Below are 115,343 nucleotides of genomic sequence, written 5' to 3'. Positions count from 1 at the left end.
ACGCTTTCAATGCGACCAGCTGGAACCACAAGGACCCGTACAAGGTCGACTACGATTTCGCCCCGACCCGCCTGCTGGGTGCGGTGGGGCGTGAGTTCGCGCTGGAGTATGTGTTCACGTTCTGAGGGACGGTGGCGCCGGGCATGACCCGGCGCCAGCCACGGGTTGACGGGCAGCCACGCATGGCGTGGCTCTACTGGGCGCACGCGGGATGGATGGGCAATCGGCGGGAGAGGGTGGATTTGACCTTCCCACGATGGCAAGGTCTAGGCTGGTCACCTCTCCAGATGGAACCAGGGAAACCAGGCCATGAGCACCTCCAGCGTTACCGCCGTCCCCGGGACGGCTTCCACCCTCAGCCTGCCAATCGAAGGCATGACCTGCGCCAGCTGTGTCGGCCGGGTCGAAGCGGCCCTGGCCAAGGTCGAGGGGGTCGCCAGCGTGTCGGTCAACCTGGCCACCGAGCGTGCGGACATCCGCTCCTCTGGCCCGATCGACCGCGACGCGCTGATCCAGGCGGTGGAAAGAGTGGGTTATGAGGTACCGGCGGCGACCACCGAACTGGCCGTGGAAGGCATGACCTGCGCGTCCTGCGTCGGCCGCGTGGAGCGCGCGCTGTTGGCGGTGCCGGGCGTCAGCCAGGCCAGCGTCAACCTGGCCACCGAACGAGCGACCGTGCGCGGCGTCGCCGGCATCGACGCACTGGTAGCGGCCATCGACAAGGTCGGGTACGCAGCGCACGCGATTGATGGCGGCGCCCAGGTCGATGAGGAAGCGGCGGAAAAGAAGGATGCCGAGCGGGTGGCGTTGAAACGCGACCTGATCCTGGCCAGCGTGCTGGCAGCCCCGGTGTTCGTGCTGGAAATGGGCTCGCACCTGATTCCCGGCATGCATCACTGGGTGATGTCCACGATCGGCCTCCAGGCAAGCTGGTACCTGCAGTTCGTGCTGACCACGCTGGTCCTGGCCATTCCTGGCCGGCGCTTCTACCAGAAGGGCTTCCCGGCGCTGCTGCGCCTGGCGCCGGACATGAACTCGCTGGTGGCGGTGGGTACCGCCGCGGCATTCGGCTATTCGGTCGTGGCCACCTTCCTCCCGCGCCTGCTGCCGGCGGGCACGGTGAATGTCTACTACGAAGCGGCGGCGGTGATCGTCGCGCTCATCCTGCTCGGCCGCTTCCTGGAAGTGCGCGCGAAAGGCCGCACGTCAGAGGCGATCAAGCGCCTGGTCAACCTTCAGGCCAAGGTGGCGCACGTCAGTCGCGAAGGACGCATCGTCGATATTCCGATCAACGAGGTGCTGCTGGGCGACCTGCTGGAAGTGCGTCCCGGCGAGCGCGTGCCGGTGGATGGTGAGGTGACTGAAGGTCGCAGCTTCGTCGACGAGTCGATGATCACCGGCGAGCCGATCCCGGTGGAGAAGTCGGCCGGCAGCGGCGTGGTTGGCGGCACCGTCAACCAGAAGGGCGCACTGACCCTGCGTGCGACGGCGGTGGGTGGGCAGACCATGCTGGCGCAGATCATCCGTCTGGTTGAACAGGCGCAGGGCTCCAAGCTGCCGATCCAGGCCGTGGTCGACAAGGTGACGCTGTGGTTCGTGCCGGCGGTGATGCTGGCGGCCCTCGCTACCTTCCTGGTCTGGCTGATCTTCGGGCCGTCGCCGGCGCTGACCTTCGCGCTGGTCAACGCCGTGGCGGTGCTGATCATTGCCTGCCCGTGCGCGATGGGGCTGGCGACGCCGACCTCGATCATGGTTGGCACCGGTCGCGGCGCCGAGATGGGCGTGCTGTTCCGCAAGGGCGAGGCGCTGCAGCTGTTGAAGGACGCCAAGGTGGTGGCGGTGGACAAGACCGGCACTTTGACCGAAGGTCGCCCGCTGCTGACCGACCTGGAGATCGCCGACGGCTTCGATCGCGCGCAGGTGCTGGCAAGGGTGGCGGCAGTGGAATCGCGCTCGGAACATCCGATCGCCCGCGCCATCGTCGAGGCGGCCACGGAGGAGGGCATCGCGCTGCCGGCGATGGTTGATTTCGAGTCGGTGACCGGCATGGGCGTGCGTGCAACCGTCGATGGTGCACGCGTGGAAGTAGGTGCTGATCGTTTCATGCGTTCGCTCGGCGTGGACATCGGTGCGTTCGCTGCATTGGCCGATCGCCTGGGCAACGAAGGAAAGTCGCCACTGTATGCCGCCATCGATGGCCGCCTGGCGGCGATCATCGCAGTCTCTGATCCGATCAAGCCGAGTACGCCGGCCGCCATTGCCGCCCTGCACCAGCTTGGCCTGAAGGTGGCCATGATCACCGGTGACAACGCCGCTACCGCGCAGGCCATCGCCCGCCAGCTCGACATCGATGAAGTGGTGGCCGAAGTGCTGCCGGAAGGCAAGGTGGAAGCGGTGCGCCGGTTGAAGGCGGCTTACGGTCAGATCGCGTTCGTCGGTGATGGCATCAACGATGCGCCGGCGCTGGCCGAGGCTGATGTCGGCCTGGCCATCGGCACCGGCACCGACGTCGCGGTGGAGTCGGCCGACGTGGTGCTGATGTCCGGCAACCTGCAGGGCGTGCCCAACGCCATCGCACTGTCGAAGGCGACCATCGGCAACATCCGCCAGAACCTGTTCTGGGCCTTTGCCTACAACACCGCATTGATCCCGGTCGCTGCCGGTGCGCTGTATCCGGTATGGGGCGTGTTGTTGTCGCCGGTGTTCGCCGCCGGTGCCATGGCCCTGTCCAGTGTGTTCGTGCTCGGCAATGCGCTGCGCCTGCGGCGCTTCCAGGCGCCGATGACGGACGCGTCCCATGCGGCCCACTGAAGGAGCGATTGCATGAACATCGGTGAAGCATCGAAGGCCTCCAGCGTGTCGGCCAAGATGATCCGCTATTACGAACAGATCGGCCTGATTCCGCAGGCTGACCGCACCGGCGCGGGCTATCGCGCCTATTCGCAGGCCGACGTGCATCGGCTGCGGTTCATCCGTCGCGCGCGTGATCTCGGCTTTTCGGTAGCCGAGATCACCGACCTGCTGGGCCTGTGGAACGACACCTCGCGCCACAGCGCCGACGTCAAGCGCCTGGCCGAGCAGCACATCGATGACCTCGAACAGCGCATCGAGAACATGCGGCAGATGGCCGATACATTGAAATCGCTGATCAGCTGCTGTGCCGGCGATGACCGGCCCGAATGCCCGATCCTGCAGCGGCTGGGCGAAGGCGAAGAGGGCGTTGCACCGGTTGCAGCGCCCGCAGGGGCAGTGCGCAGGCGCGCGCGCAGGACCTGACCAAGACAGATGGAAAGGAAAATGCCCGCCCCGGCAATTGCACGGGGCGGGCATCGTTCATGCAATCGGCAGCGTGATCAGGCCGTACGCGGCGGGAAACCCGCTTCGGTCAGCGCCGCGACAATCTGTGCTTCGCTGGCCGAGGTCTGCACCTGCACGCGGCGGCTGGCCGGGTCGGCCGACACACTTGCCGTCGGGTCGACCAGCTCGATCGCCTTGGTCACGCTGCGTGCGCAGCCACCGCAGGTCATGCCTTCCACATGGAATTCCATCTGTAGCTCCTTTGATGCTCTGGGGGTGGAGCCAGTGTGCACGTTCCAACGATGGCAGGGTCAAGCGATACGCTGAACAAAAAACGGCAGCCACCTGTACCAGCGCGGCTGCCGTGGAGGATCGTCCCCGCCCGAGGGCGGGGGTGACGCGTCAGAACTTCCAGTTCACGCCGAAGTACAGCTGGCGGCCGGCATACAGGTTGGACAGCAGTCGGGCCTGGCTGTCGTTGCCGATGTAGCTGCGCAGCTCGGACTTGGTGGCGTTCAACACTGCTGCGGTCACGGTCCAGTCCGCAGTGATGTTGTAGGCCACGTTCAGATCCAGCTGGCTGTACGGCTTGGTGTAGGTGGTCAGGCCGTTGTTGAGGCCGCCGACCACTTCGCCACGGCGGTTGTACGAGGCACGGGCCAGGAACTTCTCGTTCTCGTAGAACACGGTGACGTTGGCCTGGTTCTTGGCGCTGCCGACCAGCGGCGACGAGCCGATCTCATCGCCATCCAGCACGATCGAGGCCAGGTTGGTGTCGTTGTAGGTGTAGTTGGCCTGGACACCAAAGCCCATGTCGAAGGTGTACTGGCCATACAGTTCCACGCCCTGCGACACGCCGTCGCGGCCGTTGGCTTCGGTGCTGTACTTCTGCACCACCACCGTTTCACCACCGACGGTCATCTGCTGGTCGCGCACGACCGGCACGGTGAAGTTGTCCACGTTCTTGCGGAACAACGCCACACCTGCAACCGAACCCGGCTTGAAGTACCACTCCAGGCCAAGGTCGAACTGCACCGCCTTGAACGGTTCCAGTGCCTTGTTGCTGCCCGAGCCATACCAGCCGGGGGTGTCGGTGCCGCCAGCGACGCGGCGATCGTTGCTGTATTCCGGGCTGATGTACTGCAGGCCGCCCGGATAGGCGATGCTGGTGTAGCCCGGGCGCGCGATCACCTTCGACGCGGCACCGCGCAGCACCAGGTTGTCGGTGATGTCCCAGGCGATGTTGAAGCTCGGGAGGAAGTCCGTATAGGTCTTCTCCAGCGAGCTGAGGGTATAGACCTTGTCGCGCACCTGGTTGTCCGGCAGACGTACGAAGCCACCCTGGCAACGCAGGTTCGGATCGGCAGCCGGGTCATCGCAGCTCATTGGCGCACCAGCGGCGTTGTCCACGAAGTAGTCGTTGAAACGTTCGACCGAATCGCTGGACTGGGCGAACTGCTTGGTACGCACCACACGCACGCCGACGTTGCCACGCACGCGATCAGTGCGGAAGTTGGCCTGGAAGTAACCCGAGTAGATCTTCTCGTTGACGTCGTAGACGAAGTCTTCCTCGGTTCGGTTGTGCGAGCCACCGTAGGTCTGGTTGAGGTAGTCGATGTAGGCCGGGTAGTTGATGCCGGGGAACACGTTGGCATTGAAGCCACCGGCGATGTTGCTGATCGGGTTGGACAGGAAGAAGCCCGGCTGCGCATTGCCTGCGGTCGGATCGCAACCGGCCTGGTAGCGATTGTTGTCATAGTCGGCCGGGTCCAGGCCCTGGCAGACCCAGTAGGTGTTGCCGGTGTTGCGGTGCACCTGGCCGTCGCGGTACTTGGCGCCGAACTGGATCGAGTCCAGCCAGCCAGCTTCGAACATCTTGGTGACGTCGGCCTGGAAGTAGTTCTGCTTGACCTCGGTCTGCATCCACGACGAATCGGTGGAGCCGGTATCGACCTCGGCGACGCCAGCCATCAGCTGCTGCTGGATGTCCGGCGAGACGGTCAGCGACGGCGTGCCGGTCAGGTCCCACGCGGTGTACTGGTTGCCCGCCTGCCACTGGTCACCGACCTTGCGGCGGGGCTTGGCCGACATGCGGAAATTCATCGACGGGCCACCCTTGGACCAGGTGCGGCCGCCGGTGAAGCTGGCCTTCCACAGCGGACTGATGTCCCAGTCGACTGTCAGGTCGGCCGTCTGCGAAAGCGCTTTTTCCTTGCTGTAGCCACCGGTCAGCTGCGGAGTGGGGATGGTGCAGTCATCCGGACCCCAGCCCCCCGGCGGCAGGCCAGCTGCGGCAGCCTGGTCTTCGCTGCAGTAGTAGGTCTTGCCGGCAAGTTTTTCGTACTGCGCGCCGGTGACGATGCTGCCACTGGGATCGAAGCTCAACCCGTTGAGCAGGCGCCCACCGGCCCAGTTGCCATCGCCGTTGTAGCGGGCCAGGTTCCACTCCGGCACCTTCAGCATGTTCTGGGTGTAATCACCCTGCAGTTCGAAACGGAAGTAGTTCGCGGTCAGGGTCAGGTTGTCGATCGGCTTGAACTGGAAGGTCAGCTGGCCGCCCTTGCGCTCGCGCTTTTCTTCCTTCACCGCGAAGTTCACCGAGGTCGGCATGAAGAACTCGCTGTAGTTCGTGCCAGCCTGGTTGTTGAAACCGGATTGGCCCCACCAGTAGTGGATGCCATCCTGTTCCAGCAGGTTGCCGTTGGCATCGCGCGCGGTGGTGTTGTTGCCGTACCACTGGTAGTCCTCGGTGCTGGTCTCCATGGTGCGGCTGGTGCGCTTCTGCTGGGTCACGCCGACCAGCACGCCGAAGCGCTCGTCCTTGCTGTGCCAGGAATACAGCGCCGACACCTGCGGATCGACGTCGTGGCTGGTATCGGACGAAGTGCCTTCCAGGTTCACGTAGCCGGAATTGGCTTCCATCTCCAGCGGTCGGCGCGTGTGCAGGATGACCGTGCCACCGATGCCGCCTTCGTCGATGCGCGCTTCCGGCGACTTGAACAGCTCGGCGCTGGACAGCATGTTCGACGGCAGCAGGGTGTAGTTGAAGGAACGGGTGGCTTCGTTGTTGGTTTCCGACGACGCGACGTAGTTGCCGTTCAACTGGGTCAGGGTCAGGTCGGGCGCGAGGCCGCGCACGCTGACCGACTTGCCTTCGCCGCCACTACGGGTGATGACCACGCCGGGCACGCGCTGCAGCGCATCGGCCACGTTCTTGTCGGGGAACTTGCCAACGTCCTCGGCGGTGATCACTTCGACCACGGCGTTGGCGTCGCGCTTCTGCTGCAGGCTCTTTTCGATCGCGTAGCGATAGCCGGTGACCTGGACGCTGTCCAGGGTGGTTGCGTCCTGCGCGCCGGTCGTTGCCGCCTGCTGCGCGGATGCGCCAAGCGGGGCGACGGCGGCGGCCAAGGCCAGCGCGATGGCCAGCGACAACGCGTCGTGGCCCTGCGTACGTGTTGAATGCTTCATTGCCATCTCTCCCTCTCTCCTGGATTGATCCGGTGACTGACTGACGCGGAAACTTGAATCGATCTAATTCGTGATGCCGATCTTGCCTTCACCCTGCAGATGCAACGAGCGCCTGGCAGATGGCGCGGCACGTCCTGTCTTGCTCCCCAACTCCCGGGCCATCGCGCTGTCGTCTTGGATCGATCTAAGCGATGGGCGGGGCGATTTTTAGCACGGCAACGGCGCCGGTGCATGTTGCTCCGCAATATGGCAGCGACGTGTCGTGCATATGACCCTTCGCGGAAAATTGCTGTAAGCGGTTACATGCGCAAAAGGGGGGGGCCGGCCGGGCTGCGCCCGGCACCCGCAGAGGCCGAAGCCAGGGCAGCAGCAGCAGCAACAGCAACAGCAACAGCAACAGCACAGCGGCTTTCCGTGGGATGTCGGGGTGGGTCCGGTTGCGGGGGACGCTGCAAGTACGTCCCTGTAAGCTCGGTCGCGCCATCCATGGCGCTCACGCCCCCGCAACCGGACCCACCCCGCCTTCGACAGATTCCCGATGCCGTTGGCAGATGTCGACCTTGGTCGACACCTGGATCCGCGCCATGCGTGGATGAAATCCGATTCCATTCGATGATTTCGAAATCGGTAGGAACATCCATCCACGCATGGCGTGGATCTGCCAGACATCAGGAAACTGTCAGGGGCAGGGCGGTGTGGGTATGCAGGACCGTTGGCGCCATGGATGGCGCCATCGAGCCCCATGGGTGAGGGCGCTTTGCTTGCGAAGTACTGCTTCGCAAGCGCACGAACGCACAGCCGCCAGCGGCTGGGCCGGACCGCGGAGCGGGGTTTACGGCGTGTCCTGCATGCCCGCACCGCCCCGCCCAGATCGGGAGACTGCTGTTGCCGTTGCTTCGGCCGTTGCCTCTGCGGGTGCCGGGCGCAGCCCGGCCGAAGTCCTCCCTCATGCTGCGCCGCAGAATGCATTGGGCGAAATTCCCATGCTCTACTTGAATCGATCTAAATCCGCCGGGGTGCGGATTTGTACCGATGGAAACGAGGGCTCGGCCTGTGCGGCCGGTCCTTCGCTGCCGCCCTGCCGCCAAGGAGTCCTGCCCGTGACCAGGTTGTCCCGCCGTCGTCCCGCCCGCCGCCTGTCGGCACTGTCCCATCGGCCCTTCGCCCGCATCGCCTGCCTGTTGGCGCTCGCGGTGACGCCCTGGCTGCAGGCCGCGCCGGCCGCGCTGGAGCGCGAGGTCAACACCTTCATCGGCAGCAAGGATGACGGCAACACCTTCCCCGGTGCCTCGGCGCCGTTCGGCCTGATCCAGGTCAGCCCGATCGGCAGCCACTATTCGGGCTGGCGCTACGACGATGACAAGATCCGCGGCTTCGGCCACTCCTTCCTGTCCGGCGCCGGTTGCTGGGAGCAGGGTGGCCAGGTCTCGGTGCTGCCGGTGACCGGCAGCATCGGCCCCGGTGGCGACTTCGATACCGCCAACCCCAAGCAGTTCGACCACAAGGCGTATGCCTCGGCCTATACCCATGACGGTGAAATCGGTCAGGCCGGCTACTACAAGGTGCGTCTGACCAGCTACGGCGGCATTGATGCGGAAGCGACGGCGCGCACGCGCGCGGCTGCCGAGCGTTACACCTTCAGCCAGGGCAAGGGCGATGGCCACGTGCTGGTCAATGTCGGCCAGGCCAACGAGCGCCACTCGGTGATCGGCAGCGTGGTCGACGTGGTGGGTGACCGCGTGGTCGAAGGCAAGCTGGTCACCAAGAGCTTCTGTGGTGGCCATCAGTACACCACCTGGTTCCGTATCGAATTCGACCGTCCGTTCAAGGCGCATGGCACCTGGGGCGAGGGCGGTGGCCTGCCGGGCGCGCGCCACAGCATGGAAGGCGAGCAGAAGCCGAATGGCGCGTGGCTCAGCTTCGATCTGGCCAAGGGCCAGTCGGTCACGGCCGTCAGCGCGATTTCGCATGTGGACGCCGAAGGCGCGCGCAACAACCTGCGCGCCGAGGGCATGCAGGGCGGGGCGCTGCTCGGCTTCGAACGCATGCGTGCGCTGTCGCAGCAGTCCTGGCGGGAGCAGCTGGGCCGGGTGCGTGTGCAGGGCGGCACTGCCGACGATCGCACCGTGTTCTACAGCGCGGTCTATCACGCACTGCTGCAGCCGATGACCGGCAACGATGCCGATGGCCGCTACCGTGGCTATGACGATGGCATCCATCGCGCCGATGGCTGGACCTACTACGAGTACTTCTCGCTGTGGGATACCTACCGTGCGCAGAACCAGTGGCTGGCACTGACCCGTCCGGACGTGGCGCGCGACATCGGCCGTACTCTGCTGGCGATCGAAGAGCAGGGTGGCTGGTTGCCGCGCTGGGGCTATGCCAACTTCGAGACCAACATCATGACCGGTGATCCGGTCACCCCGTTCATGGTCGACCTGTGGCGCTTCGGTGCGCTCAAAGGCCGTGAATCGCAGGCATGGGACGCGCTGCGCCGCAATGCCTTCGGCACGCCGCCGCTGAACTCGCGCATGGCCGGCCGTTCCGGCAATCCAACCTATCTGGACAAGGGCTACGTGGTCTACGACCGCGCGTTCCCGTCCAAGGGCATGGACGTTGATCCGCACCACGGTGGTTCGGCTACCTTGGAATACGCGCTGGCCGACTGTGCGCTTTCGCAGATGGCCGATGGCCTCGGCCATGCGCAGGACGCGGCGACGCTGCGTGAGCGCGGTCGCAACTGGCGCAAGGTGTGGGACCCGCAGGTGCGTGATGCCGAGACCGGCTTCACCGGTTTCCCGCGTCCGCGTACCGAGGATGGCCAGTGGTACACCCCGGCCGATGGCCACTACAGCCCGCGCTCGCACCATGGTTTCCATGAAGGCACGGCTTGGCAGTACCAGTGGCTGGCGCAGCAGGACGTGCCGGGCCTGGTCGAAGCGATGGATGGCCGCGAACAGGCCGGCCGCCGCCTCGATGCCTTCTTCGCGATGGATGCGCTGCAGGCCGACCCGCTCAATGCCGCCCGCAAGGAATGGGTGGTCGGGCCGTACAGCTACTACAACCAGTTCCGCTACAACCCCAACAACGAACCCGACCTGCATTCGCCGTGGCTGTACACGCTGATCGGCCAGCCGTGGAAGACCGCCGCGGTGGTGCGTGCAGCGCAGCAGCTGTTCACCAATGCGCCCAACGGCGTGACCGGCAATGATGACCTCGGGACGATGTCGGCCTGGTACCTGTTCAGTGCGATCGGCGTGTACCCGGCAGTGCCGGGCAGCGGCGAGTTCCTGCTGCATACGCCGCGCTTTGCCAAGGTCGAGGTCGAGCTGGGCAATGGCCGCACCCTGCGCATCGAGGCGCCTGGCGCCGATGGCCGCCGCCTGCAGTACGTGCAGGGCGTGCAGGTCGATGGCCAGGCACATGCCCCGGTGTGGCTGGGCTGGAACCAGCTGCAGCAGGGCCCGAAGCTGCGTTTCGCCCTCGATGGCACGGCGCCGACGCAGGGCTGGGGCACGGCGGTGAAGGATCTGCCGGTGTCCTGGTGTGCGGCACCGGGCAGCCAGCTGCACTGAGCCGGGCTGTGCCGTTCGAGGCAACCCAGCGAACGGCACGGCACGACAGGGCCGCGATCCATTAGGCTTGAGCATCCATCGGAGTGCGGGAAGACGATGAACGACAACGGCGACAGTTCCAGCAAGCGTTCCGGCAAGGCGGTGACGGTGACCGACATCGCCCGTGCCATCGGCGTTTCGCGCGCGACCGTGTCGCTGGTGCTGCGCGGCAGCCCGCTGGTCAACGTCGATACCCGCGCCCGGGTGGAGGCCGAGCTGCGGCGCCAGCGCTATGTCTACAACCGCGCGGCGGCGAACCTGCGGCGACGCACATCGTCCAGCATCGCGCTGGTGATCAACGATCTGTCCAACCCGTTCTTCGCCGAATTCGCCTCCGGTGTGGACGAAGCACTGGGTGGGCGCGGCTACGTGACCCTGCTCGGCAGTACCGGCGAGTCACCCGAGCGCCAGCAGGCGGTGCTGTCCACGTTGATGGAGCACACGCCTGCAGGCCTGATCCTGTCACCGGCCGAAGGCAGCGATGCCACGCTGCTGCGGCAGGCACTGGGTGCCAATGCCAACGTACTGCTGTTCAACCGCGAACTGGAAGGCGCCGAGTGGGACTTCCTGACCCTGGACAACCAGCATGGCGCCTACCTGGCCACCCGCCACCTGATCGAGCGCGGTCATCGCCAGATCGCGTTCTTCGGTGGCCACGCCGCATCGAGTTCCTGCCACCAGCGTCGCGCGGGTTTCCAGCAGGCACTGGCCGAAGCCGGGCTGGCGCTGCCGCCGGGCTGGATGATCGAATCGGCACCCAACCGCCTTGAAGCGGCCGCGCGCACCGACGAACTGTTCGTCGACGGCCATCGGCCGAGCGCGGCGGTCTGCTACAACGACACCGTCGCGCTGGGCCTGATGCTGGGCCTGAACTCGCGCGGCATCCGTCCTGGCGGGGACTTCGCGGTGACCGGCTTCGACGACATTTCAGAAGCGTCGGTTGCCGTGCCGCCGCTGACAACCTTGACCGCCGACCCGCGCGAGCGCGGCCGGCAGGCGGCATCCCTGCTGCTGCAACGACTGGAGGAACCGGATGCGCCACCACGACGCACGGTCGCCCCGGTACAGTTGCGCATCCGCGAAAGCAGTGCCGCACGTCCGAACTGATGCTCTGCTGCTGAACTGATTGCACCCTTCCACGCACCAACGACCTTTCGCGCATCGAGGCGCGTACCGCATGCCGATCTCCGCAACGCCCCGCCCATCCGGTTCCCCGGGCAACCAGCCTGCCGTCACCAACGGCAAGGCGCTGGCCGTGGTCACCACCATCTTCTTCATGTGGGGCTTCCTGACCTGCCTCAACGACATCCTGATTCCGCACCTGAAGGCGGTGTTCGAGCTGAACTACGCCAAGGCGATGCTGGTGCAGTTCACCTTCTTCGGCACCTACTTCCTGATGTCGTTGCCGGCGGGGCGGCTGGTGGCGGCGCTCGGGTACAAGAAGGGCATCGTGGCTGGCCTGGTGATCGCTGGCGTCGGCGCGCTGGGCTTCTGGCCGGCGGCCGAGCTGCGTGTCTATGGCGCTTTCCTTGGTGCGTTGTTCGTACTGGCCACCGGCATCACCGTGCTGCAGGTAGCGGCCAATCCGTATGTCGCCTTGCTTGGCCCGGAGCAGACCAGCTCCAGCCGTCTCACCCTGGCACAGGCGTTGAACTCGCTGGGTACGGCCATCGCGCCGATCTTCGGCGGCATGCTGATCCTGTCCAACACGGCCATGAGCGGTGAGCAGATCGCCGCGCTGCCGGCCGCCGAACAGCTGGCCTACCGTGCCGCCGAGGCGCACGCGGTGCAGGGCCCCTACGTCGGCCTGGCCATTGCGCTGGTGCTGCTGGCCCTGTTCGTGTTCCTGTTCCGCCTGCCGGCGCTGAACGACACCACCGAGCAGGCTGACGAGGGTCATCAGCACAGCTACCTGGATGCGCTGCGCAAGCGTCACCTGCTGCTGGGCGTGCTCGGCATCTTCTTCTACGTCGGTGCTGAAGTATCGATCGGCAGCTTCCTGGTCAACTACCTGTCCATGCCCACCATCGGCGGGTTCAGCGAGCAGGAAGCCACCCACTATGTGTCGGCCTACTGGACGATGGCGATGATCGGTCGCTTCGCCGGTTCGGCGCTGCTGGCGCGCTTCTCGCCGAGCCGACTGCTGGCGATCTTCGCGCTGGTCAATGTCGGCCTGCTGACACTGACCATGATGACCTCCGGCAATGTCGCGCTGTACTCGGTGGTGGCGATCGGCCTGTTCAACTCGATCATGTTCCCGACCATCTTCGCGCTCAGCATCGAGCGTCTGGGCCCGCTGACCAGCAAGGGTTCGAGCCTGCTGATCATGGCGATCGTCGGTGGCGCCGTGGTGCCTTACCTGCAGGGCGTCCTGGCCGACCACGTCGGCGTGCAGGCCAGCTTCATCCTGCCGCTGCTGTGCTACGGCTACATCATTTTCTACGGACTGGTCGGCGCCCGTGCGCCGGCTGCCGGCACGCACGGAGGCTGAGTCGAAAATGGGTTCCATCGTCTGCTTCGGCGAAATTTTGATCGATCTACTAGCGCAGCCGCCGGCCTCGGCCGATACCCCGCGCGCGTTCCTGCAGTACGCCGGTGGTGCACCGGCCAACGTCGCGGTGGCCGCCGCACGGCTGGGCGCGAAGACCCAGTTCGTCGGCATGCTCGGCCGCGACATGTTCGGCGACTTCCTGGCCGAGAGCCTGAGCGAGCACGGCGTCGGCACCGACTACATCGTGCGCACCGACGCGGCCAAGACCGCGCTGGCCTTCGTGGCACTTGACGCCGGTGGCGAACGCAGCTTCAGCTTCTACCGCCCGCCGGCGGCCGACCTGCTGTTCCGTGACAGCGACTTCCAGGCAGGCTGCTTCGATGGCGCGCAGTGCTTCCATGTCTGTTCCAACAGCCTGACCGAAGCAGACATCGCCGAAGCGACGTTCGCCGGCATGGACCGTGCGCGCACGGCCGGTGCGGTAGTCAGCCTGGACCTCAACCTGCGTCCGGCGCTGTGGCCGGCCACTGTCGACCCGACAGCGCGGCTGTGGCAGGCGCTGGAACGCGCCGACCTGGTCAAGCTGTCGCGCGAGGAACTGGAGTACCTGGCGGGCCCGCTCGGCGATGACGGCGAGGCACTGGTGCTGCGTCGCCTGCTGGCCGCGCAGGCACGCTGGGTGATCATCACCGACGGCGCCGCCACGTTGCATTGGTATACCCGCGAAACGCAGGGCAAGGTCACCAGCTTCCGCGTGCCCACCGTGGACACGACCGCCGCCGGTGATGCCTTTGTTGGTGGCGTGCTGGTCGGGCTGCTGGAGCGGGGTGGGGCGGGTGCGGGCTTTGCTGCGTTCTGCCAGGACCCGCAGGCGATCGCCGCCACGCTGCGCTTCGGCGCCGCCGTTGGCGCACTGGCGGTGACACGCAAGGGCGCGTTCGCTGCGATGCCCTCGTTCGATGAAGTGCAGCAGCTGCTGCAGGCACAGGACCTTCCCGCATGAGCACCTCGCCCGATTTCCGTTCTCCCGCCTTCCTGCGCGCGCACATCGCCGACACGATGGCGTTCTACCACCCGCGCTGCATCGACCCGACGGGCGGCTTCTTCCACTACTTCCGTGACGACGGCAGCATCTACGATGCCAGCCATCGCCACCTGGTGAGCAGCACCCGTTTCGTCTTCAACTACGCCATGGCCTACCGCGAATTCGGCAATGCCGAGTATCGCGATGCGGTCGAGCACGGCGTGCGCTACCTGCGCGAGGTGCATCGCAACCCGGCTACGGGCGGCTACGCCTGGACGCTGCGCGATGGCGTGGTCGAGGACGACATGAACCACTGCTACGGCGTGGCCTTCGTGCTGCTGGCCTACAGCTGTGCATTGAAAGCGGGCATCGAAGAAGCCCGCACGTGGATGGACGAGACCTGGCAGCTGTTGGAAGCACGCTTCTGGGAAGCCGAGCACGGCCTGTACCGGGACGAGGCCGACGGCCAGTGGAACTTCACCGGTTACCGTGGCCAGAACGCCAACATGCACATGTGCGAGGCGATGCTGGCTGCCTTCGAGGCCAGTGGTGAGCAGCGCTATGTCGAGCGCGCGTTGCAGCTGGCCGACAACATGACCCGCCGGCAGGCGGCCAAGGCCGGCGGTCTGGTCTGGGAGCACTACGACGTCAACTGGAACATCGACTGGGATTACAACCTGGACGATCCCAAGCATCTGTTCCGGCCATGGGGCTTCCAGCCGGGTCACCAGACCGAGTGGGCCAAGCTGCTGCTGATCCTGGACCGTCATGTGCAGGCCGACTGGCTGGTGCCGACCGCGCAGCACCTGTTCGATGTGGCCGTGGAGCGCAGCTGGGACGAGGCGCGCGGTGGCCTCTACTACGGCTTCGCACCGGAGTCGCGCCGGCAGCCGGGCATGGACGGCGCGCCGATCGGCGGCGACAGCTTCGTCTGCGACGACGACAAGTATTTCTGGGTGCAGGCCGAGACGCTGGCTACCGCCGCACTGATGGCCAAGCGCACCGGCGATGACCGCTATTGGCAGTGGTACGACCGTATCTGGGCGTACTCGTGGGAGCACTTCGTCGACCACCGGTACGGCGCATGGTTCCGCATCCTCGACGCTGACAACCGCAAGTACAGCGACGAGAAGAGCCCCGCAGGCAAGGTCGATTACCACACCATGGGTGCCTGCTACGAAGTGCTGAACGTCGTGCGTTGAACATCGTCCGAATGCAGTAGTGCCAGGCCATGCCTGGCAAAAACAACAGGAGTCCGCACGTGCATCGCCTTCCCCTCGTTGTCCGTCTGCTCCTGCTGCTGATCGCAGCTGTCGCGTTCCCCGTCGCCGCCGCACCGCTGCAGGCGCAGTGGGAGTTCCGCCTGCTGCCCGGCGACGCGCAGGGCGCGGCGCATCCGGGCCTGCAGCAGTGGCGCGCGGCCACGGTGCCGGGCAGCGTGCATACCGATCTGCTGGCGCACGAGCTGATCCGCGATCCCTACGTCGGCGCGCCCGAAGCCGAGCTGCAGTGGATCGGCCTGGCCGACTGGGAATATCGCGCCCGTTTCGACGTGGATGCCGTCACCTTGGCCAAGCCCAATGCCGAGCTGCGCTTCGATGGCCTGGATACCTATGCCGAGGTGAAGCTCAACGGCAAGCCGCTGCTGCGTGCCGACAATGCCCACCGCACATGGCGCGCCCGCGTCGAAGGTCGCCTGCGGGCGAGGGGCAACGAGCTGCAGATCGTGTTCCGTTCGCCGATCCGCACACTATTGCCGGGCGTGCAGGCGATGCCGCACAAGATCGCCGGCAATTATCCTTCGCCGTACGGCGATGAACCCAAGGATGCGATGGTCGGCAACTTCGCGCGCAAGCCGGCCTACCACTTCGGCTGGGACTGGGGCCCGCGCTATGTTACGGCTGGTGTCTGGCGCGGCGTCGACCTGCAGGCATGGGGCGCGCATCGGTTGACCGACCTCGCCGTACGCACTGATGCGCTTGATGCGGAAAAGGCAACGCTGGCGGTAGTGCTGCAGGTGGAGCAGGACGCGGTAGGCGGTCCCGTTGCGGTGGACGTTGAGGTGCGTGGTCCTGACGGCCGCAGCGTCGCACGGGTGCAGCGCACGGTTGAGCTGAAGCCCGGCCAGAACAGCGTGGAGGTGCCGGTTGAACTGGCCAAACCGCGGCGCTGGTGGCCGGTCGGCCATGGTGCGCAGGACCGCTACACCGTACTGGCCTCGCTCGACGGAAGTGCCGATGCGGTGCTGGCACGCGAACAGCGCATTGGCCTGCGCACGGTCGAGCTGCGCCGTGAGCAGGATGACAAGGGAGGGCAGGGTTTCGCCTTCGTCATCAACGGTGTGCCGATCTTCGCCAAGGGCGCGAACGTGATCCCGTTCGATGCCTTCCCCGCGCGCGTTGATGCCGCGCGCCTGCGCCAGGTGCTGGTTGCCGCGCGCGATGCCAACATGAACATGCTGCGCAACTGGGGCGGCGGCTACTACGAAGACGATGCGTTCTTCGATATCGCCGACGAACTGGGCCTGCTGGTCTGGCAGGACTTCATGTTCGGTGGCGGCATGCAGCCAGGTTACGATCCCGCATTCCGCGCCAGCGTCGTGGCCGAGGCGCGCGACAACGTGCGCCGCCTGCGCCACCATCCCAGCATCGTGCTGTGGTGTGGCAACAACGAAGAAGAAACGGCGTGGAAGGATTGGGGCCATGGCCGCGACCTGAAGGCCGCCGATCCGGCGTACGCAGCTAAGGTCTGGCAGGGTTACGTTGACCTGTTCGGCAACGACCTGCGCCAGGTGGTGAGCGAAGACGGGCTGGGCGTGCCGTACTGGTCCAGCTCGCCCAGCAACGATCTGGACGAGAAGGCCAACGACTCCACCCGCGGTGACAAGCACTACTGGCAGGTCTGGGGCAATCCAGCGTTGCCGGTGCAGGCCTATCTGCGCGAGACGCCGCGTTTCATGTCCGAGTACGGCCTGCAGGCCTGGCCTGCAGTGGCGACGGTGGACCAGATCGCTACCCGTGCGGAGCAGCGCATCGACAGTCCGGTGATCCGCGCGCACCAGAAATTCATGGCCGGCGAGGGCAATACGCGCCTGCTGCACTACATCGAGCTGGGCTACGGCACGCCGAAGGACTTCGAGGACTTCGTCTATCTGAGTCAGGTAATGCAGGCCGATGGCATCGCCATGGCGGCGCTGCATCATCGTGCTTCGCGGCCCTATACGATGGGCTCGCTTTACTGGCAGCTCAACGACGTCTGGCCAGGTGCCTCGTGGTCGAGCGTTGACTACTTCGGCCGCTGGAAGGCGCTGCACTTTGCCGCACGGCGCTTCTTCGCGCCGGTCACCGTGGCGGCGCTGCGCGATGAGGGCAGGACACGCGTGCGCGTGATCAATGACCAGGCCACGCCGTTGGATGCACGGTGGCGCCTGCGGGTGATGGACGTGGAAGGCAAGGTGCTGCGCCGCCGTGAGCAGGCGGTGACGCTGGTCGCTGCCGGGGTGACCGATATCGGCAACTACGCCGATGCCGACCTGCTGGCCGGCGCCGACCCGGCGCGGACAGTGGCGGTGTTCGAGCTGCTGCAGGACGGAAAGGTGACGGCGCAACAGGTCGTCGGATTCGTTGAAGCCAAGGACCAGGTGCTGCCACGCCAGCAGCTGAAGTCAACGTTGGCGATCGACGGTGACCACTACCGCCTGCGGCTGCAGAGCGCAGCGCTGGTGCGCGCGGCATGGATCGATTTCGGCGCGCTCGACGTGCAGGTGGAAGACAATCTGCTGGACCTGCTGCCGGGCGAAACCCGCGACATCGCCGTGCGCGGCCCAGTGGATCTGACTGCGCTGCGAGAAGCGTTGAAGGTAAAAACCCTCAACGATCGTTGAGGGGCACGCTTTGGTAGGTGCCAACCAAGGTTGGCATCTACCAGTTTTCGCTTACCACTGGATCTGCTGGAAGTTCTCGACGCGATCATGGCCGTTGGCGGCTGCACCGATGCGCGGCATCGGGTAGTCGTCCAGGCGATCGATCAGGCGCGTCTGCAGGCCGGCTTCGCGGGCGGCGTCCAGTTCCTCGACCACGTCGGACAGGAACAGGATCTCGCCAGCGGGAACGCCGATGGCCTGTGCGATATGGCGATAGCTGTCGGCCTCGCGCTTGCCACCGACTTCGGTATCGAACCAGCCCGACACCAGCGGACTGAGGTCACCGGCATCGCTGAAGCCGAAGAACAGCTTCTGCGCCGGCACCGAGCCGGAGGAGTACACGTAGAGCGGCAGGCCCGAGGCGTGCCAGCCCTTCAACACCGGCGCCACCTCCGGGTAGAAGTGCGCGGTGTAGTCGCCACGACGGTAGCCCGCGTCCCAGATCAGCCCCTGCAGCGCCTTCAATGCGGTGTGCTTGCGGTCCTGGTCGATCCAGCCCTGCAGTGTCTCGGCCACCAGGCTGTCCTGGCAGGCGCCGCCGATCTCGCTGGCGACGGCGTCCAGCCAGCGACGCACCTCCGGCTGCTGGCCATGTTCGGCGACGAAGCCGGGCAGCGCCTGGCGTGCGTACGGGAACAGCACGTTCTTGACGAACGAGATGCTGCTGGTGGTGCCTTCGATGTCGGTCAGGATGACGCGGGGCTGCATTGATCAGGACGCCTGGGTCGGAATGTAACGGGGGAATTTCTGCGCGATGTCGGTGCCGGTGAAGTGACCGACCCAGCCATCCGGCTCGGTGAAGAAACGGATCGCCACGAAGCTGGGCTCATCGCCCATGTCGAACCAGTGGGTGGTGCCGTCGGGCACGGCGATCAGGTCATCCTTCACGCACTCGATCTCATAGACCTTGTCGCCCACGTGCAGGGTGAACAGGCCCGAGCCGGCAACGAAGAAGCGCACTTCGTCTTCCTTGTGGAAGTGTTCGTCGAGGAACTTCTTCCTCAGCTCGGCGCGGTTCGGGTTGTCGGGGGCGATCGAGGCCACGTCCACGCTCTTGAAGCCGCGTTCGGCGACCAGACGGTCGATGTCGGCGCGGTAGGCGGCAAACACCTCTTCCTGGCTTGCGCCCGGGGCGACCGGCGCGGTGGCCTGCCAGCGTTCAAAGGTGACGCCGATCTTCTGCAGTTCGGCAGCGATGACCGCGCCGTCCTGGGTGTCCAGCAGCGGCGATTCGGGGCGGGTGTCGTCGTAGATGCGCAGTCGGCTCATGGCGGCAGCTTGAACGTCTCGGGGGGAGGACAGGGTAGCAGGGTGGCGTCGATGGCCAGATTCCAGAATGGCATCTGGCCCTGCCGCAGACTTCAGCGGCGCAGCTTGCGCAGCTCCAGCTCGCAGTGCAGCAGGAACTCGAATGCTTCCATGTGCCGGCGCGCTTCGGCCATGTCGCGACCCCAGGCGTACAGGCCGTGGCCGTCGATCAGGTAGCCCCAGAGTGTCTGCGTGTCGAGCAGGGCGTCGACCTGGGCCGACAGCACGTCCATGTCCTGGGTGTTGGCAAACACCGGGATGTCGATGGCCATCTCGTGGGTGCTGTTGCCGGCGAAGGCCTTCAACAGTTCGTAGCCTTCCACCCGGATATGGCCCTGCGGCGCATACAGCCGCGAGGCGATGGTCTGCACCGGCGAATGGGTATGCAGCACGCAGCCGATCTCCGGGAAACGGCGATACAGCTGGGTATGCAGCAGGGTTTCGGCGGACGGGCGTAGCGGGCGGCCGACGGCCTTGCCATCGAAGTCCACCACCATGATGTCGTCTTCGATCAGGCGGCCCTTGTCCTTGCCGGACACGGTGATCGCGGCGTGGCGGTCATCCAGGCGGTGGGAGAAGTTGCTGCTGGTGGCCGGGGTCCAGCCGGCCTGGGCCAGTTCGCGGACGTTGTCGATCAGCAGCTGGGCCAGTTCGCTCAGGCGCGCGGTGTCGTAGGGGAAGGTGGGGGTGTCCATGAGGGCGATTTTACTGGATTCAGCCAGCGGCTGAAGTCCTTGTGATGGGGTAGGAAAACAGGATCCGGGATTGGGTCAGTCGGGCTGCACAGGACGCGCGGTGAACTCCCCACCGCAGGCCGGTCCCAACGGTCACTGCGCCTGCTCGCTAGGCTTTGCGGGCGTTTGGATCGAGACATGCCTGCCGTCAGATGAACAGGCGCCCAGCCATCGCAGGTGGAAGCGGTTCCGGTCGTGGACAAGCCCGATGCATCGTAGCCACGATCGAATCGGCACTGATGAAAAGGGGCGACATGGAAAGGAAGACGATCTGGTGCAGGCGATTTGCATGTGCGGGGCTGATCCTGGCGGTGGTATCCACCAGTGGCTGCGTGACCGAGTGGGTGCCGCGTACAAACGCAGCGGAATACAGCTACTCGACCGATTACTGTTCTACGGAGTCGAGGGGCCAATGGCCGGTGAAGAACGAAGTGGCCGTGCGAACCGTCTACGTGGAGCAGCTGGAGAAGTGCAGGGAAGACGACAAGAGCAAGTGCGACGTGGATGGAAAGTACAATCGCGTGCAGCAGCCGCAGATCGAGAGCTACGTCATGGATGTAAACCAAGACAGCCGCCGCAGCGCGTACAAGAGCTGCATGTGGTACTGGGGCTGGTCAGAGCAGGAGCGCTGGCTCTGGCAGCGCAAATCAGAAACGGCGCGTTGATGTCGAAGCGTCGCAGGGAAAGGAGCACGCGGATGCCGATGGTGATGCGCATATGGATGGTTGTGTTGCTGGCTTTGTTGACCAGTAGCTGCGCAACCGAATGGGCACGCTTCAGCGATCATGCCGATCCGCTGGATGAGTCGCGTTGGCGCTGCAGGGCCGAAGCGAACGAGAAGTGGCCGGAGAAGATGGAGGTTGTCGAGCGCACCGAGGAGATCGAGGTGCTGACCGTCTGCAAGGAAGGCGAGACATGCGACGTGGATGGCAAATACAAGAAGATGTTGATGCCAAAGACCGAGCGCTACACGGTAGACATCAACGCCACCGGGAACCACGAGCACTTCATGGGCTGCATGGGCGGGGCCGGTTGGATACAGAAGACCATCTGGTTTGGCCGCAGATGATCGTCATCCGATAGCCGACACATTTACAGCGCCGCTGATATCCACGCATGGCATGGATCTACCGGACGGCGTAGGAGACTGTCGGTCGGAGGTGGGGCGGGTTGGGTTCGCGGGGGTGTCCGCGGCATGGATGCCGCGGCCAAGCCTCCAGGGACGGATTCACGGCGTCCCCCGCGAATCCAACCCGTCCCGCCAAACCCTCAGCGCAGCTGTTGCCGTTGCTCTGGCTTCAAAGGCAGGTGCAGGGCCGCAGGCCCTGCAATGCAGAAAACCTCACTTGCCCCGCAGGCGACTGTGCTTGAAGCCGTAGAAGAAGTAGATCACGAAGCCGACAAACGTCCACACGCCCATCAGCATCCAGTTGTGCAGCGTCATCGCCGACAGCAGCGCCAGGCAGCTCAGTACGCCCAGGCTGCAGATCAACCACGCGCCGGGAATGCGGAACGGCCGCGGCAGGTCCGGCTGGGTGCGGCGCAGGATCAGCACGCCCGCACATACGGCCGCGAAGGCGATCAACGTGCCCATCGAGGTCAGTTCACCGAGGATGTCCAGCGGGAACAGCGCCGCCAGCAGGGCGATGCCGATGCCGGTGATCACCGTGTTGATATGCGGCGTGCGGTACTTCGGATGGATCTTGGTGAACACCGGCGGCAGCAGGCCGTCACGCCCCATGATCATGAAGATGCGCGGCTGGCCGATGATCATCACCAGCACCACCGACGAAAGGCCGATCAACGCACCGATCTCCACCACCACCCGCAACCAGCCCAGCTGCGGGTGCGCGGCCACGGCGGTGACCACTGGCTCGTCGGTGCCCAGCAGCTGGTAGGGCACCAGGCCGGTCATGACCGCAGCCATCGCGATGTACAGCACCGTGCAGATCACCAGCGACAGCATCATGCCGATCGGCATGTCGCGCTGCGGCTTGTGTGATTCCTGCGCGGCCACCGATACGGCTTCGAAGCCGATATAGGCGAAGAACACCATCGCCGCGCCGCGCAGCACGCCTTCCATGCCGTACTTGCCGGGGCCTTCGTTGGCCGGGATGAACGGGGTCCAGTTGCTGGTGTCCACGTACTTCCAGCCGACCACGATCACCAGCACGATCAGCCCGGTCTTGAGGATGACCATGGCCATGTTCATCGCCGACGACTTGCTGATGCCGACGTAGCACAGCCAGGTCAGCAGCAGCACCAGGATTGCGGCGGGGATGTTGGCGATGGCGCCGGTGGGGCGCAGCTGCGCGTCCAACGGGGCGCTGACCAGCGCAGCCGGTAGATGGATGTCGAAATGGCTGAGCAGGCTGAGGAAATAGCCGGTCCAGCTGACCGCGACGGCCGAGGCGGAGACGCCGTACTCGAGCACCAGCATCCAGCCGATGAACCAGGCCGAGAGCTCGCCGAAGGTGGCGTAGGTATAGGTGTACGCGCTGCCGGAGACCGGCACCATCGCCGCGAACTCGGCATAGGCCAAGGCGCAGAAGGCGCAGCAGATCGCGGCCAGCACGAACGACAGCATGATGGCCGGGCCGGCGTGGTTGGCGGCGGCCTGGCCGGTGATGACGAAGATGCCGCCGCCGATCACCGCGCCGATGCCCAGTGCGGTCAGGCCCCAGGGGCCGAGGTGGCGGCGCAGGCTCAGGCCGTTGGCGTCTTCGTGGGCGGCGTGCGGGTGCTTGGTGGCCCACAGTTGCTTGAACATGTGTGGTGGTCTTGTGCGGTGCGCCCCGTGAACGGGCGCGGGCGGAAATGCTTGCGGATATCGACGGACCGGCACCGGAGCCGGCCCGTCGGGAGGATCAGGGCGACTTGGCCAGCTTGCTGTGGCGCATGCCGTAGCCGAAGTAGATCAGCAGGCCAAGCACGGTCCAGCCCACGAACAGGTGCCAGTGCACCACGAACGCCTGCCAGAACAGGAACAGGCACGACAGCGCGCCCAGCGGGCAGATCACCCACACCAGCGGCACGCGGAACGGGCGGTGCAGCTCCGGGCGGGTGTAGCGCAGGATCAGCACGCCCACGCAGACCGTGGCGAAGGCCAGCAGGGTACCCATCGACACCAGCTCGCCGAGCACGTTCAGCGGCACCAGGCCGGCCAGCGAAGCGGCGATCACGCCGACCACGATCGTGGCCCAGTACGGGGTGCGGAAGCGCTTGTGGACCTTGCCGAACACCTTCGGCAGCAGGCCGTCGCGCGAGATGGTGTAGGCGATGCGGGTCTGGCCCATCATCATCACCAGCACCACCGAGGACAGGCCCGCGATCGCGCCGATTTCCACGGCGGTCTTCAGCCAGGACAGGCTCGGGTAGGCTTCCAGCGCGGTGGCCACCGGCTTGTCGGTGCCCAGCAGGTGGTACGGCAGCATGCCGGTCAGCACGGCGCAGACGATGATGTAGACGATGGTGCAGACCGCCAGCGAGCCGAGCAGGCCGATCGGCATGTTGCGCTGCGGGTCCTTGGTTTCACCGGCAGCGGTGGAGACCGCATCGAAGCCGATGTAGGCGAAGAACACGATGGTGGCCGCGCGGAACACGCCACTCCAGCCGAACTCGCCGGACACACCGGTGTTCTCCGGGATGAACGGGTGCCAGTTGGCCGGGTCCACGTGGGCCGCGCCGATGCCCACGAACAGGCAGATCACGAACACCTTGATGGCCACAATGATCGCGTTGACGAACGCGGACTGGGTCACGCCCACGTACAGCAGGCCGGTCACCGCCGCCACGATCAGTACCGCAGGCAGGTTGAACAGCTTGCCGGAGGCAGCGAACTCGTGCCCGTTCCAAGCGATCGGCGCCGCACTCAATGCGTCCGGGAACGGCATGTGCAGCGTGGTGGTGATGAAGCTGATCAGGTAGGCCGACCAGCCCACCGCCACCGAGGCCGAGGCGAACAGGTACTCCAGCACCAGGCACCAGCCGATGAACCAGGCCATGCCCTCGCCGAGGGTGGCGTAGGAGTAGGAGTAGGCGCTGCCGGAGACCGGCATCATCGCTGCGAACTCGGCGTAGCACAGGCCCGCCAGCGCGCAGGCAATGCCGGCGAACACGAACGACAGCATCACCGCCGGACCGGCGTGGTTGGCCGCGGCCTGGCCGGTGAGCACGAAAATACCTGCGCCGATCACCGCACCAATGCCAAGCATGATGAGGTGTTTCGCCGTGAGGGTCCGTTTCAACGTGGCTTCGCCGTCCAGGCTGCCTTCGATGGGTTCGCCGGCATCGACGTGCCCGGCCGGTTCGACCGGCTTGACCCTCAACAGAGCTTTCAGCATGCAGTACTTCCTGATGATCGGATTGGGAGGGCCGCCGGTACATTGCCAGCGGCCTGAATGGTGAAGGCCGTGCGAACGGCCCGCTGTACCTTAGCCAATGCTGAAGGCACCGCACAAGCGCAAACGCAACAATGAACGGCGATAATGGCCGGTATTTTTCCGGGCACCCCGCATTCATGAGCGAAACCACCGAATCCCTTGCCGTGCTTGACGATCACCTGCGCCGCCTGTTGCATGACTATGCGCGCAAGGAACCCGCCCACGACGCCCTGGCTGCCGAATTCGGCACATTGATCGACGATGTGGAGGATGCGTTCCGCCGCGAGCGGCTGGCAGGCCATTTCACCGCCAGCTGCTGGCTGGTCAGCGCCGACGGCCAGCGCCTGCTGCTGACCCACCATCGCAAGCTGCAGCGCTGGCTGCAGCTGGGCGGCCACGCCGACGGCGACCGCGACCTGGCGCGGGTGGCGCTGAAGGAGGCCGAAGAGGAGTCCGGTCTGAGCGGGCTGGTGCTGGACGATCCGGCGATCTTCGACCTGGACAAGCATTGGATTCCGGAACGCAAAGACGTGCCGGGGCACTGGCACTACGACGTACGTTTCGTGATCCGTGCGCTGGGCGGAGAGGATTTCGTGCTCAGCGAAGAGTCGCTGGACCTGGCCTGGCGCCCGGTGGCCGAAGTCGCCAGCGATCCGCAGTCGGACGAATCGATGCAGCGCATGGCGCGCCGGTGGCTGGCACGCTAGCAACCTGTAGAGCCGAGCCCATGCTCGGCTGCCTTTCTGAGAGCGCCCATGCCGTGCATGAGCCGAGCGTAGGCTCGGCTCTACCAGAGGCAGCGATGCATAGTGCCCAGTAGATCCACGCCATGCGTGGATGGCGTGGTGCCGAAGCATTCCGCCGGGCGTGGCCCGGTGGCGCATCACTCAATACAGGATGCGCGTGCGCAACGTGCCCGGAATCGCCGCCAGTTCGTCACGCACCGCGCTGGCCTGCTCCTCGCTGGCGGTGATGTCGATCACCACGTAACCCACCTTCGGGTCGGTGCGCAGGAACTGGCCGTCGATGTTGACGTTGTGCCGCGAGAAGATCTCGTTGACCTTGGACAGCACGCCCGGCACGTTCTGGTGGATGTGCAGCAGACGCAGGCTGTCGGCGTGCTCGGGCAGGGTCACTTCGGGGAAGTTGACCGCCGACAGGGTGCTGCCGTTGTCGCTGTAGCGCACCAGCTTGGCGGCCACTTCGATGCCGATGTTGTCCTGCGCTTCCAGCGTGCTGCCGCCGACGTGCGGGGTCAGGATTACGTTGTCGTGGCGGGTCAACGGCGATTCGAAGATATCGCCGTTGCCCTTCGGCTCGACCGGGAAGACGTCCAGCGCCGCGCCGCCGATGTGGCCGCTGGCCAGCGCAGCATCCAGCGCATCGATGTCGACCACGGTGCCGCGCGCAGCGTTGATCAGGTGCGCGCCACGGCGCATCTTCGCCAGCTCGGTGCTGCCGATCATCCACTGCGTGGACGGCGTCTCTGGCACATGCAGAGTGACGATGTCGGCGCGCGCAAGCAGGTCATCCAGGCTGGCCGCGGCACGGGCATTGCCCAGCGACAGCTTGGTTTCCACGTCGTGGAAGATCACCTGCATGCCCAGCGATTCGGCCAGAACACCCACCTGGGTGCCGATGTGGCCGTAGCCGATGATGCCCAGGACCTTGCCGCGCACCTCATGGCTGCCGCTGGCCGATTTCGACCAGCCGCCGCGATGGCATTCGGCGTTCTTCTGCGGGATGCCACGGGTCAGCATGATCGCTTCGGCGATCACCAGCTCGGCGACGCTGCGGGTGTTGGAGTAGGGCGCGTTGAATACCGGAATGCCGGCCAGTTCGGCCGCATCCAGGTCGACCTGGTTGGTGCCGATGCAGAAGCAGCCGACCGCAATCAGGCGCTTGGCCTCGGCCAGTACTTCGGCGCTGAGCTGGGTGCGCGAACGGATGCCAACGATGTGCGCTTCGGCGATCCGCGCTTTCAGCTCGTCCTCGGGAAGCGCCTTGGTGTGCGCCTCGATCTGGCTGTAGCCGGCGGCGCTGAACACCTCCACGGCGGTCTGGCTGACCCCCTCCAACAACAGTACGCGGATATCCTGCTTCGGGAACGAGGTCTTCTTCGGCGACATGGGGCGGCACGGCCAGTGGGACAGGGGCTGACCACTATGCCAGATCACAACGCCCATGGTGCAGTGCGCAATTGGTTGCAACTGCAGCTATCGAAGGCGTTGCGGGGCTGGACGCTGGCCCCCGCCACTGGCACGCTTGCCCGTTCTTCACGCCCCGCGCTGGACCGTCATGACCGATTCCCGCATCGCCTCGTTGCAGCAGGCCTGTCCCGGCCTGAAGCTGAAGACCGACCCTGCCGACCTGGAGCATTACGGGCGCGACTGGACCCGGCGCTGGACGCCGGCGCCGCTGGCGATCGCGTTGCCGGCCACGGTGGAAGAAGTGCAGGCGGTAATGCGCTGGAGCGCGGCCGAAGGCGTGGCAGTGGTTCCGTCCGGTGGTCGCACCGGCCTGTCCGGCGGCGCGGTGGCGGCCCATGGCGAGCTGGTGCTCAGCCTGGAACGGATGAACAAGGCGCTGGACTACGATGCCGTCGACCGCACCCTGGTGGTGCAGGCCGGCATGCCGCTGGAGGCGCTGCACAACGCCGCGCTGGAGCACGGCCTGATCTACCCGGTGGACTTCGCTGCACGCGGCTCGTGTTCGATCGGCGGCAACATCGCCACCAATGCCGGTGGCATCCGGGTGATCCGCTACGGCAATACCCGCGAATGGATCGCGGGACTGAAGGTGGTCACCGCCACGGGTGAACTGCTCGAGCTCAACAAGGGCCTGATCAAGAACTCCAGCGGCTACGATTTCCGCCAGCTGCTGATCGGCTCGGAGGGCACGCTGGGCGTGATCGTCGAGGCCACGGTCAAACTCACCGACCCGCCGCCGGCCAGCAACGTGATGCTGCTGGCGCTGCCCAGCTTCGATGTGCTGATGAAGGTGTTCGCCGCCTTCCGCGCGCGACTGCAGCTGCAGGCCTTCGAATTCTTCACCGACCGTGCGCTGGAGCACGTGCTGTCCCACGGCGCGCAGGCACCGTTCGATGACGTACACCCCTATTACGTAGTGACCGAGTTCGCTGCCGGTGATGATGCGCAGGAAGCAGCAGCAATGGCCGCCTTCGAAGATTGCATGGGCAACGGCTGGGTCAGCGACGGCGTGATCAGTGCCAGCGATGCCCAGGCAGCGCAGCTGTGGCGCCTGCGTGAGGGCATCACCGAGGCGCTGGCGCGCTACAAGCCCTACAAGAACGATGTCTCGGTGCGGATCTCGTCGATGCCGGCGTTCCTGGCCGAGACCCAGGCGCTGATTGGCGACGCCTACCCGCATTTCGATGTGGTCTGGTTCGGCCATATCGGCGATGGCAACCTGCACATCAACGTGCTCAAGCCGGATGACACCAGCGATGCCGACTTCGTGACCCAGTGCGAGCACGTGACCAAGCTGCTGGCGCAGGTGCTGGTGCGCTTCAATGGCAGCATTTCGGCCGAGCACGGTATCGGCCTGGTGAAGAAGGGCTACCTGGACAGCACCCGTGGCCCGGCCGAGATCGGGCTGATGAAGGCGGTCAAGCGCGCGTTCGATCCCGAAGGGCGGCTGAATCCCGGCAAATTGTTCGACCTTTGACACGGGCAAAGACTTCACCCAGCCGTTACGCTCCACCCACCCAATCAACGAACTCCCTGACCATGATCCGTCCGCTCCTGCTGGTTGCCCTGTTGTCCCTGCCGCTGGCCGGCTTCGCTTCGAGCTTTGCCGGCACCTCGGCCGGGTCGGCGACGGGCGCCTCTTCGGGTTCCTCGGGCAGCAGCTCGGGCGATGACAAGGTGGTGCTGGCCGCGCGCGACGATGCGGCGGCTTTTGTCGCCAGCGATGGCCAGATCCGCGGCGCACGCCTGCAGGCGGCGCTGGTGTACCTGCGCGAGCAGGATGCAGGCGCACGGCAGCAGAGCGACCTGCAGTTGGCGCGCGCGCTTCTGGCGCGTTGATCCAGGCGGCATGACCTCCGCGTCATCGCTTTCCGTAGAGCCGAGCCATGCTCGGCTGAATCCCAACCGCAGACGGGCGATCACAGCAGCCGCGCATGGCGTGGCTCTACTGCTGGCCGCTCACGTCGCGCATGCGGCTGATCGCCTGCAGCTGGACCCGGCCGGGCTGAGCCCGGCACAGCAGCAGGTGGCGACGCAGACACTGAGTGATGTGCAGGCGTTGCTGCCCGACGGCCTGCTGCGTGCGTTGCCCGCGAAGGTGCAGGTCGGCTGGCGTGACGACCTGCCCGCCAACGTGCATGGCCGTGCCTTCGCCGGGCGCATCGCGCTGCGCCGCGACCTGCTGGATGAAGACGTGGCTGGCGCCCGTCGCGCCCGCCGCAGCGCGCTGGTGCACGAACTGACCCATGTTGCTGACCGCAACAGTGCGCACTGGTCGCGCAGCGCCCGCTGGCGTGACCTTGCCGGTTGGCAGCGCAAGCCGTGGCATATGGGCCGCGGTGACAATGCCTTCCGCGACCGCAGCCCCGATGCCTACGAACTGACCGACCCGGCCGAGTACCTGGCGGTGAACGCCGAACACTTCGTGCTGGATGCAGAGTTCGCGTGCCGCCGCCCGGCACTGGCGCAATGGTATCGCGCTCACTTCGGTACGCCACCATCGCTACCTGCGCCACACTGCGCGGGCACGGTTCCGCTATTGCAGGCCGACGCGGAAGAGGGCGCCGCTTCGCTGCTGGCGCTGGACCCGTCCCGGGTGTACGCCGTGGACTATCTGTTCGCCGAAGGCAGTGCGCAGCCGATGAGCCGCTGGGGCCACAGCATGCTGCGGCTGGTGATCTGCCGTCCCGGCCGCGCGCCGGGTCCGGACTGCAGGCTGGACCTGGAGCATCACCGGGTGCTGTCCTTCCGCGCCTTCGTCGGCGACGTGCAGATTTCCAACTGGCGCGGCCTGACCGGTGGCTATCCATCGCGCCTGTTCGTGCTGCCGTTGCAGCAGGTGGTGGACGAGTACACCAAGGTCGAGCTGCGCGGACTGGCCTCGCTGCCGCTGCAGCTGGACCGCAGCGAGATCGCCAGCCTGCTCGAGCGCACTGCACAGGTGCACTGGAGCTATGACGGCCGCTATTACTTCGTCAGCAACAACTGCGCGGTGGAGACGGCGAAGCTGCTGCAGGCAGGTGTTCCGCGCCTGGGCGAAGCCGGCCTGGCGCAGCTGAGCCCGCGCGGGTTGCGGCGACGGCTGGCGCGGCTGCATGCCCTGGACGAGCAGGTGCTGGCCGATCCCGTGCAGGCCCAAGCGCAGGGCTACTACTTTGCGTCTGCGCGCGACCACTACCAGCAGTTGTTTTCGGTTGCCGCAGCGCAGATGGCGTTGCCGGCGCGCGATGTGCGCGCATGGCTGGCGCTGCCGGCGCAACAGCGCGCACCGTGGTTGCTGCGCGGTGATGTGCGCGCCAGTGCCGGCCTGCTGCTGCTGGAACAGGCGGCGCAGCGGCGCGCGGAACTGCGCGCACGCGACGCATTGAAACGACGGCTGCTGGCCGATCCGGACAGCAGTGCGACCCGTTCGCTGCGCGCTTTGCTGGAGCAGAGCGGGCAGTGGTTGCGGCCCGGCCAGTTGCTGGCCGACGCCGGCTATGGCCTGCCGCAGGCGGAAGAACAGGCAGAGGTTGCACGCGCCGTGACCGTTGCCAGCGCACAGGCCATACCCGCCTGGCAGGCACTGCGCGTGCAGCTGCGCGCGCAGTTGCCGCCATCGCAGCGACGTGAGCTGGATGACATCGACAACAATCTCGCTGCGTTGGGCGCGCGCGTGCGTGAGCAGGCCGCCGAAGTTCCGCCTACTGGCGCGGCAGCTCGATGACGAAACGACTGCCGCCGGCCGTGCCGGGAGTGCAGTAGACCTGGCCGCCGTGCGCATCGGCGATGGCCTTGACCACGGCCAGGCCGAGGCCGCTGCCGCCGCCCAGGCGCGATCGTGAACCGTCGCCGCGCATGAACGGATTGAAGATGTCCGCGTGCAGGGCCGGGTCGATACCGGGGCCTTCGTCTTCGATCGCCACCTGTACGTGGGCCACGGTGTCATGCACGGCGATGCGTACCTTGCCCGGATTGGCATAGCGGCGCGCGTTCTCCAGCAGGGCCAGCAGCGCCTGCCGCAACCGCGTCGGGTCGCAATGGGCGGGGTGCTCCTCACGGCTGGTTTCCAGCTCCAGCACGAAGCCGGCGCTGCGGAAGGCCGGGTCGACCAGCGTCATCACCGAATGCACTTCGGCCACCACATCGGTGCGGGCGCGGCGCACATCAAGGCGGGCATTGTCGGCCAGGCTCAGCACGCGCAGGTCCTCGATCAGCCGTGACAGGCCCTCGACCTGCGCCAGCAGGCTGCGGAACTGCGACTCATCGGGCTGGAACACGCCTTCGGCCAGGCCCTGCAGGCGCCCGCGCAGGATCGTCACCGGCGTGCGCAGCTCATGGGCGATGGCGGCGTGCCACATCACCCGTTCGCTTTCCATGTGCTGCAGGCGGCGCGCCATCGCGTTGAAGTCATCCACCAGCGCTGCGACCTCGCCGGGGGAGTTGGCCTCGGCCGTGGCGCGCGCGCCGAGGTCGCCGCCCGCCAGCGCACGTACGCTGTCCACCAGGGAGTTGAGCGGCGACAGGATGCGGTGCGCCAAGCGGAACGAGGCGGCGATCGCCAGCGCCAGGCCGGTCAGGATCACCCCCACCATCCACGCCAGCTCCGGTCCCGTCGGCAGCCAGCCTTCCGGCTCTTCGGCGCTGGCCGGGAAGAACTCGATCAGCACGGCATACAGCAGCCACGAAGAGAGGATCACCATCACGATGACGCCGACGACCATCAGCGACATCGACACGATGATGTGCCGGCTGAGCCCGGAGCGGCGCATCAGCGGTCGGCCATCAGTCGGTAGCCGACACCGCGCACGCTGGCCGGAATCTGGGTGAGGCCTACTTCGTCCAGTTTGCGCCGCAGCTTGCTGACATGGCTGTCCACAGTGCGCTCCAGCGCCTCGCTTTCCGGCAGGCATTCGTGCATCAGCTCGCTGCGGCTGAAGATCCGTGACGGCGCCAAAGCCATGCAATGCAGCAGTTTGAACTCGGTCAGGGTCAGCAGCAGCTCGTGGCTGTAGCCATCGCCTTCCACATGCACGGCGTGGGTGGCGGTGTCGATCAGCAGCGGGCCGACGCGCAGGGCAGTGGGCGCATCCGCCCGCGGGCTGCGCAGCGTACGCCGCAGTACTGCACGCACGCGTGCCGCCACCTCGGCGGGATTGAACGGTTTGACGACATAGTCATCCGCGCCCATCCGCAGTGCGGTCAGCTTGTCCAGATCCTGGTCCAGTGCGGTCAGCATGATGACCGGTGTTTCGCCGCGCTGGCGCAGCTGGGTAAGCACGCTCCAGCCGTCCAGCCGCGGCAACTGCACGTCCAGCAGGACAAGGTCCGGGCGCATGCTGCGATGCAGGTCCAGGGCCGCCTGGCCATCGGCCGCACGCAGGGTGCGCAGGCCCTCGCGTTCAAGGTAGGCGGTGAGGATGTCGGCGATCTCGGCTTCGTCCTCGACGATCAGGACCAGCGCCGCGAGGGCAGGGGAGGCATGCATGGCAAGGCGAGGCCGGAAGGTGCTTGCCCTCCATCGTATCTCCACAGTTCCTCCATCGAAACCCCATCATCGCCACGCACACTGCGCGCTTCATGATTCGTCAGCCGCACCTGCGGCACTGTGCACAGCAATGAGAACCTTCAGGACTCCGGTCGCGCTGGTCGCGGCCTTCGCCTTGGCCATGACGGCCTGCTCCCGCCCCGAACCCACCGTTGAAGCCGTGCCGCGTGTCAGCGTGGTTACCGTCGGCCCGCAGGTGGTGCAGCGCGATGATGAACTGCCCGGTCGGGTGGCGGCGGTGCGCACCGCGCAGATCCGTGCGCAGGTCGGCGGCATCGTGCAGCGCCGGATGTTCGAGCAGGGTGCGGAGGTGCATGCTGGGCAGCCGCTGTTCCAGATCGACCCGGCGGCGTTCCGCGCCGACGTCGATTCGGCGCTGGCGGCTCTGCAGCGCAGTGAGGCAGCCCTCGGCCGCAGCCGTGTGCAGTCACAGCGGCTGCAGGCGCTGGCCGCCGCGCAGGCGGTCAGCCAGCAGCATCGCGACGATGCCAGCGCCGAGCACGAGCAGGCCCGCGCAGCGGTCAACGAGGCACGCGCGATCCTGGCGCGACGCCAGCTGGACCTGCGCTATGCCACGGTCAGCGCACCGATTGATGGGCGCATCGACCAGGCGCTGGTGACCGAAGGCGCGCTGGTCGGCGTCGCCGATGCCGAGCCGATGGCGGTGGTGCAGCAGATCGACCAGGTCTACGTGGACGTGCGCCAGCCGGCATCGCAGCTGCAGACCCTGCAGCGAGGTGCAGTGGACGGCGAGCTGCCGGTGACGATCATCGGCGCGGCGGGTTCGCCGTTGCCCGAGCGCGGCCGGCTGTTGTTCTCCGGTGTCAATGTCGATGCACGCACCGGCGATGTGATCCTGCGCATCCTGGTCGACAACCCTGAGCGGCAGCTGTTGCCGGGCATGTACGTGCGTGCCCGGGTGCCGCGCGGGGCGCCGGCGAGCGCGCTGCTGCTGCCGCAGCAGGCGGTGCTGCGCAGCGCCGGTGGCCAGGCCTATGCCTGGGTCATCGCCGCCGATGGCAAAGCAGTGATCCGCACGCTGGAGGTGGACGGCAGCGTCAACCGGCAATGGTTGGTGCGGCATGGCCTGAAGGCGGGCGAGAAGGTCGTGGTGGAAGGCCAGGAGCGCCTGCAGGAGGGCGTGCTGGTCGATCCGCGCGACTGGCAGGTGCCGGTCGCCAGCGCAACGCCGACATCCGCAAGCCAGGGCTGAGCCCTTCCAGGAACCTACGACATGGCTCGTTTCTTCATCGATCGCCCGGTATTTGCCTGGGTGCTGGCGATCTTCGTCATCCTGGCCGGCGTGCTGGCCATTCCACGGCTGGCGGTCGAGCGCTATCCGGCGGTCGCACCACCCAGCGTCAGCATCTATGCCAGCTATCCCGGGGCCAGCCCGCAGACGCTGAATGATGCGGTGGTCGGCCTGATCGAGCGTGAGCTGTCCAGCGTCAAGCACCTGCTGTACTTCGAATCGTCGGTGGACACTTCCGGCGAAGCGTCGATCACCGCGACCTTCAAGCCAGGCACCGATCCCGAGCTGGCACAGGTGGACGTGCAGAACCGGATCAAGGCGATCGAGCCGCGCCTGCCACGCAGCGTGCGCCAGAACGGCCTGTTCGTGGAGGCTGCCGACTCCGGCTTCCTGATGCTGGTGGGCCTGCGCTCACCCGATGGCAGTGTCAGCGAAGCGGCGCTGGGCGATTTCATGGCGCGCAACATCATCGAAGAGCTGCGGCGCATCGACGGCGTCGGCCGCGTGCAGCTGTTTGGTGCCGAACAGGCGATGCGGATCTGGCTGGACCCGACCCGCCTGACCGGCTACGGCCTGACCATGGGCGATGTGGCCAGCGCGATCGAGCAGCAGAACCTGGAGATATCCCCGGGCCGCATCGGCGATTCGCCCGGCGTCCCCGGCCAGCGCATCACCGTGCCGTTGAGTGCCGAAGGCCAGCTGTCCACGCCCGAGCAGTTCGCGGCCATCGTGCTGCGCGCCGGTGCCGATGGTTCGCGGGTGCTGCTGGATGATGTCGCCCGGGTCGAGCTGGGTGCGCAGAGCTATGCCTGGGGCACGCGCGAAGATGGCTATCCGGCGACGGCCGCGGGTGTGCAGCTGCGCCCCGGTGCGAATGCGGTGCGTACGGCCACCGCTGTGCGCGAGCGCATGGCCGACCTGCAGCCGCTGCTGCCGCAGGGTGTTGAATCCAGCATTCCGTTCGATACCGCGCCCTTCGTCAAGGTCTCGATCCAGAAGGTGCTGCAGACCCTGGTCGAGGCGATGCTGCTGGTATTTGCAGTGATGTACCTGTTCCTGCAGAACTGGCGCTATACGCTGATCCCCGCCCTGGTCGCGCCGATCGCACTGTTGGGCACCTTCGCGGTGATGCTGGCGCTGGGTTTCTCGATCAACGTATTGACCATGTTCGGCATGGTGTTGGCGATCGGCATCATCGTTGACGATGCGATCGTGGTGGTCGAGGGCGTGGAGCGGATCATGGCCGAAGAAGGTCTGCCACCGCGCGAAGCCACGATCAAGGCGATGCGTGAGCTGACCGGTGCGGTGATCGGCATCACCCTGGTGCTGACGGCGGTATTCATCCCGATGGCGCTCGCCAGTGGCTCGGTTGGTGCGATCTACCGCCAGTTCAGCGTGGCGATGTCGGTGTCGATCCTGTTCTCGGCACTGCTGGCGCTGAGCCTGACCCCGGCGCTCTGCGCGACGTTGCTGCGGCAGGGCACACGTGGCCATCATGGACGCGGCGGCGTATTCGGTGCGTTCAACCGTGGCTTCGAGCGGATGACCGGGCGTTACCAGCAGGGCGTGGCGGCGGTCCTTCGGCGCAGTGGCCGGGTGATGGGCCTGTTCGCAGCATTGCTGGTGGCGCTGCTGATCGGCCTGCACTGGTTGCCGGGCGCGTTCCTGCCGGAAGAGGACCAAGGCTATTTCATGACCTCCATCCAGTTGCCGGCCGAAGCGACGGCCGAACGTACGCTGGCGGTGGTCGAGGCCTACGAACAGCACGTCGCCTCGCGGCCGGCGATCGCGTCCAACCAGGCCATCCTCGGTTACAGCTTCTCCGGTTCCGGCCCGAGCGCGGCGCTGACCTACACCATGTTGAAGGACTGGGGTGAGCGCGGCGGCAGCACCGCAGCGGACGAGGTGAAGGCGGCGCAGCAGGCCATGGCGACGGTGTCCGAGGGCGAGGTGATGAGCGTCATGCCGCCGGCCATCGACAGCCTTGGCCGTTCCTCCGGCTTCTCGTTGGCACTGCAGGCGCGTACTGGGCAGGGCCAGGCCGAGCTGCGCGCCGCCCTGCAGCAGTTGCTGAAACTGGCAGAGGCCAGCCCGCTGCTGGCCGAAGTGCATGCCGATGGTCTGCCGGCAGGCAGCAACGTGCGGCTGGATATCGATCGCGCCAAGGCCGAAGCAATGGGCGTTGCGTTCACCGACATCAGTGCGACGCTGTCGGCGGCGATGGGCTCGCAGTACGTCAATGACTTTCCCAATCGCGGGCGCATGCAGCAGGTGATCATGCAGGCCGATGCGCCGCACCGGATGGAGCTGGAGGACGTGCTGAAGCTGTATGTGCGCAACAGCGAAGGCGGCATGGTGGCGCTGTCCGAGCTGGTCGCCGCACAGTGGACCGAGGCGCCGCTGCAGCTGCAGCGTTATCTGGGATTCCCGGCATTGAACCTGTCCGGCGCACCCGCCAGTGGCGTGTCCACCGGTCAGGCCATGATCGAGATGGAGCGCCTTGCACAGCAGCTGCCCGCGGGCTTCGCCCTGCAGTGGACCAGCCAGTCGCTGCAGGAGCGTGAGTCCGGCGCACAGGCGCCGTGGTTGCTGCTTCTATCGATGCTGGTGGTGTTCCTGGTGCTGGCAGCGCTGTACGAGAGCTGGTCGATCCCGCTGGCGGTGATGCTGGTGGTGCCGTTGGGTCTGCTCGGCGCTGTGGCCGCGGTGCTGCTGCGCGAGATGCCCAATGATGTGTTCTTCAAGGTCGGCATGATCACGGTGATCGGGCTTTCGGCGAAGAACGCGATCCTGATCGTCGAGTTCGCCCGCCAGCTGCAACAGCAGGGGCGCGGCCTGGTCGAGGCCACCATCGAAGCGGCGCGGCTGCGGTTGCGGCCGATCGTCATGACCTCGCTGGCGTTCGCGCTGGGCGTGGTGCCTCTGATGCTGGCGCAGGGTGCTTCAAAGGAAACGCAACAGGCCATCGGTACCGGCGTGTTCGGCGGCATGGTCAGTGCGACGGTGCTGGCCGTGTTCTTCGTGCCGGTGTTCTATGTGGTGGTGCAGGGGGCGCAGCAGTGGCTTGCGCAGCGCCTGCGCCGACGCCGGCCGACGCCGGGAGGACGTGTGGATGGAAAGCAGGTGGATGGAAAACAGGAACCCTGAGGGCCTGTACGAGGCGCAGCTGCGTGTGTTGGAGCAGCAGCTGCGCGATGCGCTGCTGGACGGTGACCATGGCGCAGCCACTGCACTGCTGTCACCGGTGTTGTTCATGATGGACGGGCAAGGCGGCCGGATGCTCGAACTGCCTTGGCTGAAGGACTGGCAGCAAGGGCACCTGCAGATTCTTGCGCTGCAGGTGCATGCGGTGGAAACCCTGCTCTGTGGTCGCCTGGCGTTGTTGTCCAGCGATGTTCAGTTGCATGTGCGTTGGCTGGGGCGCGAACACGTGCAGCGCCTGCGCCTGCTGCGCGTCTGGACAAGCGCATCCGGTGCCAGCGGCGCGCAGCTGCTGTCGATGACGGTGCTGGCAGGCTGAACACGGTCATGCAGCTTTCAGGCCCTGTTCGTGTGCAGATGTTAGGGTCCAAGGTCTCTGTAGTTTCGACAAGGAGTCGAGCCATGCGTGTAATTCCCAGTCTGTTGGCGGCTTCCCTCGGCCTTGCGCTGAGCGCCTGCCAACCGGCGCAGACGCCGGCCTCCAGTGGCGCAGCCGATGCGGCCGCGACGCCGGCATCGGCACCGGCACCGGCACCGGCCTCTGTGGCTGCCGCCGGTGACGGCGGCGGCAGCGGCAGCGAAACCCTCTATCGCTGCGGCGACCTCGACGTGCGTGCGACCTTCAACGGCGAAGACGCAGCGACGGTTGTGATTGGCGGGCGCAGTTTCGCGATGTCCTCCGAACGCGCGGCCTCCGGAGCGAAATATGCCGACGGCAAGGGCAACAGCTTCTGGACCCGTGGCGGTCACGACGCGCTGCTCAGCCTGAAGGGCGAAGCGGACCGTGAGTGTGGCGCGGTGGAAACCACCGAGGGTGATGGCAGCGCCGGCAACGCCGCGTTCCGTGCCACCGGCAACGAGCCGGGCTGGCTGGCCGTCGTCGATGGTGATGCGCCGGGCCTGCGGGTGGAGGTCGACTACGGCGAGCGTCGCTTCGTGGTCGCCAAGCCGACCGAGGGTGCAGACGGCTGGGTTGGCAAGGCGGCCGACGGCACCGACATCAAGTTGAGCTTCCAGCGCACGACCTGCCAGGACGACATGAGCGGTGAAGCGTTCGAGGCCAAGGCGATGCTGACCGTGGGCACGCGCCAGTACCACGGCTGCGGCAACTTCGGCGCTAAGTAACGCGTAGTTCCGCGGATCGGTAGCGCCGGGCAATGCCCGGCGTTGATCGGTCAGTCCTTGCAGGGCTTCAAGTCCAGCTCGAACACCAGGTCGTAGCGGCTGTTGATCCCGATCAGCGCCGTGCGGATCGCACAGTCACCGCGATGGCGCGCGACCAGATCGGTGAAGATCTTCTCGCGGCCCTCGCAGTACTGGGCGCTGGCTTCTTCCAGCTCTCGACGGCGCTCGTCGTCGTAGGGCTCTTCGCCGGCGAAATGCTGGCAGGTGTTTTCGCGCGCGAGAAACGCCTGCACGTCGTCGGGCATCTGACAGTAGATGCGTATGTCTTCGATGTCGTACATGTCGTTGGAGACCGCACAGCCAGCGGCGGCACGGACCTGTTCCAGTTCCTCGTAACTCGAGGGCAGGCTGGCAGCGGAGGGCTCCTCGGCGGGTTCCTGCAGGACCGCGGGCGACGCCGCAGCCGGTGCGATGGGAGCCACCGGATCGACCGCTACGGCCTCTGGCGTGGCACCACCTGCACCGCTGTCCGCTGCCTGCGGCGAGCACGCCGCAAGCAGGGACAGGCAGGCGATCAGCGCCACGCGGTTAGTCGGCACGGCCGGCAAATTCGCCGGTGGCGGTGCTCACCAGCACACGCTCGCCGTTGACGATGTACTCCGGCACCATGATCTCGATGCCGGTGTTGAGCTTGGCCGGCTTCGGGCGCTTGGTGGCGGTACCGCCCTTCAGTTCCGGCGGCGTCTCGATCACTTCCAGCACCACCGAGGCCGGCAGCTGGATGGCCACCGGCTGCTCGTCGATCACCTGCACGTAGATGCCGGTCAGGCCGTCGGTGATGTAGCCGGCGTCATCGCCGATCACGTCCGCGTCCAGGGTGTAGGGGGTGTAGTCCTCGTCGTCCAGGAACACGAACGCATCGCCATCCTTGTACGAGTAGGTGGACTGGCGGCGCAGCAGTTCGACTTCGACCAGGTTGTCATCGGCATCGAAGCTGGCGTCGAGCTTGTTGCCGCCCGGCACGCTGTACATGATGAAACGGAAGCGGACGTTGCCGCCGCGACCCTGCGGCGAGCTGCGCTCGATGTCGCGGATCTGGTAGACGCCGTTGTTGAACTCGACGACGTTGCCCTTCTTGATGTCGTTGGCTTTCATGATGATGTTGGTCGTTGGGGGAGGGCGCCGTCCCGGCGCCCGGGGGGAATCACTTCGGAGCGAGCCGGGTGGCGCCGTCCAGGCGGATGGTCTCGCCGTTGATGTAGGTGTTGCCGAGGATGTGGCCGACCAGGCTGGCGAAGTCTTCCGGCTTGCCCAGGCGCGACGGGAACGGGATCGATGCGGCCAGCGATGTCTGCACGGCTTCGGGCATGCCATCGACCATCGGCGTCCAGAACACGCCCGGTGCAATGGTGTTGACGCGGATGCCGAAGCGAGACAGCTCGCGCGCCATCGGCAGGGTCATCGCCACCACGCCGCCCTTGGAAGCGGAGTAGGCGGCCTGGCCGATCTGGCCTTCGTAGGCGGCAACGCTGGCGGTGTTGATGATGACGCCGCGCTCGCCGTCCACGCCGGCCTCGTTGTGCTGCATGCGGTTGGCGGCGGCCTTGGCGACGTTGAAGCTGCCGACCAGGTTGACCATCACCGTGCCCTGGAACCCGGCCAGCGGCATCGGGCCTTCCTTGCCCAGCACGCGGCCAGCGCCGAGGATGCCGGCGCAGTTCATGGCGACATTCAGGCCGCCGAGGAAATCGAAGGCCTGGTCGATGGCCGCCGACACGGACGCTTCATCACTGACGTTGACATTGAAATAGCGGGCGTTGTCCTGCCCCAGCCCGGCAACGGCGGCCGCGCCCTTGGCGTCGTTGAGGTCGAACAGGGCGACCTTGCCACCCTCGGCAACCAGGTGCTGGGCCACGGCGAGGCCGAGGCCGGAGACGCCGCCAGTGATCACGGCACGTACGGAAGACAGCTGCATTGCACGGTCCTGCAGGTTCAAGAACCGCCGATTCTAACGGAAGCGACGGCAGCCGCCGTTGTGCACTGCGCCGCCGGCCTCAGCCCAGTTCGCGGGCGCGCCGCAGGCGACGCTCGAAGTCGGCGGCGGGCAGTCCGTGGGCGAACAGGAAGCCCTGGCCGACGGTCACCCCCAGGTCGAGCAGGCATTGCCGTTGTGGTTCGGTTTCCACGCCCTCGGCGACCACGCCCAGGCCGAGGCTGCGGGCAATCGCGCAGACCGCCTCGCAGACCGCCACGTCCGAGCGGTTGCGGGGAATGCCTTCGACGAACAACTGGCTCAGTTTCAGCCCATGGATGGGCAGCCGGCGCAGGTAATTCAGCGCGCTGTAGCCTTCGCCGAAGTCGTCGATGGTCAGCATCACCCCCATCTCGCGCAGGCGAGCGAAGGTGCGCAGGGTGTCCGGCGCATCCTCGATCAGCACCCGCTCGGTGAACTCCAGCTCCAGCACGCTGCCGGGCAGGCCGAACTCGTCCAGCACCTGCCGCACCCAGCGGGCGAGATCCTCACCGACGAACTGCCGCCAGGACACGTTGACCGCCACCCGCACCAGGCCGAGGCCATCGTCCTGCCATTGCCGTACCTGCCGGCAGGCTTCGCGCAGCGCCCATTGGCCGATGCGCACGATGTCGCCGGTGTGCTCGGCGTGGCGGATGAACAGGTCCGGGCGCATCTGCCCCAACTGGGTGTTGTGCCAGCGCATCAGCGCCTCGCAGGCGATGGTGGCGCCGCTGCGCAGGTTGACCTGTGGCTGGTAGACCAGATGGAACTCGTCGCCATCGAGGGCCTTGTGCAGCCGGCTCTCGATCTGCAGGCGGTCATGCTGGCGCTGTGCCAGTTCGGGGGAGAACACCTGCCAGCCGTTGCGGGTGCGTCGCTTGCACTCGTACATCGCCGTGTCGGCGTTCTGGATCAGCTGCTGCGGCCGGTCGCCATCGCGCGGTGCGCGGGCGATGCCGATGCTGGCGGTGACCGGGAACTCGTCGCTGCCCAGCTGGAACGGCGCCGAGAAGGCCGCAGTGATGCGCTCGGCCAGCTGTTCGGCCTGGTCGGGCTGGTCGCGCAGGTCACAGATCACGAGGAATTCGTCGCCACCGAAACGTGCGAGCAGGCCTTCGGTGCCGATCACGGTGGCGATGCGCCGGGTTGCTTCGATCAACAGTTCATCCCCGGCGTTGTGGCCGAGCAGGTCGTTGACCACCTTGAAGCGGTCCAGGTCGATATACAGCACCGCCACGCGGTCGTGGCCGGGGCTGTGCATGCGCACGCCGAGGTCGCTCAGCACCGCATCGCGGTTCATGATTCCGGTCAACGGGTCGGTGCGGGCCTGCACGCGCAGGGTTTCCTCGGCCTGCTTGCGTTCGGTGATGTCCTGAACGGTGCCGGTGATGCGCGCGGCATCGACATCGCCGGCCGAGACCTCGCCGATCATCCGGATCCAGAACGAGTGGCCATCGCGGCGCTGGCCCTGCAGCTCCAGGCCGAAGCTGCTGCGGTGTTCGATGGTGTCGGCCAGCGCCTGCTGCAGGGCGGCGCGGTCGTCGCTGCGCAGGCAGTCCAGCAGGTCCGGCATGTCCTCCAGATCGGCCGGCTGGCCGACGATGCGCCGCGCCTCATCGGTGAGGTACAGGCGCTGCAGCCCGCGATCCCATTCCCAGCCGCCGATGTGGGCCAGTGACTGCGCGCGCGCGAACAGGGTGTTGTTGCGCTTCAGTTCGGTGATGTCACTGAACATTGCATAGACATGGTCGGCCTGGTCGCACCCGTTGCCGAACACCGGCACGTTGGTGGTGGACAACCACAGCATGCGTCCGCGCGGGCGGTGGTACAGGCCGATGATGGTGCTGCGGATCATCCGCCCGGCCTGGAAGCAGCGGCTGGTCGGCCACTGTGCCTGGGTCAGCGGATGGCCATGTTCGTCGACGATGATCCACGCTTCGGGATCGAGCATCGAATTCAAGCCGACACCACCACCGGTGAGGCCGAGGATGCGGTGGGCGGCCGGGTTGGCCGACAGCACGCGCAGATCACGGTCGAACAGGATCACGCCCTTGTCGATCGACTCCATCAGCAGGCGATAGCGCGACTCGGCGCGCCAGCGCCCACTCAGGTCGCGGGCGACAGCGACGATGCAGGGCTGGCCGCGGTCCTGGAAGCCGGCCGAATGCACCTCCACCGGAAAGCGACTGCCGTCGCCGCGCATGTTGGTCACTTCGATGACGTAGGTGTCGCCGCGGTTCAGCGCCTCCCACACCGGTTGCAGGTGGTCGCTGGGCAGGTCCGGGTTGAGCAGTTCGATGGGCTGGCCGACGATGTCTTCGCGCCGGCGATCGTAGGCGACGATGCCGGCACGGTTGACGTCCAGCACCACGCCTTCGGCGCTGAGGATGCTGACCGGGTCGGGCACGGCATCGAACAACGCGGCATAGCGGGCCTGGGTATCCAGTTCGCGCTGCTGTGCATCGGCCAGCGCCTGCCGCGCCTGGCGCAGCAGCCTGGCCTGGGCAGGCAATGGGGAAGCAGCGAGCGCCGCGTCCAGAGCGGCCAGCGCGTCGTCGGTTGCGGCGGAAGCATCGCCGATGGCCGGACGGTCGCGCGGGCCGCTGTCGTTCATGTCGCCGCCAGCGCCTGCCCGACGCGGCTGGCGGTGGCGCGGCCGAGCAACCCGGCCAGCCAACGCCCAGTCTCGGCCAGCGATGGCAGGTCGACACCGCACTCCAGGCCCAGGCCCTGCAGCAGGTACACCACGTCCTCGCTGGCCACGTTGCCGCTGGCGCCCTTCGCGTACGGGCAGCCGCCGGCACCGGACACGGCGCTGTCGACCACGCGCACGCCTTCTTCCAGGCAGGCGGCGATGTTGGCGATGGCCTGGCCATAGGTATCGTGGAAGTGCACGGCCAGTGCGCTCATCGGGATCTCGGCAGCCACCGCCTGCAGCATCGCGCGGGCCTTGCGCGGCGTGCCGACGCCGATGGTGTCGCCCAGCGAGATTTCGTAACACCCCATTTGATGCAGGGCACGGGCGACGCGCACGACGTCGGCCAGCGGCACCTCGCCCTGGTAGGGGCAGCCGAGCACGGTGGAGACGTAGCCGCGCACCCGCACGCCGTCGGCGGCTGCACGGCGCAGGATCGGCTCGAAGCGCGCCAGCGACTCATCGATGCCGGCGTTGGTGTTGGTGCGGTTGAAGGCTTCCGATGCAGCGGTGAACACCGCGACTTCCTGCACGCCGACGGCGCGTGCGCGGTCGTAGCCCTGTTCGTTGGGCACCAGCACCGGATAGGCGATACCCGGGTGGCGATGGATGCCGGCATAGACTTCGGCCGCGTCGGCCAGCTGCGGTACCCAGCGCGGGCTGACGAAGCTGGTCGCCTCGATGGTGCGCAGGCCGGTGGCCGACAGGCGATCGATCAGGGCGATCTTGTCGGCGGTGGTCACGGCCTGCTTTTCGTTCTGCAGCCCATCGCGTGGGCCGACCTCGACGATGCGGACGAAATCGCTCATCGCGGCACCCCTGCGGCAGGCGGGATGGGACGGGCAGGGCGGATGGGATCGACTGGGGTCACGGCGGTTCCTGGGAAGCGGAGGCGGCCCGGTCTTCGCCAGGCTGCCAGATGAGATACGCAGGCGGGTCGCACAAGCGGCCACGCCTGCGCCTGGTTTGACGGAGGGCCTACCCGGGCAGGTGGCAGACCGCCTCGATGTTGTTGCCATCGGGGTCGATCACGAAGGCGGCGTAGTAATCCGGGTGGTACCACGGGCGCAGGCCGGGTGCCCCGTTGTCGCGCCCCCCTGCGGCCAGGGCAGCGGCGTGGAACGCATCCACCTGGGCACGTTCGCCACACACGAAGGCCACGTGCACTCCCTGGCTGAGCGGTGCCGCATTGCCCAGCCAGAAGAACGGCTTGCCGTGGTTGCCGAAACCCACGTGGTCGTGGGCGCCGGTCTGTTCGGCACTGACCTCCATCACCAGGCCGATCTGCAACGGTGCCAGCGCCTGCAGGAAGAAGGCCTTGCTGCGCGGCAGGTCGCCGCTGTTCACACCAATATGGTCCAACATGTCAGGCCTCCGTGACCCAGTGCGGTGCGCGCTTGTCGAGGAAGGCGCCCAGGCCTTCCTGGCCCTCGGCAGACACCCGCAGGCGTGCGATCAGAGCAGCATTGTCACGGTCCAGGCTGTCGCGATCATCGGCGTCGCGCACCTGCCGGACCAGCAGCTTGGCCGACGCCGAGGCGATCGGCCCGGCCTTGTCGAGCAGGGCCAGCTGCCGCTGCACCGCTTCGTCCAGGCGTTCGGGCTCCACCAGATGGTGGATCAGGCCGATACGCAGGGCGGTGTCGGCGTCGAAGTGCTCGCCGGTCGCGAACCAGCGACGGGCCTGGCGGCTGCCGATGGCCTCGATCACATAGGGCGAGATCACTGCCGGCAACAGGCCCAGGCGGCTTTCGGTCAGGCCGAAGCGGGCGGCGCTGCTGGCGATGGCGATATCGCAGCAGGCCACCAGGCCCACCCCGCCACCGAAGGCGGCGCCGTGGACCCGCGCCAGGGTCGGCTTGGGCAGCTCGTCCAGGGTGCGCATCAGCCGGGCCAACGCCAGGGCGTCCTCGCGGTTGTCGGCCTCGCTGGCCGTGGCCATGCCGCGCATCCACTGCATGTCGGCACCGGCGGAGAAGGAGGCGCCGTGGCCGGCCACCACCACCGTGCGCACCGTGTCATCGCGGCCGGCCGCTTCCAGGGCGGCGGTCAGCCGGGCGATCAGGCCGGCATCGAAGGCGTTGTGCAGCTCCGGCCGGTTCAGCCAGAGGGTCAGGACAGCGCCATTGCGCTCGATCTGCAAAGCATCGTTCATGGGATTCCGGGGTTGCTCCATACCTGTATGGATCATAGCGGGCCATTGGTCATGGGCCATGACGCGACGCGGGAATGTTAGAATCGAGAACCATTTACATCCAGCAGAGAACACGCTAGATGACGCTGTCCGAACTGCCCCTGCACGCCTCGGCCGTGGTCGATTCCGTGCAGGACCTGCATGCCAACGATGCCATCGCCCGGCGCCTGCGTGAGCTGGGCTTCGTCAAGGGTGAGGAAGTGCGCCTGGTGGCGCGGGGTCCGGTCGGCGGCGAGCCGCTGCTGGTGCAGGTCGGGTTCACCCGTTTCGCGCTGCGTATCAGTGAGGCCCGGCGCGTGGTCATCGACCCGGCCAGTCAGGAAGGACGCGCATGAGTGCCACCGCAACCACCGCACCGCTGCGCATCGCGCTGGTCGGCAACCCCAACAGCGGCAAGACCGCCCTGTTCAACCAGCTGACCGGCAGCCGGCAGAAGGTCGCCAACTACACCGGCGTCACCGTCGAGCGCAAGGAAGGCCGCCTGCGTGCGCCGTCCGGCCGCGAGTTCGCCGTGCTTGACCTGCCGGGCGCCTACAGCCTGCATCCGGCCAGCCTCGACGAGGCGATCACCCGCGACCTGTGCCGGGGCTTCTACCCGGGTGAGGCCGCGCCGGACGTCCTGTTGTGCGTGATCGACGCCACCAACCTGCGCCTGCACCTGCGTTTCGCCCTGGAGCTGCGCGAGCTGGGCAAGCCGATGATCATCGCCCTGAACATGGTCGACGCCGCGCAGCGTCGCGGCATCCAGATCGATGTCGCCGCGCTGGAACGCGAGATCGGCGTGCCGGTGGTGGAAACCGTGGCGGTGCGCAAGCAGGGCGCGCGTGCGCTGGTGGAGCGCCTGGACGCGATGGTGCCGCACCTGGACGCGCCGCTGGCCGGTGTTGAGAAGGACGTGGATTACCACGCGCAGGTACGCGCGATCCTGGCCGCCGCCGTGCGCATGCCGGCGCGGACGGCGAAGATCGACGACACGCTCGACCGCTGGCTGCTGCATCCGGTGTTCGGCCTGATCACCCTGGTGGTGGTGATGTTCCTGATCTTCCAGGCGGTGTTCGCCTGGGCGACGCCGCTGATGGATGGCATCGAGGCCGGCTTCGCCTGGCTGGGTGAACTGGCTGCCAGCGTGCTGCCGGCAGGGCCGCTGACCAGCCTGCTGACCGACGGCATCATCGCCGGCCTGGGAGGCGTGGTGGTGTTCCTGCCGCAGATCCTGATCCTGTTCGCCTTCATCCTGGCGCTGGAGGAGTCCGGCTACCTGCCACGTGCCGCATTCCTGCTGGACCGCATGATGGCGGCGGCGGGGCTGTCGGGGCGGTCTTTCATCCCGTTGCTGTCCAGCTTCGCCTGTGCGGTGCCGGGCATCATGGCCACCCGCAGCATCCAGGACCCGCGTGACCGCCTGGCCACGATCCTGGTGGCACCGCTGATGACCTGCTCGGCGCGCCTGCCGGTGTATGCGCTGCTGATCGGCGCCTTCATTCCGTCCGGCAGGATCGGCATCTTCAACCAGCAGGGCCTGGTGCTGTTCGGCCTGTACGTGGCCGGCATCCTCAGCGCGCTGGTGATGTCGTGGGTGATGAAGAAGTGGCGCCGCGACAAGAGCGAGCACCCGCTGATGCTGGAACTGCCGTCGTACCGCATTCCGCATCCGCGCGACCTCGCCGTTGGTCTGTACGAGCGCGGCATGATCTTCCTCCGGCGCGTCGGCGGCATCATCCTGGCGCTGACCATCCTGCTGTGGTTCCTGCTGTCGTTCCCGGGTGCGCCCGCCGATGCGACGATGCCGGCCATCGACTACAGCTATGCCGGCCAGATCGGCCATGCGATGACCGCGATCTTCGCGCCGCTGGGCTTCAACTGGCAGATCTGCATCGCGCTGATTCCGGGCCTTGCGGCGCGCGAAGTAGCGGTATCGTCGCTGGCGACGGTGTATGCGCTGTCGGCTGCTGATGACGATGCGGCGATCTCCGCGCTGTCGCCGGTGGTGGCCGACGGCTGGTCGCTGGCCACCGGCCTGGCCCTGCTGGTGTGGTTCATCTACGCGCCGATGTGCATTTCGACGCTGGCCACCATCAAGCGCGAGACCAACTCGTGGAAGACGATGGGCTTCTCGGCGTTCTACCTGTTTGCTGCGGCCTATGTCGCGGCGCTGATCACCTACCAGGTGACCGTGGCGCTGGGAGGCGGCTGATGGACGCCGGCCTGCTGGTCCAGTACCTGATCATTGCGGTGGCCGTGCTGGTCAGTGCCTGGGTGGTCCTGAAGAAGCAGGCGCCCGGTACCGTGCGCAAGTTGCGCGGCGCGGTGGCGCTGGCGCTGCTGAAGCCGGGCCGTGCGGCCTGGCTGCAGGCGCTGGGCCGGAAGATCGCGCCGCCGGCCACCGGCGGTGGCGGCGCTTGCGGTGGCTGTGACAGCTGCGGGCCGACGCCGCCGAAGCAGCACTGAGCCTGCCTTTCCTGCGTTCTTGCTTCAGACCTCTTTGCGGATGATCGCCCGGAAGCTTCCATCCTGCTGCATTCGCCGCACCGATTGCCGGTTGCCATGGGTCGCCGCGAAACCCAGAACATCGCCAAGGGCATCCAGCAGCAGGCATTGCAGCGCCTCGCGATTCCCGGCTGCGAGCAGGTCGTCAAGATCCTGCTGGATGAAGGCCCGGCGCAGGCCTGGAGTCTCTTCGATGCGCCAGTCGACATGAGGCGTGGGGATGCTGGAGTGGTACCTGAAAGCACTTTCAAGGTCGGAAGGCGCGAGGGGGTGCTCGAGAAGCTCTGGAAAGTAGAGCCCGGCATTCACATAGAAGCCCTTGCCGTGACTGGCGCCCTGGTGATTGATCACCAGTGAGGCGCCGTCCAGTACCCGGTAGCGCGTGGTCGATGTCCCGGCAAAGCCTGTCTTCCTTGCACATCTGCTGAAGACTGTCGCGGATTTCATGAGCGCTGGCTGCACCGGAATGAGCGGCCCACAGCTTTGCGACGCAGTGTCTGGACGTCAATTGGCAGATGCGACACACGGAACGTCAGCAGAGCATCGCTCGCCCTTGCGCACGCATGGCGTGAATCTACCCGTCAGCTACCAGGCCGCCATTGACCGCAGATTCCGGCCGGTCACCGCGCGACCACGGCCTGGCCAGGAAGGGTGCGGCATCGGCGTACGGCCGGGCAATCCATGGCAAACGGGTGCGCCGCGTAGCAGCGGCAGTGCTTGCCGGACCATGCATGGTGCCGCTAGCCTGCGTGCATGAACCAGACTCCCCTGCGATTGCTTATTCACGGCGCCTCCGGGCGCATGGGCCAGGCCCTGCTGCGGCTGGCCGCCGAACATCCTGATTCCCTGCAGATCGTCGCTGCGGTGACCGGCCGCGCGCCGGCCCAGCGGGTGATCGATGGTGTGCCGTTCTTCGCCGCCAGCGAGTTGCCGGGGGCGCCGGTGTTCGACGTGGCGATCGATTTCAGCCTGCCGGAGGGCTTCGACGCGCTGCTGGAACTGTGCGTGGAGCGCGGCGCAGGTCTGGTGTCGGGCACCACCGGCATTTCCACCGCGCAGCGCCAGGCGCTGGAGGCGGCGGCGGTGAAGATCCCGCTGGTGTGGGCGTCGAACTTCAGCCTGGGCGTGGCGGTGCTGGACGAGCTGGTGGAGCGGGCGGCGCAGGCGTTGGCGGGCTGGAACTGCGACATCGTCGAATCGCACCATACGCAGAAGAAGGATGCGCCCTCGGGCACGGCGTTGACCCTGGGCGCCGCGGCACAGCGGGGTGGGGCTGAGCCGCAGTACGCCAGCCTGCGCGCCGGTGACATCGTCGGCGAGCACCTGGTGCAGTTCACCGGCCTGGGCGAGCGCATCGAGCTGGTGCACCGGGCCACCAACCGCGACATCTTCGCCCGCGGAGCACTGTTTGCCGCGCGCCAGCTGCAGGGCCGGGCCGCGGGCAGCTACCGGGTACGGGACCTGCTGGACGGTCCGAACGGATGAACTGGACGGGGTCGGATCCTTTCCGGCGGAAAGGGTTCTGACCCCATCTGTGGGCACCCGGGGTCAGAGCCTTTCCCGTTCGGGAAACGATCCGACCCCGCCCAGCGGCCTGCATACGCCCCCGGATTGAAATGAATGCGCAATCGCCTGTTCATGAATGGCGATAACCGCTGGCGCGAGCGCCCCGGCACCGCTACAATTCGCACTCGCCGAATCACGAAAGCCGGACCGGTCCCAGACCGTACGTCCGCGCTTTTTTGCAACCGGATTTCCGTGAAGCGCAGGCGTGACTTCGGCACCCCCTCGGTAGCCAAAGTGAGAATTTCGTGACCCAAGCCGCAATCCTCGTCCTCGAAGACGGCACCGTATTCGAGGGCGAATCCGTAGGCGCGCCCGGCCTGTCCGTCGGTGAGGTGGTGTTCAACACCGCCATGACCGGCTACCAGGAAGTGTTGACCGACCCGTCCTACGCCCGGCAGATGGTCACGCTGACCTATCCGCACATTGGCAACACCGGCATGACCGACCAGGACAATGAAGCGTCCAAGGTGTGGTCGGCTGGCCTGATCGTGCGCGATGTGCCGCGCCGCCCCAGCAGCTGGCGCAGCCAGGTGTCGCTGCAGGACTGGCTGATCCAGCGTGGCGTGGTCGCCATCGCCGGCATCGACACCCGCAAGCTGACCCGCATCCTGCGCGAGAAGGGCGCCCAGAACGGCGCGCTGATGGCCGGCGACGGCATCGATGTGGAAAAGGCGCTGGAAGCGGCCCGCAAGTTCCCGGGGCTGAAGGGCATGGATCTGGCCAAGGTCGTCACCACCGAAAAGAGCTACGTCTGGACCGAGGGCCAGCTGGACCTGGACGCCAATGCCTTCGTCAGCGTGCCGGCCAAGTACAAGGTCGTGGCCTACGACTTCGGCGTGAAGACCAACATCCTGCGCATGCTGGCCGAGCGCGGCTGCGAGGTCACCGTGGTGCCGGCGCAGACCCCGGCCGCCGAAGTGCTGGCGCTGAAGCCGGATGGCGTGTTCCTGTCCAATGGCCCGGGTGACCCGGAGCCGTGCGACTACGCGATCGCCGCGATCAAGACCTTCATCGACGTGAAGATTCCGACCTTCGGCATCTGCCTGGGCCATCAGCTGCTGGGCCTGGCATCGGGCGCAAAGACCATCAAGATGGGCCATGGTCACCACGGTGCGAACCACCCCGTGCAGGACCTGGACAGCGGTCGGGTAATGATCACCTCGCAGAACCACGGCTTCGCAGTGGATGAAGCGACCCTGCCGGCCACCCTGCGGGTGACCCACCGTTCGCTGTTCGACGGCACCAACCAGGGCATCGCCCGCACCGACGTGCCGGCCTTCTCGTTCCAGGGCCACCCGGAAGCGTCGCCGGGCCCGACCGATGTGGGCCCGTTGTTCGACCGTTTCGTGGCGCTGATGGACCAGGCCAAGGCGTGATCAGTACGCCGCCGGTTCGCCGGTGGCGTCGCGATGGACCGTAAGCCTCCGCATCGCGGCTGCCCCTGGCGCGGCGCTGCGGATCAAGATTCCTGATCGACAGCGTGCGATCACCCCCCTTGTCACGCTGTACTGACTTAGAGAAGAAAATGCCCAAGCGCACTGACCTCAAGACCATCCTCATCATCGGTGCCGGCCCGATCGTCATCGGCCAGGCCTGCGAGTTCGATTACTCCGGCGCCCAGGCCTGCAAGGCCCTGCGTGACGAGGGCTACCGCGTGGTGCTGGTCAACAGCAACCCGGCCACGATCATGACCGACCCGGAGATGGCCGACGCCGTCTACATCGAGCCGATCAACTGGCAGACGGTCGAGAAGATCATCGCCAAGGAAAAGCCTGACGCGCTGCTGCCGACCATGGGTGGCCAGACCGCGCTGAACTGCGCGCTGGACCTGGCCGACAACGGCGTGCTTGAGAAGTACAACGTCGAGCTGATCGGCGCCAAGCGCGAAGCCATCATGATGGCCGAAGACCGCGAGCTGTTCCGCGTGGCGATGAGCGAGATCGGCCTGGAGTGCCCGACCGCTGCCGTTGCCCATACCCTGGACGAAGCACTGGAGATCCAGACCCGCGTCGGCTACCCGACCATCATCCGCCCCAGCTTCACCCTGGGCGGCAGTGGCGGCGGCATCGCCTACAACCGCGAAGAGCTGATCGAGATCGTCAACCGCGGCCTGGAACTGTCGCCGACCACCGAAGTGCTGGTCGAAGAGTCGGTGCTGGGCTGGAAGGAATTCGAGATGGAAGTGGTCCGCGATACCGCGGACAACTGCATCATCGTCTGCTCGATCGAGAACCTGGACCCGATGGGCGTGCACACCGGTGACTCGATCACCGTGGCCCCGGCGCAGACCCTGACCGACAAGGAATACCAGCGCCTGCGCGATGCCTCCATCGCCGTGCTGCGCAAGATCGGCGTGGATACCGGTGGTTCGAACGTGCAGTTCGGCATCAACCCGGACACCGGCCGCGTGGTGGTGATCGAGATGAACCCGCGCGTGTCGCGTTCCTCGGCGCTGGCCTCCAAGGCCACCGGCTTCCCGATCGCCAAGGTCGCCGCCAAGCTGGCCGTGGGCTACACCCTGGACGAACTGAAGAACGAGATCACCGGCGGCCTGACCCCGGCATCGTTCGAGCCGTCCATCGATTACGTCGTCACCAAGATCCCGCGCTTTGCTTTCGAGAAGTTCCCGGCCGCCGATGCGCGCCTGACCACCCAGATGAAGTCGGTGGGCGAGGTGATGGCAATGGGCCGCACCTTCCAGGAATCGATGCAGAAGGCCCTGCGTGGCCTGGAAACCGGCAAGGTCGGCTTCGACCCGACCGGCCTGGACCTGACCAATGAAGACGATCTGCAGACCCTGCGCCGCGAGCTGAAGGCGCCGGGCCCGGAGCGTCTGTTCTTCGTCGCCGATGCGTTCCGCGCCGGCATGAGCGTGGAGGACATCTTCAAGCTGTCCTACATCGATCCGTGGTTCCTGGACCAGATCGAAGAAATCATCGCTGCTGAGGCCCAGGTCGCGGCCGATGGCATCGACGCACTGGATGCGGCGCGCCTGCGCAAGCTCAAGCGCGCCGGCTTCTCCGACGCCCGCCTGGCCCAGCTGACCGGCACCAACGAAGCCGCCGTGCGTGCGCTGCGTCGCGCGCACAAGGTGCGCCCGGTGTACAAGCGCGTGGACTCCTGTGCCGCCGAGTTCTCCACCGGCACCGCTTACCTGTACTCGACCTACGAGGAAGAGTGCGAAGCCGCGCCGAGCAACCGCGACAAGATCATGATCCTCGGCGGTGGCCCGAACCGCATCGGCCAGGGCATCGAGTTCGACTACTGCTGCGTGCACGCGGCACTGGCGCTGCGCGAAGATGGCTATGAAACCATCATGGTCAACTGCAACCCGGAAACCGTGTCGACCGACTACGACACCTCCGACCGCCTGTACTTCGAACCGCTGACCCTGGAAGACGTGCTGGAGATCGTCGAGCTGGAGCAGCCCAAGGGCGTGATCGTGCAGTACGGCGGGCAGACCCCGCTGAAGCTGGCACGCGCGCTGGAAGCCAACGGCGTGCCGGTGATCGGCACCAGCCCGGATTCGATCGACCTGGCCGAAGACCGCGAGCGCTTCCAGCAGCTGGTGGACAAGCTCGGCCTGAAGCAGCCGCCGAACCGCATCGCCCGCAACGACCAGGAAGCCCTGCTGCTGGCGCGTGAGATCGGCTATCCGCTGGTGGTGCGCCCGAGCTACGTGCTGGGTGGCCGCGCGATGGAAATCGTCTACGGCGAATCCGACCTGGCCCGCTACGTGCGTGACGCGGTGAAGGTCTCCAACGATTCGCCGGTGCTGCTGGATCGCTTCCTCGACAACGCCGTCGAGTGCGACGTCGACATCATTGCCGACGCCCAGGGCAACGTCCTGATCGGTGGCGTGATGGAACACATCGAAGAAGCCGGTGTGCACTCGGGCGATTCGTCCTGCTCGCTGCCGCCTTACTCGCTGTCGGCTGAAACCCAGGCCGAGCTGCGTCGCCAGGTGATCGAGCTGGCCAAGGCCCTGAACGTGGTGGGCCTGATGAACACCCAGTTCGCGATCCAGACCGACGAGGAAGGCAACGACACCATCTTCCTGCTGGAAGTGAACCCGCGTGCCTCGCGCACCGTGCCGTTCGTGTCCAAGGCCACCGGCATGCCGCTGGCCAAGATCGCGGCCCGCTGCATGGCGGGCAAGACCCTGGAAGAGCAGGGCGCCACCAAGGAAATCGTGCCGGACTACTACTCGGTGAAGGAAGCGATCTTCCCGTTCGCCAAGTTCCAGGGCGTCGACCCGATCCTCGGGCCGGAGATGCGCTCCACCGGCGAAGTGATGGGCGTCGGCCGTACCTTCAACGCAGCGTTCGCGCGTGCGCAGGAGGCCGGTGGCATCAAGGCACCGCCGGTCGGCAAGGCCTTCGTGTCGGTGCGCGACCCGGACAAGAAGCGCGTGCTGCCGGTGGCCAAGGCCCTGCTGGCACGTGGCTACAGCCTGGTCGCCACCCGCGGCACCGCAGCGTGGCTGCAGCAGCACGGCATGGACTGCGAGATCATCAACAAGGTGGTCGAGGGTCGTCCGCACATCGTCGACTCGATCAAGAACGGCGAGATCGTCTATATCGTCAACACGACCGAAGGCCGTGCCGCGATCAACGACTCGTTCTCGATCCGCCGCGAGGCGCTGCAGCACCGCGTCACCTATTCGACCACCATTGCCGGTGCCAAGGCGCTGGTGGATTCACTGGAATTCCGCGGTACCGGCCCGGTCTGGTCGCTGCAGGAACTGCACAAGGAGTTGAACGCATGAGAGCACCCATCACGATGAAGGGCGCGCAGCGGCTGCGCGACGAACTGGATCACCTGAAGTCGGTCAAGCGCCCGAAGGTGATCGCCGCGATCGCCGAAGCGCGCGAGCATGGCGACCTGAAGGAGAATGCCGAGTACCACGCCGCGCGCGAGGAACAGGGCTTCATCGAAGGCCGCATCAAGCAGCTGGAAGGCGAGCTGTCGCACGCCGAGATCATCGATGTGAGCAAGCTCAATGCAGGCTCCAAGGTGGTGTTCGGCGCCAGCGTGACCCTGGCCGACGTGGAAACCGACGAAGAGAAGAAGTACCAGATCGTTGGTGACCTGGAGGCGGACATCAAGCTGGGCCTGATCGCGATTTCCTCGCCGGTTGCCCGCGCGATGATCGGCAAGCTGGAGGGTGACTCGATCGTGATCGATGCGCCGGCCGGCCAGCGCGAGTACGAGATCGTCAGCGTCAGCTACCAGGACTGATCCGTGGCAACGGCGACCCTGCTGTTGCCGGCACGCAGCCGCTTTGCGGTGGCTGCATTGCCGGATGATGTGGCGCGTGCCCTGGGCCGTGCCACCACTTCGCAGGGCGACGCCGGTGAACGGGCGCAGCTGCTGCGTCACTTCACGGTCGCCGCGCCGCACTGGCCGGTGGCCGCGTTGACCCGCCAGCGTGACGTCGGCGATGCCGCCGGCGCCTGCTGGCTGCGTGCCGATCCGGCCTGCATGGTGCCGGACATGCATGGCGCGCGCATGATGGGCCACGGCGAAACGCTGCGGCCAAGCCTGGCCGATACGTTGGCCCTGCTGCCCGTGTTGCAGCCGCTGTTCGCGGATGCGGGTTTCGTGCTGGATGCCCCCGATCCTTCGCGCTGGTACCTGCGGCTGCCCATCGGTACCGAACTGCCGGAGTTCGACAGTCCCGACGAGGTGCTGGGTGATGATCTGTTCTCGCACCTGCCACCGGGTGAGGCGGGCCGCCGCTGGCGAGCGCTGATGACCGAAGCGCAGGTGCTGCTGCACACCCATTCGTGGAACCAGCAGCGCGCTGCACAAGGCCAGCAGCCGATCAATTCGCTGTGGTTCTGGGGCGGTGGCGTGATGCCGGTATCCGTCGCCACACCGCACGCGCAGGTGCGCAGCCGCGATGCGCTGCTGCAGGGCTTGGCCCAGGCCGCAGGCGTAGCGGTGGATGGCGAGCAATCGGTCGATGCACTGGTCGATCTGCGCCAGCTGCGTTCGTTGCAGCAGCTGGGCAACGACGCGATCCGCCCGCTGTTGGCCGCGCTCAAGCGTGGTGAACTGCAGCGTTTGGTACTGGATTTCGAGGACGGCCTGCAGTTCCAGCTGGACAAGGGCCAGCGCTGGCAGTTCTGGAAGAAGCCGCGCCAACTGCACGACGGTTGAAAGAGTGCGGTAGCGCCGGGCCATGCCCGGCGGATGCGCTATCGAACATCGGTGACGTAGATCGGCAACTGCCAGTGTCTGCGGCTCGGGCCGGTGCAGGAGTGACCGATAAACTCCGCGCTCAGGCTCAGACGGGTTCCATCCCACGCCCAATGCCGGCTCGTACCGCAGGCATCCGTACCGGCCACGAACTCTTCTTCAAGAAACACGGCGTGCGGGTAGAGCGGGAACAGCGGGGTCGACGAGAGCAGCTTGGGTGCGAATGGCGGGCGGTCGCGGATCAGCCACGTACCCGCTGGCACGATGTGGCGGTCGGTTGCACAGTTCAACAGGGCAAGGACATGGGTAGCATCCACTCGTTCGATGCGTAGTTGGCGCGACGACATCTGTTCGCAGGCGTTCCGCGCGGCGGCCACCGGTTGCAGTTGCTGAAGCAGGTCTGTCCGCTCAGCCAGTTGTCCATCCGTATCATGTGCTTCGACCAGCAGGGGCGGTGCCTTCAGTGGTGGCGCGGCTACCGCGGCCGGCACCTTCGATTCCGGCTGTGAGCCCTTGCGCACCAGCGCGCCTGGGGTATCCAGCCGACCCTGTGCTTCGTCCATCTTCAGCAGCAGCGTGCGAATGCCGCGATCCGACAGCGGCCAGGCGTGGCCCGAGGCATCGCTCATCTGGATGCGTTTGCCACTCACCAGCGCATCGATCATCGCTGCCACGTAGCGCGAGGGTAGTTCCAGGCCAAGGTCGAGCGCGTCGCTGTGGCCAATGGCACCGAGGTCCCTTCCGTCCACGCGCAGTCGCAACGTCCCTTCGGGTGCCACCGCCGCAGGGGTACGAGGCGCGTCCTCGGCGCCTTCGGCCATTGACAGCCGTGCGGTGACCGCCGTCTGTGGCCCGCCAGCGCGTTCGAGCAGCACGCTCAGCATCAGCGGTGCCAGTGGACCGTAGGCGGCCAGCCGGCAGGTGCGGGTGTTGTCGCAGGCCATCACACCGTCGCCGTCCACGAATGACGTGCCAACCGGTTCCGCGGCTGAGGCGATCGGCGCCAGCGCCAGCGACACCAGCAGCGGCAGAGACGTGTGCAGCTGTGAAGAGGTGCCCATTCAACGCACCTCGCTGACCAGCGTCGGCAGCGTCCAGTGCCCGCCCGGCATGCCACGGCACAAGCCGGTACTGAACGCACTGCTCGGCTGGAATCTGCGGCCATCCCAGGTCCAGTCAGAGCCGGAAACGCAGTCGCCGATGCCGCGGCCCTTGTAACGTGCGTACAGCGTGCGCTCGCCGCGCGAGAATCCCTCTGCTTCCAGCGTGACTGTCTGCGGGGCGAACGGTGGCTTGTCGCGCGCGATCCAGAAACCATTGCTGTAGTTGTAGGCACCCATCTGGCACAACGCCTGCACCAGCACATGGCTGTCGTCCAGCCGCTCGATCACCATTTCCGGGGTTCCCTTGTACTCGACCAGGCGCGGGCAGTCGTCGCTGTCGCCGAGCGTGGCAATCAGCGCGGTGCGCAGCGCTTCGCTGCTGCCCAGTGCGCTGTCTCCGGAGCGTGGGGCCGTCAGCGCCGCGCTCACGATCACAGGCTTGAGGTGCGCAGCCGGCACGCTCGCTTCGGCACGCGTGCCACGCCGTATCAGGGCGCCGGGCGTGCCCACGCGCCCTTGTGCCTCGTCCATTTTCAACAGTACGGCGGCGGCACCACGATCGGAGATCGGCCAGTGCGTGCCCCTGCTGTCGATCACCTCTATGCGGGCCTGGCCGGGCAGGGCGGTGAGCAAGGCTGCAACCTGCGCCGGTCGCAGCGTCACTGCTTCGTCGGCCCCGGTATCCTGCACAGCGCCCAGATCACGGCCGTTCACCTGCAGGCGCAACCTGCCTTCAGGTATCGCGCTTTCGCCATCCTCACCGACCCGCAGCCGCGCCTTCACTGCCGTGCCGGGACCACCGGCACGTTCCAGCATCAGGCCCAGCAGGCTGTCTGCGTTCTCCGGGCCGTAGCCGGCGGCGCGGCAGGTGCCGGTGTTGTCGCAGGCCAGGAACCAGTCGTGGTGCACGAACTCGATGCCGGGTTGCAGCGGCGTGTTTCCGGCGTGGGAAGCAAGTGGCAGCAGGAGGCTGGCAAGCAGTGCGGACAGCGGACTAGACATGGCGAATTCCGTTCCAGAAGCAAACAAGCATGGGCGATCACCCCGTCTGCGCCAAGCCCACGCAAAGCCTGGCAAGCCGAGCGGGGTATGATGCGCGGGTCTTCCGTAACCCGGCGATGCCGATGTCCCTTGCCGCCGATGCTGTGCCGTTGTCCTCTGATTCGCCGATGATCCGTCGCCGCGATGCGGTCGCGCCCGGTAGCTGGCCGGATGGCACGTTGCCACTGTTGGCACGCCTGTACGCCGCACGTGGTGCGCACACCCCGGAATTGGCGCTGCCCAAGCTTGGCAACCTGCACGCGCCGGAGTTGCTGACTGGCATCGACGCGGCCGTGGACCTGCTGGTTCAGGCCATCGCCGCCGACAAGCGCATCCTGGTCGTCGGTGATTTCGACTGCGACGGCGCAACCGCCTGCGCGGTCGGCGTGCGCGGTCTGCGCATGCTTGGCGCGCAGCATGTCTTCCACGCGGTGCCCAACCGCATGGTGCACGGCTACGGCCTGTCACCGTCGCTGGTGGACGAACTGGCTGCGCTGCAGCCGGATCTGCTGGTCACCGTCGATCACGGAATCGCCTGCCATGCCGGCGTGACCGCGGCCAAGGCGCGGGGCTGGCAGGTGCTGGTGACCGATCATCATCTGCCCGGTCCACAGCTGCCGCCGGCCGATGTCATCGTCGACCCCAATCTGGACGGCGACGCCTTCCCCAGCAAGTCGCTGGCCGGCGTCGGCGTGATCTTCTACGTGCTGATGGCGCTGCGCCGCCGGATGCGCGAAGCGGGTGTGTTTGCCGATGGCAAGGGTCCGGACCTGACCACCCTGCTGGACCTGGTGGCGGTGGGCACCGTGGCCGATCTGGTGGTGCTGGATGCCAACAATCGGGCCCTGGTCAGCGCGGGATTGCGGCGGCTGCGCAACGGTCAGGGCTGCGTCGGCCTGAAGGCATTGATCGAGGCCAGCGGCCGCGACGCCGCACGACTGACGGCCACCGATATCGGCTTCGGGCTCGGCCCGCGCTTGAACGCGGCCGGTCGTCTGGAAGACATGGCGCTGGGTATCGCGCTGCTGCTCACCGAAGATCCGCGGCAGGCCCGTGACATCGCGCAGACGCTGGAGCAGATCAATGCCGAGCGGCGTGCGGTGCAGCAGTCGATGACCGATGACGCCGAACAGGCACTGTCGCGGGTGGTGCTCGATACCGCCGGGCAGCGACCGGTGGCGGCCTGCTTGTTCGATGCTGATTGGCACCCCGGGGTGGTGGGCCTGGTCGCGTCGAAGATGAAGGATCGCCTGCATCGTCCGGTGATCGCGTTCGCGCCGGCCGAGCCGGGCGCCGACACCCTGCGCGGTTCGGCGCGTTCGATCGCCGGCCTGCATATCCGTGATGCGCTGGCGCTGGTGGATGCACGCCATCCCGGCTTGATCGAGCGCTTCGGCGGTCACGCGATGGCTGCCGGCTTGAGCATGCGTCTGGATCATCTGGCCGCCTTCGAAGCCGCTTTCGTCGCCACCGTGCTGGAAATGCTCGACCCGGTGGCACTGCAGCAGCAGGTGCTCAGCGACGGCGAACTGGCAGCGGATGAACTCGATCATCGCCACGCCGATGCACTGCGCCTGGCCGGACCGTGGGGGCAGGGCTTCCCCGAGCCGCTGTTCGACGGCCACTTCGAAGTGGCCAACTGGCGCGTATTGAAGGAACGGCACCTGAAGCTGGAGCTACGCCTGCCCGGCGTACCGGGCACGATCAATGCGATCCATTTCGGTGGCTGGCACGGCAACGCGCCCGGCAAGCATGTCCACCTGGCTTATCGCCTGGCCTGCGATGACTATCGCGGCGGCGCCGCGATCCAGCTGATCGTCGAGCACTGCCTGCCCGCATGAAAAAAGGGGGCGTCAGCGGACCTCCGTCACCCGCGTCGGCAGTTCCCAGGTTCCACCGGGAACGCCACGGCACAGGCCGCCGCTGATCGCCGAGGTCGCGATGAAGCGCGTGCCATCCCAGGTCCACGTTTCATCCGACACGCAGTCGGCCAGGCCACGGCCCTTGTGCGAGGCGACAATCTGCCCGTCGCCGTAGTCGATCGCATCGCTGGTCACCCACTGCGGCTGGTAGGGCGCTTTTTCACCGATCACCCAGTAACCGTCGCCGCTGTTGTAGGCGGCGCGCCAGCAGGGAACGCTGACCAGCAGATGCTTGGCATCCAGGCGTTGGATCTGCAGCGGCGAATTGCTGATCGGAAGATCCGGGTCGGCGTCGAGCAGGCCTTCGCAGCTGGGCTCTTTCAGGGTGGCGCGCAGCGCTGCACGCAGCGCCGGTGACGCGGCCAGCTTGGCGAATGCCGGGTCGTCCGGCGGCGTCGACAAGGTCGCTGCCTTGCGCACCAGGGGTTTGGCGACGGCGGCCGGTACGCTGCTTTCGGCGGCATTTCCCTTGCGCATCACCGCGCCCGGCGTCCCCACGCGGCCCTGGAACTCGTCGGCCTTCAGCAATACAGCCGCTGCACCCTTGTCCGACAGTGGCCACGCATGGCCGGTGGCATCGACAACCGTGATGCCGCCATCGCGCACCAGCGCCGACAGCACTGCGGTGGTCTGCGCCGGACTCAGCGCATAGGTGCCTGTGTCCTTGGCCGGCGGCAGCACGCCGAGATCACGCTGCTGGATGCGCAGGTGCAGCGCGCCCTTGGACTGCGGCTGGTCATCGATCGGCTGCAACGACACGCGGCCGCTGATGGCCTGATCGGGGCCACCCATCCGCGTCAGCAGCACGCTCAGGGTGCTGTCGTCTTCGCTGGCATAGCCGGCCGCGCGGCAGGTGCGGGTGTTGTCGCAGGCCACGACCCAGTCGTGATGCTGGAAATACAGCCCTGCAGGCGCATCGACGGCGCCGGCGGCCAACGGCCAGGACAGCGCCAGCAGGGTGGGAAGCAGGGGGTAACGCATGGGCATCCTTGCGCGGGATCGGGAAGTCGCACATGGTGCGCCCAGGGGCGGCGAAGAGCCAGCATCGAATCGCGTTAACCCCATCCCTCCGTCTGGTGCGTTCAAGCAATCACGATCCCACTGGAGTCCTGTCATGGTCTTCGCCCGTTGCTGCACCGTACTGCTGTTGGCCCTGGCAGCCTGGCCGGCTTCGCCCCAGGCGTCGCGTCGTCCGGCACCGCCGATGAGGTCCACACCGTTGCTGATCGCACCCGCGGCAGAACAACCCGTGCAGCTGCGGCAGGCGCGCATCGAAGGCGAGGTGCAGGCCGGCATCGCCCAGACCAGGATCACCCTGGAGTTCCATAATCCCAATCAGCGCGTGCTGGAGGGTGAGCTGCAGTTCCCGCTGGGCGAGGGCCAGCAGATCACCGGCTTCGCCCTGGACATCAATGGCGAGTTGCGCGAGGCCGTACCGGTGCCCAAGGACCGCGGTCGCCAGGTGTTCGAGGAGATCGCCCGTCGTGGCGTCGATCCGGGCCTGCTGGAGCAGACCGCCGGCAACCAGTTCCGGCTGCGCGTTTATCCGTTGCCGGCCGGCGGCAGCCGCCGTGTGCAGCTGGTCGTACGCGAGCCGCTGGCATACGCCGGGCAGGGTTGGCGTTGGACGCTGCCGCTGCAGTTCGTCGCCGGCGCCGCTGCCGTTGAACTGGACGTGCAGGCACCGAAGGATGTTGACAGTGGCAGCACACCGTTCCGCATCGCCGATGGCCGCCTGCACTGGCAAGGCCGGGGCGCGCAGTTGCCGGCCCAGCTGCAATGGACGCTGCCGGCCGAGCGCAAGGCGCAGGTGCAGGTTGCCCGCTGGCAGGACGATCACTACCTGCTGGCCCAGCTGCCGGTGCCGACGTCGGCCGCGCCGCGCCGTGTGCCATCGGAAGTGGGGCTGCTGTGGGATGGTTCCGGCTCTGCTGGCCAGCGTGATCGCACCCGCGAGTTCGCGCTGCTTGATCGCTACTTCGCTGCGATGGGCGAAGGCAACGTCGCGCTGACGGTGCTGCGTGATCGTGCCGGGCAGGTGCGTCGTTTCCGTATCCGCGGCGGCGACTGGAGTGAATTGCGCCGGGCGTTGATGGCGGTGCAGCCGGATGGTGCCAGTGCGCTGGCGCAGTGGCAGCCGCAGCCCGAGGTGAAGGAGTACCTGATGGTCAGCGATGGCCTGCTGACCTACGGGCCGGAAGCACTGCCGGCGCTGGCCGCCGGCCAGCGCCTGTTCGCGATCAGCAGTGCAGGTGCCCGTACCGATGCCAGCCGCCTGCGCGGTTGGAGCGAGGCGCATGCAGGTACTTTCGTGGCGCTCGGCAGCGATATCGATGCCGCCGCGCGGGAACTGCTGTCTGCACCGCTGGATGTCCAGATCGATGCCGGCCGTGGCGTGCAGGATGTGGTGGTCGACCGCCGCAGCCAGGCCCAAGGCTGGCTGTGGTTGCATGCGCGGTTGGCGGCCGAAGGCGTTCCGATGCGGGTGCGCGTGGCCGGCGGCGAGTGGCAGGCACTGCCCGCGACGCAGGAGAACGAAGACGGTGATCTGCTGGCCGGCCTGTGGGCACAGGCACGCCTGCAGCAATTGTCGGCCGATCGACGCGGCAACCGTGAGGCGATGCAGCGCCTGTCGCAGCAGTTCAGCCTGGTGGGCCCGGACACCTCGCTGATCGTGCTGGAAACCCTGGATGACTACCTGCGCTATGCAATCCGACCGTCGGGCAAGCTACGCGCCGAGTACGACCAGCGCCTCGCTCGTCAGGTGGCAGACCGCGATGCGGCCGACCGCCAGCGCCTGGACAAGGTGGTGACGCAGTGGCAGCAGCGCCAGCAGTGGTGGAACCGCAGTTGGCCGAAGGGCACACCGCCGCAGGTGGATTCGAAGGCGCTGGAGGTGGCGGCCGGCGCCCCGCCGGCACCGGTAGCGATGCTGGTTGCTCCGGCACCGGCCGCAGCGGAGATGCAGTCGAATGCAGCCACTGCGCGCCAGCGTTCGGTTCCACGCCCGGCACCAGCGCCCGCGCCGATGATGGAAGCGGCCGCCGACGCGATGGCGGCCGAGCCTGCGGCCGCCAATGACGGCCAGCTGGGAATCAGGCTGGCTGCGTGGCAGCCGGATTCGCCGGTTGCCCGCCGCCTGCGCCAGGGGCCAGCGTCGCAACTGTATGACCGCTATCTGGCCGAGCGCGCGGCGAACGCCGACAGCAGCGCATTCTTCCTCGACGTGGCCGACCTGTTGATCGAACAGGGGCAGCGCGATCTTGCCCTGCGCGTGCTCTCCAACCTGGCAGAGATGGATCTGGACAACCGCCATCTGCTGCGGGTGCTCGGTTATCGGTTGCTGCAAGCCGACGCTCCGGCGCTGGCGGTGCCGGTGTTCGAGCAGGTGCTGGCGATGGGCCAGGAGGAACCGCAGAGCTTCCGCGACCTGGGCCTGGCGCTGGCCGCAGCGGGCAAGCCGCAGCAGGCGCTGGCGCCCTTGTACCAGGTGGTCGTACGGCCCTGGGATGCTCGTTTCGACGGCATTGCGCTGATCGCCCTGGACGAGTTGACCAACCTGGTGGCCGCCAGCAAGCCGCGCCTGGATACCAAGAGCATCGACCCGCGCCTGCTGCAGGCGATGCCGCTGGACCTGCGCGTGGTACTGGCCTGGGATGCCGACAACAGCGACATGGACCTGTGGGTGACCGATCCGAACGGTGAGCGCGCTTACTACGGCAACCGTCTGACCTACCAGGGCGGGCAGATGTCACAGGACTTCACCGGTGGCTATGGCCCGGAACAGTTCTCGCTGCGCAACGCCAAGCCCGGCAAGTACAAGGTGGAGGCAAACTACTTCGGCAGCCGCCAGCAGCTGGTGACTGGCGCGACGACGCTGATGCTGCGCCTGACTACCCATTGGGGTACGCCGAAGCAGAAGGACCAGATGGTCACCATGCGCTTGAAGGACCGTGCCGAGACCGTGCTGGTGGGCGAATTCGAGGTGCGTTGACCGATCCCGGGCTCTTGCAGCGTCGAGCTTGCTCGACTGCTTCGCTGTAGAGCCGAGCCTGTGCTCGGCTCATGGCAGAAGCAGCCGAGCGTGGGCTCGGCTCTACAACCGTGCTGTTGCGGCGCGTGCGATCGGTGACTCCGGTGGATCGGCACGCAGCCCGAACAGCGGCCGCAGCCAGCGCACTCGGCGCACCAGCAGTTTGTGGATCAACAGGCAGCCGATGACGGTGCCGATGATCACCAGCACCGGCTCCAGCCAAGCGCCCAGCTGCAGCGGCCGCAGCCAGTACAGCAGTACGATCAGCACGGTCTGGTGCAGGATGTACCAGCTGAAGACCGCTTCGCGGCAGTAGCCCAGGCCACGCCATGGACGTGCAAGCAGAACCTGCGCCCAGCCGAAGATGGCCAGCAGGGCGCACCAGGTGTACGCCGCGCGGCCGACGCGCTCGGTCTGCGCCCATGGCAGCGACAGTACCCATTCCGGCAGATCGCCAACATCGGGTATCCGGGCCAGTGCGCGGATGCCCAGTTCGACAGTCAGCCCGATCACGGCCAGCAGCAGCGTCAACCGCCGGCCACGCACCAGCAGATCCCATCCACGCTGCCAGCGCGCTGCAAGGAAGCCGCCGAGGAACAGGGGCAGAGATTCGGCGTGGACATACAGGTCATCGACCAGCGCATGGGTTGGCGGATGCGTGGGCAGGATGACCAGCAGTGCCCACGCCAGCCACAGCACCGGCAGCAGCAGGCCCAGCGTGGCGATCCAGCGGTCGCGAAGATGCAGGCCCGGCAGGCGGTGGCGTAGCGGCCGCACTACGCTGGCCAACAGGATCGTCAGCAGCGTGTAGGGGATCAGATAGGCCAGGTACCACAGGTGGTTCCAAGTGAAGCCATAGGCGGCACCGCTGAAGCTGGCGCCCGGCCACGGCCGGAATTGCCAGTAGCGCCACAGGAAGGCACCGAGCCCCGGCGTTATGTCGCCCTGGTCCACCGCCTCACAATAGGCCTGCAGCGAAACGACCGCGACGATGCCGAACAACAGCGGCAACAACAACCGCCAGCCGCGCCGCAACGCGAACCGCCACCGTCCGTGCGCGGGCAGGCACAGGCCCAGCGCAATGCCCGAGATCGCGAACAGCAGCGGCATGCGCCAACGATTCAGCGCGATCATCGGCCACTGCAGCCATCCGGCCGTGTGGCTGCTCTTGAGGTGGAAGTCCCATCCGGCGACGTACGCCATGGCCACGTGGTAGAGGATCAGCAGCCCGAAGGCGCCGATGCGCAGGGTGTCGAGGTCGTGGCGGCGGGTCATGGCGCTATCCGTGTTGGTGTCGTTGCAGGGTGGAAGACCTGCCGCGGTGTCACCATCAGGAGGGGGTGGCTGGAGGTCCCGCAGGGTCCAATGGCGGGGCTGGGGGACGAATGGCGTACGTCACCGGGGCCGTGGTTGGCGATAATCCAGTGATGGACGAGCACAACCAGCAGGACCCGCAAGTGCGTGGCGAACCAATGGGCAGCAGCAGGCAAGGACGGCAGGTAGCCGTGTTCTGGGTCGTACTCTTCCTGGGGACGGCGGCGGCCAACGTGCTGGCCAAGGTGATGATGGCGGCGCGCGATGGACTGCCCTCGCAATGGATGGCGACGACGATCGACGAGTTCAGCAGCGCGCTGGTGTCGCTGCTGCTGTTGGCGTTGTTGATCCGCGCCGCTTCGCGTTGGCCGCTGCACGCCGACACCTGGCGGCAGCGGCTGATGCCGTACCTGTTGGGTGCGGTCGCGTGGTGGCTGCTGCACGTGAGTGGAATGGTCCTGCTGCGCAAGGCCGCGCACACCTTGCTTGGCAGCCACTACACCTTCGGTGACTGGCCGGCGCAATGGTTCTATGAGTTCTTCAAGGACATCCAGACCTACGCGCTGCTGGTCTCGGCGGTACATGCCGTGGCCTGGTTCGGTCGTCGCCGGCAGGGTGAAGCGACCCTGCTGGCCGCCCCCGATGAGGGCCCGCCGGTCGAGCCGGTCGATCGTCCCGACCATTTCCTGGTACGCAAGCTGGGCAAGGAGTTCCTTGTCGCTACGGCCGACGTCGAGTACGCCCAGGCCGCCGGCAACTACGTGAACCTGCGGGTGCGCGGCCATGACTACCCGCTGCGGATCACCATGGCGGTGCTGGAAGCGCGGCTGGACCCGGTCCTGTTCCTGCGCAGCCACCGCAGCTGGCTGGTCAACCGTGACCAGCTGCGCTCGATCGAGCCGCTGGATGGCGGCGAGGCCTTGCTGCACATGGCTGACGGGGCCCGGGTGCCGTGCAGCCGGCGCCAGCTGCCGCTGCTGCGGCAGGCACTGGGCGGGTAGGGCCGGGGCAGTTCGAACCCGGCTTTTGCGCCGGTTCACTCCGGGCTGCGGTATCATTTGCAGTCATCTTTTGAATGCAAAACCGCCGACATGATCGAACTGAATCCTGTCCGCCAGCGCATCGCCGATCTGACCGATCGCGTGTTGTCGCTCCGGGGGTATCTTTGACTACGACGCCAAGAAAGAGCGTCTTGAAGAAGTAACGCGGGAGCTGGAAAGCCCCGACGTCTGGAACAACGCCGAGTACGCCCAGAACCTGGGGCGCGAGCGCTCGACCCTGGAAAAGACCGTGGGTGGTATCGCCGCGGTGCTGGAAGGCCTGAGCGACGCCACCGAACTGCTGGAGCTGGCCGAGTCCGAGCAGGACGAGGACACCGCGCTGGCCGTGGTGGCCGACCTGGACAAGCACCAGGCGCACGTGGAGAAGCTGGAGTTCCAGCGCATGTTCTCCGGCCAGATGGACACCGCCCCGGCGTTCGTCGACATCCAGGCCGGCGCCGGTGGTACCGAAGCCCAGGACTGGGCCGAGATCCTGCTGCGCATGTACCTGCGCTGGTGCGAATCGCGTGGCTGGAAGACCGAGCTGATGGAAGTGTCCGGTGGCGACGTCGCGGGCATCAAGTCGGCCACGCTGCGCGTGGAAGGTGATTACGCCTATGGCTGGCTGAAGACCGAGACCGGCGTGCACCGCCTGGTGCGCAAGTCGCCGTTCGACTCGGACAACCGCCGCCATACCAGCTTCACCTCGGTGTTCGTGTCGCCGGAAGTAGACAACAACATCGAAATCGACATCAACCCGGCCGATCTGCGTACCGATGTGTACCGCTCGTCCGGTGCGGGTGGTCAGCACGTCAACAAGACCGAGTCGGCGGTGCGTATCACCCACATTCCGACCAACACGGTCGTGGCCTGCCAGACCGGCCGCAGCCAGCACCAGAACCGCGACAACGCGATGAAGATGCTGGCCGCCAAGCTGTACGAGCTGGAAATCCAGAAGCGCAATGCCGAGCGTGATGCGGTGGAAGCCACCAAGTCCGACATCGGCTGGGGCAGCCAGATCCGCAACTACGTGCTCGACCAGAGCCGTATCAAGGACCTGCGCACCGGCATCGAGCGTTCGGATACGCAGAAGGTGCTCGATGGTGACCTGGACGAGTTCGTCGAGGCCAGCCTGAAGGCCGGCCTGGCGGTTGGCTCCAAGCGCATCGATGCCTGATGCGTGCCCGGCGACAGCGGTACCGTCCGCTGCCCGGGCCCTGTATTGCGGGACGTCATGGGCGTCCCGCAATGCTGTTGAAACCTGCAGGGCAGGGTGATGATGCGCAGTGAAGCCGAACGCAAGGAACTGGGTGGCTTTCTCAAGGCCTGCCGCGCGCGGGTCGAGCCAGCAACACTGGGGCTGCCAGCGGGGCGCAGGCGCACGCCGGGCCTGAAGCGCGAGGAAGTCGCGCTGGCGATCGGGGTCAGCGTCAGCTGGTACACCTGGATCGAGCAGGGCCGCGAAGTGCGGGCCTCGCCCGAGGTGCTGGAGCGCCTGGCGCAGGTGCTGCGGATGAGCGATGACGAGCGCGCCTACGCGTTCGCGCTGTCCGGCTACGGGGTGCCGCTGGAATCGCCCGACGAGACGGTGACCGACGGCCTGCGTCAACTGGTGGAGGCGATGCAGCCGATCCCCGCCTACGTGCGCAATACCCGTTTCGACATCCTGGCCTGGAATCCGGCCATCGCCGACCTGTTTGTCGACTACGGTCAGTTGGCGCCGCATGAGCGCAATACGCTGCGGCTGATGTTCCTGTATCCGCCGTACAGAACGTTGATCCTCAACTGGGAAGAAATGACCCGCGGCCTGCTGGCCAGCTTCCGCGCAGCGATGGCGCAGGCACCGGACAAGGCGCCGTTCCTGGCGCTGGCCGAGGACATCGGCACGCACAGCGAGCAGTTCCGTGAGTGGTGGCCGGAACACGATGTCCGTCGTTTCGACGAAGGTGCCAAGAAGCTGAACCATCCCACGCGCGGGTTGCTGGACCTGCAGTACGTGGCGCTGGTGCCGGAGAGCCGGCATGACCTGTCACTGGTGACCTACCTGCCGCGCAGGTAGGGGGTTGTTCGGCAGGGCTTGCAGCCCTGCACCTGCAGAGGCCAGAGCCGAAGCAACAGCAACAGCAACAGCGGGCTTTCCGTGGGTTGGCGGGGCGGTGTCGGATTACGGGGACGCCGTGAACCCGTCCATGGGGGCTTGGCCGCGGCATCCATGCCGCGGACACCCCGCAATCCGACACCGCCCCGCCTCTGACAGATCCCCGCGATCGGGTAGATCCACGCCATGCGTGGATGCTTCTCGGTTTCAATTCGAGATATTCGATCTCGATGGAAATTCATCCACGCATGGCGTGGATCTACCGTGTCGACCAAGGTCGACACCTACCAACAGCAGCAGGAAATTGTCGAAGGCGGGGTGGGTCCGGTGGCGGGAGTGTCCGCGGCATGGATGCCGCGGCCAAGCCCCCATGGATGGGTTTACGGCGTCTCCCGCCACCGGACCCACCCCGCCATCCCACGGAGTGCCGCTGTTGCTGTTGCTTCCGCTGTTGCTGTTGCCTCTGCGGGTGCAGGGCGCAGCCCTGCCGATAACCCTAACCCCATTCAGGCAGGTAAGTGCAGGTCACAGGATAAACAGACGCCTTGTTGCCTCCGCTGATCGGGTCCACATTCCTTGTCAGTAAACGGGCAGCCGCCCGTTGTCGAGACAACAGGAGACCTGCATGTCCGCTTCTCCCGCAGCCCCCGCTGCCATTTCCCGCGACCCGGCCACCGGCCAGCAGATCGCCAGCCACCCCTTCGCCACTGACGCCGAGCTGGAAGCGATCCTTGATCGCGGCCAGGCCGGCTTTGTTGCCTGGAGTGCGCAGTCACTCGAACAACGCGCGGGCGTGCTGCGTGCGATGGCAGCCGTGCTGCGTCGCGACCGCGAGCCCCTGGCCGCGCTGGCCACCGCCGAGATGGGCAAGGTCCACGCCGAGTCGCTGGCGGAGATCGAGAAGTGCGCGGTGCTGTGCGACTGGTACGCCGACAACGGCGCGGCGTTCCTGCGCGACGAGCCGACCGCGGTGGCCGACAACAAGGCCCATGTTTCCTACCTGCCGCTAGGCGTGGTGCTCGGCATCATGCCGTGGAACTTCCCGTACTGGCAGGTGATGCGCGCGGCCGTTCCGATCCTGATGGGCGGCAATGGCTTCCTGCTGAAGCCTGCCGAAAACATCGTCGGCACCGCCGGGCTGCTCGCCGCTGCGTGGCGCGATGCGGGCCTGCCGGAGGGCACCTTCATTGCCGCCAACATCAGCCGCGAGGGCACCAGTGCTGCCATCGCCGATGACCGCATCGCGGCAGTGACCCTCACCGGCAGCGTTGCCGCGGGGCGCAGCATCGCCGCGCAGGCCGGGCAGGCGCTGAAGAAGGTGGTGCTTGAACTGGGTGGCTCGGATCCGTTCATCGTGCTGGCCGACGCCGACCTGGACGCCGCAGTCGATGCCGCGGTGGCCTCGCGCTTCCAGAACACCGGGCAGGTGTGCATTGCCGGCAAGCGCATCATCGTCGAAGACGCCGTGTATGAGCGTTTCGTGGCGCTGTTCTGCGAGCGCGTGCAGGCGCTGACCGTGGGCGATGGCCGCGAGGCCGGCAACCGGATCGGCCCGATGGCCCGCCAGGACCTGCTTGAACAGCTTGATGCTCAGGTGCGCGCCTCGGTCGAGGCCGGAGCGCAGTTGCTGGTCGGCGGCAAGCAGCTTGATCGCCCCGGCAGCTTCTATGCACCTACCGTGCTGGCCGGCGTCGAGCCGGGCATGCAGGCCTTCGACACCGAGACCTTCGGGCCGGTGGCCTCGATCAGCCGCGCGCGCGACGCCGACCATGCGGTGGAACTGGCCAACCAGAGCGAGTTCGGGCTCAGCGGCAATCTGTGGACGGGCGACCACGCCCGTGCGATGCAGCTGGCGCGCCGGCTGCAGACCGGTGGCGTGTTCGTCAACGGCTTCTCGGCCTCCGATCCGCGCGTGCCGATCGGCGGCGTGAAGAAAAGTGGCTTCGGCCGCGAACTGTCGCACTTCGGTATCCGCGAATTCGTCAACGCGCAGACGGTGTGGTTCGACCGCCGTTGACGCGGGCCATCCACGCTTGCTGTCAGCATCCCTGCAACGTTCCATCATCACGCACTGCGAGAAGGACGTCATTCCATGTCCAAGGGTTCCGATCTGCTCGTCGCCGCACTCGAAAACGAGGGCGTCGAGCGCATTTTTGGCATTCCCGGTGAAGAGAACCTCGATGTCGTCGAGTCGCTTCGCCACTCCAGCATCGAGCTGGTCATCACCCGCCACGAACAGGCTGCCGTGTTCATGGCCGCCACCTACGGCCGCCTGACCGGCAAGCCGGGCGTCTGCCTGGCCACGCTCGGCCCGGGCGCTCTGAACTTCACCACCGGTGCGGCCTATGCGCTGCTCGGCGCGTGGCCGGTGATCATGATCACCGGGCAGAAGGGCATCGTTGCCAGCAAGCAGGCGCGCTTCCAGATCGTCGACATCGTCAGCACGATGAAGCCGCTGACCAAGTCCGCACGGCAGATCGTCTCGGCACGCACCATCCCGACCATCGTCCGCGAGGCGTTCCGCACCGCTCTGGAAGAGCGTCCCGGCCCGGTGCTGCTGGAACTGCCCGAGGACATCGCGGCGATGGAGGTCGAGGACGTCGCACTGATCCCGCCGCACCCGGTGGATCGGCCCATTGCCAGCCCCGAGGCGCTGGACCGCGCGGCGCAGATCATCCGCGATGCCAAGCGTCCGCTGCTGGTGATCGCCTCGGCGGCCTCGCGGCCGCAGTCCAGCGAGGCGCTGTCGGCGTTCGTGCTGCGCGCCGGCATTCCGTTCGTCACCACGCAGATGGGCAAAGGCGCGGTGGCCGGCGGCTCGGGCCTGTACATGGGCACGGCGGCGCTGAGCGAGCGCGACTACGTGCACATGGCCATCGACCAGGCCGATGTGATCGTGACCATTGGCCACGAGGTGACGGAGAAGCCGCCGTTCGTGATGCGCCCGGGTGGCCGCACGGTCATCCACATCGGGTATTCGCAGGCCGCGGTAGAGCAGGTGTACTTCCCGCAGGTGGAGGTGATCGGCGATATCGGCCGCTCGCTGACCCTGCTGGCCGACCGTATCGAAGGCAAGGTCGACAACGCCGCTGCGCTGCTGCCGTTGCGCGCGACGATCCTGGAGCACATCGCCGATCGTGCCGAAGAGGCCGGCTTCACGCCGCAGCGGCTGGTGCATGACGTGCGCCAGGTGATGCCGCCGGACGGCATCGTGGCGCTGGACAACGGCATGTACAAGATCTGGTTCGCGCGCAACTACCGCACCCAGGTGGCGAACACGCTGTTGCTGGACAACGCATTGGCAACGATGGGGGCGGGGCTGCCGTCGGCGATCATGGCCTCGATCCTGTACCCGCAGCGCCGCGTGCTGGCGGTGTGTGGCGATGGCGGTTTCATGATGAACAGCCAGGAGCTGGAGACCGCGCGTCGGCTGGGACTGAATCTGGTGGTGCTGATCCTCAACGACGGTGCCTACGGCATGATCCGCTGGAAGCAGGCGGTGGATGGTTTTGCCGACTACGGCATGACCTTCGGCAATCCGGACTTCGTCAAATACGCCGAGGCCTATGGCTGTCAGGGGCATGAGGTGACGGCGATCGAGCAGTTCATTCCGACGTTGGAAGCGGCGTTCACGGCGGGCGGCGTGCACCTGGTGTCGGTGCCGATTGATTATTCGGAGAACCAGCGGGTGCTGGTGGACGAGCTGCGGCAGGCATTCCCCGGGAACGGGTAGGTGCGGATGGTTGGGTAGCGCCGGGCCATGCCCGGCGGATTTCCGGAGAACGACCGCCGGGCATGGCCCGGCGCTACCGGTTCCGCCGAGGCCGGGGCAGGGCGCTTTTGGTATGCTGGGCAACCGGCTGTGCCGGGCGCAAGACTCCCCCTCACTACACGATTCCCGCAGATCCATGAGCGAAGCTACCGATACCCCCCCCGTCGACGAAAACAAGTTGATCGCCGAGCGCCGTGAGAAACTCAAAGCGCTGCGTGGGCAGGGCATCGCGTACCCGAACGACTTCCGTCGCGAGGACTTCGCCGGCAGCCTGCAGGATGAGTTCGCCGACGCGGAACAGTGGACCGCCGAAACCCTGGAAGGCAACGGCCGCCAAGTGAAGATGGCCGGTCGCCTGATGGCCAAGCGGGTCATGGGCAAGGCCAGCTTCGCCCAGATCCAGGACGAATCCGGCCGCATCCAGCTGTTCCTGCAGGGCAGCGTGCTGGGCGATGCCTACACCGCCTTCAAGGGCTGGGACGTGGGCGACATCATTGCGGTCGAAGGTGGCCTGACCCGTACCAAGACCGGCGAGCTGTCGGTCAAGGCCGAGTCGATCCGCCTGCTGACCAAGTCGCTGCGCCCGCTGCCGGACAAGTGGCACGGCCTGGCCGACGTCGAGCAGCGCTACCGCCAGCGCTATGTCGACCTGATCGTGACCCCGGAGTCGCGTGCGGTCTTCATCAAGCGCTCGAAGATCATCCGTGCGATGCGTGCATGGCTGGACAACCGCGACTTCCTCGAAGTCGAGACGCCGATGATGCATTACATCCCCGGCGGCGCGGCGGCCAAGCCGTTCACCACCCACCACAACGCGCTGGACCTTGACCTGTACCTGCGCGTGGCGCCGGAGCTGTACCTCAAGCGCCTGACCGTCGGTGGCCTGGAGCGCGTCTACGAGATCAACCGCAACTTCCGCAACGAAGGTGTCAGCACCCGCCACAACCCGGAATTCACCATGATGGAGCTGTACGAGGCGTATGCCACGTACAACGAGATCATGGACCTCACCGAAGGCGTGATCCGTGACGTGGCACAGTCGGTGAACGGCTCCACCACGGTGGAGTGGGACGGCGCCAACATCGACCTGGGCCCGGCCTTCCGCCGCTGGCGCATGGACGAAGCCGTGCGCCACCACAACCCGGAAATCACCGCGGCCGACTGCACCGACCGTGACGCGCTGCTGCGCCATTGCGAGCGCTTGAAGATCCGCGTCAAGCCGTCCTACGGCTGGGGCAAACTGCTGCTTGAGATCTTCGAAGCCACCGTCGAGCATACCCTGATCCAGCCGACCTTCATCACCGATCACCCGGTAGAGGTCTCGCCGCTGGCCCGCGCGAACGACAACGATCCGGGCTACACCGACCGCTTCGAGCTGTTCGTCAACGGCAAGGAACTGGCCAACGGCTTCTCCGAGTTGAACGACCCGGAAGACCAGGCCCAGCGCTTCCAGGCCCAGGTGGCGGCGAAGGAAGGCGGCGACGACGAGGCCATGCACTACGACGCCGACTACATCCGTGCGCTGGAGTACGGCATGGCGCCGACCGGCGGCCTTGGCATCGGCGTCGATCGCCTGGTGATGCTGCTGACCGGCAGCAGCTCGATCCGCGACGTACTGCTGTTCCCGTACATGCGTCCGGAGCAGTAACCGGCGTTTTTCGGTGTCTGTTTGTGCGCGCCGTCCCGGTTTGAGACGGCGCCATTGACGCATCCCGCACTCGGCGTATCGTTATTGCACAACCTTGACACCGGCTATGGCTTGATGGCGTCAGGGGAGGCCGCAATGTGGAGAATTCGCTTCACATTGTGACGACGATCATGAATCGGGGAGCTTGTGACGGGAGTCGAGCCGATGCAGGGTGCCAGCGTGCACAGCGGCGGGGTATCCTCGCCCGCTGACCTTTCAGCATGGTCGAGAAAGCAGGCAGAGAACGCCTTGAACATCGTCATCGTCGACGACCAGACTTCCGCACGGACGATGCTTCGTCACGTCATCGAGGACATCGCGCCGGAACTGAGCGTGCATGACTTCGGCGATCCGTTGACCGCGTTGGCATGGTGCGAATCGTATCCGGTCGACCTGCTGCTTCTCGATTACCGCATGCCGGAGATGGACGGGCTGGAATTCGCCCGCCGCTTCCGTCGGCTGCCCAAACACCGCGATATTCCGGTGATCCTGATCACCGTGGTCGGCGACGAGCCGATCCGCCAGGCGGCGCTCGAAGCCGGGGTGATCGATTTCCTGGTCAAGCCGATCCGCCCGCGAGAGCTGCGCGCACGCTGCTACAACCTGCTGCAGCTGCGTCAGCAGACCGAAAACGTGAAGCAGCGCGCGCTGTCACTGGAACAGCGGCTGCTGGCCAGCATGCATGAAGTGGAGGAGCGCGAGCGCGAGACGCTTTCGCGGCTGGCACGTGCGATCGAGTTCCGTGATGCCGGCACCAGTGCCTATCTCGAACGGATGGCGCGCGTGGCTGGCTTGATCGCCGAGCAGCTTGGCCTGCCGGAAGACGACGTCAAGCTGATCGAAATGGCCGCGCCGCTGCACGACATGGGCAAGATCGCCATTCCCGATGCGGTGCTGCTGAAGCAGGGCAAGCTCAATGATGAGGAGCTGGCGATCATGCGCCGGCATCCGCGCATTGGCCATGAACTGCTCAGTGGCAGCCAGAACCGCTTCATCCAGGTCGGTGCATTGATCGCGCTGCGCCACCATGAGCGTTACGACGGCAGTGGTTATCCCGATGGCCTGGTCGGCGACGCGATTCCGCTGGAGGCACGCATCGTTGCCGTGGCCGACGTGTTCGATGCGCTGATCTCGCCGCGCCCCTACAAGGAAGCGTGGACGATGGAAGCCACCATGGCTTACCTGTACGCCCAGCGCGGGCGACTGTTCGATCCGCGTTGCGTGGATGCGTTGCTGCGCGGACGTGAGCAGCTGGAGCAGATCTGCGCCGAGCACTCCACCGCCTCCGCACGGCCGGGACTGGGCGCGTGAAACGTCTGCTGTCGCGATTGCGGTTGCGCCTGTCCCAGCGCCAGGACAGCGAGCACGGGCAGCAGATCGTCCGCATCATCCTGATCAGCCTGATCCTGGCGTACGTGTTGTTGCCTTCGGCGCGGCATGAACTGCCGCACGCCCAGTATGTCGGTGTGCTGGCGATCGTGCTGACCGGCCTGAGCCTGTCGCTGCTGTTGTTCGGCTGGCTGCTGTGGCGACCGGAACGCTCCGATCCCCGGCGCGTACTGGGCATGCTGGCCGACTATGGCCTGATCGCCGCCGGCATGATCCAGATGGGTGAGCCACTGTCGTGGGTCTACATCGTGGTGATGTGGGTGACGGTCGGCAACGGCATGCGCTTCGGCAATCACTACCTGTATGTGGCCGTGGCGATGGCGATGGTCAGCTTCGGCAGCACCGCGCTGTCCACGCCGTACTGGCAGCAGAACGCACGCCTGGCCATCGGACTGTGGCTTGGCCTTGCGGCGGTTCCGCTGTATTTTTCCACGCTGCTGCGGCAGTTGACCGAGGCGATGGCCGAAGCGCGGCGCGCCAGCGAAGCCAAGAGTCGATTCCTGGCCAACATGAGCCACGAGTTTCGCACCCCACTCAATGGATTGAATGGCATGACAGAAGTGTTGGCCACCACGCGCCTGGATGACGAGCAGCGTGAGTGCGTGAGTACCATCCAGGCGTCATCGCGCAGCCTGCTGGCGCTGGTCGAGGAAGTGCTGGACATCTCGGCGATCGAGGCCGGCAAGCTGCGCGTCGTTGCCGAGGATTTCGTTCTTTCCGAAGTGATCCAGGCCATCGGCCTGATCCTGTTGCCGCAGGCCAAGGCCAAGCGCCTGGACTATCGGGTGAAGGTAGCAGAGACCGTCCCGCCGACGCTGCGCGGCGATGTCGGGCATCTGCGGCAGATCCTGCTCAACCTCGCCGGCAATGCGGTCAAGTTCACCGACCACGGCCGCGTCGAGATCCGCGTCAGCGTTGTCCATGCCGACACGCAGGGTGGAGTGCGGCTGCGTTTCGACATTCTCGACACCGGCATTGGCGTCGCACCGGCGATGCGCCCGCGCTTGTTCGAGGCCTTCGAGCAGGCCGACGTCAGCATGGCCCGTCGCCATGAAGGTACCGGCCTGGGCACGACCATCGCCAAGGGGCTGGTCGAAGCGATGGACGGCGAGATCGGTTACCTGGACAACCCGCCGCAGGGCAGCCACTTCTGGGTGGAACTGCCGTTCGCGCCACCGCAGCCGGTGGTGCCGGGTGCGGTGCCGACCCTCGCTGCGGGCGACGAAGCCGGTGCCGGCGGCAATGTCATCGCCTTTGCCGATCCGTTCCTGCGCCATCGCGCGCGCGTACGCAGCATGCAGATCCTGGTCGCCGACGACCACGAGGCCAACCGCATGGTGCTGCAGCGGCTGCTGCAGAAGGCCGGGCACAAGGTGCTGTGCGTCGATGGTGGCGAGGCGGTGCTCGACGCACTGGCTGAAAGCGAGTTCGACGCGGCCATCGTCGATCTGCACATGCCGGGCATGAGTGGCCTGGACATGTTGAAGGAGCTGCGGGTGATGCAGGCCGGTGGCGGCCCGCGCACGCCGGTGCTGGTGCTCAGCGCCGACGTCACGCCCGAAGCGATCCAGCGTTGTACCCAGGCCGGTGCACACGCGTTCCTGGCCAAGCCTGTGGTGGCTGTGCGGCTGCTGGACACGCTGGCCGAGATCGCCAACAACGCCCAGCTCAAGGCAAGCGCGGCGCCGATCGTGCGCACCGCCACCAACCTCGATGGCGTGCTTGATACCGGCGTGCTGGATGAGCTGGCATCGCTGGGAATGGGCGAAGGTTTCGAGCGCGAGTTCATCCGGCAGTGCCTGGACGATGCCGAGTCGTGCCTGCGCAAGGCCGAAGGTGACGGCGAAGCGGCCCGCTGGGGCGCTTTCCGCGAGCAGTCGCACGCGATCAAGGGCGTAGCCAGCAACCTGGGCCTGGTGCGCGCGTCCAATCGTGCGGGTGAGTTGATGCGGATGGCCGACTGGCAGCTCAAGGCCGAATGGCGGCAGCGTCTTGCGGTGCTGCAGGGTGCGATCAAGGAAGGCCGGCAGGCGCTTGATGCACGCGCCGAACGCAAGGCGCGCGGCGTGGCCGACGACGGCGAACGCTAGCGCCGGTTCTGCCTCGCCTGTGCGGCGGGTTGCCCATGCGCGCAAGGGCCATAAAAAAAGCCCGGTGGCCAGCCGGGCTTGAACCCTGCGGGGGAGGGGAACGTATCAGGCCACATCCAGATTGGCGCGTCGGGTCTGCGCCTTGATCAAACGGTCCATGGTGCGCAGCGAACGGTCGCCCAGGGCCAGTGCCGAATCGACCCAGACCTTGGTGATTTCCAGCAGTTCGTCATAGCTGACCGCCTGTGCCAGGTTGCGCGCGGCATTCATCGCCAGGTACGACTGCGGCAGACGCTGCTGCTGGCGGATCATCTCTTCGACTGCACCGCGGCCCTCACCTTTCCTGACCAGCACGTCGACCACGCCCATCGCGTGCATCTCCTCGGCGCTGTAGACACGGCCGTCGAGGATGATCTTCTCGGCCAGCTGCGGTGCCACCCGGCGGCACAGGAACGAGTAGGCACCCATGCCCGGGAACAGGCCGAACAGCACTTCGGGCAGGCCCATGCCGCAGCCTTCCTCGGCCACGATGGTGTGGCAGGCCAGGGCCATTTCCAGGCCGCCACCGAGTGCATCGCCCTGGATCAGGGCGATCGAGCGGACGTCGCCGCCGAAGCCGGTGTGGAGGTGGTGCACACCCTCCACACAACGTTGGGCGTAGGTCAGCAGCAGGTCGCGGTTGCCTTCGCGGATCAGGCGGGTGAACAGGTCCAGGTCACCGCCCAGGTTGTAGGCAGCGGCGTCGGAGGCCAGCACGAAATGGCGCAGCTGGCCGCTGTGGCGCTGTGCCGGGCTGCGGGTGATGGCGCTCATGTAGCTCCACATCTCGTCCAGCATGTCCTTCCGGCAGCAGGGACGCACGCCGGTGGAGGCATCGGCGTGCATGAACAGCCAGTGGGCGGCGCCGTCGGCGCTGTCCTGGGTGCGGATGGTGGCATAGGGCGAGCCGCTGCTCGGCAGCTTTTCGATGGTACTCATGGAAGGGTCCTCGGCGGTGCGGCCCGCAGATCAAGGTGGTGGCCGGCGGGCCGAACGGTCCACTCACGCGGCGATGCTACACCGGCCCCGGGCCCGCGCACGCGAAAAGGCCCGGGTCGTTGCCGACCCGGGCCTGAGCGCGTTCAACTTTCCGCAAACCCTTACGGGGCGGGCGTATCGCGGAGTTCGCGACGCAGGATCTTGCCGACGTTGGTCTTCGGCAGCTCTTTTCGGAATTCAACGATTCTGGGGTGCTTGTAGCCGGTCAGGTTGGCCCGGGCGTGTTCCTTGACCATCTCGGCGGTCAGGTTCGGGTCCTTCTTGACGATGACCACCTTGACCACCTCGCCGGACTTCTCGTCCGGTACGCCCACTGCGGCCACTTCCAGCACGCCCGGCATCATCGCGATCACGTCTTCGACTTCATTCGGGTACACGTTGAAGCCGGACACCAGGATCATGTCCTTCTTGCGGTCGACGATGTAGAAGAAGCCGTGCTCGTCCATCTTCGCCATGTCGCCGGTGTGCAGCCAGTCGTCGGCGTCGATGGCCTTGGCGGTTTCCTCCGGGCGCTGCCAGTAGCCCTTCATCACCTGCGGGCCGCGGATGCACAGTTCGCCCACTTCACCCAGCGCCAGGATGTTGCCGTTGTCGTCCTTGATGCAGGCATCGGTGGAGGGGATCGGCAGGCCGATCGAGCCGTTGTACTCGGCCAGGGTAAGCGGGTTGATGCAGGCCGCCGGCGAGGTCTCGGTCAGGCCGTAGGCCTCGACCAGGGTGACGCCGGTGGTCTTCTTCCAGCGCTCGGCGACCGCACGCTGCACGGCCATGCCGCCGCCCAGGGTCACCTTCAGCGAGGAAAAATCGACCGTATCGAAGCCGGGGGTGTTGAGCAGGCCGTTGAACAGCGTGTTGACGCCGGTGATCGCAGTGAAGCGCACCGACTTGAGCTCCTTGACGAAGCCCTTCATGTCACGCGGGTTGGTGATGAGGTGGTTGCAGCCGCCGAACTTCATGAAGACCAGCCCGTTCGCCGTCAACGCGAAGATGTGGTACAGCGGCAGGGCGGTGATGATCCATTCCTTGCCCATCTCGATGCCCGACGCGCTGATCCAGGCCGAGGCCTGCTGCATGTTGGCGATCAGGTTGCGGTTGGTCAGCATCGCGCCCTTGGCCACGCCGGTGGTGCCGCCGGTGTACTGCAGGAACGCCACGTCGTCGTGGTCGATCTCGACCTTCGGCAGGGTGTGGCGGCTGCCCAGCTTGAGCGCCTGCTTGAAGCGGATCGCGCCCTTCAGATGGTAGTTGGGCACCATCTTCTTGATGTACTTGAGCACGAAGTTGACGATCGCGCCCTTGGCGCCGAGCAGGTCGCCCAGGCCGGTGGTGATGACCTGCTTGACCTGGGTATCGGCGATGACCTGTTCGACGGTGTCGCCGAAGTTGTCCACCACCACCAGTGCGGTCACGCCGGCATCGACCAGCTGATGCTTCAGCTCGCGCGCGGTGTACAGCGGGTTGACGTTGACCACGGTCAGGCCGGCACGCAGCACGCCGAAGGTGGCGATCGGGTACTGCAGGCAGTTGGGCATCATCAGGGCGACGCGGTCGCCCTTCTTGAGCTTCAGCTCGCCCAGCAGGTAAGCGGCGAACTGTTCGACCAGGGCGTCGGTCTCACCGTAGGTGAGGGTCTTGCCGAAACTGGAGTAGGCCGGTCGGTCGCGGTACTTCGCGACGGACGCGTCGAAGACCGAAACTACCGAATGGAACTCGTTGACGTCGATTTCGGCGGGAACGCCTTTCGGATAGCTCTGCAGCCAGGGACGATCCAGACTCATATTCCCCCTCCAGGAATCGTAATGATGGGTGCGGCGCGGACAGTATCCGCCAGAACCGCTCTCCGCAGCATACCGTCCCGTAGGGAAAACGCGAAGAGGCCCGCCGCGTAGCGGCTGGATGCGGCAAAAGACGCCGGGCATGGCCCGGCGCTACCGAAGGGGCAAAGGTGCCGGTAGCGCCGGGTCATGCCCGGCGGAGCAGCCGCGTCAGCCGCGGCTGCGCACGGGAGCGCCGTTGGCCTTGTAGTACGGCGCGGTGCTGCGCGGCAGCGGGGTGCGGCCACGGATCACATCGGCCAGCTTCTCGGCGATCATGATGGTCGGCGCGTTGAGGTTGCCGGTGACCACCTGCGGCATGATCGAGGCATCGACGATGCGCAGGGCTTCCAGGCCGTGCACGCGGCCCTGGCCGTCGACCACCGCCATCGGATCATCGGCGTGACCCATCTTGTTCGAGCACGACGGGTGGTAGGCGGTCTCGGCATGCTCGCGCACGAACGCATCGATCTGCGCATCGGTCTGCAGCGCGCTGCCCGGCGAGATCTCGCGGCCGCTGTACGGTGCCAGCGCCGGCTGCGCGAAGATTTCGCGGGTGATCCGGATCGCCGAGCGGAATTCGCGCCAGTCCTGGTCGTGCGACATGTAGTTGAACAGGATGCTCGGATCTTCGCGCGGATCCTTCGAGCGCACGTGGATGCGGCCGCGGCTGGGCGAGCGCATCGAGCCGACATGCATCTGGAAGCTGTGCGCCTTGATCGGGTTGGAGCCGTTGTAATTGATCGCCACCGGCAGGAAGTGATACTGCAGGTTGGGCCAGTCGAATTCGGCATCGCTGCGGATGAAGCCGCCCGCCTCGAACTGGTTGCTGGCGCCGATGCCGGTGCCCAGGAACAGCCATTCGGCGCCGATCGCCGGCTGGTTGTACAGCTTCAGTGCCGGGGCCAGCGAAACCGGCTTCTTGCACTCGTACTGCAGGTACATTTCCAGATGATCCTGCAGGTTGGCGCCGACGCCGGGCAGGTGATGCACCAGGTCGATGTCCAGGCTGCGCAGCAGGTCGGCCGGGCCGACGCCGGAGCGCTGCAGGATCTGCGGCGAGGCGATGGCGCCGCCGCACAGCAGCACTTCGCGGCGGGCGGTGGCGCGCTGCGGCTGGTCGTTGTGCAGCCACTGCACGCCCACGGCGCGCTTGCCCGAGAACAGGATGCGATCGGTCAGCGCGTGGGTGACGATGGTCAGGTTCGGACGCGGCTTGGCCAGGTCCAGGTAGCCACGCGCGGTGCTGGAGCGGCGGCCCTTCGGGGTGACCGTGCGGTCCATCGGACCGAAGCCTTCCTGCTGGTAGCCATTGAGATCGTCGGTGCGCGGGTAACCGGCCTGCACGCCGGCTTCGACCATTGCTGCGAACAGTTCGTTGTTGCCGGCCTTGGGCGTGGTGACGCGCAGCGGGCCGTCACCGCCGTGGTAGTCATTGGGGCCGATGTCGCGGGTTTCGGCCTTGCGGAAGTACGGCAGGCAGTCCAGGTAGGTCCAGTCTTCCAGGCCCGGCATGCCGGCCCAGTTGTCGTAGTCCATCGCGTTGCCGCGGATGTAGCACATGCCGTTGATCAGCGACGAACCGCCCAGGCCCTTGCCACGACCGCAATCCATCCGGCGGTTGTTCATGAAGGGCTCGGGATCGGTCTTGTACGCCCAGTTGTAGCGGCGGCCCTGCAGCGGGAAGGCCAGTGCGGCGGGCATCTGGGTACGGAAGTCGAGCCGGTAGTCCGGGCCACCGGCTTCCAGCAGCAGCACGCTGACATCGGCATCTTCGGTGAGGCGGGTGGCCAGCACGTTGCCGGCCGAACCGGCGCCGATGATGATGTAGTCGTACTCGTTATGGGTGCTCATGGTTGCTCTCCTGCAGGCCGGGCGCGCTGCATGCAGGCGTCCCGGCGGAATGTCGGATCGGCGCGGTGGCCGGACGATGGGCGGTGCTCAGGGCGCGCCGGTCAGAACACGCTGGCGTAGTCGCCCAGTTCGACCTGCACCGACTTGATGCGGGTGTAGTGGCCAAGGGTGGAGATGCCGTTCTCGCGGCCGACGCCGGACTGCTTGTAACCACCCACCGGCATTTCGGCGGGCGACTCGCCCCAGGTGTTGATCCAGCAGATGCCGGCTTCCAGGCGGTGGATGATGCGATGTGCGCGGCTGATGTCCTTGCTGACCACGCCTGCGGCCAGGCCGAAGGTAGTGTCGTTGGCACGACGCACCACTTCGTCCTCGTCGTCGTAGGCGAGGATGCTCATCACCGGCCCGAAGATTTCTTCCCGGACAATGGTCATGTCATCGCGGCAGTCGGAGAATACGGTCGGCAGCACATAGGCGCCCTCGGCCAGGGCGCCGTCGGTCGCGCGACCGCCGCCGGTCAGCAGGCGCGCGCCTTCGCTCTTGCCGCTTTCGATGAAGCGCAGCACGTTGTCCATATGCGGGAAGCTGGTCAGCGGGCCGAAGTTGGTCTCGGCGGCCATCGGGTCGCCGATGCGGATGCGCTTGACGCGCTCCACCACGGCGGCTTCGAACGCGGCCAGCATGCTGCGCGGCACGAACACGCGGGTGCCGTTGGTGCAGACCTGCCCGGAGCTGAAGAAGTTGGCCATCACCGCAATGTCGGCGGCACGGTCCAGATCGGCGTCGTCACAGATCACAAGCGGCGACTTGCCGCCCAGTTCCATGGTCACTTCCTTCAGCGACGACGACGCAGCGCTGGCCATGACCTTCTTGCCGGTAGCGACGCCGCCGGTGAAGGAGATCTTCTCGATCACCGGGTGCTCGGTCAGCCAGTTGCCGATCTCGCGGCCTGGGCCCTGCACGACATTGAACACGCCGTCCGGCACGCCCGCTTCGGTGTAGATCTCGGCGAGTTTGATCGCGGTCAGCGGGGTCACTTCGGACGGCTTGAACACCATCGCATTGCCGGCGGCCAGGGCCGGGGCCGACTTCCACATGGCGATCTGGATCGGATAGTTCCAGGCGCCGATGCCGGCGACCACGCCCAGCGGCTCGCGGCGGGTATAGAAGAAGCTCGATTCGCGCAGCGGCAGCTGGATGCCTTCGATGGCAGTGGCCAGGCCGGCGTAGTACTCCAGTACGTCGGCGCCGGTGACGATGTCCACCGTGGTGGTTTCGGCCAAAGCCTTGCCGGTATCCAGGGTTTCCAGATGGGCCAGCTCGTCATTGCGCTCGCGCAGGATCTCGACGGCGCGGCGCAGGATGCGCGAGCGCTCCATCGCGGTCATCGCTGCCCACACCTTCTGGCCTTCGCTTGCGCTTTCAACCGCGCGCTCGACATCGGCCTGGCTGGCGATCTGCACGTCGGCCAGTACCTGGCCAGTGGCCGGGTTGATGGTCTGGAAGGTCTTGCCACTGGTGGCGTCGACGCGGCGGCCGTGGATGTAGAGCTGTTGCACGGGCAGGGTGGTCATCGGCTTGCTCCTGGAAGGGGTGGGGCGGGTTCGTGGCGCGTTCAGGGCGCGTTGGCCTGCAATTGGAAATCGATATAGCCGTAGGCGATGCGACGTGCCTTGTCGGCGTTGAAGTCACCGCCGACCAGGCTGCCGCGCAGCCACAGGCCGTCGATCATCGCGGCCAGTCCGCGAGCGGACAGGCGTGCCTGCGCATGGGGCAACTGGCGGTTGAACTGGTGGCAGAGATTGGAGAACAGTCGCTGGTCGTTGGCACGCTGCAGCCGGGTCAGTTCCGGCTGGTGCATGCTCGCGGCCCAGAACGTCAGCCATACACGCATGGCGGTTCCGTTGGTCTGGCTGTCGTCGAAGTTGCCATCGACGATGGCGCGAAGCTGTGAACGTGCGTCATCGGACGCGGCGTCGCGATAGCGGGCGACGGCGGCCTTCAGCTCGCGCAGGATCTGCCGCATCGCCGCATTGAGCAGGCCGTCCTTGTCGCCGAAGTAGTGGGCGACGATGCCGCTGGACAGGCCGGCCTTCTTGGCGATGGTAGCGACGGTGGCATCGGCCATGCCGATCTCGTCGATGGTCTGGAAAGTGGCCCGGATCAGCTGCTCGCGGCGGACCGGTTCCACGCCTTTCTTCGGCATTGTCTCTCCACGGATTGCGACCCGGGATGCCGGGCTGGTGAAGATCATACTTTTTATTGATTGAACGTTCAATCAATAAACCCTACGATGCCGGTCGCGCCCCCACGCCATGGGCCCGGTTTCCGGTCCGGCCCCGCCCATGTGCCTCCCTGGACTGATGAGACGACCCCATGTCTTCCCTGGCTCATCCCAAGCGCTCGCCCCTGCGCTTGAACCGTTTCGTGTTCTTCAGTTCGTCGGTCTCCATCGGCATCCTCGGTGCGTTGACCGTGTTCTTCCCGGAGGCCAGCGAGCACTGGCTGCAATGGGCGCAGGCCGAGGTCTCCGCGGCGTTCGGCTGGTGGTACATGCTGCTGATCGTGGCCTGCCTGGGCTTCGTGCTATGGCTGGCGTTCTCGCCGTATGGCCGCATCCGCCTGGGCCATAACGAGGAGTCGCCTGCGTTCGGCTACGTGGCCTGGGTGTCGATGCTGTTCTCGGCCGGCATCGGCATCGCGCTGCTCTACTACGGCGCCTACGAGCCGCTGGACCATTTCCTCGCTCCGCCCGGGCAGCCCGGCGGCACGGTCGCGGCCGGCCGCGAAGCGATGGTGCTGACCTTCCTGCACTGGGGCCTGCATGGCTGGGCGTTGTACGCCCTGGTCGGCGTGGCGCTGGGCTACTTCGCCTACCGCCGCAACCTGCCGCTGGCGCTGCGTTCGGCGCTGTACCCGATCTTCGGCGAGCGCATCCATGGCCGCATCGGTGACATGGTCGATGGCTTCGGCATCCTGGCGACGCTGATCTCGATGGTCACCAACCTCGGCATCGGTGCGCTGGTGGTGCAGTCCGGCCTGGTCTACCTGTTCCACATCCCGGATACGCCGCAGGTGCTGGTGGCGATCGTGCTGGTGATGATGGTCGTGGCCACCATCGGCGTCGTTGCCGGTGTGGAGAAGGGCATCGCCTGGCTGTCCAACCTCAACGTGCGGCTGCTGTGCCTGCTGCTGCTGTTCGTGCTGGTGACTGGGCCGACCCTGCACCTGTTCGATGGCCTGGTGCAGAACACCGGCGACTACCTGGGCGCGTTCGTGCGCAAGAGCTTCGACATGTACCTCAATGACCCGAAGGGGCGTGAGTGGATGGGCTCGTGGACGCTGTTCTACTGGGCGTGGTGGATTGCCTGGGCACCGTTCGTGGGTTTGTTCGTCGCGCGCATCTCGCGTGGCCGCACCATTCGTGAAGTGATCATGGGCGTGCTGCTGATCCCGCTGGGTTTCACCCTGGCGTGGCTGTCGATCTTCGGCAACACCGCCATCGACCTGGTGCTGAACCACGGCCAGGCGGTGCTGGGCGAAGTGGCCCAGCATGATGCGGCGATGACGCTGTTCAAGCTGCTGGAGTATCTGCCCGCGGCGCCTTACATCGCCGGTGCGGCGGTGGTGATCGGTTTCGTGTTGTTCCTGACCCCCGTTGATTCGGGCACGCTGATGATCGCCAACCTGTGTACCCGGCGTGTCGATGATGGCGTGGAGGACGGGCATGACGCGCCGATCTGGCTCCGCGTGTTCTGGGCGGCGGGCATCACCGTGGCCAGCGTCGGCCTGCTGCTGGCTGGCAACTTCAGCGCGATGCAGACGGCGGTGGTGCTGTGCGGCCTGCCGTTCTCCTTCATCCTGGCGTTCTACATGTGGGGCCTGTTGAAGGCGCTGCGTACCGACCCGGATGCGCCTCGGCGATAGGGATGGTGACGGGGATTTCGTCATTCTCTGAAAGACAACCGCACCTGCCGACTGCAATCATCGCTCGACATGCTTCTGAAGGAGTCGAGCGATGGTCCGTACCCTGGTTCTTTCCCTGATTTTCTCCCTTTGCTGCCTGCCGGCGGCAGTGGCCGCCCCTCCTGTGCAGCTGGATTTCCCGGTACTGCTGCTGGGCGAAACCGCACCGGTGCGCCTGCAGCTGGCTCCGCATGCGGGCGGGCTGGCGCTCTACTCGATCCACATGAATGCCATGGGCAGTGGGGTGGTCAGCGGCTATCAGGTGACCGGCGTGCAGTGCCCGTCGGGATTCCAGTTCAACCTGTATCGCAATGGCCAGGGTGCGGTCTGCTACCGCATGGAGGACACTCCACATGCGGGAGGTGTGATGGTGGTGCAGGTCATCAATGTCGATGCGGCCGACGGGCACACGCTATGGGAGGAAGGGCTGGGCTTTCTGGATGCGCATGGGCCACCGCAGCGGATCGCGTGGCATCTGTTTGGTGTGCGCCCATGAACGTATAAAGAAAAGGGCCGGATCCGTGAGGATCCGGCCCTTCTTCTTGTAGAGCCGAGCCCATGCTCGGCTGATGCTGTGGCGATGTAGCCGAGCGTGGGCTCGGCTCTACAGTTGATGCGTTACTTGCTGGCCAGCTGACGCAGCACGTACTGCAGCAGGCCGCCGTGGCGGAAGTACTCCACTTCCTTCGGGGTCAGCAGCATCACCGAGACTTCGAAGGTCTTCTTCGTGCCATCGGCCTTGGTCGCGGTGACCGTAGCGCGCTTGCTGGCGCCATCCTGCAGGCCGGTGACATCGATCACTTCCGAACCGTCCAGGCCCAGCGACTGTGCGTTTTCACCGTTGCGGAACTGCAGCGGCAGCACGCCCATGCCGACCAGGTTCGAACGATGGATGCGTTCGAAGCTTTCGGCGATGACGGCCTTCACACCCAGCAGCAGGGTGCCCTTGGCGGCCCAGTCGCGCGAAGACCCGGTGCCGTATTCCTTGCCGGCCAGCACCACCAGCGGCACCTTGTCGGCCTTGTACTTCATCGCCGCGTCGTAGATCGCCAGCTTTTCCGGCTGGCCGCCGTTGGCCGGGTAGTACAGGGTGTTTCCACCTTCTTCGCCACCGAACATCAGGTTCTTGATGCGGATGTTGGCGAAGGTGCCGCGGACCATCACGTCATCGTTGCCACGGCGGCTGCCGTAGCTGTTGAAGTCGGCCGGCTGCACGCCGCGCTCCTGCAGGAAGCGGCCCGCCGGCGAATCCTTCTTGATGTTGCCGGCCGGAGAGATGTGGTCGGTGGTGATCGAATCGCCGAACAGGCCCATCACCCGCGCGCCGTGCACGTCATCGATGGTGCCGACCTGCATGGTCATGCCGTCGAAGTACGGCGGGTTCTTGATGTAGGTGGACGCATCGCTCCATTCGTACAGATCACCGTCCGGCGAGGCGATGGTGTTCCAGCGGGTATCGCCCTTGAACACGTCGGCGTAGTTCTGCTTGAACATTTCCGGGCCGACGGTGGCGGCGATGACGTCGCCGATCTCCTTGTTGCTTGGCCAGATGTCGCGCAGGTACACCGGCTGGCCATCGCTGCCGGTGCCCAGCGGTTCGCTGGTCAGGTCGATGTCGGTGGTACCGGCGATGGCGTAGGCCACCACCAGCGGCGGGCTGGCCAGGTAGTTCATCTTCACTTCGGGATGCACGCGGCCCTCGAAGTTGCGGTTGCCCGACAGCACCGAGGTCACCACCAGGTCGCCACTGGCGATGCCGGCACTGACTTCGGTCGGCAGCGGGCCGGAATTGCCGATGCAGGTGGTGCAGCCATAGCCGACCACATAGAAGCCGATCTTTTCCAGCTCGGTGAGAACGCCGGCCTTTTCCAGATAGTCGGTGACCACGCGCGAGCCTGGGCCGAGCGAGGTCTTGACCCACGGCTTGCGGTCCAGGCCCTTGGCGGCCGCGTTGCGGGCGAGCAGGCCGGCGCCGATCATCACCGCCGGGTTGGAGGTGTTGGTACACGAGGTGATGGCGGCGATGACCACCGCGCCATCCTTCAGCCGCACCTTCCTGCCGTCCATCTCGATGTCGGCGTAGCCCTTGGCCAGCTGCTCGTTGCCCACGGCGGCGCCGCCGCCTTCATTGACGAAGGTGGAGACATCCTCGCTGCGCTTGTCACGGTTGGCGGTCATGCCGACCAGGGCGTCGCGGTAGTTCTTCTGCACGTCTTCCAGAAGCACGCGGTCCTGCGGACGCTTGGGGCCGGCCAGCGAGGGCTTGACCGTGCCCATGTCCAGTTCCAGCGTGGTGCTGTACTGCGCATGCGGGCTGTTGGCGTCGTGCCACAGGCCCTGCGCCTTGGCATAGGCTTCAACCAGGGCGATCTGCTCTTCGCTGCGGCCGGACAGGCGCAGGTAGGTCAGCGATTCGTTGTCGATCGGGAAGATGCCGCAGGTAGCGCCGTATTCCGGAGCCATGTTGCCGATGGTCGCGCGGTCGGCCAGGGGCAGGTGCTGCAGGCCGTCGCCATAGAACTCGACGAACTTGCCGACCACGCCGAGCTTGCGCAGCATCTGGGTGACGGTCAGCACCAGGTCGGTGGCGGTAGCGCCTTCGGGCAGCTTGCCGGTCAGCTTGAAGCCGACGACCTGCGGGATCAGCATCGACGAGGGCTGGCCGAGCATGGCCGCCTCGGCCTCGATGCCGCCCACGCCCCAGCCGAGCACGCCGATGCCGTTGATCATCGTGGTATGGCTGTCGGTGCCGAACACCGTGTCCGGATAGGCGATGGCCTTGCCGTCCTTGTCCGCGGTCATCACCACGCGGGCCAGGTTTTCCAGGTTGACCTGGTGGACGATGCCGGTGTTGGGCGGCACCACCTTGAAGTTGTCGAAGGCCTTCTGACCCCAGCGCAGGAAGCCGTAGCGTTCCTGGTTGCGCTGGAATTCGATCTTGCCGTTGAGGTCCAGTGCGTCGGGCTTGCCGAACACATCCACCTGCACCGAGTGGTCGATGACCAGCTCGGAGGGAATCAGCGGATTGATCTGTTCGGGGCGGCCGCCGAGCTTGACCACGGCATCGCGCATCGCGGCTAGGTCGACCACGCAGGGCACGCCGGTGAAGTCCTGCAGCACCACGCGCGCGGGCATGAAGGCGATTTCGGTGTCCGGTTCGGCCGCCGGGTTCCAGCGGGCCACGGCTTCGATGTGATCCTTGCCGACGGTGACGCCGCCATCCTCGTGCCGGAGCAGGTTCTCCAGCAGGATCTTCATCGAGTAGGGCAGGTGGGAGATGTCGAAGCGCCGGCCCAGCGTGGGCAGGCTGAAGTAGTCGTAGGTCTTACCGCCGACGTCCAGCTGGCTGCGGGTGGAGAACGAATCGCTCATGCGGGATGACTCCTCTTGCGGATGGCTTGCACTGGCCCGCATGGGCGGACCTGCTTGCGTTTGCCGGTGGCACTCCGGCCCCGGATCCTGCCCAGTATCGGCGATCCAGCACCCGGCAATGACCCGGCAGGCTTGGAACGCAAGGTTACAGCGGTGTGTGTAGCCTTCGTGTCAGCGTGTGCATCGTTTTTTCGCCGGCCCGCACGCAGACGGGGCGCTCATGGGCGCCCCGTCCGGGAATGCATCTGCTGCAGGGCTTACTTGCCGTTGGCGGCATCGAGCAGCGGGTTGCCGGTCTTGGCGCCACCGGTGCCGTTGCTCTTGGACTTGGCGGTCAGCACGCCGGCTTTGTTGAATTCGAAGACGGTCGATTCGTTGATGTTCTTGCCGAAGCTCTTGATCTTGGTGAAGTCGTAGTACCAGACCTGGGTGTCGCCCAGCTGCTCGCGGCGATTGGGTGCTCCAAAGGCCTCGCTGACCTGCTTCTGGGTGGTCTTGCCGATCTCCGCTGCATCCATCTGCGCCGGAGTGATCTCGGTGCCGGTGACGTAGGCACCGAACGGGTTGAAGGCGTGGGCCGCCGGGACCGACAGGGTCAACGGGGCAGCCAGCATCAGGGCAAGAGTGAGAGCGCGCATGAAACTTCCTTATTTATTGAGCGGATAGGTGCGGTAGGAACGCCGGGGCGTCCAGCCGGGGCGCAGCTGGGCTGCCAAAGGAGTCTAACCCCGGGATGCGACGGACGCGGGATGAAGGTCACATATCGCCTGGGTTTGTCCCGGGTGCGACGGGTATGTATAATTCATGCATACTTTTTGAGGCGTACCCCATGGAAGCCACCGTTGCTGAACGCGGACAGATCACCCTGCCCAAGGCAGTGCGTGATGCGCTGGGCCTGACCAAGGGCACCTTGTTGAAGGTAGAGCTGGAAGGCAGCCGGATCATCCTGCGCAAGAGCGTGGATGATGCGATCTCCCGCGCCCGCGGCAAGTTCTCGCTGGACGGCTTCGAATCGGCCGACGCGGCCGTGCGCGACCTGCGCGACGAGGAGTAAGCGGTGATGATCGCCGTCGATTCACCGGTGCTGGTCGAACTGCTCAGCAACGGCCCGCAGGCCGATGCGGTGGAAGCCTGCCTGCGGCAGAGCCTGGTCGGCGGCCGCGTGGTGGTCTGCGGCGCCACCCTGGCCGAGATCTGCGCTGCCCTGCGCGGCGGTGCCGAGGTACTGGAAGCGCTGGAGGAAATGGGCGTGCACTTCAACGCGCTGGAGGCCAAATCGGCCCTGCGCGCCGGTGAAATGCATCGCCGCCATCGCCAGCGCGGCAGCGGCCCGCGCCGTGGCCTGGACGAATTCATGATCGGTGCCCACGCCCTGCTGCAGTGCGATGGCCTGATCACCTGGAACGACACGTTTTATCGCGACTACTTCAAGGGCCTGAAGCTGATCGTGCCGCAAGCCTGAGCCCACTTTTTATTCACCTCACGCATTACCCGGGAGTTGTCATGTTGGAAGCCTACCGCCACCACGTCGCCGAGCGCGCTGCGCTTGGCATCCCGCCCCTGCCGCTGACCGCGCAGCAGACGGCCGATGTCATCGAACTGCTGAAGAACCCGCCGCAGGGCGAGGCCGAGTTCCTGCTCGACCTGCTGACCCACCGCGTGCCGGCCGGCGTCGATGACGCTGCCAAGGTCAAGGCCTCGTACCTGGCCGCGATCGCACTGGGCAGCGAGCAGAACCCGCTGATCAGCCGCGAGCGCGCCACCGAACTGCTGGGCACCATGCTGGGCGGCTACAACGTCGCGCCGCTGGTGCAGCTGCTGGACGACGCAAGCGTCGGCGCCATCGCTGCCGACGCGCTGAAGAAGACCCTGCTGGTGTTCGACGCCTTCCACGACGTGCAGGAAAAGGCCAAGTCCGGCAACGCCAACGCCCAGTCCGTGCTGCAGAGCTGGGCCGATGCCGAGTGGTTCACCAGCAACCCGGAAGTGCCGCAGAGCCTGACCGTCACCGTGTTCAAGGTGCCGGGCGAAACCAATACCGACGACCTGTCGCCGGCACCGGACGCCACCACCCGCCCGGACATTCCGATGCACGCCCTGGCGATGCTGAAGAACAAGCGCGACGATGCGCCGTTCACCCCGGAAGAAGACGGCAAGCGCGGCCCGATCCAGCAGATCCTCGACCTGAAGGAGAAGGGCCACCTGGTCGCCTATGTCGGCGACGTGGTCGGCACTGGTTCCTCGCGCAAGTCGGCCACCAACAGCGTGCTGTGGTGGACCGGCGATGACATTCCGTACATCCCGAACAAGCGCGCTGGTGGCGTCTGCCTGGGTTCGAAGATCGCACCGATCTTCTACAACACCATGGAAGATGCCGGGGCGCTGCCGATCGAGCTGGACGTGTCGAAGATGGAGCATGGCGATGTCGTCGAGCTGCGTCCGTACGAGGGCAAGGCGCTGAAGAACGGCGAAGTGATCGCCGAGTTCCAGGTCAAGTCCGACGTGCTGTTCGACGAAGTGCGTGCCGGTGGCCGCATTCCGCTGATCATCGGCCGTGGCCTGACCGGCAAGGCGCGTGAAGCGCTGGGCCTGGCCCCGACCGATCTGTTCCGCCTGCCGGTGCAGCCGGCCGACACCGGCAAGGGCTTCTCGCTGGCGCAGAAGATGGTCGGCCGCGCCTGTGGCCTGCCGGAAGGGCAGGGCATGCGTCCGGGCACCTACTGCGAACCGAAGATGACCTCGGTGGGCTCGCAGGACACCACCGGCCCGATGACCCGCGACGAGCTGAAGGATCTGGCCTGCCTGGGCTTCTCGGCCGACCTGGTGATGCAGTCGTTCTGCCACACCGCGGCCTACCCGAAGCCGGTGGACGTCAAGACCCACCACACCCTGCCGGAGTTCATCTCCACCCGTGGTGGCATCTCGCTGCGTCCGGGCGACGGCGTGATCCACAGCTGGCTCAACCGCATGCTGCTGCCGGACACCGTCGGCACCGGCGGCGACTCGCACACCCGTTTCCCGGTGGGCATTTCGTTCCCGGCCGGTTCGGGCCTGGTCGCCTTCGCCGCTGCCACCGGCGTCATGCCGCTGGACATGCCGGAGTCGGTGCTGGTGCGCTTCAAGGGCAAGATGCAGCCGGGCGTGACCCTGCGTGACCTGGTCAACGCGATCCCGCTGTACGCGATCAAGTCGGGCCTGCTGACCGTGGCCAAGGCCGGCAAGAAGAACATCTTCTCCGGCCGTATCCTGGAAATCGAAGGCCTGCCGGAGCTGAAGGTCGAACAGGCGTTCGAACTGTCCGATGCCTCGGCCGAGCGTTCGGCTGCCGGTTGCTCGGTGCGCCTGAACAAGGAACCGATCATCGAGTACCTCACCAGCAACATCACGCTGCTGAAGTGGATGATCGCTGAGGGTTACCAGGATCCGCGTTCGCTGCAGCGTCGCATCGAGAAGATGGAAGCCTGGCTGGCCAACCCGGAGCTGCTGGAGCCGGATGCCGACGCCGAGTACGCCGCCGTCATCGAGATCGACCTGGCCGACATCCACGAGCCGATCGTGGCCTGCCCGAACGACCCGGACGACGTGAAGACCCTGTCCGAAGTCGCGGGTGCGAAGATCGACGAAGTGTTCATCGGTTCGTGCATGACCAACATCGGTCACTTCCGTGCGGCTGCGAAGCTGCTGGAAGGCAAGCGCGACCTGCCGACCCGCCTGTGGGTGGCCCCGCCGACCAAGATGGATGCGTCCGAGCTGACCAAGGAAGGCGTGTACGGCACCTTCGGTGCCACCGGCGCACGCATGGAAATGCCGGGCTGCTCGCTGTGCATGGGCAATCAGGCGCAGATCCGCGAAGGCTCCACCGCGATGTCGACCTCGACCCGCAACTTCCCGAACCGTCTGGGCCGCAACACCAACGTGTACCTGGGTTCGGCGGAACTGGCCGCGATCTGCTCGCGCCTGGGCCGCATCCCGACCAAGGAAGAGTACATGGCCGATGTGGGCGTGATCGCCGCCAGTGGCGCGGAGATCTACCGCTACATGAACTTCGACCAGATCGAGGAGTACCAGGACGTGGCCAAGACGGTCGCTGCCTGATCCTGCTGATCGGTTGATGGTGTAAACGAAGAACCCCCGGTGAAAGCCGGGGTTTTTCGTCTGGGCGCCCGCAGCGACGGCTGCGCGTTAGACTTCGACCTGCTTTTTCAGGAGGACAGGGATGTTGGCGGATCGACGACGCTGTGTAGCGCTGGCAGCGATGATGGCGGGCTGGGCTATGGCACCGGCTGCAATCGCGCAGCAGGACGCGCGGGCCGATGAAGCGTCTGCCGATACGCGGATGAGCGCTGACGAACACAGGGTGCTCCTGCTGCAGGAACAGTTCCTGGAGATCGCCCGGGCCAACGCGTCAAGGTCCGAGACAACCGAAAAGGCGGAAACCTACGCCTCGGTTGATGCCGACTCGCAGCGGCAGCATCCCGTGCAGCTTAGGAACCATCAGCCACCCGAGCGCGGAGTTGGTGCGGCCACGCTGCTGGTGGACGTAGACGAGCAGGGCCGCCCGTATGCTGTGGAGGTCGCGCGCGGCAGTGGATCGGCGGCGCTGGATGCGGCGGCCGTGGAGGCGGCGTATCGATGGCGCTACAACGCCGCAAGCAGGGATGGCGTACCGGTGCGCGGGAAGGTGCGGGTCACGGTGTCGGGACCCTAACCGCGACTGCGTGATGTAGCGGTGCCGGACATTGCCCGGCAGGCAGTTGAAGCGGAGAACCTACGGGCGCGTTCCGAGGGTTATCTGCTACTGGATGGTCCAGTCGGCAGTGCCTTGAAGGCGCTTCCCGGCAAACAGCACATTGCCCCGGCCACCGGAGACGTCCATCTCGAACCATGGCAGTCCATCACGGCTAAGCGGACGCACGTAGGCCTGGCGCTTTGCGCGGTCGAATTCGATGTAGTAGCGGCGATGAACGTTCGGGTACTTCGGGATCGACGCGCCTTTCCAGTTGACGCTCACCGCGCCGGGGTCTTCGCGACCCACCAGCATCAGCATGAAGAACACATCACCCTGCTTGGCCTCGAAGTAGAACAGATCACCACTGGCGCCGGCGGGGGACAGTGGCAGTGACAGCAGTGTGGCCGCCAGCACGGCCTTCCATATCCCTGTGATCATGCGCAGCATTCCTTGTGCAATACGGCTATCAAAGCACAGATGCGGGCAGCCCGTTGAACCGAAGAACCCCGGTGAAAGCCGAAGTTTTTTGTTACGTGATGGCCTGTAGAGCCGAGCCCATGCTCGGCTTGCCGGAGCGGGGCCCGAAAAGCAGCCGAGCATGGGCTCGGCTCTACAGCCGCGCCATCAGCCGCGGGACAGCGCCAGCAAACGCTCGGCAATGCGCTCCAGCGGTACCTGTTCCTCGGCCGCGCCAAGTTTGAACGCTGCACCTGGCATGCCCCAGACCACGCTGGTGGCTTCGTCCTGCACCAGCGTGGGGGCACCGGCCTGGCGCATTTCCAGCAGGCCACGTGCGCCGTCATCGCCCATGCCGGTGAGGATGGCGCCGATGGCATTGCCGCCAGCGCTCTGTGCCACCGAACGGAACAGCACGTCCACGGCCGGTTTGTGCCGGTTCACTGCCGGGCCGTCGTCGACCCGACAGCGCCAGCGCGCACCGTCGCGGATGATCCGCAGGTGCTTGCCGCCGGGTGGCAGGTACGCGTGGCCGGGCAGCACCGCTTCGCCATCGCTGGCTTCGCGTACGGCCATCGCCGAATGACGGTCCAGGCGCTCGGCGAACGCGGTGCTGAAACTGGCGGGCAGATGCTGGGTCATCACCACTGCGGGACCGTCGGCGGGCATGCCTTCCAGCACCACGCGCAGTGCTTCGGTGCCGCCGGCAGACGAGCCGATGGCGATCAGGCGGTCTGTGGTACGGAACTGCGTTGCTGCCGGACGCACGGCAGGGGCGGCATCCAGCGTGAGTTTCGGTGTTGCCACGCGCACCAGCGGACGTACCCGTGAGCGCGCAGCCATCTTCACCTTGGCGATGATTTCATCGGCATAGGCCTGCAGGCCACGGGCCACATCGAGCTTGGGCTTGGAGACGAAGTCCACTGCGCCCAGGCCCAGCGCCTGCAGGGTGGTATCGGCGCCACGCTCGGTCAGCGACGAGATCATCACCACCGGCAGCGGGTGCAGGCGCATCAGGTTTTCCAGGAACGCCAGGCCATCCATGCGTGGCATTTCCACGTCCAGGGTGATCACGTCCGGGGCCAAGCGCTTGATTTTCTCGCGGGCCAGCAGCGGGTCGGCAGCGGTGCCGACCACGTCGATGGCCGGATCGCTGGACAGGATTTCGGTGAGCATCTGCCGCACCACGGCAGAATCGTCGACGATCAGGACCCGGCAGGGGGCGTTGCCGGTCAGGGTCATTCGAACAGCTCCACGCCACCGGTGACCGGGGCCTTCGACAGGCGTGCGCGCACGGCCGATTCGGTCGCGGCCACTTCGGCTTCGTGGGCGTGCGGCAGGCGCTGCACGACGACGCGGCCGGTATCGGCAAAGAACCAGATCTTGCGCGGATGGATGCCGCACAGGTCCTCGGCGAGGATCGGGATATGCTCGGCCTGCAGGTACTGGCGCACGAACTCGGCGTTGCGCGTGCCAACCGGATTGCTGGTGAAGCCTTTCAGCACGTTGGCGCCACCGAACACCTTGGCCTCGATGCGCTTGCGATGCGCGCCGCGCTTGAGCATGTCGTTGATCAGCAGTTCCATCGCGTAGCTGCCATAGCGTGCGGGCGCGCCGTCGCCGGCGTTGCCCTCGGGCAGCAGGAAGTGGTTCATGCCGCCGATCTTCAGCACCGGGTCGCGCAGGCAGGCGGCCACGCATGAGCCGAGCGTGGTGGTCAGCGCGGTGGTGTCATCCACCACCAGATACTGGGTGGGCAGCAGCTTGGCGGCGATGGTCTTGAAGCGTGCGTCCTGGTAGCGCATCACATCGTCGGTGCGCAGTGCAGCATTCATGCCCCGGCTCCCTGTGCGCGACGGTACAGCGTGCGGCCGCAGGGCTGGATCAGATCGGCGGCGTGCAGGTAGTTCTCCGAGTGGCCGGTATAGAGCAGGCCGTCGTCGGCCAGGTGGTTGACCAGGCGGCCAAGGATCGCGCGCTGGGTCGGCTTGTCGAAGTAGATCATTACGTTGCGGCAGAACAGCGCGTCGAACGGGCCGCCGACGTCGTAGCGCGGCGCCAGCAGGTTGAGCGGGCGGAACTCGATCAGTTCGCGCAGCGCCGGCAGTACGCGGCACTGGCCTTCGTTGGGGCCACTGCCGCGCTGGAAGTAGCGGCGGCGCAGGTCCGGATCGAGGCCCGCGACACGGTCGATGTTGTAGACACCGCGCCCGGCGGTGGCCAGCACCTGGGTATCGACGTCGGTGGCGACAATGCGCACCGGCGGCTTCAGGGTGCCGAAGGCTTCGCAGGCGGTGATCGCCATCGAGTAGGGCTCTTCACCGGTGGAGGCGGCGCACGACCACAGCAGCAGCGGACCACGCCCGTTGCGCTGCTGCAGCTCCTCGCGCAGCTTGTCGAAATGGTGCGGCTCGCGGAAGAACGCGGTGAGATTGGTGGTCAGCGCATTGGTGAATGCCTGCCACTCGTCACCGTCGCCCTGTTCCAGGTGGTCCAGGTACTGCTGGAAGCTGCGCATGCCCAGCGTGCGCAGGCGGCGCGACAGGCGTCCGTACACCATGTCGCGCTTGGCCGGGGCGAGGGCAATGCCCACGCGCTGGTAGATCAGGTCGCAGACGCGGCGGAAATCACGGTCGGCGAACTCGAATTCGCGCGTACCGCTGACGGTGGGAGTAGGGCTCTGCACGGGTGACGTGTCCATCGGCGGGGCGGCGGCCGCAGCCACCGCGAGGATCAGAATTCCTGCCAGTCGCCGTCGTTGGAGACGACGGTGCTGGAGTGGGTACGGCGGATCGGAGCGGGCGTCGACACGGGCCGCGAAGGCGCAGGGCTGGCGGCCTTCGGTGCGACCTTCGCGGTCACCGCCTTCACTGCGACGGCGACCTGGTTGTCGAGGCGGAAGATCGCCACGGCGTCGGCCAGCTGCGCGGCCTGCTCTTCCATCGCACGTGCGGCGGCAGTGGCTTCTTCCACCAGCGCGGCGTTCTGCTGGGTGGTTTCATCCATCTGCACCACGGTCTGGTTGACCTGTTCGATGCCGGCCGACTGTTCCTGCGAGGCAGCGGAGATCTCGGCCATGATGTCGGTCACGCGCTGCACCGAAGCGACGATCTCGCCCATGGTGCTGCCGGCCTGATGGACCAGGCTGGAGCCTTCGGCGACCTTGCCGACGGAGTCGTCGATCAGGCCCTTGATCTCCTTGGCGGCGGCGGCCGAGCGCTGGGCGAGGGTACGCACCTCGCTGGCGACCACGGCGAAGCCACGGCCCTGTTCACCGGCACGGGCGGCTTCGACCGCAGCGTTCAGCGCCAGGATGTTGGTCTGGAAGGCGATGCCGTCGATCACCGAAATGATCTCGGCGATCTTCTTCGAGGACGCTTCGATGGCCGACATGGTGGTGACCACCTGACCAACCACGCTGCCGCCCTGCGAGGCCACGCCATGCGCGCCGATGGCGAGCTGGTTGGCCTGGCGTGCGTGCTCGGCGTTCTGGCGTACGGTGGAGGTCAGTTCCTCCATCGACGCGGCGGTTTCTTCCAGATTGGCGGCCTGCTGTTCGGTGCGGCGCGACAGGTCGCTGTTGCCCGAGGCGATCTCGCCGGCCGACAGGGTGATGCTGGAGGCGCTGAGCTGGATCTGGCCAACGATCTGGGTCAGCTGGCTGACCGTGGCGTTGGCATCGTCGCGCATGCGCGCGAACACGCCCTGGTAGTCACCGTGCATGCGCGCGGTCAGGTCGCCGTCGGCGATGGACGACAGCAGCTGCGAGAGCTTGCCGAGGTTGTCATCACTGACCGCCATCATCGCGTTGAGGTTTTCCAGCATGGTGCGGAAATCGTGATCGAAGCGCTGTGCGTCGCCGCGCTGGCTGAAGTCGCCGGCGGCCGCGGCGCTGGCCAGCTGCTTGATCTCGGCATTGATGCGGCCCAGATTGGTCTTGACCGTGTCGACGGTGGTGGTCATCGCCGCCTTCTCGCCCGGGTAGCGGGCGATGTCGCTGCTGAGGTCGCCGACGGCGTACTGCTGCACGACGTTCAGTACATCGTGCAGGGTCTGCACGTGGCTGCCGACCAGGACGTTGGTTTCCTGCACCATCAGCCCGTATTCGCCGGGGAAGGCGCTGGCGTCGATACGGTAGCTGAGTTCACCTTCATCGTGACGGCGCGCCATCTCGCGCTGGCCACTGATGACTGCGTGCAGCTGCTGCTGCATGCGTGACATCGCTTCGAGCAGGCGACCGGGTTCGTCATGCGGCTGCGGGCCGATGTGGCTGTCCAGCTTGCCGCCAGCGATGCCCTCGGCGACGGCGGTAGCCTGCTTCAATGGGCGCGCGATGCGGTTGCCGATGACCCAGCTCAGGGCCAGCACGATCAGCACCAGCACGCCGCCGGCCAGGGTCATGATGGCGGTAAAGACCAGTGCCTGCTGCTGCACGTCATCCATGTAGACGCCGCTGCTGACCACCCAGTTCCAGGGTTTGAACAGGCCGGCGTAGGCGACCTTTTCGACCTCGCCCTTCTCGCCCGGCTTGGCCCAGCGATAGGCGACGAACCCACCGCCGGCCTTGGCCGCTTCGATCTGGTCGTAGTAGATGCGGATGCCATCGCCGGTACGGAAATCCTTCATGTCCTTGCCCACCAGATCCTTGCGGAACGGGTGCATGAGCACGTGATAGCCGGTGTCGTAGATGTTGTAGTAATACGTATCGTTGTGCGCGCGCATGACTTCCAGCGCCTGCAGCGCGGCGGCCTTGGCGGCTTCTTCGCTGAGTTCACCGGTTCCGGCGAGGCGGTGGTAGTGGTCGAGGATGCCGTAGCTCAGCTCGACCTGGGTCTTCAGCGAAGACTTGCGGGTATCGGTCAGGTCCAGGTACTGCATGCGGGCAGCGATCACCGAGAGCGCGATCACGCCCAGCGCGATCAGCAGCGTGAGCAGGTTGAGCTTGCGTCGGACGGAGAGATTGCTGAAGTAGTGTTGCCAGCGATGCAGGAGATTCATCGAGCAGTACCCGGGTGATGGTGGGTGGAGGCGCCGGTGCTGGTCGGGAGCAGCGGTGACATGACCGTTATCGGCCGCGGGAGCGGGGGATTGAGGTGGGCTGTTCGAACGTATTCAGGTTTGCTTGCAGCGGCGGCTGCGGCGCTGCCTGCGGCAGGCTTTTGAGGCAACAGCAACAGCAACAGCAACAGCAATGGCGGTTGGTCGGCTCTGCGATGTTGAGAAGGAGCCGTGCGGGGTGGGCTGGCGGGACACGCCGTAAACCCGTCCCTGGGGGCTCGATGGCGCCATCCATGGCGCCAACGGTCCCGCAAGCCCACCCCGCACGACTCATCCGGCATTCCAATGTCGGACGGTAAGAGCGTTGGGTTTCCAAGTGGAAAGAGGGGTCAGATCCGTTTTCCTGCGGAAAACGGATCTGACCCCGGAAGCGCCGCAGCTGTGGCTCCGCTCTTTGCTTTTCTTTCTTTAATCCGGGGTGGACGCGCAAGGAAACTGTCCGTGGCCGGGAGGGTGGGCTGCGCAGGGGCGTAAGCGCCATGGATGGCGCGCCCGAGCCTACAGGGACGTATTCACGGCGTCCCCTGCGCAGCCCACCCTCCCGGCCAACCTCAGCAGCCTAGGGCTTCGAGCGACCACCCCGAGGGGCTTCGCCGTTGGCTGGATAGTCAGATACTCCGTAAACAAAAACGCCCCAGCGCAGGGCCGGGGCGTCTTCATGCTTCAGGTCGGGCAGGAATCAGAATTCCTGCCAGTCTCCATCGGCCATCTCGGTCACTGCCGGGCGAGCGCCGCTGACGCGTCGGGCTGGCGGTGCCATCGGTGCCGGGGCGGCCGGTGCAGCAGCACGCGGTGCCGGCGTGCGCGCGGCGACCACGACTTCGGCTTCATCGACCACGAAGATCGATACCGCCTCGCTCAGATGGCCCGCCTGTTCTTCCATCGCACGTGCGGCAGCAGTGGCTTCTTCCACCAGCGCGGCGTTCTGCTGGGTGGTTTCGTCCATCTGCACCACGGTCTGGTTGACCTGCTCGATGCCGGCGCTCTGCTCCTGCGAGGCAGCGGAGATCTCGGACATGATGTCGGTCACGCGCTGCACCGAGGCGACGATTTCGCCCATGGTGGCGCCGGCCTTGTGCACCAGCGCCGAGCCGTCATTGACCTTGCCGACCGAGTCGTCGATCAGGCCCTTGATTTCCTTGGCCGCTGCAGCCGAACGCTGGGCGAGGGTGCGCACTTCGCTGGCGACCACGGCGAAACCACGGCCCTGTTCGCCGGCACGGGCGGCTTCCACTGCGGCGTTCAGCGCCAGGATGTTGGTCTGGAAGGCGATGCCGTCGATCACCGAAATGATCTCGGCGATCTTCTTCGACGAGGCCTGGATGGCCGACATGGTGGTGACCACCTGGCCGACCACTTCACCGCCCTGCGAAGCCACGCCGTGCGCGCCGATGGCGAGCTGGTTGGCCTGGCGGGCGTGTTCGGCGTTCTGGCGAACGGTGGAGGTCAGTTCCTCCATCGAAGCGGCGGTTTCTTCCAGGTTCGCGGCCTGCTGCTCGGTACGGCGCGACAGGTCGCTGTTGCCCGAGGCGATTTCACCGGCGGCCGAGCTGATCGCGCGGCTGGACTGCTTGATGCGGGTGACGATCTCGCTCAGCTGTGCGGCCGTGGCGTTGGCATCGTCGCGCATGCGGGCGAACACGCCCTGGTAGTCACCGTGCATGCGCACGGTCAGGTCACCCTGCGACAGCGCGGCGAGCAGGCCGGAAATCTGTTCGATGCTGCCCGAGTTGGCGTCCAGCAGGCCGTTGATCTGCTGGGCCAGCTGCAGGAAGAAGCCTTCCTTGTCGTTGGCATCGATGCGGCCGGACAGGTCACCGGCGGCGGCCTGGGCGATCACCCGTGCCACTTCGGCCTCGACCTGTGCTTCCTGGGTACGGTCGCGCCATTCAACCACGTAGCCGACGGTGTCGCCGTCTTCGTTGCGGATGGTCGACACGACCTGGGCGAACTGGGCATCGCCGTACTGCATCGGGCGGCGGGCAACGCCATGCTGCTTGAGGTTGGCCAGCAGGGTGTTGTCCATCTCGCCACGGTGCTCGAGCACGGTGACCGGCTTGCCGACCAGCGAGGCCTGGGCATCGAAGTCGGGCAGGTCGCGGCGCAGCTCGTCCTGGTACTGGACCAGGGTCTGCTGCAGGGCGCGGTTGCTGTAGACGATGGTGTTGCTGGGATCGGTCAGGTAGACGCCGGTCGAGCTGTAATCCAGCGCGGTGCGGATACGCAGGTTCTCGCGGGCGATGGCCTGGTCGGTTTCGGTGCGCTCGCGCAGGTCGCGCTGCATGCGCTGCATGGCCTGCATCAGTTCGCCCACTTCGTCCTGTCGGCTGACGTCGATATGGCCATCGAGCTTGCCACCGGCGACGTCGTTGGCAACCGAAACGGCGCCACGCACGCTGCCGACCAGGGCGCGGGCGAACAGCCACACCAGCACCAGGCCGAGCGCGGCACCACCGAGCAGGGCGATCACGGTCAGCACGGCCGAGGCGGAGTAGGTGGAGGCGGCTTCGTCGCGCGAGGCGCGGGCGAGGCGGTTGTCTTCGGCGATCAGCGCTTCCAGCGCGGCGCCAGCCTTGCGGTGCTTGGTACGGGTCTCGCCGACGAAGGTATCGATCGCATCGTCGGGCAGGTCCAGCTCCAGCATCTCGGTGACGCTGTCATAGGAGGCCAGCGCGTCCTTCCAGTCCTTGGCGAAGGTGTCGAACAGCTTCTTCTGCTGGGCGTTGTCGACCAGCTTCGGATAGTCCTTGATCGACGTGTCCATGCTGGTGCGCAGCTCGGCGGCCTGCTTGCGGGCGTCAGCCTTGACGTCGTCGCTGGCGCGGATCAGCTGCTGGTAGGCGCTGTTGCGGTACTCGCCGAGCATGCCGCGCATCTCGCCGGCCATGCGGATGCTCTCCATGCGTGAACCGGCCAGCTCGGTGGTCACGTTGTTCAGCGAATGCAGACCACGGTAGGCGACGATGCCCTGCAGCAGCATCACCAGCAAGAGGACACCGAAGGTCAGCATGAGCTTCGGCATCAGTTTCAGGTTGTTGATCCACGGCATGGGCGTTGCGATCTCCTAAGGCAGACGCGGCCGGGCGCTGGGCCCGGTTGCAACAGCCACGCCGGCACGCTGGCCGGCGCGGTCTGACGGACAGCGGATTACTTGATGTTGGCCAGCTTCAGGCTGGACGGCGAGCTGACTTCGATTTCCGCACGCGAAGCGTCGCGCTGGATCTTGCCGATCACGCACACGGTCTTGCCTTCCAGGGTTTCCAGCGGGAAGGAGAACTTGCCGCGGTTCTCACCGGCGATACGGGCCGAGAAGGTGTGGCGCGGGAAGGCGCCGCCCATGTACAGGAAGGTCGGCTGGCCTTCGGAACCTTCTGCGAAGCGGGCCTTTTCGACCTTGCCGCAGACCATGCCGTCCTTGCCGACGGCGCGCGGTGCCATCTCCGGCGGAATCATCTCGGCCGACTGCGCGAAGGCGGAGGAAGCGGTGGTGGCCAGGACGGCAGCCGAAACGAACGCAAGCAGGGACTTCATCGGGGTGATTCTCCGGGGATGGTGATGGTGGATCCGGCCTTGGCGCGTTCCTGCGCGACCGGCTTCTGTCCCCCTATCGGCGTGGATGGGGGGAACTGAAGGGCTGCGTAACAGAAACGTGAAGAAGGTCCGTTTGTTCAGGCGGCGGCGTCTTCGACGACGTGGGCCTGGCCCATGTCGGCGCTGTCCAGCAGGGTTTCGATATCGAGCAGGATCAACATGCGGTCATCGTGGGTGCCGATGCCGGAAATGAAGCGGGTGTCGACGGCGGCGCCGAATTCCGGGGTCGGGCGGATCTGCTCGGCCGACAGCGGGATCACGTCGGAGACGCTGTCGACGACGATGCCGACCACGCGGTCTTCCACGTTGAGCACGATCATCACGGTGAAGGCGTCGTAGCGGGCATCTTCCAGGCGCAGCTTCAGGCGCAGGTCGATCACCGGCACGATGGTGCCGCGCAGGTTGATGACACCCTTGATGTAATCCGGCGCATCGGGGACGCGGGTGACGGCGTCGTAGCCGCGGATTTCCTGCACCTTGAGGATGTCCACGCCGTAGTGCTCGGCACCGAGGGTGAAGCTGAGGAATTCGCCATCGGCGCCGGCGGCGGAGCTGTTCTTGTCGTTCATCGAGGGGTCCTGGTTCTGCCGGAAGTGCCGGTGTCAGGCTCGATATCGGCCCCGTGGTGGGGGACTTTAGGCATCCATCCACGCATGGCGTGGATCTACTGGGGCCCGTATCCACGCATGGCGTGGATCTACCTGGAATGGGTAGTGCCGGCCGCTGGCCGGCAGATGCCGTTGTGGGTGTGTCAGAGCTCGCCGTTGCGGCGCGCCTTGCGCTGGCGGTCGATGCGGAAAATGTAGCGCTGGATGGCGCTGTCGCCGCCGCGGGGCAGGTCGTCGAAGCGCATGCCGACGCGCTTGACCTCGGTGCCGTTGGGCAGGCGCTGCGGCAGCAGGTTGCAGACCACCAGTCCGATCTGCAGGTCCGGGCCATCGGGCATCGACAATTGAGCCCGGTAGCGCTGTTGCAGGCTGAAGATCGCGCAGTCGACGGGCACCGTCACCGCCAGGCCGCCGCCACTGATGTCCACCACCCGCATCGACAGCGCTTCGGCCTGGGCCTCGCCTGGCGGCAGCAGCAGATGCGGTGAATCGGTGATCGGGGTTTCCAGCCGGTACAGTTCACGCCGCTGCAGGTGCACCAGTTCTTCGGGGAACGGTGCCCGGAAGGCGACATGGCCTTCGTTGTCCACGCGCTGCAGGTCGTGCAGGCGGAAACGCACCATCACCCGTTCCAGCTGGGCGAAGCAGAGCAGGTGGTCGGCCTGTTCGGCGGCGCGGTTGGAGGCTTCCTGCGGGCTGCCATCGAGCAGCAGGATGTCCTCGTCCTCGTCCAGTTCGAGCAGGGCGGTCGGGAAGGAGCGATCGCGGCCGTCGATATGGGCGTTGATCAGTGATCGCTGCTCGATCAGGGAACGCAGCAACTGCCGCACCTGGCGGGGATTGCGGACCAGAAAGCGATCGTCGGCGGCGTCGGCCGCATGGACTTCGGGCGGTGCAGTGTCGTGGCCGTCGGACATGGAATCTGTGGTCAGGGGCGGGCGCCGACGCGTGTGGGTGCGTGGCTCGAAAGAAGTATCGGCTGCGTTGCGGATTTATGTAGCACCGGACGCGCTCGACTGATTCGTTGTGCCATGCCGGACGCCGAAGGGCAAGCGGTCCGCTGGGGCCCGGCATGGCCAGGCGCCTGCGGTCCGCTGTCGGGGTGGCGCGGGGCCACCCCGATGCTGCGATCAGAACTCCTGCCAGTCGCCGTCGCCGGCCAGCGCCGGCTGTGCAGCGGGCTTGCGCACGCGCGATGGCGTGGCGATGGGTGCAGGCGCCGCCTTGCGCGGCGCACTTCCGGCCGGGGCCATCGCCGCACGCGGCGTCACGTTGGCTACGCTCGGCGCGGCCAGACGGAAGCGTGCAACGGCTTCGCCCAACTGCGCGGCCTGGTCTTCCATCGCCCGCGCTGCCGCAGTGGCTTCTTCCACCAGCGCGGCGTTCTGCTGGGTGGTTTCGTCCATCTGCACCACAGTCTGGTTGACCTGTTCGATGCCGGCTGACTGCTCCTGCGAGGCAGCGGAGATCTCAGCCATGATGTCGGTCACGCGCTGCACCGAGGCGACAATCTCGCCCATGGTGCTGCCGGCCTGGTGGACCAGGCTGGAACCTTCGGCGACCTTGCCGACCGATTCGTCGATCAGGCCCTTGATCTCCTTGGCGGCGGCGGCCGAGCGCTGGGCGAGGGTACGCACTTCGCTGGCGACCACGGCGAAGCCACGGCCCTGTTCACCGGCACGGGCGGCTTCGACTGCGGCATTCAGCGCCAGGATGTTGGTCTGGAAGGCGATGCCATCGATCACCGAGATGATCTCGGCGATCTTCTTCGAGGATGCTTCGATGGCCGACATGGTGGTGACCACTTGACCCACCACGCTGCCGCCCTGCGAGGCCACGCCATGCGCGCCGATGGCGAGCTGGTTGGCCTGGCGTGCGTGCTCGGCGTTCTGGCGCACGGTGGAGGTCAGTTCCTCCATCGACGCGGCGGTTTCTTCCAGATTGGCGGCCTGCTGTTCGGTGCGGCGAGACAGGTCGCTGTTGCCCGAGGCGATTTCGCCTGCGGCCAGGGTGATGCTGGAGGTGCTGGCCTGGATCTGGCTGACGATCTGGGTCAACTGGGCGACGGTGGTGTTGGCATCGTCACGCATGCGGGCAAACACGCCGTGGAACTGGCCGTCCATACGTGCGGTCAGGTCACCCCCGGCGATCGCCTGCAGCAGCTGCGACAGCTGGCCCAGGTTGCCGTCGGCGACCTGCATCATGCTGTTCAGCTGCTCGATCATCACGCGGAAATCGTGATCGAAGCGCTGCGCATCGCCACGCTGGCTGAAATCGCCGGCGGCAGCGGCCGAGGCCAACTGCTGGATCTGCGTGTTGATCGCCAGCAGGCTGGCCTTGGCAGCATCCATCGATTCGTGCAGGATCGCGCGACTGCCCGGCAAGCGGCGAGCATCGGGGGCGAGGTTGCCGGTGGCGTACTGGTTGAGCACGTCGATGGCATCACGGATCGCATCGAGGTGCTCGAAGATCACCGTGTTGATGCCGCCGGCGAGCTGGCCGTAGACGCCTGGGAAGTCTTCCGGAATGCGGTGGCTGATATCGGGGCCGGCATGCATCTGTGCCATCAGCTGGGTCTGCTCGGAGAAGCGACGCAGCATCGCGGTCATCTCCGCGGTGGCCGCCAGCATGCGGCCGGCCTCATCCTTGCCGGTGGCCTGGGTGGTGACGCTGAGGTCGCCACGGGCAACCGCCTGGATGGCATGCACGGCCTTGCCCAGCGGGCCGACCACGGCGCGCGAGATGATCACGGCCAAGGTGGCGGCGACCACGACCAGCAGCACGATGGCGGCGATGATGGCAAGCATGCTGTTGCGGTGGGTCGCGTTGGCGTCTTCGATCTTGCCCTGCATCTGGGTTCCCAGCAGCGTACCCAGCGCCTTCAGGTCCTCAAAGGCCTTGCGGCGCAGCGGGCGCGACTGCTCATCGGAGATCTGCCGGGCGGCCTCGCCATCACCCGCCGTCGCCGCTTCGCGCAGCTTGGTATTGGCGGCGAAGTAGCCATCGACGTCGGCCTGCACGGCCTGGTACAGCGTGCGCTCCTTGTCGCCGGCCGGCAGCTTGGCATAGGCGGCCAGCTGCTCGCGCACGACCGCAGCGGTGTCGTTCATGCGCTTGTTGTAGTCGGCCACCTTTTCCGGCTGGTCCAGCATGCTGATCTGGGCCAGTTCATAGGTGCGGAACTCACCCAGCTGCGAGCGCACTTCACCGAGGTACTGCACCGATGGGATGTCGTTGGTCGCCATCGAGGTCAGCTTGGCATTGGCTTCGGACAGGCGGACCAGGGCAAACGCACCCAGCACGACGGTCATCAGGGTGGTCAGGGTGAATCCCACAGCCAGCTTGCGGGCGATGGGCAGATCGTGGAACCACTTCATGCAGGGTGCTCCAAGGTGGGCAGAATACCGGCGGCGGCGCCGCGGGCAAAAAGGTCGTTGCAGGAGGGAACGGTCGTGCCGGGTGGGGGTTCGGTGACTGCCGTCAACCCGAGATAGCGGCGCAGCTGCGCCGTACTTTATGGACCGATGTCACATTCGCTGGCGTAGGGGGGGGCCACGGAAAGCAAGCACTGGCGGGGCTTTCGCAGTCACCGCGTGGTTTCAGGCGAAACCATGGGCCCGCTCAGGTTCACGGCGCAGGACGACGGAGTTCACAGTTGTGGGCGCAGCCGCGTTGCGCGTGACTACGATTGCTGCCTGCGGCCCGCGCAAACAAAAACCGCCGCCCCTGAGGGCGGCGGTCAGGCACAGCGCGTGGAGCGGCTCAGGCGGCCTGCGGTACCCGCAGCGAACGCACCAGGCCGCCGATGTCGACGATCAGGGCGACGCGGCCGTCACCGAGGATGGTGGCGCCGGAGACGCCGCCGATGCGGCGATAGTTGTTCTCGATGTTCTTCACCACGACCTGCTGCTGGCCGACCAGTTCGTCCACTTCCAGCGCGATCTTCTGGCCATCGCCTTCCACCACCACCACCAGCGATTCACTGCCGGGTGCGCGCTGCCCATAGCCGTAGTACTCGCTCAGCGACAGGATCGGCAGGTATTCGCCACGCACGCGCAGCACGCGGCCTTCGCCGGCCATGCTGCGGATGTCGTCCGGCTGCGGCTGCAGTGCTTCAAGCACGTAGGCCAGCGGCAGGATCAGGGTTTCGCCGGCCACTGCAACGGTCATGCCGTCGAGGATGGCCAGAGTCAGCGGCAGCCGGATCAGCGTACGGGTGCCGATGCCGAGGCCGCTTTCAATCTGCACCTCGCCACCGAGCGCCTGGATGTTGCGGCGGACCACGTCCATGCCCACGCCGCGGCCGGACAGGTCGGTGACCGCATCGGCGGTGGAGAAGCCGGGCTGGAAGATCAGGTCCCAGACCTGGGAATCGGTCGGGTTGTCCGGCACGGCCAGGCCACGTTCGTGCGCCTTGGCCAGGATCTTTTCGCGGTTCAGGCCGCATCCGTCGTCGCTGACTTCGATGACGATATGACCGCCCTGGTGCGAAGCCGCCAGGGTGATCGTGCCGGTTTCGTCCTTGCCGGCATCGCGACGCACGTCAGGCATTTCCAGGCCGTGGTCGATGGAGTTGCGGACCAGGTGCACCAGCGGATCGGCGATCTTTTCGATCAGGCCCTTGTCCAGTTCGGTGCCTTCGCCGATCGTGCGCAGGCGCACGTGCTTGCCGAGGCGGCCCGACAGGTCGCGGACCAGGCGCGGGAAGCGGCGGAAGACTGCGTCGACCGGCAGCATGCGCACGCCGATCACCGCTTCCTGCAGGTCGCGGGTATTGCGTTCAAGCAGGTCCAGGCCAGCGAACAGGCTCTCGGCATGGACCGGGTCCAGCGCGTGCGAGACCTGCTTGAGCATGGCCTGGGTGATGACCAGCTCGCCGACCAGGTTGATCAGCGCATCGACCTTGTCGACGCTGACGCGGATGGAGGTTTCCGCTTCCTGGCTGGCGCCGGCGCTCGCCGTCGGTGCGGCAGCGACAGGCGCGGGGGCAGCCACTGGCGTGGCGGCCGGCGCCTGGGTGGCGAGGCTTGGCGGTGCGGCCGGACGGATGTCCAGTTCGCAGTCGTCCAGCACCCAGGCGAAGGTGTCTTCGATCTTGCTGCGCGGCACCTTGCCGACCAGGCCCAGGTCCCACGCAAGGTGGGCTTCGAGCGGATCGAGCTGGGCAAAGCCGGGCAGGCGATCCATGCGTGCGGCGACCTGGAGCGAACCCAGGTGTTCCAGTTCGCGGATGATGCGCAGCGGGTCGTTGCCGCTCATGAACAGCGACGGCGCCGGAGTGAAGCCGATCTGCCAGGCTTCCGGTGTGTCGTCGACCTTGCTGGCGGCGGCCGGCGCAGCGGCGGCCGGCGCCTGGCCGGACAGCACCGATTCCAGGCGCGCTTTCACCGCGGCAACCGCTGCGGGGTCGGCGGGTTGTCCGTGCTCGGCCTCGCGCAACAGGGCACGCAGCACGTCCACCGACGACAGCATCGCATCGACGGCGTTGCCTTCGAGTGCGCGCTTGCCGGCACGCAGCTCATCCAGCAGCGTCTCCAGCACGTGGGTCAACCCGGCGATGGCATCGAAGCCGAACGTGCCGGCGCCACCCTTGATGGAGTGGGCGGCACGGAACACCGAGTTGATGATCTCCGGGTCCTGTTGTCCCGATTCCAGGGCCAGCAGGCCAGCCTCCATGGCGTCGAGGCCTTCGCGGCTCTCCTCGAAGAAAGTGGCGTGGAAGCGTTGCAGGTCCATGCTCATGGCAGTGGCGATCCGGAAGCGAAGAGGGGGAGCAGTGCGGGGCGATCAGCCCAGCACTTTCTGCACGGTGGCGACCAGCTGTTCGGGATTGAACGGCTTGACCAGCCAGCCGGTGGCACCGGCGGCCTTGCCTTCGGACTTCTTGTCCGCGGCCGATTCGGTGGTCAGCATCAGCATCGGCGTGAACTTGTAGTCCGGCAGCTGGCGCAGTTCGCGGATCAGCGCGATGCCGTCCATGTTCGGCATGTTGACGTCGGTGACCACCGCATTGAAGCGCTGGCCCTTGGCACGTCCGAGCGCGACCGCGCCGTCTTCAGCTTCTTCGACGGCAAAACCGGCCGAGGTGAGGGCGAAGGAAACCATCTGGCGCATCGACGCCGAATCGTCCACCACCAAGATACGTGCGCTCATGCAGCGTTCTCCACAGATTTCAGGTTGTCATGGGGTACGTCCAGGCCCAGGGCCTGGGTGACGCCCAACAGGCGTGCAGCGTCACGGAAGGTTGCAGTGCAACCGTGGAAGCCGGTGCCCAGGCCTGCCTCGCGGCGGGCCTGTACGAAGGCACACAGCACCTGCACGCTGGCGGTATGGATGCGACCGACCTGGCTTGCATCCAGGGTCAGCTCGCCTGCTTCCGCCACCAAGGGCGAAAGGCGGTTCTTGAGCTCGGTGCTGCTCTCGATGCCGAGATCCTCACCCAGTTCGACAGTGCTCATCGTTGCTCCGGACAAACGGTTCCAGCATTCATAACGGCACCGCGGGGCGGTTCTTTAGGGGAGGTATCGACGCGGAGCGCCGATTCACCCCAGAAGCTGCGTGGCGTCGAGCAGGATCATCGGCCGCTGGCTGATACGGGCTACGCCGCGGAACAGGTCATTGGATATCTGGCAGATGCGGGCGGTATCGGGCGGTTCGATCTGCGAGTCGGTCAGATTGGCGACGTCCTCGACGGCCGACACGCGCAGCCCCAGGGTCTCGCCGTTCTCTTCGAGCACGACGATGCGGGTCTGCGCGTCATCCTCGGCAGAGGCTGCGCCCAGGTGCAGGCCGAGATCCATCACCGGCACCACCTGGCCACGCAGGTTCATGATGCCGAGCATTTCCGGGGCGGTACCGCGCAATGGCAGCAGCGGCACCGGCAGCACCACTTCCTGCACCTTCAGCAGCTCCAGCGCGTAGGCCTGGGTGCCGCAGCGCAGGCGCAGCCAGCGCGAGGTGCGCTCGCCGGCACGGCGGTTCTGCGGGTGCGGGCTGCTGGCGGGCTGATGTGCCTGCGCCTGCAGCTCCTGCCAGGTGCCGGGGCGGTTGCTGGACGGGGTGTCGACCGCGATCCGTGGCGGCGGCATTACGGCGGCGCGGGTCATCGACGGCATCGCTGACGGTGCCGGGCGCGCTGCAGGGGTGGAAACGGCCGGCGCGGTGATGGCGGGAACCACGTCGCCATCGGCGGCAGCTTCGAACGCGGCCTGCAGCCCGGGACTATCGGTGTGCGCGAGGCTGTCGGCGGCGTCGGTTTCGTAGATCACTTCGTCCGGCAGGTCATCCCAGGTGGGTTCCGGCGCAGGCGGTGTGACAGGGGCAGCAGCCACGGGCGCGGTTTCATGGATCACTTCAGCCGGCAGATCGTCCCAGGTCGGCTCGCGCTCGGTGTCGGCCGCAGGTGCGGCGACGGCGTCAAAGGCGGCTTCGAGGGACGCATCGTCGTTGGCCGGGGCCGCTGCGACGGTGTCGGTTTCGTAGATCACTTCGGCCGGCAGATCGTCCCAGGTCGGCTCGCGCTCGGCGTCGGTTGCAGGCGCGGTGGCGGCGTCAAAGGCGGCTTCGAGGGAAGCATCGTCACTGGCCGGGGCCGCTGCGACGCTGTCGGTTTCGTAGATCACCTCGGCCGGCAGATCGTCCCAGGTCGGCTCGCGCTGGCCGTCGGCTGCTGTACTCGTCGGGCGTGGCGTGGCATCTGTGGCCACCGGTGCGACCGGTGCCACGGCAATGTCGCCGAGCAGCTCGTCCAGATAGTCATCCAGCATGCCGGTGGTGTTCATGCCGCCTGCTCCAGGGCGCGTGCGTCCTCACCGAGGATCCAGTTCAGCGCGCGGCGATAGGCCGCCAGGCCACGGCCCGGGTAGTCCTCGCCGATGCTCGGCAGGGTCAGGCCGGCCGCGTTGCTGATACGGGTGTCGATCGGGATCGCATCTTCCCAGACGCGGCTTGCGTGGCGGTCCTGCATGGCGCGCAGCGATTCATTGCCGGTGCGGGTGCGGCGGTCGAACAGCGTCGGCAGGATCGAGATCGGCAGCGGGCGGCGGCGCGAACGCTCGACCATTTCGCCGGTGCGGACCATGCCATCCAGGCCGTGCAGGGCCAGCGGCTCAGCCTGGGTGGGGATGATCAGGCGATCGGCCGCGGCCAGCGCGTTGATCATCAGCAGGCCCAGCGTCGGTGCGCAGTCCAGCAGGATGTAGTCGTGCTGGCCCTGGTGGCGGGCGAGGGCGTTCTGCAGTGCCAGGCCCAGGCCGGGCTGGTTGGCGCTGCGTCGTTCCAGCGTGGCGAGCGAGGCCTGCGCGCACACGTAATCCAGCCCGCCGATGTTGCTGGCGTGGCTGAGCGTGGACAGGTCGGCCGGTGGTGCGCCGAACAGTTCCAGCACGCCGGTGGGTGCCGGCTCGATCGGTACACCGAAGGCGCGGGTCAGCGAAGCATGCGGATCGAGATCGATCAGCAGCACGCGGTGGCCGAGCGCGGCCAGGCCGCGACCGAGGGCGAGGGTGGTGGTGGTCTTGCCGACTCCGCCCTTCTGGTTGGCGACTGCCCAGATGCGCATCGGATTACTCCTTCATTGCCGGGGGAACGGCGGCGCCGACACGGCTGCCAGCCGGCACCGGTGGCAACTGCACCGGTGCGATGGGGGAAGTGGGGGCGGTGGCCGGTGCTGCTGTGGCCTGTTCGCTGGCGCCACGGGTGGCGCCGGTGGCGGCATTCAGGCGTTCGCCCAGCGGGTCCACCGAATGGCTGGTGTCGGCCAGGATGATGACCATCACCCGCCGGTTGCGGTTGCGGCCCTGCGCGCTGTCATTCTCCTCGCGCGGGCGGAACTGGCCGTAGCCGACCATCGCCAGCCGCGACGGCTGCAGGCCCTGGTCGGCAAACAGATGCACGACGCTGGCCGCGCGCCCGGCCGACAGTTCCCAGTTGGACGGGAAGGTGGCGGTGGCGATCGGCACGTTGTCGGTGTGGCCTTCCACGCGCACGCTGTTGGGCACGTCGCGCAGCACGCCGGCCAGGCTGGCCAGGGTGTCGCGCGCGTGCACGTCCAGCGCTGCCGAGCCGGTCGGGAACAGGATGTCGCTGTTGATCTCGACTTCGATCCACAGTTCGGTGCGGCGTACGCTGATCATGCCGCGATCGATCAGTGGCGCCAGCGCAGCGGTCAGGCGGTCGGCGATGCTGTTGAGCTGGCGCTCGGCACGCGCGATCTGCTCCTGGTTGTGCACCGACACCGGCATGCGCATCTGCGAGGCCATCGCCGGCAGCAGGGTGGGGTCGTGCGATGGTGCGGGTGCGGACGGCCCGATCTTGGTGCCGGACTTGATCACCGACGGGCTGTCCCAGCCGCCGCCCTGCACCTGCTTGTTGCCGACCTGCACCGGATTGATGGTGCGCGGCGCACCACCGAAGGCATCGGTGAGGGCGTCGGCCATGATCCGGTATTTGCCCTCGTTGACCGAGGAGATCGCGTACATGACCACGAAGAAGGCGAGCAGCAACGTCATCAGGTCGGCATAGGGGATGGCCCATGCTTCGTGGTTGGCGTGCTCTTCGTGGTGCTTGCGGCGGGCCATGTCAGTGCAGGAAGCCGGAGAGGTTGGTTTCGATGTTGCGCGGGTTCTCGCCCTGGGCGATCGAGATCAGGCCTTCGATGACCATTTCGCGGTCGCGCGAGTTGTGGGCGATCACGCCCTTCAGCTTGGCGGCGATGGGCAGGAACAGCAGGTTGGCCGAGGCTATGCCGTAGATGGTGGCGGTGAACGCTGCGGCGATGCCGTGGCCGAGCTTGCTCGGGTCGGCGAGGTTCTTCATCACCGCGATCAGGCCGAGCACGGCGCCGATGATTCCCAGCGTGGGCGCATAGATGCCCATGGCCTCGAATACCTTGGCGCCGGCCTGGTCCTGGTGTTCCTGGCTGCCGAGTTCGATTTCCAGCATGTGCCGGATCGATTCGGGTTCCACACCGTCCACCAGCAGTTGCAGGCCCTTGCGCAGGAACGGATCACGCTGCGCTTCCACCTGCGATTCCAGGCCGAGCAGGCCCTGGCGGCGCGCGATGTTGCTCCATTCCACGATCTGCTGGATAAGTTCGCGACGGTCGCTGTGCGGCGGCCGCACGACCCAGCGCACGATCTTGAACGCATGCTTGAACACCGCCGGCGCGGTATGCAGCAGGATGGCCGCCACGGTACCCACGATCACGATCACAAAGGCGGCAGGCGACCACAACGACGCCAGGCCGGCGCCCTTGAGGATGCTGCCACCGACCAGCGAGGCCAGGGCGAGGAAAAGTCCAATGAGGCTGAGTCTATCCATGGGTCCGGTATCGGCTTGTATGAATGGGACTTGAGACACCGGGAGAAGCTGGTGTAACGGAGTTCACAGTTTCTTCTGTCGCCGGGCATGGCCTGGCGCTGCTGCGTGTCAGGTTCAGGAATCGGCTCAGTCGTGTGGGCTGCGCAGTCCGTCCACGTCCAGGATCAGGGCCATGCGACCATCGCCGATCAAGGTTGCACCGGCGTAACCGCGCAGGCCGCGCAGGGCCTTGGGCAGTGGCTTGATGACCACTTCCTCGCGCCCGCGCACCTGGTCCACCACCAGCCCGAAGCGCGCTTCACCGGCCTGCAGCACGACGATGGTCAGCAGCGGCGAGGCGGCCGGCGTCACATCCAGCCATTGCCGCAGGTCGACCAGCGCCAGCGTGTGCGAGCGACGATCCAGCACGGCGCGGCCATCGAACCAGCCCAGCGAGGTGCGCGGCGCGTGCAGCACTTCCATCACACGGGCCAGCGGCAGTGCGTAGACGTCTTCGCCGGCCTGCACCAGCAGGGTCGGCAGGATTGCCAGGGTCAGCGGCACACGGATCATGAAGCGGCTGCCGCGGCCCAGTTCCGACTGGATCTGGATCTGCCCGCTCAGTTCGCGGATGCGCGACTGCACCACGTCCATGCCGACGCCGCGGCCGGAAATGTCGGTGACCTGCTGCTTGGTCGAGAAGCCCGGCAGGAACACCAGATGCAGGCATTCCTCGCTGCTCAGGCGGGCGGCGGCCTCCGGATCGATCAGGCCCTTCTCGCGTGCCTTGGCGCGCAACTTTTCCGGATCGATGCCGGCACCGTCGTCCTGCACTTCGATGCTGACGTAGTCGCCTTCCTGCTGCGCCGACAGGCGCACGTGGCCCATCCGCGGCTTGCCCTGTGCTTCGCGCAGGTCAGGCATTTCCACGCCATGGTCGATGGCGTTGCGGACCAGGTGGACCAGCGGGTCGGCCAGCGCTTCGACCAGGTTGCGGTCGAGCTCGGTCTCGGCGCCGATCAGTTCCAGATCCACCTCCTTCTTCAGCGAACGCGCAACGTCGCGCGCCACCTTCGGGAAGCGCGAGAACACCTTGCCGACCGGCTGCATGCGGGTGCGCATCACTGCCGACTGCAGGCGTGCGGTGGCGATATCCAGGGTCGACACCGCGCGGTCCAGCTCTTCATCGCGCAGGCGTGTGCGCAGCGTCTTCAACCGGTTTCGTGACAGCACCAGTTCGCCGATCAGGTTGACGATGGCATCCAGGCGCTTGGTATCCACGCGCACGGTGTGCTCGGCTTCGGCGACGGGCTTGTTGGGCGCCGGCTTGGCCGCTGGCGGGGCCGGCGCGGGTGCCGGTCGCGGTACCGGTGTGGCAGCAACCGCAGCGGTGGTGTTGCTGCCCGGTGCGGCGCCGCCATGCAGCTGGTCGAGCAGCGCCTCGAACTCGTCTTCGCTGATCATGTCGTCGGCCTTCTTCGCCGCCGCCACGGGTGCCGGTGCTTTGCCACCATGCAGCTGGTCGAGCAGGGCTTCGAACTCGTCGTCGGTGATCAGGTCGCTATCACCTGCGCCCGGCGTCGCGGCCGAGGGCGCAGCCGCGCCACCGCCATGCACATCGAACTGGGCGACCAGTTCGGGCGGGGCAAAGCCGGGCTCGGTACCCGAGGACACCGCGTCAAGCATCGACTGCAGGTAGTCCAGTGATTGCTGGGCGGCATCGAAGTGATGTGCCTGCAGTACGGCCTGGCCGGCACGCGCGGCGCCCAGCGCTTCTTCGGCGGCGTGGCACAGTTCGACCATCGCGGTGATGCCGAGGAAACCTGCGCCGCCTTTCAGCGTGTGGTAGCCACGGAACACCGCGTTGAGCTGTTCATTGTCCTGCGGTGCCTGTTCCAGCGACACCAGCTGTTCGCCGAGGCGATCCAGGATTTCCTGGGCCTCGATGATGAAATCGGCAGTGATGTCGTCGGCTACCGCGCTCATGGTTACAGCCCCAGATCCGACAACAGGTCGTCGGCGTCGTTCTGCGAGACCGCATGGCGGTCCAGTCCCTTCAGTGCCGGCCCGGCCAGTTCCGGGTCGGTGCGATGCTGTTCCGGCGGCAGGCCGAGCGCGCCGAAGCCTTCGTGCACGCGGCGGACGATGCCGACCACGCGGCGGATGATCTGCCCGGTCAGGTCCTGGTAGCTCTGGGTCAGGGCGATCTCGGTGAGGTTGTGGCGGATGCGGTCCAGCTGCACGTCCTGGCCCGGCTGCAGGCCATCGGCGCGCAGCTGCTCGGTCAGGCTGCGGCACTCTTCGGCCAGGTCCAGGGTGCGGTGGGTGGCCTGTTCGGTCATCGCCACCAC

The 115,343-nt window shown here is 66.4% G+C and carries 91 protein-coding genes (2 of these 91 only partly in view); 43 read left to right on the top strand and 48 right to left on the bottom strand.

Translation table 11 applies throughout. The features are described from left to right. The 3 genes from MRBLST15_RS03820 to cueR form a co-directional block, all read left to right on the top strand. On the top strand, positions 1 to 125 hold the 3' portion of the coding sequence (locus tag MRBLST15_RS03820; protein WP_367785262.1) for a TonB-dependent receptor plug domain-containing protein. It extends 2,833 nt beyond the left edge of the window; the window shows 125 of its 2,958 coding nt (coding positions 2,834–2,958); its start codon lies beyond the left edge, outside the window; the stop codon is at positions 123 to 125. A 184-nt stretch (positions 126 to 309) separates the two neighbouring features. Then, positions 310 to 2,811, top strand: coding sequence for a heavy metal translocating P-type ATPase (locus MRBLST15_RS03815; protein WP_367785261.1), 2,502 nt, complete (start codon positions 310 to 312; stop codon positions 2,809 to 2,811). Between the two features lie 12 nt (positions 2,812 to 2,823). Then, positions 2,824 to 3,276: a Cu(I)-responsive transcriptional regulator gene (gene cueR, locus MRBLST15_RS03810; protein ID WP_312706024.1), complete on the top strand. Its 453-nt coding sequence runs from the start codon at positions 2,824 to 2,826 to the stop codon at positions 3,274 to 3,276. A gap of 77 nt (positions 3,277 to 3,353) precedes the next feature. Here the strand turns inward: cueR and MRBLST15_RS03805 are convergent, their stop codons facing one another. Next, on the bottom strand, positions 3,354 to 3,548 hold the full coding sequence (locus MRBLST15_RS03805) for a heavy-metal-associated domain-containing protein (protein ID WP_353099051.1): 195 nt from the start codon (positions 3,546 to 3,548) through the stop codon (positions 3,354 to 3,356). Positions 3,549 to 3,699: 151 nt separating this feature from the next. Beyond that, positions 3,700 to 6,774, bottom strand: a complete 3,075-nt coding sequence (locus tag MRBLST15_RS03800; protein WP_367785260.1) for a TonB-dependent receptor — start codon at positions 6,772 to 6,774, stop codon at positions 3,700 to 3,702. Positions 6,775 to 7,868: 1,094 nt separating this feature from the next. On the opposite strand from MRBLST15_RS03800, the gene MRBLST15_RS03795 reads away from it, so the two are divergent. The 6 genes from MRBLST15_RS03795 to MRBLST15_RS03770 all read left to right on the top strand — a co-directional run bounded on the left by MRBLST15_RS03795 (position 7,869) and on the right by MRBLST15_RS03770 (position 17,780). Beyond that, complete coding sequence (locus tag MRBLST15_RS03795) at positions 7,869 to 10,343, top strand: GH92 family glycosyl hydrolase (RefSeq protein WP_414716126.1); 2,475 nt, start codon at positions 7,869 to 7,871, stop codon at positions 10,341 to 10,343. A 96-nt stretch (positions 10,344 to 10,439) separates the two neighbouring features. Next, positions 10,440 to 11,489: a LacI family DNA-binding transcriptional regulator gene (locus MRBLST15_RS03790; protein ID WP_312704849.1), complete on the top strand. Its 1,050-nt coding sequence runs from the start codon at positions 10,440 to 10,442 to the stop codon at positions 11,487 to 11,489. A gap of 70 nt (positions 11,490 to 11,559) precedes the next feature. Beyond that, positions 11,560 to 12,873, top strand: a complete 1,314-nt coding sequence (gene fucP / locus MRBLST15_RS03785; RefSeq protein WP_265952730.1) for an L-fucose:H+ symporter permease — start codon at positions 11,560 to 11,562, stop codon at positions 12,871 to 12,873. Positions 12,874 to 12,880: 7 nt separating this feature from the next. Beyond that, positions 12,881 to 13,876, top strand: a complete 996-nt coding sequence (locus tag MRBLST15_RS03780; protein WP_312704851.1) for a carbohydrate kinase family protein — start codon at positions 12,881 to 12,883, stop codon at positions 13,874 to 13,876. After that, positions 13,873 to 15,099 (top strand): AGE family epimerase/isomerase, encoded by a 1,227-nt coding sequence (locus MRBLST15_RS03775; protein WP_367785259.1) that lies wholly within the window; start codon positions 13,873 to 13,875, stop codon positions 15,097 to 15,099. Before MRBLST15_RS03780 ends, MRBLST15_RS03775 begins: the two co-directional genes overlap by 4 nt. Positions 15,100 to 15,158: 59 nt before the next feature. Beyond that, positions 15,159 to 17,780 (top strand): beta-mannosidase, encoded by a 2,622-nt coding sequence (locus tag MRBLST15_RS03770; RefSeq protein ID WP_367785258.1) that lies wholly within the window; start codon positions 15,159 to 15,161, stop codon positions 17,778 to 17,780. Positions 17,781 to 17,831: 51 nt separating this feature from the next. Here MRBLST15_RS03770 and mtnC read toward each other — a convergent pair whose 3' ends face one another. From mtnC to MRBLST15_RS03755, 3 genes are all read right to left on the bottom strand, one after another. Then, the gene (mtnC, locus tag MRBLST15_RS03765) at positions 17,832 to 18,527 is read right to left on the bottom strand and encodes an acireductone synthase (protein ID WP_265952725.1); all 696 of its coding nucleotides are present in this window, start codon (positions 18,525 to 18,527) and stop codon (positions 17,832 to 17,834) included. Between the two features lie 3 nt (positions 18,528 to 18,530). Further along, positions 18,531 to 19,088, bottom strand: coding sequence for a 1,2-dihydroxy-3-keto-5-methylthiopentene dioxygenase (locus MRBLST15_RS03760; protein ID WP_265952724.1), 558 nt, complete (start codon positions 19,086 to 19,088; stop codon positions 18,531 to 18,533). A gap of 92 nt (positions 19,089 to 19,180) precedes the next feature. Next, on the bottom strand, positions 19,181 to 19,822 hold the full coding sequence (locus MRBLST15_RS03755; protein WP_223495003.1) for a methylthioribulose 1-phosphate dehydratase: 642 nt from the start codon (positions 19,820 to 19,822) through the stop codon (positions 19,181 to 19,183). Between the two features lie 293 nt (positions 19,823 to 20,115). Between MRBLST15_RS03755 and MRBLST15_RS03750 the strand changes: the two genes are divergently transcribed. Both MRBLST15_RS03750 and MRBLST15_RS03745 read left to right on the top strand, forming a co-directional pair. Then, positions 20,116 to 20,526 carry a hypothetical protein gene (locus tag MRBLST15_RS03750; protein ID WP_367785257.1) on the top strand — a complete coding sequence of 137 codons (411 nt, stop codon included), beginning with the start codon at positions 20,116 to 20,118 and terminating at the stop codon, positions 20,524 to 20,526. Between the two features lie 32 nt (positions 20,527 to 20,558). After that, positions 20,559 to 20,930: a hypothetical protein gene (locus MRBLST15_RS03745; protein WP_367785256.1), complete on the top strand. Its 372-nt coding sequence runs from the start codon at positions 20,559 to 20,561 to the stop codon at positions 20,928 to 20,930. Between the two features lie 273 nt (positions 20,931 to 21,203). On the opposite strand, the gene MRBLST15_RS03740 is transcribed toward MRBLST15_RS03745, so the two are convergent. Further along, positions 21,204 to 22,631: an amino acid permease gene (locus MRBLST15_RS03740; protein ID WP_180166945.1), complete on the bottom strand. Its 1,428-nt coding sequence runs from the start codon at positions 22,629 to 22,631 to the stop codon at positions 21,204 to 21,206. A gap of 97 nt (positions 22,632 to 22,728) precedes the next feature. Further along, a complete protein-coding gene (locus MRBLST15_RS03735; protein ID WP_180166946.1) occupies positions 22,729 to 24,204 on the bottom strand; it encodes an amino acid permease in 1,476 nt (491 codons plus the stop codon). A gap of 176 nt (positions 24,205 to 24,380) precedes the next feature. Between MRBLST15_RS03735 and MRBLST15_RS03730 the strand changes: the two genes are divergently transcribed. Then, complete coding sequence (locus MRBLST15_RS03730) at positions 24,381 to 24,950, top strand: NUDIX hydrolase (RefSeq protein WP_265951737.1); 570 nt, start codon at positions 24,381 to 24,383, stop codon at positions 24,948 to 24,950. Between the two features lie 180 nt (positions 24,951 to 25,130). On the opposite strand, the gene serA is transcribed toward MRBLST15_RS03730, so the two are convergent. Further along, on the bottom strand, positions 25,131 to 26,372 hold the full coding sequence (gene serA / locus MRBLST15_RS03725; RefSeq protein WP_089240876.1) for a phosphoglycerate dehydrogenase: 1,242 nt from the start codon (positions 26,370 to 26,372) through the stop codon (positions 25,131 to 25,133). Between the two features lie 169 nt (positions 26,373 to 26,541). Here serA and MRBLST15_RS03720 point away from each other — a divergent pair, with 169 nt between their 5' ends. The 3 genes from MRBLST15_RS03720 (at position 26,542) to MRBLST15_RS03710 (ending at position 30,159) form a co-directional block, all read left to right on the top strand. Further along, positions 26,542 to 27,930, top strand: coding sequence for an FAD-binding oxidoreductase (locus MRBLST15_RS03720; RefSeq protein ID WP_367785255.1), 1,389 nt, complete (start codon positions 26,542 to 26,544; stop codon positions 27,928 to 27,930). 62 nt (positions 27,931 to 27,992) lie between these two features. After that, positions 27,993 to 28,292, top strand: coding sequence for a DUF2388 domain-containing protein (locus MRBLST15_RS03715; protein ID WP_312704859.1), 300 nt, complete (start codon positions 27,993 to 27,995; stop codon positions 28,290 to 28,292). 10 nt (positions 28,293 to 28,302) lie between these two features. Next, positions 28,303 to 30,159, top strand: coding sequence for a DUF4105 domain-containing protein (locus MRBLST15_RS03710; RefSeq protein ID WP_414716125.1), 1,857 nt, complete (start codon positions 28,303 to 28,305; stop codon positions 30,157 to 30,159). On the opposite strand, the gene MRBLST15_RS03705 is transcribed toward MRBLST15_RS03710, so the two are convergent. Next, positions 30,137 to 31,204 (bottom strand): ATP-binding protein, encoded by a 1,068-nt coding sequence (locus MRBLST15_RS03705; protein WP_100465229.1) that lies wholly within the window; start codon positions 31,202 to 31,204, stop codon positions 30,137 to 30,139. The genes MRBLST15_RS03710 and MRBLST15_RS03705 overlap by 23 nt on opposite strands. Beyond that, the gene (locus tag MRBLST15_RS03700; protein ID WP_265951732.1) at positions 31,204 to 31,920 is read right to left on the bottom strand and encodes a response regulator; all 717 of its coding nucleotides are present in this window, start codon (positions 31,918 to 31,920) and stop codon (positions 31,204 to 31,206) included. Before MRBLST15_RS03700 ends, MRBLST15_RS03705 begins: the two co-directional genes overlap by 1 nt. Positions 31,921 to 32,050: 130 nt before the next feature. Here MRBLST15_RS03700 and MRBLST15_RS03695 point away from each other — a divergent pair, with 130 nt between their 5' ends. The 4 genes from MRBLST15_RS03695 to MRBLST15_RS03680 all read left to right on the top strand — a co-directional run bounded on the left by MRBLST15_RS03695 (position 32,051) and on the right by MRBLST15_RS03680 (position 37,558). After that, on the top strand, positions 32,051 to 33,193 hold the full coding sequence (locus MRBLST15_RS03695) for an efflux RND transporter periplasmic adaptor subunit (protein WP_367785253.1): 1,143 nt from the start codon (positions 32,051 to 32,053) through the stop codon (positions 33,191 to 33,193). A gap of 21 nt (positions 33,194 to 33,214) precedes the next feature. Beyond that, entirely contained in the window at positions 33,215 to 36,379 is a 3,165-nt protein-coding gene (locus MRBLST15_RS03690; RefSeq protein WP_367785252.1) for a multidrug efflux RND transporter permease subunit, read from the top strand. Continuing rightward, complete coding sequence (locus tag MRBLST15_RS03685) at positions 36,360 to 36,752, top strand: nuclear transport factor 2 family protein (protein ID WP_265951729.1); 393 nt, start codon at positions 36,360 to 36,362, stop codon at positions 36,750 to 36,752. The genes MRBLST15_RS03690 and MRBLST15_RS03685 overlap by 20 nt, the downstream gene beginning before the upstream one ends. Before the next feature lie 83 nt (positions 36,753 to 36,835). Continuing rightward, positions 36,836 to 37,558, top strand: coding sequence for a COG3650 family protein (locus MRBLST15_RS03680; protein ID WP_367785251.1), 723 nt, complete (start codon positions 36,836 to 36,838; stop codon positions 37,556 to 37,558). Positions 37,559 to 37,608: 50 nt separating this feature from the next. On the opposite strand, the gene MRBLST15_RS03675 is transcribed toward MRBLST15_RS03680, so the two are convergent. The 7 genes from MRBLST15_RS03675 to MRBLST15_RS03645 all read right to left on the bottom strand — a co-directional run bounded on the left by MRBLST15_RS03675 (position 37,609) and on the right by MRBLST15_RS03645 (position 44,422). Then, positions 37,609 to 38,157 carry a hypothetical protein gene (locus MRBLST15_RS03675; protein WP_367785250.1) on the bottom strand — a complete coding sequence of 183 codons (549 nt, stop codon included), beginning with the start codon at positions 38,155 to 38,157 and terminating at the stop codon, positions 37,609 to 37,611. Continuing rightward, a complete protein-coding gene (yeiP, locus tag MRBLST15_RS03670) occupies positions 38,147 to 38,713 on the bottom strand; it encodes an elongation factor P-like protein YeiP (protein WP_099818338.1) in 567 nt (188 codons plus the stop codon). Before yeiP ends, MRBLST15_RS03675 begins: the two co-directional genes overlap by 11 nt. A 49-nt stretch (positions 38,714 to 38,762) precedes the next feature. Then, positions 38,763 to 39,533: an SDR family NAD(P)-dependent oxidoreductase gene (locus MRBLST15_RS03665; protein WP_367785249.1), complete on the bottom strand. Its 771-nt coding sequence runs from the start codon at positions 39,531 to 39,533 to the stop codon at positions 38,763 to 38,765. A 79-nt stretch (positions 39,534 to 39,612) separates the two neighbouring features. Further along, positions 39,613 to 42,186 carry a sensor domain-containing protein gene (locus MRBLST15_RS03660; RefSeq protein ID WP_367785248.1) on the bottom strand — a complete coding sequence of 858 codons (2,574 nt, stop codon included), beginning with the start codon at positions 42,184 to 42,186 and terminating at the stop codon, positions 39,613 to 39,615. Beyond that, positions 42,183 to 43,076 (bottom strand): hydroxymethylglutaryl-CoA lyase, encoded by an 894-nt coding sequence (locus MRBLST15_RS03655; protein ID WP_367785247.1) that lies wholly within the window; start codon positions 43,074 to 43,076, stop codon positions 42,183 to 42,185. The genes MRBLST15_RS03660 and MRBLST15_RS03655 overlap by 4 nt, the downstream gene beginning before the upstream one ends. A gap of 169 nt (positions 43,077 to 43,245) precedes the next feature. Then, on the bottom strand, positions 43,246 to 43,632 hold the full coding sequence (locus tag MRBLST15_RS03650; RefSeq protein WP_251475265.1) for a VOC family protein: 387 nt from the start codon (positions 43,630 to 43,632) through the stop codon (positions 43,246 to 43,248). A gap of 1 nt (position 43,633) precedes the next feature. Beyond that, positions 43,634 to 44,422, bottom strand: coding sequence for an enoyl-CoA hydratase-related protein (locus MRBLST15_RS03645; protein ID WP_265951723.1), 789 nt, complete (start codon positions 44,420 to 44,422; stop codon positions 43,634 to 43,636). A gap of 119 nt (positions 44,423 to 44,541) precedes the next feature. On the opposite strand from MRBLST15_RS03645, the gene MRBLST15_RS03640 reads away from it, so the two are divergent. From MRBLST15_RS03640 to MRBLST15_RS03630, 3 genes are read left to right on the top strand one after another with little or no spacing between them, the layout of a single operon-like run. Beyond that, entirely contained in the window at positions 44,542 to 44,796 is a 255-nt protein-coding gene (locus tag MRBLST15_RS03640; protein WP_025874743.1) for a FeoA family protein, read from the top strand. Next, positions 44,793 to 46,655, top strand: a complete 1,863-nt coding sequence (gene feoB, locus MRBLST15_RS03635) for a ferrous iron transport protein B (RefSeq protein ID WP_367785246.1) — start codon at positions 44,793 to 44,795, stop codon at positions 46,653 to 46,655. The genes MRBLST15_RS03640 and feoB overlap by 4 nt, the downstream gene beginning before the upstream one ends. Continuing rightward, complete coding sequence (locus tag MRBLST15_RS03630; RefSeq protein WP_265951721.1) at positions 46,655 to 46,909, top strand: DUF6587 family protein; 255 nt, start codon at positions 46,655 to 46,657, stop codon at positions 46,907 to 46,909. Before feoB ends, MRBLST15_RS03630 begins: the two co-directional genes overlap by 1 nt. Before the next feature lie 24 nt (positions 46,910 to 46,933). On the opposite strand, the gene MRBLST15_RS03625 is transcribed toward MRBLST15_RS03630, so the two are convergent. Further along, positions 46,934 to 47,395: a DUF4304 domain-containing protein gene (locus MRBLST15_RS03625; RefSeq protein ID WP_367785245.1), complete on the bottom strand. Its 462-nt coding sequence runs from the start codon at positions 47,393 to 47,395 to the stop codon at positions 46,934 to 46,936. 306 nt (positions 47,396 to 47,701) lie between these two features. Here MRBLST15_RS03625 and dapB point away from each other — a divergent pair, with 306 nt between their 5' ends. The 5 genes from dapB (at position 47,702) to MRBLST15_RS03600 (ending at position 54,679) form a co-directional block, all read left to right on the top strand. Further along, a complete protein-coding gene (gene dapB / locus MRBLST15_RS03620) occupies positions 47,702 to 48,433 on the top strand; it encodes a 4-hydroxy-tetrahydrodipicolinate reductase (RefSeq protein ID WP_265951719.1) in 732 nt (243 codons plus the stop codon). Between the two features lie 326 nt (positions 48,434 to 48,759). Further along, positions 48,760 to 49,890, top strand: a complete 1,131-nt coding sequence (gene carA, locus MRBLST15_RS03615) for a glutamine-hydrolyzing carbamoyl-phosphate synthase small subunit (protein ID WP_367785244.1) — start codon at positions 48,760 to 48,762, stop codon at positions 49,888 to 49,890. A 149-nt stretch (positions 49,891 to 50,039) separates the two neighbouring features. Next, complete coding sequence (carB, locus tag MRBLST15_RS03610) at positions 50,040 to 53,282, top strand: carbamoyl-phosphate synthase large subunit (protein ID WP_265951717.1); 3,243 nt, start codon at positions 50,040 to 50,042, stop codon at positions 53,280 to 53,282. An 8-nt stretch (positions 53,283 to 53,290) separates the two neighbouring features. Beyond that, entirely contained in the window at positions 53,291 to 53,755 is a 465-nt protein-coding gene (greA, locus tag MRBLST15_RS03605) for a transcription elongation factor GreA (RefSeq protein ID WP_265951738.1), read from the top strand. A 3-nt stretch (positions 53,756 to 53,758) separates the two neighbouring features. Further along, a complete protein-coding gene (locus tag MRBLST15_RS03600) occupies positions 53,759 to 54,679 on the top strand; it encodes a phosphoglycerate mutase (protein WP_099818351.1) in 921 nt (306 codons plus the stop codon). A 38-nt stretch (positions 54,680 to 54,717) separates the two neighbouring features. Here MRBLST15_RS03600 and MRBLST15_RS03595 read toward each other — a convergent pair whose 3' ends face one another. Further along, entirely contained in the window at positions 54,718 to 55,737 is a 1,020-nt protein-coding gene (locus MRBLST15_RS03595; protein ID WP_265951715.1) for a DUF1176 domain-containing protein, read from the bottom strand. Positions 55,738 to 55,779: 42 nt separating this feature from the next. After that, the gene (locus MRBLST15_RS03590; protein ID WP_367785243.1) at positions 55,780 to 56,823 is read right to left on the bottom strand and encodes a DUF1176 domain-containing protein; all 1,044 of its coding nucleotides are present in this window, start codon (positions 56,821 to 56,823) and stop codon (positions 55,780 to 55,782) included. A 122-nt stretch (positions 56,824 to 56,945) separates the two neighbouring features. Between MRBLST15_RS03590 and recJ the strand changes: the two genes are divergently transcribed. Continuing rightward, positions 56,946 to 58,703 (top strand): single-stranded-DNA-specific exonuclease RecJ, encoded by a 1,758-nt coding sequence (gene recJ / locus MRBLST15_RS03585; protein ID WP_367785242.1) that lies wholly within the window; start codon positions 56,946 to 56,948, stop codon positions 58,701 to 58,703. Positions 58,704 to 58,715: 12 nt separating this feature from the next. Here the strand turns inward: recJ and MRBLST15_RS03580 are convergent, their stop codons facing one another. Continuing rightward, positions 58,716 to 59,765: a DUF1176 domain-containing protein gene (locus MRBLST15_RS03580; protein ID WP_367785241.1), complete on the bottom strand. Its 1,050-nt coding sequence runs from the start codon at positions 59,763 to 59,765 to the stop codon at positions 58,716 to 58,718. A gap of 133 nt (positions 59,766 to 59,898) precedes the next feature. On the opposite strand from MRBLST15_RS03580, the gene MRBLST15_RS03575 reads away from it, so the two are divergent. Continuing rightward, complete coding sequence (locus tag MRBLST15_RS03575) at positions 59,899 to 62,778, top strand: VIT domain-containing protein (protein ID WP_367785240.1); 2,880 nt, start codon at positions 59,899 to 59,901, stop codon at positions 62,776 to 62,778. Between the two features lie 102 nt (positions 62,779 to 62,880). Here MRBLST15_RS03575 and MRBLST15_RS03570 read toward each other — a convergent pair whose 3' ends face one another. Beyond that, entirely contained in the window at positions 62,881 to 64,092 is a 1,212-nt protein-coding gene (locus MRBLST15_RS03570; RefSeq protein ID WP_367785239.1) for an acyltransferase family protein, read from the bottom strand. A 197-nt stretch (positions 64,093 to 64,289) separates the two neighbouring features. On the opposite strand from MRBLST15_RS03570, the gene MRBLST15_RS03565 reads away from it, so the two are divergent. The 8 genes from MRBLST15_RS03565 (at position 64,290) to MRBLST15_RS03530 (ending at position 76,207) form a co-directional block, all read left to right on the top strand. After that, positions 64,290 to 65,132, top strand: a complete 843-nt coding sequence (locus MRBLST15_RS03565) for a LytTR family DNA-binding domain-containing protein (protein WP_367785529.1) — start codon at positions 64,290 to 64,292, stop codon at positions 65,130 to 65,132. A 90-nt stretch (positions 65,133 to 65,222) separates the two neighbouring features. After that, positions 65,223 to 66,348 (top strand): peptide chain release factor 2 gene (prfB, locus tag MRBLST15_RS03560; protein ID WP_099818762.1). Its coding sequence is split into 2 segments (ribosomal slippage): positions 65,223 to 65,297 and positions 65,299 to 66,348, totalling 1,125 coding nucleotides; the frame shifts between segments, so codons are not numbered across the junction. Between the two features lie 99 nt (positions 66,349 to 66,447). Beyond that, positions 66,448 to 67,230 carry a helix-turn-helix transcriptional regulator gene (locus tag MRBLST15_RS03555; RefSeq protein WP_100465254.1) on the top strand — a complete coding sequence of 261 codons (783 nt, stop codon included), beginning with the start codon at positions 66,448 to 66,450 and terminating at the stop codon, positions 67,228 to 67,230. 664 nt (positions 67,231 to 67,894) lie between these two features. Next, positions 67,895 to 69,286, top strand: a complete 1,392-nt coding sequence (locus MRBLST15_RS03550) for an NAD-dependent succinate-semialdehyde dehydrogenase (protein WP_367785238.1) — start codon at positions 67,895 to 67,897, stop codon at positions 69,284 to 69,286. A 75-nt stretch (positions 69,287 to 69,361) separates the two neighbouring features. Then, positions 69,362 to 71,002 carry an acetolactate synthase large subunit gene (locus MRBLST15_RS03545; protein WP_099818359.1) on the top strand — a complete coding sequence of 547 codons (1,641 nt, stop codon included), beginning with the start codon at positions 69,362 to 69,364 and terminating at the stop codon, positions 71,000 to 71,002. Between the two features lie 175 nt (positions 71,003 to 71,177). Further along, a complete protein-coding gene (lysS, locus tag MRBLST15_RS03540) occupies positions 71,178 to 72,689 on the top strand; it encodes a lysine--tRNA ligase (protein ID WP_367785237.1) in 1,512 nt (503 codons plus the stop codon). A 204-nt stretch (positions 72,690 to 72,893) separates the two neighbouring features. Beyond that, on the top strand, positions 72,894 to 74,039 hold the full coding sequence (locus MRBLST15_RS03535; RefSeq protein ID WP_025878945.1) for a response regulator: 1,146 nt from the start codon (positions 72,894 to 72,896) through the stop codon (positions 74,037 to 74,039). Beyond that, entirely contained in the window at positions 74,036 to 76,207 is a 2,172-nt protein-coding gene (locus tag MRBLST15_RS03530) for a response regulator (RefSeq protein WP_312704878.1), read from the top strand. Before MRBLST15_RS03535 ends, MRBLST15_RS03530 begins: the two co-directional genes overlap by 4 nt. A 105-nt stretch (positions 76,208 to 76,312) precedes the next feature. On the opposite strand, the gene MRBLST15_RS03525 is transcribed toward MRBLST15_RS03530, so the two are convergent. The 5 genes from MRBLST15_RS03525 to betI form a co-directional block, all read right to left on the bottom strand. Next, entirely contained in the window at positions 76,313 to 77,185 is an 873-nt protein-coding gene (locus MRBLST15_RS03525; protein WP_367785236.1) for a crotonase/enoyl-CoA hydratase family protein, read from the bottom strand. A 161-nt stretch (positions 77,186 to 77,346) separates the two neighbouring features. Beyond that, complete coding sequence (locus tag MRBLST15_RS03520) at positions 77,347 to 79,023, bottom strand: long-chain fatty acid--CoA ligase (RefSeq protein ID WP_367785235.1); 1,677 nt, start codon at positions 79,021 to 79,023, stop codon at positions 77,347 to 77,349. A 207-nt stretch (positions 79,024 to 79,230) separates the two neighbouring features. Beyond that, entirely contained in the window at positions 79,231 to 80,913 is a 1,683-nt protein-coding gene (gene betA / locus MRBLST15_RS03515) for a choline dehydrogenase (protein ID WP_265953469.1), read from the bottom strand. Positions 80,914 to 81,014: 101 nt separating this feature from the next. Next, positions 81,015 to 82,487: a betaine-aldehyde dehydrogenase gene (gene betB, locus MRBLST15_RS03510; protein WP_312704882.1), complete on the bottom strand. Its 1,473-nt coding sequence runs from the start codon at positions 82,485 to 82,487 to the stop codon at positions 81,015 to 81,017. 41 nt (positions 82,488 to 82,528) lie between these two features. After that, positions 82,529 to 83,119 carry a transcriptional regulator BetI gene (gene betI, locus MRBLST15_RS03505; protein ID WP_367785234.1) on the bottom strand — a complete coding sequence of 197 codons (591 nt, stop codon included), beginning with the start codon at positions 83,117 to 83,119 and terminating at the stop codon, positions 82,529 to 82,531. 170 nt (positions 83,120 to 83,289) lie between these two features. Here betI and MRBLST15_RS03500 point away from each other — a divergent pair, with 170 nt between their 5' ends. Both MRBLST15_RS03500 and MRBLST15_RS03495 read left to right on the top strand, forming a co-directional pair. Continuing rightward, complete coding sequence (locus MRBLST15_RS03500; protein ID WP_312704883.1) at positions 83,290 to 84,840, top strand: BCCT family transporter; 1,551 nt, start codon at positions 83,290 to 83,292, stop codon at positions 84,838 to 84,840. A gap of 91 nt (positions 84,841 to 84,931) precedes the next feature. After that, the gene (locus MRBLST15_RS03495; protein WP_367785233.1) at positions 84,932 to 85,375 is read left to right on the top strand and encodes a hypothetical protein; all 444 of its coding nucleotides are present in this window, start codon (positions 84,932 to 84,934) and stop codon (positions 85,373 to 85,375) included. Between the two features lie 122 nt (positions 85,376 to 85,497). Here the strand turns inward: MRBLST15_RS03495 and acnA are convergent, their stop codons facing one another. Both acnA and bamE read right to left on the bottom strand, forming a co-directional pair. Further along, the gene (gene acnA / locus MRBLST15_RS03490) at positions 85,498 to 88,251 is read right to left on the bottom strand and encodes an aconitate hydratase AcnA (RefSeq protein WP_367785232.1); all 2,754 of its coding nucleotides are present in this window, start codon (positions 88,249 to 88,251) and stop codon (positions 85,498 to 85,500) included. 257 nt (positions 88,252 to 88,508) lie between these two features. Continuing rightward, positions 88,509 to 88,889: an outer membrane protein assembly factor BamE domain-containing protein gene (bamE, locus tag MRBLST15_RS03485; protein WP_089240964.1), complete on the bottom strand. Its 381-nt coding sequence runs from the start codon at positions 88,887 to 88,889 to the stop codon at positions 88,509 to 88,511. 191 nt (positions 88,890 to 89,080) lie between these two features. On the opposite strand from bamE, the gene MRBLST15_RS03480 reads away from it, so the two are divergent. The 4 genes from MRBLST15_RS03480 (at position 89,081) to MRBLST15_RS03465 (ending at position 92,959) form a co-directional block, all read left to right on the top strand. Continuing rightward, complete coding sequence (locus MRBLST15_RS03480; protein WP_025878955.1) at positions 89,081 to 89,305, top strand: AbrB/MazE/SpoVT family DNA-binding domain-containing protein; 225 nt, start codon at positions 89,081 to 89,083, stop codon at positions 89,303 to 89,305. A gap of 6 nt (positions 89,306 to 89,311) precedes the next feature. Continuing rightward, positions 89,312 to 89,713 (top strand): type II toxin-antitoxin system VapC family toxin, encoded by a 402-nt coding sequence (locus tag MRBLST15_RS03475; protein WP_265955620.1) that lies wholly within the window; start codon positions 89,312 to 89,314, stop codon positions 89,711 to 89,713. Between the two features lie 41 nt (positions 89,714 to 89,754). Then, entirely contained in the window at positions 89,755 to 92,346 is a 2,592-nt protein-coding gene (acnB, locus tag MRBLST15_RS03470; protein ID WP_367785231.1) for a bifunctional aconitate hydratase 2/2-methylisocitrate dehydratase, read from the top strand. Positions 92,347 to 92,467: 121 nt separating this feature from the next. After that, positions 92,468 to 92,959, top strand: coding sequence for a TonB family protein (locus tag MRBLST15_RS03465; protein WP_265955625.1), 492 nt, complete (start codon positions 92,468 to 92,470; stop codon positions 92,957 to 92,959). An 87-nt stretch (positions 92,960 to 93,046) separates the two neighbouring features. Here the strand turns inward: MRBLST15_RS03465 and MRBLST15_RS03460 are convergent, their stop codons facing one another. The 19 genes from MRBLST15_RS03460 to MRBLST15_RS03370 all read right to left on the bottom strand — a co-directional run. Further along, complete coding sequence (locus MRBLST15_RS03460; protein WP_265955627.1) at positions 93,047 to 93,418, bottom strand: hypothetical protein; 372 nt, start codon at positions 93,416 to 93,418, stop codon at positions 93,047 to 93,049. A gap of 186 nt (positions 93,419 to 93,604) precedes the next feature. Next, a complete protein-coding gene (locus MRBLST15_RS03455) occupies positions 93,605 to 94,678 on the bottom strand; it encodes a protein-glutamate methylesterase/protein-glutamine glutaminase (RefSeq protein ID WP_312704888.1) in 1,074 nt (357 codons plus the stop codon). Then, on the bottom strand, positions 94,675 to 95,271 hold the full coding sequence (gene cheD / locus MRBLST15_RS03450) for a chemoreceptor glutamine deamidase CheD (protein ID WP_230111154.1): 597 nt from the start codon (positions 95,269 to 95,271) through the stop codon (positions 94,675 to 94,677). Before cheD ends, MRBLST15_RS03455 begins: the two co-directional genes overlap by 4 nt. Then, complete coding sequence (locus MRBLST15_RS03445) at positions 95,268 to 96,137, bottom strand: CheR family methyltransferase (protein ID WP_265956123.1); 870 nt, start codon at positions 96,135 to 96,137, stop codon at positions 95,268 to 95,270. Before MRBLST15_RS03445 ends, cheD begins: the two co-directional genes overlap by 4 nt. A 32-nt stretch (positions 96,138 to 96,169) precedes the next feature. Beyond that, positions 96,170 to 98,434, bottom strand: a complete 2,265-nt coding sequence (locus MRBLST15_RS03440) for a methyl-accepting chemotaxis protein (protein WP_367785230.1) — start codon at positions 98,432 to 98,434, stop codon at positions 96,170 to 96,172. A 739-nt stretch (positions 98,435 to 99,173) separates the two neighbouring features. Then, entirely contained in the window at positions 99,174 to 101,543 is a 2,370-nt protein-coding gene (locus MRBLST15_RS03435; RefSeq protein WP_312704890.1) for a methyl-accepting chemotaxis protein, read from the bottom strand. 98 nt (positions 101,544 to 101,641) lie between these two features. Then, positions 101,642 to 102,025, bottom strand: a complete 384-nt coding sequence (locus tag MRBLST15_RS03430) for a hypothetical protein (RefSeq protein WP_025878966.1) — start codon at positions 102,023 to 102,025, stop codon at positions 101,642 to 101,644. 137 nt (positions 102,026 to 102,162) lie between these two features. Then, on the bottom strand, positions 102,163 to 102,654 hold the full coding sequence (locus MRBLST15_RS03425; protein WP_367785229.1) for a chemotaxis protein CheW: 492 nt from the start codon (positions 102,652 to 102,654) through the stop codon (positions 102,163 to 102,165). A gap of 182 nt (positions 102,655 to 102,836) precedes the next feature. Next, positions 102,837 to 103,610 (bottom strand): flagellar brake protein, encoded by a 774-nt coding sequence (locus MRBLST15_RS03420; protein WP_265952288.1) that lies wholly within the window; start codon positions 103,608 to 103,610, stop codon positions 102,837 to 102,839. A gap of 213 nt (positions 103,611 to 103,823) precedes the next feature. Continuing rightward, positions 103,824 to 106,070 (bottom strand): methyl-accepting chemotaxis protein, encoded by a 2,247-nt coding sequence (locus tag MRBLST15_RS03415; RefSeq protein ID WP_312704891.1) that lies wholly within the window; start codon positions 106,068 to 106,070, stop codon positions 103,824 to 103,826. 385 nt (positions 106,071 to 106,455) lie between these two features. Next, entirely contained in the window at positions 106,456 to 108,435 is a 1,980-nt protein-coding gene (locus tag MRBLST15_RS03410) for a chemotaxis protein CheA (RefSeq protein ID WP_367785228.1), read from the bottom strand. Between the two features lie 45 nt (positions 108,436 to 108,480). Next, positions 108,481 to 108,846, bottom strand: coding sequence for a response regulator (locus MRBLST15_RS03405; RefSeq protein WP_025878971.1), 366 nt, complete (start codon positions 108,844 to 108,846; stop codon positions 108,481 to 108,483). Then, complete coding sequence (locus MRBLST15_RS03400; RefSeq protein ID WP_059064119.1) at positions 108,843 to 109,151, bottom strand: STAS domain-containing protein; 309 nt, start codon at positions 109,149 to 109,151, stop codon at positions 108,843 to 108,845. Before MRBLST15_RS03400 ends, MRBLST15_RS03405 begins: the two co-directional genes overlap by 4 nt. An 84-nt stretch (positions 109,152 to 109,235) precedes the next feature. Then, on the bottom strand, positions 109,236 to 110,474 hold the full coding sequence (locus tag MRBLST15_RS03395) for a chemotaxis protein CheW (RefSeq protein WP_367785227.1): 1,239 nt from the start codon (positions 110,472 to 110,474) through the stop codon (positions 109,236 to 109,238). Further along, positions 110,471 to 111,253 (bottom strand): ParA family protein, encoded by a 783-nt coding sequence (locus MRBLST15_RS03390; RefSeq protein ID WP_180166993.1) that lies wholly within the window; start codon positions 111,251 to 111,253, stop codon positions 110,471 to 110,473. The genes MRBLST15_RS03395 and MRBLST15_RS03390 overlap by 4 nt, the downstream gene beginning before the upstream one ends. A 4-nt stretch (positions 111,254 to 111,257) precedes the next feature. Continuing rightward, positions 111,258 to 112,271: a flagellar motor protein MotD gene (motD, locus tag MRBLST15_RS03385; RefSeq protein WP_265952292.1), complete on the bottom strand. Its 1,014-nt coding sequence runs from the start codon at positions 112,269 to 112,271 to the stop codon at positions 111,258 to 111,260. Position 112,272: 1 nt separating this feature from the next. Then, positions 112,273 to 113,013, bottom strand: coding sequence for a flagellar motor protein (locus MRBLST15_RS03380; protein WP_108749544.1), 741 nt, complete (start codon positions 113,011 to 113,013; stop codon positions 112,273 to 112,275). Positions 113,014 to 113,139: 126 nt separating this feature from the next. Then, positions 113,140 to 114,978 (bottom strand): chemotaxis protein CheA, encoded by a 1,839-nt coding sequence (locus MRBLST15_RS03375; RefSeq protein WP_265952293.1) that lies wholly within the window; start codon positions 114,976 to 114,978, stop codon positions 113,140 to 113,142. A 2-nt stretch (positions 114,979 to 114,980) separates the two neighbouring features. After that, positions 114,981 to 115,343: the 3' portion of a protein phosphatase CheZ gene (locus tag MRBLST15_RS03370; RefSeq protein WP_265952294.1), read on the bottom strand. 243 nt of this gene lie beyond the right edge of the window; 363 of the gene's 606 nt are visible here — the last part of the coding sequence; its start codon lies off the right edge, out of view — the gene reads right to left on this strand; its stop codon occupies positions 114,981 to 114,983.

The organism is Stenotrophomonas sp. LST15-1-1.1, assembly GCF_040815575.1.
GTDB classification, from domain to species: Bacteria; Pseudomonadota; Gammaproteobacteria; order Xanthomonadales; family Xanthomonadaceae; genus Stenotrophomonas; species Stenotrophomonas lactitubi_B.
Note: the sequence above shows the minus strand (reverse complement) of the source record. Positions and strands in the feature narration are given on the sequence as shown.

Excerpts from the sequence above, each read along its gene's own strand:
- MRBLST15_RS03440 (WP_367785230.1), bottom strand. The coding sequence starts at position 98,434 with ATGAATCTCCTGCATCGCTGGCAACACTACTTCAGCAATCTCTCCGTC.
- MRBLST15_RS03665 (WP_367785249.1), bottom strand. The coding sequence starts at position 39,533 with ATGCAGCTGTCTTCCGTACGTGCCGTGATCACTGGCGGCGTCTCCGGC.
- MRBLST15_RS03800 (WP_367785260.1), bottom strand. The coding sequence starts at position 6,774 with ATGGCAATGAAGCATTCAACACGTACGCAGGGCCACGACGCGTTGTCG.
- MRBLST15_RS03680 (WP_367785251.1), top strand. The coding sequence starts at position 36,836 with ATGCGTGTAATTCCCAGTCTGTTGGCGGCTTCCCTCGGCCTTGCGCTG.
- fucP (WP_265952730.1), top strand. The coding sequence starts at position 11,560 with ATGCCGATCTCCGCAACGCCCCGCCCATCCGGTTCCCCGGGCAACCAG.
- MRBLST15_RS03805 (WP_353099051.1), bottom strand. The coding sequence starts at position 3,548 with ATGGAATTCCATGTGGAAGGCATGACCTGCGGTGGCTGCGCACGCAGC.
- betA (WP_265953469.1), bottom strand. The coding sequence starts at position 80,913 with ATGAGCACCCATAACGAGTACGACTACATCATCATCGGCGCCGGTTCG.
- serA (WP_089240876.1), bottom strand. The coding sequence starts at position 26,372 with ATGTCGCCGAAGAAGACCTCGTTCCCGAAGCAGGATATCCGCGTACTG.
- carB (WP_265951717.1), top strand. The coding sequence starts at position 50,040 with ATGCCCAAGCGCACTGACCTCAAGACCATCCTCATCATCGGTGCCGGC.
- MRBLST15_RS03655 (WP_367785247.1), bottom strand. The coding sequence starts at position 43,076 with ATGAGCGATTTCGTCCGCATCGTCGAGGTCGGCCCACGCGATGGGCTG.
- MRBLST15_RS03425 (WP_367785229.1), bottom strand. The coding sequence starts at position 102,654 with ATGAACGACAAGAACAGCTCCGCCGCCGGCGCCGATGGCGAATTCCTC.
- betB (WP_312704882.1), bottom strand. The coding sequence starts at position 82,487 with ATGACCACCCTGCCCGTGCAACAGCTCTACATCCACGGCCGCCGCGTC.
- motD (WP_265952292.1), bottom strand. The coding sequence starts at position 112,271 with ATGGCCCGCCGCAAGCACCACGAAGAGCACGCCAACCACGAAGCATGG.
- MRBLST15_RS03455 (WP_312704888.1), bottom strand. The coding sequence starts at position 94,678 with ATGACCCTGACCGGCAACGCCCCCTGCCGGGTCCTGATCGTCGACGAT.
- MRBLST15_RS03395 (WP_367785227.1), bottom strand. The coding sequence starts at position 110,474 with ATGAACACCACCGGCATGCTGGATGACTATCTGGACGAGCTGCTCGGC.
- cueR (WP_312706024.1), top strand. The coding sequence starts at position 2,824 with ATGAACATCGGTGAAGCATCGAAGGCCTCCAGCGTGTCGGCCAAGATG.
- MRBLST15_RS03790 (WP_312704849.1), top strand. The coding sequence starts at position 10,440 with ATGAACGACAACGGCGACAGTTCCAGCAAGCGTTCCGGCAAGGCGGTG.
- MRBLST15_RS03660 (WP_367785248.1), bottom strand. The coding sequence starts at position 42,186 with ATGAACGACAGCGGCCCGCGCGACCGTCCGGCCATCGGCGATGCTTCC.
- MRBLST15_RS03645 (WP_265951723.1), bottom strand. The coding sequence starts at position 44,422 with ATGAACGATGCTTTGCAGATCGAGCGCAATGGCGCTGTCCTGACCCTC.
- MRBLST15_RS03445 (WP_265956123.1), bottom strand. The coding sequence starts at position 96,137 with ATGGACACGTCACCCGTGCAGAGCCCTACTCCCACCGTCAGCGGTACG.
- dapB (WP_265951719.1), top strand. The coding sequence starts at position 47,702 with ATGAACCAGACTCCCCTGCGATTGCTTATTCACGGCGCCTCCGGGCGC.
- MRBLST15_RS03415 (WP_312704891.1), bottom strand. The coding sequence starts at position 106,070 with ATGAAGTGGTTCCACGATCTGCCCATCGCCCGCAAGCTGGCTGTGGGA.
- MRBLST15_RS03375 (WP_265952293.1), bottom strand. The coding sequence starts at position 114,978 with ATGAGCGCGGTAGCCGACGACATCACTGCCGATTTCATCATCGAGGCC.
- MRBLST15_RS03750 (WP_367785257.1), top strand. The coding sequence starts at position 20,116 with ATGGAAAGGAAGACGATCTGGTGCAGGCGATTTGCATGTGCGGGGCTG.
- MRBLST15_RS03525 (WP_367785236.1), bottom strand. The coding sequence starts at position 77,185 with ATGAGTACCATCGAAAAGCTGCCGAGCAGCGGCTCGCCCTATGCCACC.
- MRBLST15_RS03405 (WP_025878971.1), bottom strand. The coding sequence starts at position 108,846 with ATGAGCGCACGTATCTTGGTGGTGGACGATTCGGCGTCGATGCGCCAG.
- MRBLST15_RS03710 (WP_414716125.1), top strand. The coding sequence starts at position 28,303 with ATGACCTCCGCGTCATCGCTTTCCGTAGAGCCGAGCCATGCTCGGCTG.
- MRBLST15_RS03755 (WP_223495003.1), bottom strand. The coding sequence starts at position 19,822 with ATGGACACCCCCACCTTCCCCTACGACACCGCGCGCCTGAGCGAACTG.
- acnB (WP_367785231.1), top strand. The coding sequence starts at position 89,755 with ATGTTGGAAGCCTACCGCCACCACGTCGCCGAGCGCGCTGCGCTTGGC.
- MRBLST15_RS03565 (WP_367785529.1), top strand. The coding sequence starts at position 64,290 with ATGGGCAGCAGCAGGCAAGGACGGCAGGTAGCCGTGTTCTGGGTCGTA.
- MRBLST15_RS03740 (WP_180166945.1), bottom strand. The coding sequence starts at position 22,631 with ATGTTCAAGCAACTGTGGGCCACCAAGCACCCGCACGCCGCCCACGAA.
- MRBLST15_RS03715 (WP_312704859.1), top strand. The coding sequence starts at position 27,993 with ATGATCCGTCCGCTCCTGCTGGTTGCCCTGTTGTCCCTGCCGCTGGCC.
- MRBLST15_RS03720 (WP_367785255.1), top strand. The coding sequence starts at position 26,542 with ATGACCGATTCCCGCATCGCCTCGTTGCAGCAGGCCTGTCCCGGCCTG.
- yeiP (WP_099818338.1), bottom strand. The coding sequence starts at position 38,713 with ATGAAAGCCAACGACATCAAGAAGGGCAACGTCGTCGAGTTCAACAAC.
- MRBLST15_RS03700 (WP_265951732.1), bottom strand. The coding sequence starts at position 31,920 with ATGCATGCCTCCCCTGCCCTCGCGGCGCTGGTCCTGATCGTCGAGGAC.
- MRBLST15_RS03745 (WP_367785256.1), top strand. The coding sequence starts at position 20,559 with ATGCCGATGGTGATGCGCATATGGATGGTTGTGTTGCTGGCTTTGTTG.
- MRBLST15_RS03650 (WP_251475265.1), bottom strand. The coding sequence starts at position 43,632 with ATGTTGGACCATATTGGTGTGAACAGCGGCGACCTGCCGCGCAGCAAG.
- MRBLST15_RS03630 (WP_265951721.1), top strand. The coding sequence starts at position 46,655 with ATGGACGCCGGCCTGCTGGTCCAGTACCTGATCATTGCGGTGGCCGTG.
- mtnC (WP_265952725.1), bottom strand. The coding sequence starts at position 18,527 with ATGCAGCCCCGCGTCATCCTGACCGACATCGAAGGCACCACCAGCAGC.
- acnA (WP_367785232.1), bottom strand. The coding sequence starts at position 88,251 with ATGAGCGATTCGTTCTCCACCCGCAGCCAGCTGGACGTCGGCGGTAAG.
- MRBLST15_RS03380 (WP_108749544.1), bottom strand. The coding sequence starts at position 113,013 with ATGGATAGACTCAGCCTCATTGGACTTTTCCTCGCCCTGGCCTCGCTG.
- MRBLST15_RS03695 (WP_367785253.1), top strand. The coding sequence starts at position 32,051 with ATGAGAACCTTCAGGACTCCGGTCGCGCTGGTCGCGGCCTTCGCCTTG.
- MRBLST15_RS03690 (WP_367785252.1), top strand. The coding sequence starts at position 33,215 with ATGGCTCGTTTCTTCATCGATCGCCCGGTATTTGCCTGGGTGCTGGCG.
- MRBLST15_RS03520 (WP_367785235.1), bottom strand. The coding sequence starts at position 79,023 with ATGAGTCTGGATCGTCCCTGGCTGCAGAGCTATCCGAAAGGCGTTCCC.
- MRBLST15_RS03480 (WP_025878955.1), top strand. The coding sequence starts at position 89,081 with ATGGAAGCCACCGTTGCTGAACGCGGACAGATCACCCTGCCCAAGGCA.
- MRBLST15_RS03780 (WP_312704851.1), top strand. The coding sequence starts at position 12,881 with ATGGGTTCCATCGTCTGCTTCGGCGAAATTTTGATCGATCTACTAGCG.
- MRBLST15_RS03550 (WP_367785238.1), top strand. The coding sequence starts at position 67,895 with ATGTCCGCTTCTCCCGCAGCCCCCGCTGCCATTTCCCGCGACCCGGCC.
- MRBLST15_RS03410 (WP_367785228.1), bottom strand. The coding sequence starts at position 108,435 with ATGAGCATGGACCTGCAACGCTTCCACGCCACTTTCTTCGAGGAGAGC.
- MRBLST15_RS03545 (WP_099818359.1), top strand. The coding sequence starts at position 69,362 with ATGTCCAAGGGTTCCGATCTGCTCGTCGCCGCACTCGAAAACGAGGGC.
- MRBLST15_RS03640 (WP_025874743.1), top strand. The coding sequence starts at position 44,542 with ATGACGCTGTCCGAACTGCCCCTGCACGCCTCGGCCGTGGTCGATTCC.
- MRBLST15_RS03475 (WP_265955620.1), top strand. The coding sequence starts at position 89,312 with ATGATCGCCGTCGATTCACCGGTGCTGGTCGAACTGCTCAGCAACGGC.
- MRBLST15_RS03500 (WP_312704883.1), top strand. The coding sequence starts at position 83,290 with ATGTCTTCCCTGGCTCATCCCAAGCGCTCGCCCCTGCGCTTGAACCGT.
- recJ (WP_367785242.1), top strand. The coding sequence starts at position 56,946 with ATGTCCCTTGCCGCCGATGCTGTGCCGTTGTCCTCTGATTCGCCGATG.
- MRBLST15_RS03580 (WP_367785241.1), bottom strand. The coding sequence starts at position 59,765 with ATGCGTTACCCCCTGCTTCCCACCCTGCTGGCGCTGTCCTGGCCGTTG.
- MRBLST15_RS03495 (WP_367785233.1), top strand. The coding sequence starts at position 84,932 with ATGGTCCGTACCCTGGTTCTTTCCCTGATTTTCTCCCTTTGCTGCCTG.
- MRBLST15_RS03815 (WP_367785261.1), top strand. The coding sequence starts at position 310 with ATGAGCACCTCCAGCGTTACCGCCGTCCCCGGGACGGCTTCCACCCTC.
- feoB (WP_367785246.1), top strand. The coding sequence starts at position 44,793 with ATGAGTGCCACCGCAACCACCGCACCGCTGCGCATCGCGCTGGTCGGC.
- MRBLST15_RS03705 (WP_100465229.1), bottom strand. The coding sequence starts at position 31,204 with ATGCGCCGCTCCGGGCTCAGCCGGCACATCATCGTGTCGATGTCGCTG.
- MRBLST15_RS03390 (WP_180166993.1), bottom strand. The coding sequence starts at position 111,253 with ATGCGCATCTGGGCAGTCGCCAACCAGAAGGGCGGAGTCGGCAAGACC.
- MRBLST15_RS03535 (WP_025878945.1), top strand. The coding sequence starts at position 72,894 with ATGCAGGGTGCCAGCGTGCACAGCGGCGGGGTATCCTCGCCCGCTGAC.
- MRBLST15_RS03775 (WP_367785259.1), top strand. The coding sequence starts at position 13,873 with ATGAGCACCTCGCCCGATTTCCGTTCTCCCGCCTTCCTGCGCGCGCAC.
- MRBLST15_RS03730 (WP_265951737.1), top strand. The coding sequence starts at position 24,381 with ATGAGCGAAACCACCGAATCCCTTGCCGTGCTTGACGATCACCTGCGC.
- MRBLST15_RS03430 (WP_025878966.1), bottom strand. The coding sequence starts at position 102,025 with ATGAAGTCCCTGCTTGCGTTCGTTTCGGCTGCCGTCCTGGCCACCACC.
- bamE (WP_089240964.1), bottom strand. The coding sequence starts at position 88,889 with ATGCGCGCTCTCACTCTTGCCCTGATGCTGGCTGCCCCGTTGACCCTG.
- MRBLST15_RS03625 (WP_367785245.1), bottom strand. The coding sequence starts at position 47,395 with ATGAAATCCGCGACAGTCTTCAGCAGATGTGCAAGGAAGACAGGCTTT.
- lysS (WP_367785237.1), top strand. The coding sequence starts at position 71,178 with ATGAGCGAAGCTACCGATACCCCCCCCGTCGACGAAAACAAGTTGATC.
- MRBLST15_RS03760 (WP_265952724.1), bottom strand. The coding sequence starts at position 19,088 with ATGAGCCGACTGCGCATCTACGACGACACCCGCCCCGAATCGCCGCTG.
- MRBLST15_RS03590 (WP_367785243.1), bottom strand. The coding sequence starts at position 56,823 with ATGTCTAGTCCGCTGTCCGCACTGCTTGCCAGCCTCCTGCTGCCACTT.
- MRBLST15_RS03575 (WP_367785240.1), top strand. The coding sequence starts at position 59,899 with ATGGTCTTCGCCCGTTGCTGCACCGTACTGCTGTTGGCCCTGGCAGCC.
- MRBLST15_RS03685 (WP_265951729.1), top strand. The coding sequence starts at position 36,360 with ATGGAAAACAGGAACCCTGAGGGCCTGTACGAGGCGCAGCTGCGTGTG.
- MRBLST15_RS03460 (WP_265955627.1), bottom strand. The coding sequence starts at position 93,418 with ATGATCACAGGGATATGGAAGGCCGTGCTGGCGGCCACACTGCTGTCA.
- MRBLST15_RS03435 (WP_312704890.1), bottom strand. The coding sequence starts at position 101,543 with ATGCCGTGGATCAACAACCTGAAACTGATGCCGAAGCTCATGCTGACC.
- MRBLST15_RS03465 (WP_265955625.1), top strand. The coding sequence starts at position 92,468 with ATGTTGGCGGATCGACGACGCTGTGTAGCGCTGGCAGCGATGATGGCG.
- MRBLST15_RS03570 (WP_367785239.1), bottom strand. The coding sequence starts at position 64,092 with ATGACCCGCCGCCACGACCTCGACACCCTGCGCATCGGCGCCTTCGGG.
- MRBLST15_RS03400 (WP_059064119.1), bottom strand. The coding sequence starts at position 109,151 with ATGAGCACTGTCGAACTGGGTGAGGATCTCGGCATCGAGAGCAGCACC.
- MRBLST15_RS03555 (WP_100465254.1), top strand. The coding sequence starts at position 66,448 with ATGATGCGCAGTGAAGCCGAACGCAAGGAACTGGGTGGCTTTCTCAAG.
- MRBLST15_RS03735 (WP_180166946.1), bottom strand. The coding sequence starts at position 24,204 with ATGCTGAAAGCTCTGTTGAGGGTCAAGCCGGTCGAACCGGCCGGGCAC.
- betI (WP_367785234.1), bottom strand. The coding sequence starts at position 83,119 with ATGCCGAAGAAAGGCGTGGAACCGGTCCGCCGCGAGCAGCTGATCCGG.
- MRBLST15_RS03420 (WP_265952288.1), bottom strand. The coding sequence starts at position 103,610 with ATGTCCGACGGCCACGACACTGCACCGCCCGAAGTCCATGCGGCCGAC.
- cheD (WP_230111154.1), bottom strand. The coding sequence starts at position 95,271 with ATGAATGCTGCACTGCGCACCGACGATGTGATGCGCTACCAGGACGCA.